Consider the following 115,343-nt stretch of genomic DNA (forward strand, 5'->3'; position numbering starts at 1 on the left):
AATTATGTATGGATCTATACAGGAAAAATGACGAGCTGTATTTTATTTTCAACATAATAAATCTTTTTATTAATAACCACTATATAATCATCAAAAAGGAGAATAGTCTATGGAATATTTATCAGCAAAATTAGCAAATTATATTTTAAAAAAAGGGCTTATAGACACTGAAGCATATGAAATATATCAATATGGTTTTCAGTGCTTTTTAGAAGTGTCAGTCAGTACAATTTGTAGTCTTTTTCTTGCGTTACTTTTACACATGCTTCCAGAATGTCTTTTTTTCTTCCTATTATTTATTCCACTACGTTCATTTGGAGGTGGCCTGCATCTAAAAACTTACTTTGCTTGTTTTATTGGATCATGTTTAATTTTGCTTTTTACTCTTTTGTCTGTAAAATATTTTACCATACCACTATTTATTTCCTTTGTGCTGTATGCATTTTGCGCCATCTTAATCCTAATAATAGGACCAGTTAACCATCCCAACAGAAAAGTAAATTCACATGATAATACTATTTTTGCAAAAAGAACATATTTAACGATAGTATTTACCTTTGTAATTGCTATCCTTTTTATCGTTACCAATAATGCAAAGTATATGTTCCTTCAAGCAATTGTATTTCTTTTTATATATGCTACTTCTTTTATTGGACACATACTGTATAAATAGATTTAATCACCACTGTGTAAAACGATACATATTTTTTCTTGAAAATTATGTATACAATTCATATATTCTTTTTTTAATGACATGGGAATATCATTATCAAGATTACATATGCTTTCATAATCTTTTTTTCTTAAACTTTTTCTATTCTCATATAACCACTGCCATCTCCAATTTTGCAATAAACTATCTGCCATTTCTTCTGGTGTTTCAAACACTTCTTCAATTTTCATTGATATATTCAAGTTCTCACTTTTTTTATATAACCCTATCACAGATGCATAGCCTACACCATGTATATATGCAATGCGATAATCCACCGATTTTTTTAGAACATTAGAAAAAATTTTTATAAGTTCTTCGTACTTATTCATATAAAATCTCCTTAAAGCAATACAATCTGCACAAAGTTTACAGTGGCCAAAATAAGCATAACACCTTTATGTATTATATCATAGTTACCAATTGCTCTTATTCTATTGTTTACTATATATTTTTGACTCCCCTATAATACTTCTTTTTCACTTTTTAGATTTTGGTTAAACTGAAAGTTCAAGGTGGTATCAGATTGAACCCCTCCCCCGGCCACTGAAAGATACGAACAAGGATTCTCCTGCCATTTTGCAACAATACTTTGATTATATCAATTTTTTTCCTATCATAGTAGACTTTCTCCCCAGCCCAGTCCATATCTTCGTAATCATCCGACTTTACACTGTTTCTTTTCTTCATGTAACCCTTTATCAATCCTAGCAGCCCGCATTTATTTTCTGAAATATTCTCCAATACATTTCTATCTTCCACAGTGCCTGTCACACTGATATTTTCTATATTATCACCATCCTGCCCTTCAAACTCAGCACAGGCTGTTGGCATGACAACAGCCTCCCTATCTGTCTGTCCTGATTGTTCCTTTTGAAGCTGCTCTGGCTTCTCCTGTACTGCATCGTTCTCCAACATATTTTTTTCTTCCGGAAAATATAAAGTATAAAGATTCGAGGTCTGGCCTCTATTCCCCTCGCGGAACCGGCTCTCTTTTGTCACATACCCCGCTTCCACTAGTTCACGCATGGCACGTTTGACCGTAGAGATGCTGATGTGCAATTCCCTGCCGATGGTCGGCACCGCCGGGAAACAGATCTGCTCCTTGTTTGCCCTGTCAATCAGGTACAAAAGTACCTGTAATGCTCTGCTTTTTAAATTCGACTGATATGCTCTCTGCTTCATTTCAAACTGGTTCATGCTCGTTACCTCACTTCTCTCATTTTTATATACTCTATCGTTTCATTTTAACTTCTCTCTATGAAGAAGCCGGGGAATCACTCCCCGGCGATATATCTTTCAATGATGGTCTTATAAATCTTTGCGTTGGGACTGCCATTCATGCAGTCCGGCTGGTATTCCAAGAAGAATACCTTATGATAGTCTGTCTGAAATGCCTCCACATAGGTGTCCTGCAAAGCTGATTCCACAAAAGGACACAATACAAAGGCTGCTTTTGTTTCATACTGCTTAAGGAGTTTCATGGTATGCACGATCTCATAGGGCTTTGTACCGCAGATAAGAAGCAGGATATCTGCATCCGCATCCAGTCTGCCTGCTCCATAGTCCTCAAGCAGAAAGTGAAACCCTGCATCCGGTGTCTGTGTGCCATACCACATTTTTTCCAAGCGATACCCTCCTGCTTCCTCATCCATCTCATAAGCATCCGACAGATAGTGAATGATGCCGCTGGTATTCTTCTCCACATAGGCCACACTTGCTCCTACGCTTCCAAGCCACGCAGCAAAGCCCAACGCCATGGTAGTCGTACCGATACGGCTCTGAGAGCTTATCATGGCAATTCTGACACCATCTGCCATGAAATGATAATGCGCTCCCTGCACTTTCAGTTTTTTCCTCTCCTTTGGGGCATATCTCGTCATACCCTGACTGCTTAGAGACTGCCTTATTTCCTCCTGCATCCCTCTGATTTCCACATTCGTGACAATATTTCCCACTCCTGCATCCAGCAATGCCCTGCATAACGGATCGCTCTCTTTTAACCCCTCACAGATGACCGTGATCCTGGCATTATACATGGTCAGAAATTCCTCGATGGCCTGGGCAAAGTCCCTGTCCTCATCCCCAAAGGCAATGCGGTCTAACACCAGCTCCGTGCAGTGTGAAAAATTCCGCATATCGTAAATAACAAACTGCTTCAGCATAAAATTTCCCGTCATTTTCTTAACCGGCAGGGCATCCTCTTTCTCTGCCAGAAAGTCCAGCAGATTGGTGTGCTGCTGGGATGATAAATATAAAATCATTTCCTCTCGCCTCCTTTTTAGTTTGAAATAGCCCAGAACGGACCGCCTGCACCTACCCGCTTTCTCGCTTCCTCCAAAATGAGGGACAAGTCCCACTCCTGATTGCTCCGCTTCAGACTGGCAGGATCCGCCACCAGAACCTTTCCATCCGCAGTGATTCCCCGCAGCACTATGAAATGTCCGCTTTTTGTGAAATGTCCCTTTGACATAATGGCAACTACCAGCTTTCCCTCGGCAAGGGCATCTGCCACATTCTCTCCGTCAAGGTTCATATCCACAGAAAGCCCCCGGTGTTCTGCAGCCTTTGGTATCAGACTGTGATAGGAACCTCCGCCCGGGCAGTAATAGCCGTTCTCATAGGACCACTGTGCCATCTCTACCGGATCCACGTTTGTGCCTGTCAGTGTAGATACCACAATACTCATGCTGGTAGGACCGCAGCCATGGGTGCCGATCTTGTCCTGTCCGTATGGTTCATCTGCCCAACGCTCGTCCAACTGATTGTAATAAACGACCTGCGTTTCTCCTTCCCTGCCAAGCAGAATATCCTCGTCATACTCCTGTCCGTCTGCCTCCTTGAAATCCCTCTCAAAGATACCGGAATCATTGTTATATCCATAGTCCTTCTGAAACTCATCCACAGCGGCAGCTTCATCCCCCACCAGCCATTCGGAGAGAGCTGAAAAGGGACTTGTGGCAAGATACATAGTGAGCGCCACCAATAGCAGAAAGAAAATGACAGGACCTAAGATAATCGCAAGCAGTCTGTTCCTGCTTTCCTTGTCTTTCGCAGCCTGTAAAGCTGCCTCTGCCAGCAACTTCACTAAAATCGGATCTGCCATCTTTGCGCCTCCTTTCAAAAGGCGGACTTGTTATCGTCCGCCGCCTTTCCCCATATAGTTGAATTTGTACTCCGGTATATCGAACTGGATATGAAGCCGCTTCGCTCCTGCCATAAACAAGGCGTGTCCCCTCTTTCTCGCCAAGAGAAGCTCCTTCTCCGCTTCCGTCAGGTCGTAAAGGTCTGCGGTCTCTTTCAGGTTCTTTCCATCCGTTCCCATCAAAATCTTATAACACGGGATGTCAAGCAATGCCTGCCCATACTGCTTGATGCTCTCATGCAGGAAGTCCACAAGGCTGTGGGAAATGATACCCAGTGCCGCCTCATACTTTCTGGCACGTTTCATCACGTTACGGAGATATACCAAGGACTGCGGTACTGATCGGTCAATCATCAGATATGCCTCGTCACAGATCAGCAGCACACGTTCCTCCCTGTCACGGCTCATCTGCTCCCAGTCATAGGTCAGGATGTTAAAATACTGGGTACGCTTGATGTTATCCCCGGTTTCCTGCAAGGCATGGGTGTCCATGACAGTAAACCGGGAATTGCCGGAAACGGTAGTATGCCCATTCCAGATAAAGCTGTCTGCTCCCTCTGCTATGTCGTACAGCAGCATGGCAAGGTCGGTGTAGACCTGATTTTCCTTTTCCGTTTTTGTCTTTTCCTGCACCAGTGCATAGAGGTCGGAAAAAATCGGGAAGTCCTGCGGTTTCAGTTTAGTAACATCCGTGTCCCATGTGATGTGAAACTTCTGGTACAGCTCCACCAGACACTTTTTTAAAACTGCTTTCTGCATATCCGTCAGGGACGGAATGTAAAGGCTGAAGAAAATCTCCAGATTCTTCATGTGCAGAGCAAGGTCATTCATGCCGTAGCCCTCATCCCGGTACAGCCGAAGTTCTTCTTTCTCGTCCTCGTCATCCCTCGGTGACGGTCTGACCTGAAGGGGATTAATCATTCCCTTGGAGCCGCCTACTGCGTTAATCCAGTCCCCGTTTAAGTTCTGGCATAAATCCCTGTATTCCGATTCCGGATCAATGACGATAATGCGTGTCCCTTTCATATACTCGGATAACAGGATGTGTTTGATCGCCGTGGACTTTCCCACGCCGGAATTACCCATGACACAAAAGTTGCTGTTGGTTCTGTCCCCGCCACGCTTCCATGTGTCTACAATTACCAGACCGCCGTTTCTATCTTTGGCAAAGTAATAGCCTTCCCCGTCATTGAAGCCGCTGCTGGCAAAAGGAAATCCGCCCACAAAGGTGGAAAAGGGAACGACTTTTTGCAGGATGCTCTCCATCTTGGCATGATTCGGAAATGTGGGCGATAAGTGCATAAAAGCCTCTTTCTGCAAATTTGGAATTGCCCGCATCTTGCATTTCATTACACTGGCTACGCTCTCCGCACGGCGGCAGGCTTTCTTGAACTCTTTTTCCTCCCTCGCTACGGGCATAACCTCCACACTCATCAGCCCGACTGTCTCGCCCTCCCTGTCAATCTGCATGATGATCTTCTCCCCGTCCTCTGCGGCCTTTTCTGCCCGCTGTCTTGACAGGGGATCCTTTGCTCCGTCTGCAAGCCCTCTCTGCTGTACCACACTTCTTGATATGGCATTGATAAGTGTTCCGTTATCCACCGGCTTGAAGCCAATAGATACTAAGGTGCTTGGAATGTTCGTCAGCTTTGAAAGCCACTCCACATCCACTTTCTGTGGGTACCGGATGATACCATAAGCCTTTCCGATGTTCTCCCCGATGGAAAGACGGTTCTTTTCAAAAGACAGCCCCATAGGCGTCACTACGTTCAACAGGGCATTATTTACCGGTGCCTGTTCCACCATCTGCACTGTATGTCTCATTACATCACTCCCTTCAACATGGGTATACTTGCCGCCGTTTCCGCATCCTCCAGATGAGTATAAGACGGATTGTTTACAAGGTTAATCAGCCTGACGATCTCTTTTTCCGTCAAAATGTCGCAGGCCACGCCGCCGGTTGCGAATTTCTCGCAAAGCAAAGATGCCCGTTTTAACAGGTCACGCTCAATGCCCTCCTCCTGCTTCTCCCACAATGCGATATAAAACTGTCTTTCCACAATCTCTCCAGACAGGGCAAAACCGCCCATCTGCACGATTTCCTGACGGAGCAGCTCTTTTCTTTTGTCCTCCGCTTCCTTTAACATCTCACTCATCTCCGTTATCAGCGGGGAAATATCCACCGGACGGGATAACGCCATGAACTTGAACGGGTACTGGATGTCGGAAAGCTCTGCTGTCAGTGTCTTAATCAGCACATTCTTTTCCGACTTGCTGTATAAGTCAATGCTGATAGCATGGATCCGCAGATAGATAAATACCATCCCGCCACGGGTATACAGGTACTTATCCCGGATGTCCTTGACATTGATGAACTGCTGTGCTGTCTGCATGGCCGCACTGCCTGCATCCGTCTGCGGGGTTTTTTTACTGGTTTTCAAAAATAAAAGCAAAATGCCGCCACCTATCAGGGTGACGGCAAGCATGATAATGGGAAATAAAAGACTTTCCATTTCTTCCTCCGATTTCTATTTAATTTAATGGCCGCACATGCCAGTCTGAAAACAGATTGTCATGGATCGTCAGAGTGTCGTTCAAGTGCATCTGCAGCATCCCCGCTGGTGTCCATGCGTCAATGACCTGTGCATATACGGTATAGTTCCCGTCCGGGAACCAGACCGGTGTAAAATGTGTTCTTCTGTTATAGGTACTGTATTCATTCCTCTGAAACTCAAACTGTGCAGAATATCCCGGACTTGTCGGCTCCAGCAGTCTCCAGTAATCGGTATAGTGAAATTCCGGGAAATAGGCTACACAGGTCTGTACCTGCGTGATATGGCTTGCAGGTGCACCGGAACGCATATCCGCCGTGGCTGTCATGTTGATGCCATAGCCTGATTTCAACGTGCTTCCTGATGCAGTGGGGTTCTTTTCATCCGGAGTGATACGCATGGCTGTGGACAAGGATGCCGAATAGGTGTCTAAGGCATAATCATACCAGCCCTGATCCTCCCACTCTCCATTGTCTACCCAATGCCCGTGACTGGAAGTACAGCCCGCCGGACAACTGGAGCTATGGCTTCCACTCTCCCAGTCCCAGTCAGATACCCATACCCAGTTAGCGTGCCACCAGCACCGCCAGATACCCCAGCTTAGGCTCGTCACATTCTGCCCTGCTGGTAAGGACGGTCTGCTGTAACCATTGTAACGGTCATCTGCCATGGGATCCGGTGGCGGGTTCTCATTTAAGTCCACCACGTTTGCCCGGATGGTGGTAGTCGCAAGTCTTCCCTTATTTGTGGATATGTTTATGGTAATCTCACAAGGTTCGGACGGTGTATGCCATTTTACCCACACAAGCTGACTCCCGTTTTCCGGGATAACCACACCGGACATCTGATAGCTCCTGCCGCCTATGGAAAAGGTCACGGTTGCCTTGGCATCGTTGTTGATCTCACCCGTGGTTGACAGCGTTGTGGAAGTAATCACATCCGTATCAATCCGATATACTGCATCGTACTCCGCTTCCGTGGGCGGTGCGCCCTTGTAGCTGATGATACCGATACCCAGCGTCTGTATCATTTCATCCGTTGACCTTGCCGTAGTCTTTGAGCCGGTATAAGCCGGAAAACCTAAATCTGCCTTCTCCAAAAACAACGCAAGAGCCAGGTTCTTCATGACTACTGTGGGAAAATGTGCGCCTAAATCTCCGCCCACCATCCGGTTATAAAGCCCGGCCTCGGTGGTCGTCATGGCAAAATAAAGATTGTTATAGATTAGATAGATAACCGGTTCAATCACCAGTTTATAGGAACCATTTGTAAGTGTTACCACATCTATGCCCGCCTTTCCTGCTACCATGGATGCCGCCCCTTCCGAACAGAAGTACCTCTTGATCTGTGCGATACTCGCCTTACTACTATTGCTGGATATAATCTGGGGCATGGGGTTATCAGGTGTATAGTAAGTATAGCCCGATGTCTGTAATGTCAACGCTGCTCCATTGCGGTACTGCATCTTGCTGACTTTTCCAAAACTGAACATATTGCCTGCAACAGACGACAGGTTCTTATTGGTAAAGTCCATGGAGCCCGCCACAATCCCGCCGGACTCTGCATCTACCACCGTTACACGCACCCCCTGATAAGAGTTGCCCGGCCAGTTATAGGCTTTCGTTCCCTGATTCAGTCCCCCTCCACCACCATCCACGTTTCCGTTTCCCTCTGCATAGGCGGTCAGCGTACTGGACAGCAGCATGATAATCAGCAAAAATACTGCCAACAGTGTTTTTTTCAAATTGCCTCCTTTCAGACTTTTTAGAAAAGTCCGCGCGAAAAAGGAGCATGACATCTGCCATGCTCCGATACTCATTCCATATTTAATTCATGTCACCGATCTGCTTGTTCCAGTCTCCGTCAGAACCTGCGGACTCTCCCTGCGGTGCGCCCGGCTGGTCTACATATCCATAGCCCGGAACAAATACCTGCCCGCTGTCGTTGGTGCTACCCCCTGCCGGTTCTTCCGGCTTCTGTTCCGGTTCCGTCACCTCCGGCTCATACTGGGGCGGCTGCTCCGGATTCTCGGTTGCATCCGTATCCTTGACCTCCGGTTTCTCTGCCGGGGGCTGGGCATCCTCCTTGGTCTGGGACTTCCCACTGTCATCCCCGCCCTGTTCACTTCCTGTATGGATGTCTACTGTTTCCGACTCACTGCTTTCCGGCTGCTCTGTTTCCTGTCCGCTGCTTTCGGCTGCTTCCGACTTGGTTTCTTCCAGAGCCTCTGGCTCCTTGGTAATATCAATTTCAGGAACAGTCACTTCCATCTGCTCGGTGGTCTGCTTCACAGGCTCCTTTTCCGGCTCTTTCGGCGTTCCAATCTTTACCAGATAGAAACACAACCCTCCAGCAAGGCATACCGCCACTGCTGTAAGTATAAAAATCACCAGTTTCTTTTTCTTATCATATTCTTTTTTCATCTAAAAGACCTCACTTTCCATAAAATCACTTTTACGGCAAATGCTGTCCTACTTTTATCCAACTCCATCATACAATAGACTTTTGAATGCGTCCAGACATTTCCCGGCAGATCAGAAACTTTTTCTTCAATCTACCATAATGCCTGCACTCCTGTCTATTGTTTTTCAAAACTTGGGCATATAGGCAGCTTTTGCTCTGATCGTCATACCGACAGGCGGCAGAGCCTCCCATCCGAAAGATAAAGGTATCTCCAACTGCACCGAAACATCCGCTTCAAAATTCTGGCTGGCGTTACCCGGTGCAAAGGGTGCATTGCTGATTGATACATTCAAATCCGTTACCCGGTATTCATATCCATTTCCCTGCCATTTCACATGATACGCTCCATCAGGGTTCGTACCAAGCAGGCGGTCAAGCCGGGTATACACATCTCCGTAATCCAGTGTTTCCTCCCAGCAGTCCCCTGTCATAAAGTAGCCGCCACTGTACCCCTCCCTGAGTCCGTCATAGACCTCATTATAGTTGGTGGTCGCCACGGATATAACGGATTCCTGCAAGGCATTCCGTACCCCATAGGCGATAATGGAAAGCCGGAAGAACTCTGCCAGCACACACAACGCAATCAGCAATGCCAGCACCAACGCCACCGTAAGCGGATAGGACATACCTTTTTTATCCTTTATCATTTTTTTCAGTTTTCCCATGCCTGCCTCCGTCACTTATAATAGACTTCACTCTTTCCGCTTGCCCTCGCTTTCAGTTCAATGGGAAAGGAACCAAACACAAAGAAACCGATATCCACCCTCTGCGTCAGTGTCACTTGGATGTCTCCGTTTAACTGCACCTTATTCCCGCTGTAATAATCACAGTCCCACTGTATCTGCGGATCAAGTCCCGTTTCCTGCTTTAACTGTGCAATCCTGCCGGACACATCCGTACTCCCCACGATTTCTGCCTGCCTGACAATCTCATCCGCAAAGGAATCAAGCTGCTGTTTCTTCATAAAGACCGGAAACAATGTCATGGCAAGAGCCACTACCAGCATCAGACAAAAGATCCCGATTGCAACATCAATGTACCCCTCTCCCCTGCGGTTTCGGCACACATCTCTTATTCTTCTTTTCATGGCTGCTCCTCCTAAAACATTCCCGACATTGTTCCGAGTATCTGATAACCCATAACTCCCATATAAATCAGAAGCATACAGGCCAGCAGTAAGAAAGAATATCTCCTGATTTTCGGCGGCCGCTCCATGGCAAGCCGTTTCAGTCTCTGTACTTCAAGCTGCTTCATGTCATGGGACAGCATACGGAAGAAGGTTACGCCGTCATCTCCCCGGATGCACCCGATTAATCCCCTTACCACATCGGAAAGCATAGCACTTGATACCCTTGCTTCCAGTCTGGTAAGTGCCGCTTCGTAGTTACCCGTCCGCATATCAGCCGTAGTAATGGCAAGTTCATTCCTTAGTGCCGGGCCTGCATTCTTCTGGTAAGTCTCCAGCATGGAAAGGATGTCACGGCTTGCCATCAGCTCCTGCGTAATGGTCGCTACAAACCTCGGCAGTTCAAACTCGATTTCTTCTCTCCGCTTTTTTACCATTTTTTCCGCTTTTCCGCTCTCGGAAAAGAATGTCCCTATCCCCAAAACCAGAAAGACGGGAAATAAAAGCGGAACCGTTAGCAGACAGGGTATGATACAAACGAATATTAGCCCTGCCTTTACATAGACCTGAGCCATATACAGTTCCGGAGTCATTGGAATTTCTGCGGAACGAAGCGTTGCCGCCAGCTTACGCTTTTTATACTCATCTATGGGCAGGAAGCGGGCGATTTTGCTGGATAATTCCATGATAAAGGCATCCGAACTTCTCGCCTGCTTCTTCTGCTTTTTCCCCACGGTCAGGATTGCCCGGCTGGTGCGGTAAGTGGGTACTTTAAAGACTTCCGCAAGAATAAAATAGCTCCCTGCCGTAAAAAACACGGCAAAGAGCAGTAAAATCATGTTCTGCATATATTGTTTTCCTCCTACCTCTTATACTCAATGGGTCTGATATGTTTTGATACTGCCGCCACGGATATAAATACCACTGTTCCGCTGATGGCAAGCAGCACCTTTCCAAAGCCGGTAAACATCAGTGTCTCATACCAGTCCTTATTCAGAAAGTAAAGCAGGGGGATGCTTCCTAAAAGCAGGATGATCATAGTGATGTACTCCTTTACCGGTTCATAAATCAGCAGATCAAGTTCCGATGACACCACACGCATATCCGACAGCTTCGACACAATGGGCGGCAGGGTGTTCTTCAGGTTGTAATCATCCTGACAGGCAACCACTGCATCCACCCACTCATGGAATACCGCATTATCCATCCCCTTTTTCAATCCTTCCAAAGCTTCCGCTGTGTTGGAATTGATTAGTTTCGCCTCCATGAGAAAGTTCCGGAACACTTCCGATACCGGCGGATTTAAGTAGGGCAGATTTTCCTCGATTGCCCGAATAATGGTATTCTTGTTCCGCAGGTAACTGGTGGTAATCATGGATAAAGCCGTTTCCAGCTCCGTATTGATCTGCTTCTTATGCTTGGATGCCGTAAATTTCACATAATAAAACGGTAAAAGTGCAAAGCCCACTGCCAGCACCGGCACCATCAGCACGTTATTCATGGTAAGGGCAATCATCACGCCCAACACGAATAAAATCATGGCAAGCACGCACAGCATGATAAACTGTTCGCTTTTCCCGGTCAGCCGCAAGATTTCCTTTACTTCTTCAAACAACAGTTTCAGTCCTTTCGGCTCTTTCTTCTTTTTACTTTCTTTGATCCGGTTCTTCATGCTGTGATTTTTGGGTCTTAAATACCCCGATAAGCCCTCCAAAAACGCAAACGGTGACAGCTCCAGCATGATAAAACATCCCGCCACTGCCATGATAAAGGCAATGGTCACAAGTAATGTCATAGGTCATACCTCCATTTCTTCCAGTAATTCTTCATAATCTTCACATTCCATACGCCGCATATCCGGCACTTCCTAACGCTTCGCCAAAAGTTGCTCCTGCATCTTTAAAGGCAGTCCGTTCTCACGGAGCCGCTTTTGCAAGCCTTCCGAAAGATTCTCCACCTTCTCATAATGTCCTATAATCTTGGGCTTTCCCTCTACAATGATATTGTCTGTAATATTGAACCTGTACAGGGTACGCATCTTCTTCCTTCCGTCCTGCAATGTCTCACATTCCGTTATCTCCATAATCCTTCGGGAATTGTCCTCCAGCCTTTTTGCAAATGCCACAATCGGAAATGCTTTTGTGGCAAGGTTCTGCAGCGTGGCATCATCCATCCCCGGCTGTTCCTGCTTGCACAGCGTAACCATACGGTAATAGGTATCTTCGCAGGAATTGGCGTGAATAGTGGTAATCACGGAATGCCCGGTATTGGCGGCATTGATAGCCTGCATACTCTCCCCGCCCTTCATCTCCGCTACTGCGATACAATCCGGATTGATGGTAAGGGTGGTTTCCAGCAGCTTTACCATGTCAATATTCTGTCTCGGATCATCAGAAAACCTTGTCACCAGATGCACCACGTTATTCAGCACATTTCCTTCCTCGTCAACGGCAGTCAGATCAAACTCACGGCATCCCTGCTCTATGGTAACAATACGCTTGCTGTACGGCACTTCACCCAATATCCAGCTCATCAGCGTAGTCTTTCCCGAAGAAGTCGCCCCTGTTATGCACATGGATACACCATGGGTAAAGCACATGGAAAGCAGATCCAGCATTTCCCCTGTGGCAGTTCCAAAACCTACAAACTGCCCTTTTGTCAGCTTCCTCGGATTTACAATACGGATAGACACTGCCAGCCCTTTTTCCTTATCAATGACACCATCGCCCATAACCGTGATACGGATCTTGTTATTCAAATGTCCCACCACAATAGTCTGTGCATTGTCAAAAATCATGCCTGACTTATGCAGGAGCCTTCGGATAACATCGACCGCATGACCGGCACTGTTAAAATGCTCCTTTGCCGGGATAATCTCGCCGGTAGAATAAGTAATCTTGACATCCCGCCACTGGTTGATATTGATTTCCTCCACATCATCCCGGTACAGATAACGTGTCAGGAAAGAAAAGCCTGTCATCTCCCCATAAAGAAGATCGCAGAGTTCTGTCTGCTCCATTCCCTCTACACCCACGTTGCTCTGTTCCAGATATTTCCCGATATAGGATTCAATCAGTTCCCGGTTCTCGTCCGGGTTGTCACGAAGCACGGAAGCAAAGTTCTTGGATATGTACTCCTGCACATCCTTCAATACTTCCGGAAAAGTGCGGTATACCACACTTTTGTTTAACATCCCGGCAGTTTCATGTATGTTTAATATTTCCTGCAATTCTTTTCCTCCTGCTTAAAATTCTCCCTTGTTTTTCCAGACAAAGGGGCTGCGCACTACCAGTTTCTTTTTCTCTGCCCCCGGCTTGTTTTCACCCTGTTTTGTCTCATACAGTCCAAAGACCTCAACCAGAACTTTTTTGACCTCCGTCTGAAAAGGACCAGCTTCCTTGGAAGTCAACCCATTCCACAGACTTGCCTCATCATACTGTTTCTCCAGTTCCGCCACATACGGGAATACAAAGCCTACTCCGCCATACTGTCCTGCGGCTGCTTCCCATTCCTGCCCGGTCTTAAAGTTCCCGATGGCACTTATATATTTTCCATTGTCTGCGCGGCCTTCCAGCATACCCGCATGGGATTTGAAGTAGGATATTCCCCGCAGATTGGAAGTTCCCACACGCAGTACCCGGTCTGCCATCTCCATGGCAAGAATGGAAAACACATCCGCTTCAAAGACAGAAGTACAGTCCAAAATCACATAATCAGCCAGATGCCGCAGGCATACAAGAAATTCCACAGCCCTCTCTCTTGTAACCTTTGGATAGGACATCAGGTTTTCCCCCATCCTGTACCCTAGCAGACTGATATATTCATTTGCAGTGACAGGCACACAGGCTTCCAGTATCTTGTTTTGTGTCAATGACGGAGCCGTCAGAAGCGCACCCAATGAAACCTCCTGCTCCGTATCCATAGGAAGCAGGAACGGCACAGAAGGCACAAATGGGTCACTGCATACCACAACCACATTTTTCTTTTTCTTCGCTATTTCTGCCGCCAGCTTTACCGCAAGAGTGGTCTTGCCGCTACCGGGGCTTCCTACAATAGCAAGCATATTTCCATGTTCCATCCTACTGTCCTCCTGCATTCACTTCTACATCATCCACAATAGGTTCTTCCTTTTCCTCCTCCGCGTCTGCTTCTGCTGTTTCCGCTTCCCCTTCCAATTCTTCCGTATACAGTTCTTCTAAGACTTTCTGCTGTTCATCCAAAAACTTTTCGGCCTGTGTGCTGTCCCCACGGAATACCAAGGCCGCATGAAGTTTTCCGGTCTGTTCCAGTTCTGCAAGAAGCCTTGCCTGCTCCGGCGTTGCAAGCACGGTAATGGTGGATGCCAGTTCCTGTTCCTCTCCGCCCTCCACATCAGCCTGCACATCATTGTCCGTTCCGCTGCTTGCTGTAGTTGCAATGATCTCCACATACTGAAGCTCAGGTAGTACCAGTGTTTTCCGCTTTTCTCCCACATCCGAAGCAATTAAGGTTACAATATCACCGGCCTCCAGTTTCCCGGACAGACCGGCTGCAAGGGATTTAATACTGACTGAGATTGCCCGGTTCTCCCCATTTAATTTGCCAAGATAGGCATTCTTTAACATAGGGGTATCTGACAGCTTGCTCTCCAGAATATAATCCCCTTTGTAAAGGTCGGTGTTGGCGTATTTGCCAACCACATCCTCTGCCCTGTATACCACGTTGTCGGGCAGGTTATAGCCGCCTACTTCCACGGTAGTAATCATCTTCTCCGTAATCTGGTCGCCCTTGTGGATCTCCGTATTCACGCGGACCAGGGATACCTTCGATTTCAGTGCATTGTTGAACATCGGGGTAAGCCCGAAGCAGATAATCAGCGAAAGGATGATACAAATCAGTCCAATCACAATACGGTTCTTCAATAAATTTTTCACTTTTCTTTCCTCCATTTTTATCAAAATTTCTTATGCAGGCAGCATGGCAAGCAGGCATCCCAACGCCAGATACGGTGCCATTGCAAAGCCTTTGTCCTCTTTCTTTGCATACGCCGTCTGGAACAGGACTGCCAGAAACAGCCCCAGCATCAGCGCGATATAGCCCCGCTTTACGCCCAGCACAAAGCCGCAGGCTCCCATCAGTTTGATGTCCCCGCCGCCAATGCTTCCTTCTTTCATCAGAGCCGCCACCACAAAGGGCAGCGGCACAAGAACAAGCCCCAGAAGTGCCGGGGCAAATTCTACCTCCAGTAATCCGGCCATCAAGATAAGGACCGGTACATAGTCCGGCACGGTATGGGTTGCACAATCATACTCTGCCGCAAATAAAAGTACCTGCCCCGTTAAAATACAGGCAAGTGCGTGTAAAGTCGTTCCATAAGCTCCGATAAATACGGCGGTGACAACCGCAGCTGTAACCGCCACATATCCGATTTTTTCAGAGCCGGTCAGTTTTTTCAGCAGCATATCCAGCAAAATTCCAAAAAGGAAACTTGCTGATACTGCCACCAGAAAACTATGTGATTCAAGAAACCATATCAAAACATTCTCCTTCCTTACCTTTCTTTCAGCATCCGCAGGCTGTCTCTGATATCCATTCCATCAATCTCATTTCCCACACATACCCATCCGGGATATTCGTTTCTTGCAAACAGTTCTGCCCTTGGCAGATCACCCGCCAGCTCTACGATTTTCTCCCTGACAATATCCGGTTTTTTGCTGTGTTCCTCCACCGGTGTATCTACGATGCAGTGTACTGCCTTTGACACTCGTTTCGGCTGTCCTTTTGTAGCTATCAGGCACAGCTCCGGGTTTGCCCTCGTCCAGAAGCCAAGTCCCCAGAACCATTTTTCCTGTTGCTTCCTGCACCGCTTTACCCAGCAGAATCCAAGTGTCTTATAAGTAAATCCCCATCTTCGGATTGTTTCTAATCCCTGTTCCAGACAGGGGAATGTCACCCATAGAAACAGAATGCAGTCATCCGCCGCTATGGACTGGATATCCAGCCCATAGATGTCCTCAACATTCATAGTACGATAGTGATTTTCGGCGGAGCGTCCCTGTCCTTTCTTACTGTAAACCTTATAAGCCCAAGGAGGATCCACATACAGAATGTTAAACTTCAAGGATGCCCGCCTCCATTTCCGCAAGCCGCAGTCCTATCTCATAGACGATATTGACCGTCACGGAATTTCCCGCCTGCTTATAGAGCTGTGCATCACTGACTCCTGCCGCCTTTGCACGGTCGAACAGAAAGTCTTCAAATGCCTGTAACCGGAAACACTCTTTCGGTGTGAGCCTGCGGATGCGGCAGTACACAACCACTCCCATGTTGCCCTCTGTCAAAAGTGTCTGAGAACACTGCTTTCCCACCCGGCCCCTGCTTACCGTACTGTTAGGGTAGGACAGGTTGATTCCATCCCCGTGCCTTGCAATCACATATCCCTGCTTGGTTGCTTCCCTGATAGGCATTCCGTTGTAATAAGGACACTGCAGCATCATCACACCATGGCGGTCAACCGCTGTCAGGGTAAAGCCCGGCTCTCCAATATCCTTAAACCTCCGTCCATTCTGCCGCTTGTTCTCCCGCTCCGGCGTTAAAGCCGCCCTCGCCTGCATGCACTTTCCGTCACAGGCTTTACAATGCAGCACACCGGAGCTTTCCCCAAACCTCGTTATCCCTGCGTTATAATGAGACACCAAACACCGTGAAATCTTTGTCATATCCGGCTCTTTCTTCTGTGTGAGGAAACCGGCATAGTTCTTTGCCCCGCATTCCTCATTCCCGTTCTCTTTCAAGCACTCCATCCATTCTTCCGGCTTCTTGGTTCCGCACAGATACAGCCCAGTCTTTCCTCCGGCACCGCCGCCGTCCGCTGTCAGGGTAATGGAAAGCCCGTCCGCATCATAGACACGCTCTCCCTGATAGCCTCCTATAACTTTTTTAACAACCGCTGTGTTTGCTCCGCTGACAGGAAATACTTTTCGTCCACGGATTCCTCCAAGATATCCAACAAGGTACACTCGTTCCCTGTGCTGGGGGACTCCGAAATCCTTACTGTTGACACACTGCCATTCAAGGTCATACCCTGCTTCCCATAAGTTAAACAGAACGGCGGTAAAATCCCCGCCTCTCTCGCTCGACAACAGATGCTTAACGTTCTCAACGATAAGGAAGCGGGGTTTATCTTTGGTAGGCGTGCTTTTGAGCAGACCAGCGACTGTAAAAAATAGTCCACTTCGTTCTCCGGCAAGACCTGCCCGCTTTCCTGACAGTGAAATGTCTGTGCAAGGAAAACCAAAAGTCCAGATTTCAGCTCTTGGAATCTCTCCTGCTGTGAGCTGCTTAATATCTTTGGCGAACCACTCGCCCGTGCATTTACTTCCGTCACAGTGTTCACTTACCTCCTTACTGCATATCCGGCAACAGTTTCCTTCCCTGCATTTTCCGTACTTGCAGTAGGAAAGTCCATACATTGCCATATAACTGATGTTCGCATACTTGTCGATTTCTACGTGACCGATACATCTATGTCCGCTTCGTTCCAATCCTCTTCTAAAGCCGCCTATTCCACTAAATAAATCTAAAAATTCCAAACAGACCTCCTGTTTAGGTTTGAGAGGTATTCACAATTCCTTTTGCTTGTCCGGTAGAATAGCATCCTAAAATTTGATTGGTAGACTTGATTCTTTTCATCATGTGCCCCATTCGCTCAAAGCGCGATAGGGATAGATCTGCTGGCTCCTTGCAAAACGTATCATATTGCCCACCTGATCGACTACGCTCTGATTGTTCTGGTCTTTGGTACACATCATCACGCTCCCAAAGATACCTGTCAAAGCCGCAACCACGGTAAATGCCACGTTATTAGAACACAGCCAAATTATGGCGGCTACTGCACCGCCAAAGAGGGAGCCTGCAATACTCTGCAAAAGCTCCCTCCGTCCAAAACCATTGAATAATTCATTTTCCGCTTTTACCCCGCTGGGGATATACAGCTCCCACTTCTGTTCTTCCGTAGTTCCTCCTTTCCGGTCCCTCAGTCTGGGACTTCTCATTACCCATAATAGTACATAACAATGTCCTTTATCTGCCAGATGCTCTCTGCAACGATATAGAACAGTACCGTATTCTTTGCCCTTTTCCGGTACTGCGCCTGTTCTTCCTCCGCTCCTTGCAAACGCACCATGCAATAGACAAAACGGAATACCGCTCCCGCCCGAATCAGGCTGATTATGGCTATGGAAATATCATCTAATTTCAAACCATTCCATCCTTTCAAACTAACGCCATTTACTTTGCCATACCCTTTACCATTCCCACTAACCGCACGGAATGGTAAACATTGTTGATGACTCCGCTTCCACTACCGCCTGCAGGCACAAGAAATTCACGCAGAAAGGATGGTGTCTTAATAGCAAGCACCATACACGCCATCCCCCAAAATACATTCATGTTGATGCCAATATTTAACATCATTCCTACGCCCAGCTTGCAAAGGCATATCTGAATAACCACTGCAAGAGTACTCTGAAAAAACTTGTTGATATAAGTCTTAAATACACCCTTATCGTTATCCAGAAGCCCCACACACGCCATAGGCATCCCAATCCGCAGGATCATGATTTCCAATCCCCTCATCAGGAACTGGAAATACAGGATAAAATAGCAGACAACAAAGATTAATCCAAAGATTGCTGTTGTCAGTCCCAAGGATGAGATGCCGTTTACCCACGCCTGCCAGTCATAATCGGTGGCTGCTCCTATCGCTGCCATCAGGTCATCAACCAGTCCCTGTGTGATTTCTGCTATCCATCCGTAGACGATGGGAAAGCAGACCGCCACAGCCACCGCCTGCATAAACCGGATGACAAGACCGGCTGGCTCTGTGTCCGGATCCCCGTCCGTCCACATGACATAACATTCAAACCCTTTTTTCAGGAATTTCAGGATAATCAGGGATACGCCAAACCCAAGCAGGATATCAAACAGTACATCTACCATGCTCCCACCGTTTGCCGCCAGCATATACCGGTCGGCATAAAGTGTCATAGGGACTAACTCCTGCAGCATTTCATCAATATAAGCAACTGCTCCATTCAGGACTGCCACGATAAGAAGCACCAGTATAATCTCCAATCCGATTCACCTCCCTTGTGGTGCAAATTATCTGCCTGTTATTCCCCATCCGGTTCATTCTCTTTCAGGCAGGCATCATAGGCATTTAACACTGCTGTGTTGATTTGACTGCGAAGCTCCGGTTTAATCGGAAAGCATACATCTCTGTATTCATCCTCTTTATCCTTCATACTGGGCATAAATACGGTGATTCCCTTCTCACACGCCACAACCCGGACTCCTGTTACCAAAAAAGCATCTGCCAGACATACGGTGGCAAATGCTTTTAACTTACCTGCATCGGTAAAACTCTTTGTAATTTTTGCGGTTACTTTCAATCTTTTTCCTCCATATACATAAAATTTGCCTGCCAGTTTCCCGGCAGGCAGTTCTCATTGAACGTTATGTTTTTTTCCTGTACGATCATTACCCCTGATAATTAAAGAGGTTCTGGATTCTCTGCGTCAGGGTAGGAAGGATGGTGTCCTTGAACAGTGCATAGAGCCCTGCCAGCAGCAACGCGCCTACTACAACAGAAATCAGGATTTTCAGAGCGGTATCTACGAAACCTTCTCCTTCTTTTCTGGTAAGAACGTCAGCCAGCTTCTTTCTCATACGTCCACCCTCTACATAAGCTGCTACCGCCAGTCTGTTCATAGTGTCATTGATTTTTCTCATAGTGTTCATTCCTCCGAATTTTAAATTTATTTTTTAGGTTGTCTGCATTACTGGTAATAACCAATAATGATATTTAAGGTTGCACTTCCGATTACTGCCCCGATGCAGGACACGATGGCAACCACGATACGGTTGTTCCACTTCTTCTGATCCATCTCGTCCGCCGCACTTCTCCTGATGCAGAAATAAATAATCAGAAGTCCTGCAACGACCGGTGCCAGCACCATGAGCCAGGTTGTGGCATCCCCGATCAGCTTTTCTGTTCCTTTTGCCAGCTTGCTCTCACTGATGCCGCTTGCATAAGCAGTCTGCGTGTTCAGCAAAAACACGGCAAAAGCGGCAAGAAATGTCTTTCCTGCCGCCTTACATCTTTGTAACCATTTATTCATCTTCTTCATTTCCCGTCAGCTTTCCTCCTCTCCGCATGAATTTCTCTGAAAACAGGGATCCTGCCTGTACCGGAAGACCCTGCTGTTTCTGCTTTTCTTCCTTCATCTGAAGATCTTTCATGTAATAAACCCAGATATTCCATAAAGGTATATCTTCCTTTACGTCGGTGAGTACCGGACGCCTACGCTCCCGTTCTTCCCTTACCCTGCGGTTATGCTCCTTGTCTCCAAGTCCCAGCATTTGGTTAAAATACCACTGTGACAGATCTGGTGACACCATCATTGCCGGGTGTGAACGTGATACCACGATCTGATAAGGTCTTGATACTCTCCGTATCTCGTCCGTTGTCAAAAGATCCCTTGCTACCAAACTTACAGTGCTGCTGGAAGATGGATTGACATACCGCCCATGCTGACTGGATAGCTGATAGCCGGAACAAGTGTATTTCCCCAGCTTATCGCAGATTTCAGACAGGGTTTCCTTATCGTCTGCCTGCAAATAAATCCAGCTCTGACAGTTTGACTTGACAATGGCGGCTGTTTCCTTGTTGTATTTCTCCGTAAGCTGTTCAAAGCTCTGCAAAAAGAAATGGAACCGCATACCACGACCACCCGCTACGGTCAGTTTGTTCGTCAGGTCATTGATTTTGGTAAAGTTTCCAAATTCCTCCAAGACAAAGTTTACCCGGTTTATGAGCCGGCCGCCCCTTTCATCCGACTGGTGTACCAGCAGTTCATAGAGCTGCGACACCATAAGGCTTGCAATGGGATAATAAGTGGTCTTTTCGTCCGGCAGGATAAAGAACAGTGCCTGCTTCTTTTTTCCGATGTCTGCTATGTCATAATCGCTCTTATGGGTAATGGAGTAGACCGCCCTTGAAGTAAACAGCCTTAAAGTCGTCAGTGCCGAAGTGTAAAAACTTCCCTTTGTCCTGCTGGGTGCTACATCAGAGATTGACAGAAGCGCCCTTGCCGGATGCCCCAGTCTTAACTTCTTTACATACTCTTGCATAGGTGTCTTGTTGCCCACCGCCTTGCACATTTCCGCCACGAACCAGTACACATTGGTAAGGTTCTGGTATTCCGGACGCTTGGCATTATCCACCACCACGCAGAGGATTGCCGCCGCAATCGTGGACTTCTCGCCGTTTTCCCATATCTTCTCATTGCTGGTATTATCGCCTACAAGAATATTTGTGATGTCCCATGCGTACATCTCTGCCTTATCCATCTCTCCCCGGTTCACCGCATCAATGATGGGCTGGAGCAGGTTGTAACGGCTGCTCTTTTCCGGATTCTTGAAGTCAAGGCAGATGACATCAAACCTGAGTTTCTCCAAAAACGGTGCGGCGTACTGATACAGTTCTGCCTTGGGATCGCTGATAACAAGGCTCTCGCCCGCCAGTGCCATCAGACAAATGGACTGCAGCACCAGCGTCCTCGTCTTGCCGGAACGGGTTGCACCTATGGTAAGCGTGTGGGTATCGTCTGCGATATAATGTATCTTCTCCTTTTGCCCGCACTTCGTCATACCTATCACGATGCCGCCTTCTTTCAGAATACGGTAGGGATCCTGTCCGTCTCCTTTCCCTTTTTCCTCGCAGGCAGGCACATTTTTTTCCTGCTCCGGCTCCTTTTTTTCGTAGGCATACTCTACTGTCTCGTAGCCCTCATCCGTTTCCTCTATTTTTGTCTCCTCATTCTCCTTTCCCGCATCTGCTTCTTTTTCTGCTTCCTCATCTATTGGAACAAAGCTGCCGGAAAGCTCTCTGTCCTCCGGCTCTCCTGCAGCTTTGGTATCCACCTTTTCACTATCCTTTAAAAAGTCAAGCCCCTCATATCCTGTGTCGATCAGTTCTTTTATGACCGGATTTGCGGGGCTTATGGTACATACCTCAAACACTCTGTCCTTTTCCTCTTCCCTCATCCATCTGGAAGAACCATGCTGGAACTGCCCCACCGGTACGGGTATCTCGATTTCATCCGTCACTTTCATAAGGTCGGACTGATAAGATCTGCTGTTCTGCGTAAAGAACAGTACGGTACAGAGCAGCACGAAGCACTCAAAGGATAAAAACAGCATCCCCTGCTTCTGCTCGGTGAAAAGCCCTGCCAGACATTCCCATACAGGCACCATTGCAAAGGTTTTCATCTGTCCCGACAATACCCGGTGCAGGGCTGCCGTAAAAAACAGGTTAAACAGTGTTCCTGCTCCCACTAAGATGCTCCCTAAAATGATTTTCTCTTTCTTTTTTATGGTTCCATTCCTTCCTGCGGCGTTTCACTGTCCTTATGTACTTCCTGAGTGGTTATTTGAAAATCATACTGACTCTGTACTTCTTCCCAGACTTCCGGCTTTATAATCCCTGTAAAGTCCTGCCGGTAAAAGCTGCTCTGCTCCCCGTCATAAAGACTGGTGGCAAAAACCCTCCTGCCCCTGGCTGTAGGGCTGCACCCAAAGCCGCCGGTGGCAAGCCATAGCTGATATGGTCTGCTCCGGTATTCCGGTTTTAGGGCTTCATAATTCATTACCAGAATTTTTCCCATATAGTCCTTATCCCGGCTGTCCGGCATGCAGGAATGCTGCCCCAACAGTGCATGATTGTCCGCGCTGACCGGATAATACATAATGTCATCCGGCATTTCTACATTATAAATAGGAATACCAAGGCTTTTTGCATGGGCAATCTCACCCCTCATACCCTGACTGATATGTGTCCCCATTACCCACAGTTCCTCACATTTCTCCAGCATGGCAAGCCCCATTTCCAATCCCTTTTCCCGCTGCTCCGGTATGGTATCATTGTAAAACTGTGTAAAATACAGATGAGGTGCAAAGGCAAGCACCCCAAGGGAGCAGGCATTCTCACAATATTTTGCTGCCTGCTCTATGTTCTTTTTATAATCCTTCCCCGAAGGATTTTCCCCCCGAAGGGGACTTGCGATATAGACAAGTTTCATCCCTGCCCCTTTCATGCGCCAAATCCATAATCCACCTGTTCTCCATATTCGTCCTCATCCGCTTCCTCCTCTGCAAATGCTTCCTCATATACAGTTTCCTTCTCCGCTTCTGTCTGCCCTCTGTCAAGCTGCTCCTGCAAAAACAGGTTTGCCGGCGCGTCTATCTGTGGAATCTGTTGCTCCTGTGCCACTAGAGCATTGTACCTCTCCCTGTATGCCGGATAATGGGTACAGATAGTGGCATACAGGCTTTCCTCGGAAACGATTATTTCCTGACATTCCGGGACCACACCTTTTAACTCATACAGGGGAAGTGCCGCACTTTGCAGGGTATAATAGAAATATCCATTTTCCCGCCTGCCAAACTCACAGGCATAGGGTGTTAAAAAAGCCTCTGCAATCCTCTCATGGACGGCAATCTGCGGTTCTTCTCCGTTCAGTATGTAGATTCCGTTCCAGATTCGCTTTTTATTTTCTTCCCTGTCCCCCGGCGGCTCTATATCCTGAAAACGTGCTAAAGCTGCCTCCTGCCCGCCTTTTCTGACTGCCTCCATCTGTTCGGTGGCCGCAAGTTCCATCTTTTTTATCATAACCAGCCGCTTCTGCAGCATTTCCTGCCGGAACATTTCCATTGCCTCCCCTTTGGGATAGTAAAGATACCCGTCCGACTCCTTTCCCGCCGCAACTGTTTCAGGGGAAAAATCCTTCTCTGCCTGTTCCTTTGGGATCACAATTCCCTCGCCTTTCTCTCCGCATAAGTAATAAATGTTCAGGGCAATCTCAATGCAAAGATTGATGTTGCCCCAGATGCTGTCTCCCTGTGGCTGCATCAGCTTCCTCCTTCCTAGCGTTCCATGCCGTTACCCATGGAAAGGGCATCCAGAAGTCTTGAAACGTCAAACTTCCGTTCCTCCCGGTGCAGTTCCGGCACAATCTCCTCCACCCGGTTTACCAGTTCCCCGACTGTTTTCATATCTTCCTCGGAAAGTTCCTCGTCCATGGTCCTTAATTTTACAAGCCCTGCATGGATGAGCTGCAACTGCGTTTCCGTAAACAGTTTTCTTTCATCCACAAGACCGCTCCGTGTAGCAAAGCTCTCAAATGCTTCCTCCCTGTTGTAAAAATACTGCCTCTGAATAGGTCTGTTGTCATTCTGCGCATCCTGTTTGTAGGTCGAAAGCACATAGTCAAACAGCGGATGCTTCTTACAGGCTAAAATAACTCCGTTATGCTCATTCAGCTTCATCACACCGTTTTTCAGTTTCTCAGCCTTTTCCTCCTCATAAGGCTGGTCGGAGCAGATACCGCATAAACTGGCGGTCGCCCTTGCCATACTCCAGAGCCTCTCCATCTGCTTTTCCGGCACCTCTACAAAGGGATTCTTTTCAATCATGTCTGCTTTCGTGTAAAATGCAATAGTCTTTCCCTTAAACTGGATATCCACCACATAGTCCGGGGAAGAAGGCTGCGCCACCCCGAAGCCCTTTTTCTCCAGTTCCTCAAAAAATGCTTTGTAAAATTCTACTTTTGATTTCATAAATTTCCCTTTCCTGTATGCAAAACTTCTCACACTGTCAGCATTCCTGTTCTTCGTCCATGCTGTTTTCATCCCATCCTGCCTCGTGACCTGCAGCATATTCTTTCTGAATACTGTCTATAGAAATCTCTGACAGGTCATTTCCCAAATAAATTCCCCTGTCCCACTCGATTCCCCTGACAATGCTGTCTTCCGGATAAATTTCCTCTTTCGGGTACCTTGCGTATGCTCGCGTCCCTTCCGCAATCAGAAACTGCCCGCTTTTTAACGCCATCAGAAACAGGTCATTTTGATTCAGCACCATAAGCACACTGTAATCACTTCCGTTCAGGTTATGCAGTACCTCGCCCTGCCTGAAATCATATTCCATTTTTTCATAATGCAGCTTACCGATCAGCGGATGACCTTCATGGTCCATGTTGTAGGCCGTCAGTACATCCAGACATTCTTTTGTACAGCGGTCTTTGTCAAAACTGACCTCTTCCTCTGTCATTTTATGGTTTCCCCCAAGGAAATCCTTAAGTTCCCATTCATCACTGCAAAATCTGGCATGAAAGGTTTTATTTGCCGCCAGATATACTTCTGCATACTGGCTGTTCTCCTTTGTCTGACACAGCTCCTGCACCGCATGAGCCAGTTCTGTTTCCGAACCCTCAAATGCCCGGAGCAGGATTGCCATATAGTCCTCCATGCTTGAAAGATACTTATATTCCGTACCCTTATTATTATTTGTAATAAGCAGAACATCCTTTAGTTTCAATCTGTACCTCCTCTCATCTTCTTTTTCAGAGACTGTGCGTACTGCCTGCCATATTTCAGTTCTGCGACTTCAAGAAGCATATCAATCCCTCTTTCCAGCTTTTCTTCTGCCTTGGATTGTCTTTTTACATATTCCCTGTACTGTTTTCTGATTTCTTCAGAAGGAATGGCTGCGTCCGTATGTCCCATCAGCCGCTTGTAAAAATACCATGCACAGTCCCCCGGAACAGCACCCATGATGCAGTCTGTGCCACCCCTAGTAAAAACATAGGGACATCCGCTGCACGGATGCCCCTGACTCTTAATTTCATTCATCATTTTAATGTTCATATCCTTTATCCTGATTTCTTAGGAATAATTCTTTTTTCGCCTCCTTCGACAGCTCTCCCGACATCCCCTGTCCGTCAAGGAAATCTTCTTCCTGTTTCCAAGCCGCCTGCGCCAGCATATCAAGAGCCTCCATAATCATTCTGGATGCCAGATATTCTTTGTGGCTCTTTAAGTATGCCTCTCCTCGTTTCTCCTTTTCCAGCCTGCATATCGCCTTAACACCGGATAATACCCGGTTTGCCAGTATCTTCTCCGCTTCCTTTTCAAACTTCTTCTTTTGCTGTAAAAGCCATTCCTCATCCGCAGCATACAGTCCCGCCATGCTGCACTTGGCATCTACATACCGTTCAAAGCACTTCCTGATCTCCGGTATTTCCAAAAGCAGGAATTGTACCAATTCGTCCGTCTTTTCCCTGCTCTCCGGTGGTAAAAACCCATAAGCAATCCTTCCGTGTTCCGGTATCATAGTCCGAAGTGCAAAGAGCCTCTCTGAAAGTTCCGATAGTATCTTTTTGTCAAAAGAGACTCCCTGTTCCAGTTCTTCCTCAAACCATTTTTCCGCTGCCTGAAATCTGCCGGGGCTTTTACACCGCAGTTCTTCTTCAAATTCCTCCACCAGTTCATCCGTTATCCGGCGCATTTCCTGTACTGCAAGATCTTTCTCTTTTGCAAAGGCAAGTATCTTTTCCGCAAAAGTGTCCTTTATCATCTGCTTTCGGATGGCATTGGGTATCTGCGGCGGTGTAAACGGATTCTTCACTCTTACAGACTTGTCCCAGAACACCACATGAATATGAGGGTGGCTCTTTTCCCCATGCACTGCAGCCGCCCATTGCAGGTTTTCCCGTTTGATGCCATTTTTTCCTGCAATCGTCATTATGTGGTTTTCCATATATCTCTGCCAGCTTTTCTGATCCTTTAGAAGAAGCTCTTTTGCTGTATCTTCTGCAAAGGACACCACGCTGCGGTACATGACGATTCCCTTTTTAGAATTGGCATAAGATAACTTCGCCACGTCCTTCCAGTCCCCAAATTCCGTAACAGCACCCGGCTCCAGTTTTCCGAAAAGCCCATGATTCATATTTTCATTCTTCAAAACCCTTGGTCTGGTTGCAATATACCGGACATGTGCATAGTTTGCTCCTGGTGTGTCCTTTTTGTTCGGATGCCGGAAACGCTGCTTATACACTAAGATTGACATTATTTTCTACCTTTCTGCTACCTTTCTCCGTATTATTTTGTTGTACTCTGTCACATTATCTGCTAAAATCAGGAATACAAATCTGCAAAGGAGAATTGCCTTGAAACATACAGCAACATTAGAAGATACGCACCATTCCTTTGATGAAATGGCTTCCTCGTTACAAAATCATTTTCAGAAGATTAATCCGGAAGAACCGGAAAACGTCAAACTTGCCAACGAATACTATAAATGGACTTCCTTAAAAACAAATCTGATTCTGAATGAAAAAGCCTTTCAAATACCCTCCTCCGCCCTGCCCAATGTCATCAAGCCATCTGCATTTAAGTGGCTGCACAGCGATAAACAGGCAGTAGTGTCAAAATACTATCAGTACGACAAAGCTACCGATAAATATGTTATTGCTGTCAAAAAAAGTATCGTGCCGGAAACGGATATTGAACTGATTATGCGCTCTCTTGTACTGATTCGGAAAGCTGTCATCTGGGTAGATTTCGGTTATAACATCGGCACGGAATTTGGCGGCAGACATCCGGCAATCATACTGAAAAATTTAAAGGATTCCCTTATCGTTATTCCTTTATCTTCCCAGATGCCCAAAAGCATGGACTACAATATAATGGTTGATAAGGTCTACGGTTTTCCCGAAATGCCACGCTGGGCAAATGTAACAAGGATTACACAGGTCAGCCTTTCCAGAGTCCACTTCGAGAAGTTTGGCGATGTAAAGCCTGCCGTATTAAAGGAAATCCGTGAAAAACTGGTTTCCTGCGGTATCATTTAGGCTTTTTCTGCATACTTTATTACTGCTACAAAATGTTTGACATCACTGCTGCTTTGTGCTAGTATGATGATGTAAACGCAGGAGCAATCCTGGTAATTTTGTAACCGTGAAGCCGTCATTTATGGCGGCTTCTTTTCGTACTATAATATATTTGATACCGTTTTCACTGCTTTTCTACCGTTCCCAATCTTCCTCTCCTTCCCTTTCCTCTGCATCTGCTTCTTCCATTTGGTCCGCCAGCCGCTCTCCCATTCTTTGCAATCCTTTGTATATCCTCTTTGTTTTCTCATAAGGTGTTGCATCCAAAACCAGATTTGGCTCCCCACTTTCATTCTCCTGTATCAGCACAGAAACCTCTCCGCTGGATATGAAGATAGCGTTGCAGGCAATCTCCATCCACGGATAGGTAAGACGGGACAGTTCATGGGGCGTGGCGGTCGTCCTGCTGTTCCATGAGAAAAGGTTATGTGCCATAGACAAAAGCTGGCTCTGATACTCCTCCAGATTTCCTTTACATGATCTTTTGATTTTGTCAAAGGAAATACCATATGGATCCACACATTTTTTTGCGACCTCAAAAAGCTCCGGTACACTGGATAAAATGTAAAAGGCTGCCCGATAGTCAGAATCCAGTTTCTTCCCTTCGGTCAGCCCTACAAGATGCTCATATCTTTGTGCCTGATTCACTTTTGCCCTCCTCCCAATAATCACTTAATAACTACTCTCCCATACATAAATCCGCTTCCTGTTCTTCTTCCATGAAATCATCATGATCACACATTCCTGTTATTTGATCTAGAAGTTCCTTGGTCTGTATGGGACTGGTTGCCATAGTCAGCTTTTGTTGTCTGTAATCATAACTGTACACCTCATCAGACAGCACTTCCTCAGGTGCAACCTGTGTTCTATTTATTTCCATTACCATGCGTTGAAGTTCCTCCGCATTCATATCTCCATTATCCTTCATCAGGATAACTTCATGGATACTGCTGGGAAGAATGAAAAAATTACTTTGTGTTGCTTCCCCGATTTCCTGTAACAAATTTGGATAAAGTATGGCTGTTGCACCATTAATTTGGGCTATATTTGTAAGGACATACTGTTCATAGGGTAAGATTTCCTTGCTTTTTTCTGCCCTTTGATCCTGCTCTGGTATATCCAGATTAAGAAAGCTACGAAATCCCTCCTGTTCTTCTTCCGAAAGTGTTCCCATACAACCAGAAAGCAAAATCTCTTTAATGTTCCTCATGTCCGGCTTAAAAATTCTTTCCGTATTTTTTAGTGCCTGCTCATATATTTCTTCTCTTGAGATTCCCCACATTTCCAGCATACCTGACTTAACCATGAAACTCGACATTCCCTTTTCCTGATTGTTTGTGCATAAAACACGCACAACGGATGTAATATCTGTTTCAGCGATATCTCTGCGTACAGCATCTCTCAAATAATCCTGATTATTGTTTCTATTCAATGCCACCACATACAATCTGTTTTTCACACTCTCGTAGTCCTTTACCTCAAACGGAAGCAAATTTTCATTGTTTTCCATGTTTTTTTTGTATATCCGGGCAATAGCGGTCAAAATATTTTCCATATTCCCATCATCCTCATATGTCCGATAATAATCTTCAAGATAAACATTGGGAACAATTCTGTCCTCTGGACGTTTAATACATATTGCATGAAATTTCTGATTATTATTTTTACTAACCTCCTGAATTGTCACATCTGCATTTGCGTATTCTTCCGGCAAAAAAGACATAATCTGCTCCTTTACCTGTTCCATAAATTTTTCATACGTCATGGTTCATTCTCCTTTTTCTATAATTTTTCAGCCAGTTCCCACAGATTCGATGTATCCTGTAGGAAACTGTTGATTTGGAAATCTTTTTTTTGCATATAATCCACGCCCAGCTTGACCGCTTCGGAAAGCATCTGGTCGAAATCGTCCTCACTCCCCTCATTGGCAAGGTTCATCAGAACCTTAATGAGAAGAAAGAAGATTGCTCCATTGATTTTTCCTATCTTCATCAGCATCTTTGCAAGACGATCCGTGTCATGGTCTGCAATCGCCTTGATCTCGTCCACATGATATACTGCTGTAATCTCCTGCCGGATGATGCGGGCAATAAAATCTATATCCTCACGGCTTCCCTCTATGGAAAGCCCTTTCTCCACATATCCCCGCACCAATTCCGATGTCGTGGTATGGTTTTTGGCTGCCAACTTATCCAACGTTTCCAAAGTCTCCGTTGTAAAATTGATAGAACGCTTCTGTGTCGGCTTTTTGATACTTCCACCTCCCATTTACGGTTCTTCCTGCAAGGGTTCTGACAGGAACCCCACACAATATGAGATAACCCCGTTGCAGGCTTTGCCTGCAAGCTGTTTTCCGGCGGTGTGGAACCCGCCTATTCCCGCCTTAACCAACAAGCTCAGCTTGGTGTCAAGGCGGGTGTGCCACAGGCACACCCGGCCGCAGAGCAGCCTTTTTCCTAAAAAGCGGAAAAACAGTATCTTACGGCTCCATGCCCTCGTCCTCTGCCTCGGCTTCTTCAGACGCCCTATCCCGCAGCAGCTTAGCAAAATACTCCACCGCTTCCGCTTCTTCCGGCTTCAGCACAAGCTCCACATTGTGCTTCTCATAGGTACGCCCACGCCCATTCAGCATAAGGGAACATTCTGCAGCAATCCGGGACATCCAAAAGAACGCATCTGCTCCTTCCTGCAAAGTCTTTCCCGTAGCAAACCGCAGGCTTTTCTGCTTTCCATCTTCATCACAGTAAATCAGGTCAATATCCAGATAAATCCCTTCACTGCCGCCAAAATTAGGAACACACATGGCAAAATTGAAGTCCGGCAACTCCCTTGCTTTCGTCCTCATATCCACATCGTAAAGAAAATACTCGTCCGGAAGCATTCCCTTTTCTTTCAGATGGGTCTCCAGCTTCTCAAATGTCTCTTTTGCATCCGCCATTCCGATATGCCTTACACGATGCTGTTCATCCGGCTCACTCCACCGGTCTAACTCAAAGGTTCTTATTTTTTCCATTTACCGCTCCTTTCCCGCTATCTTTCTTCTTGAAAAGTCTCGTCCACTTCCAAGGATGCTGCCAAGTCCTGCCGGATATCTGCCCTGCTCCCTCTCACGGATGTACCATGGGTGCTGTATTCCTCAAAGAACTTTTCCTCCATTTTCATACTGCAGCAGGCTATCTTTCCGCCCCTTGGAAACAGGAAATGCAGCGTGTTGTCGGACGGCTCCTGCTCCACAGGTACGCCGTCCATAATCTCATCCACATCGCCTATAAAGCTCTGTGGGCTGTTTAGGATATTCCGCACCAAATAGACCGGGATCTGCACCTGCCATAAGCCATAATCATCTTCTCCATGGTTCCAGAGGACATTTACCAGCTCATAATATTCCCTCCCGTCAATCTGTTCCTTGGCATGATAAAGAAACGGACTGTCTGTTTCCATTTCTGTCCGCAGACGAATGATCTCTGCCAGTCGTTCCACGTCCTTTCTTATATTCTCCGGCACCTCCCCGTCAATATAGCTGCCATTCTTAAAAGAGTCTGCTACACAGTCAATGTCAACAATCTTGGAATCCATGCCAAGCTGCACCGCATCTACAAGACTCATGTCAAAATATTTTTCCGCTTTTTCTTCCGTTCCGCACTGATACAAAAGAAGCCGGGTTAAGATTCCCCTTATTTCTCTCTGCATCTCATCCGGCAACTGGCATACATATACCGGTCTCATTCTCTACCTCCAGTCTTTCTTCACCTTCCCAGCCCCTCCTCATCTTCCTCGTCTTCCGTCATGCTCTGCTGTTGTCTAGGCTGTTCATAAAGAGAAGTCAACACTTTGTTGAAATCTTTCTCTGTGGGTGTCTGTATGGCGACCTTATACCCTAATGACTGATAATGCTTCTTCGCTTCTCCTGCCCTTACCTGACCGTGATTGTGAGGTGTACCGTCTGCAAGTTTCCCATCCACATCATTGTCATAGCAGAACACGATTTCATTGACCTTGGGATGCTCCTCTAAGAACCGCTTCAGTGCCCTGTCTGACAGGCAGCCTTCCGATATCCGGTAGTCCTTTCTCCAGTCATATCCCCGCAGCTTATAAAGCGTGGCATGGCTCATGGCATCAATAGGTGCCTCAAACTCATAGACACGGTTGCTTTTTCCCTCCATGAGAAAACCATAGGTCTTATCCGAGTTCTCCATATCCTGCCGGAAACTGCTGCCTGCACTGGGACCACGCAGGGCGCAGTATCTTGGTGTCCCCTTGCTGTCATACCCGACAAACGCACAATTCCGGCGCACTTTGCCACCTATTTCCTGTCTTGACTGATATACTTTTGCCTGTTTCATCATGGTCTGCACAATTTCCGGATCAATCTTTCTTGTCTTTGTCAGGTACGCAAATACTCGGCGGTCGTCCGTGTCCCTGGGCGGTAATACCATCGTTCCCCTTTCTGCCTTTTCCTGCGGTGAAACTACATGGGCGGTCCGTTCATAAGCCCTGCACCCCAGTATCTGTTCCATAGCCTCCCTCTTTTTCAGTCCCAGATAATTCATTGCAAATTCAACAATGTCACCGCCCCGTTCTTCCGTAAATGAATAATAGCCACGGCCATGCTTGAACAGGTACAATCCCCCGTTGTGCTTCACATGAACCGTGGCCTTATCACTTTTCTCAATCTCAAAACCATTCCTTACCGCAAAATCTATAATATTCGTATTATAAATCTGCCGCATCTGTTCTTCCGTAAAGGGCATTGGTCTGCCCCTCTGCTGTACCTGCAACTGCTTTTCTCCTTTCCATCTACCGCTCATTTTCCATATCTTCCCCATCAAATCTATTCATCTGCTTCAAATTATCTGCACTGATGACAGTATATCCCATTTCTTCTGTATGTTCCTCTTCTTTCGTGTATTCCGCATCTTCTCCGTATGCCTTATATAAGGTAAATCCCTGTTCCTTGATATTCGCCATCCATTGGTCGAAAAATCCCATCAGATCCTCCATCTGCTTCTCGGTTCTGTCCCCGGTTTCGTAATAGATGCCCATGTTATCCTGCGTGTAAGATAAGGCATAGATACAACGCTGCGTATCGTCCAGCATGAACGTAATCTCCGGATCACGCATCCTGTCCCCATTCTGTGTATAATAGTGTGCAATACTGTACTCATTCTCTCCGATGGTTTCAAGCACAAGGTCATCAAAGCCGTCCTGTTTGAATTTCATGTAAGTATATGTACCCTCAAATAACTCCGGTGCCAGCTTACGCAGTTTCCGGTAGATACTGTTTCCATGGCTTTTTCCCGCTTTTTCCATTCCTTCCTCGTCTGCATCCGCAAATTCCAGTTCCAGATTAAGGGATACCTGTTCTTTCAGAAACTCCGACAGCTTTTCTTCCTCAGAAAAGGGGCGCTCCGCCTGCACTTTCGCCGCTTCAAACTGTTCTTTCAGTTCTCCCAATTTCCTCTCCTCATCTTTCAGATACTGCGGTATCTTCTCTGCAAGATTCTCAAGCCTTGTGATATTTCCCAGTGCAGATTCACCGGCATCCACCTGATAACTGCCTTCCCCTTTCAGGCAGAGAAGTACATCCTGAAATGCTCCTCTTTTCAGCATTACCTGTAAACCGGCGTAGGTCCCGGCTGATACGGTGTCTCCTGCCTCATGCCCCAGATTTGCCATCTGCATCTTCAGATATTCACCCGCCTTTGTCCGCTCGTCAAACAGCCTGTGATTTAAGGTAATAGAAAACTCCTGCGGCACCTCTTTCTGATACAGCTCTGCATCGGCTTTTCTATGTTCTATCCTTTCTGTACATTTCTTAATTTCCTGAGGATAATAGACCGTAATCTTGTTCTGCAAGTCCGTATGCTCACTTTTCCAAGCCGATTTCAGTGTCTGCAGGCGATAGACCTCATTATCCACCTCCATTTTCCTCTTAATCTTAGGATCCGATACAGCAAGAGCCTTGAACTCGGCATACTGAAGCACTACCTCGTCCACATCCTCACAGCTCCTAAGCGCACTCCGGCCAGTCATGATCTGGCTGATATACCGCTGCTTTTGTTCCAGTATCTGCCAAAGGTAAGCATCAAAGGTCTGCTCCGTGATGTAATTAAAGATAGATATCTCATCATTTTCATTTCCCTGCCGCAGGATGCGCCCGTTACGCTGCGTCAGATCAGCCGGCCGCCATGGTGCATCTAGATTGTGCAATGCTATCAATTTATCCTGCACATTCAATCCTGTTCCCATCTTCTCCGTGCTTCCCAGCAGTACACGGACAATTCCGTTCCGTACCTTTTCCAGCAGTTCTGCCCGTTTTGTGTCCGTATTGGCGTCATGTATGAAAGCTATCTCTTTTTCCTCCACTCCAAGCCGCACCATCTCCTGTCTGAGTGCCTGATAGAAGTTAAATCTGCCGTCCGCCTTCGGTGTTCCCTTATCGCAGAAAATGAGCTGTGTGGAATGCTGCTCCTCAGTGTCATGGTAGATTTCTGCCACACCTCTGGCACAGGCATTGAGTTTGGTGTCAGGATCGTTATCCAGCGTTTCATCCAGAATACGGGGATCCACGGAAAGCAGCCTTGCCTCGTTTGTCAGCTTTAAGAAATTATCCTGACTGCTGTCTACCTCCTTATTACGGATTGCTTCTGCCCTTTCCACCAGTTCCTCCATGATGGCTTTCTGATCCGGCGTGATGGCAGTCTTTACTACCTGCATTTTTCCCGTTTTTAGTTTCGGAACCGGCAGGTCCAGCATATCCGCTGTCTTGATGTCTGCCACTAAAAACAGCATGGACATCAGTTCCGGCAGATTGTGGAACTTGGCAAATCTTGCTTTCATCTGGTATCCGGAGCCTTCTGGTTTGATTTCCAGCGATGATTCCACCTTGCCGAAGGTGCTTGCCCAGGAGTCAAACATAAGCAGTCCCCTGCGCTTTAATTCGGAAGGCTGCAAGGTCTTTTGCATAACATAGAGTTCCGACATGGAATTAGATACCGGTGTGCCGGTGAGATACACCACGCCATGTTCATTCGTGATTTCATTGATATACTGGCATTTCATGTGCATATCCATGGCACGCTGGCTGCTCTGTCCTCCCACGCCCGCCACTCTCTGCATCTTGGTATAGCTGTAATTATTCTTATATGCATGGGCCTCATCCACAAACAGGTTATCCACGCCCAGTTCCTCAAAGGAAATCGTTCCGTCTTTCTTCCCTGCATTATAGAGCCTGTCAAAACGGTCCTGTAAATTATGCCTGAATATCTCCATCTGTTTTAAGGACCATGTTTTCCCGGAAAGCATCTTCATTTCGTCTATCTTCTTTGTGATTTCATCAATCTCCTCCTGCATGGCGGCTAACTGCCTCTCCCTTGAAAGAGCGATCAGTTCAAAGGAACTGTGTCCCATGATGATACAGTCATAATCCCCTGTGGCGATACGGCTTACAAACCGTCTCCGGCGCGGCTTTTCAAAATCTTTGTTCGTTGCAACTAAAATATTGGCATTAGGATAAAGCCGCATAAACTCTGTCGCCCACTGTTCTAAGGTATGGTTCGGTACTGCAATCAACGGCTTGTTACATACTCCCAGCCGTTTTCTCTCATAGGCAATAGCACAGGCTGTCATGGTCTTACCGGCTCCTACCTCATGCGCCACCAGAAGATTCCCGTCACTGTAAATACCCATGGCTACCGTGTCACGCTGGTGTTTTCGCAGAGTAATGGAATCATTCATATCCGGCAGCATCAGGTCATCCCCGTTGTAGGTTCTGGGACGGATGTTGTTAAAGCGGTCATTGTAAAGCTGGGTTAATGCAGCCCCTCTCTCCGGTTCTGCAAACAGCCATGACTCAAACTCCATTTTGATCTGTGCCTGCTTCTCCCTTGCAAGCAGGGTTTCCCGCTTGTTCAGCACATACCGCACCTTTTCTTCCCCAGTCTCCGGATCCTCATACTCCTGCCTGTCACGGACTTCCACCGTTTTCAGGTTCAGGGTATATTCCATAATCTCGTAGGCATTCAGTCGTTCTGTCCCGTAGGTTTTATTTGCGGCAATGGAATCTCTCTCAGCCCTCTTTTCAGTAATGAAATAGGTTCCTGTATATTCCGCAAACTCAATATGGATATTGCTGTCCCTGTTATGCTTGCTCGTTGCAAACTTCTCATACATAAAATCCTGATAATATTTCACCGGTATCCATGTAGAGCCAAGCACGAAACTGATGTCCTCCGGCTTTAACGGTTCCGGCTGTACCTTCTTTAGTGCCTCCACGTTCCGCCCAAACCACTCCGGGTACTCCTCTTCCGCCAGGACAGCCTGCGCCAGTTTATCCTTTACGTAGCCGCTTAAATATTCCTCTGCAAGCACCCAGCCGGACGTGGCATCTCCTTGCTGCCACTTTGCCGGATCCTGATATACACGTTCCCCCAGTTCCTCCAGAATATCCTCCTTGCTACATATCTGCCCGTCCTTACGGTACAGATACTGCATATAATCAAGGTCAAACTTCCCTTTTGCATTCATGGTAATGCGCAGGGCTTCCTCCACATTGTCTGCTGTTTTTGGCATACTCTTTGGACGGATTGTGGCCTTATGGAATACTGCTGTCTTTTTGTACTCGCCTTTTACCTTTTTCCCATGCTCGTCCTTTACTTCTTCCTCAATGGAACGTAAAAGCGGAGAATCTGCATCCTTGGAAAATGCCATGACATTCCCCTGCAAATTGAGATACCCATATTTTTTTATATAACTGTCATACTCCCGGTTCAGACGGTCTAATAATTCTTTCAGTCTCTTTTCATACTCCATGGTGGGCAATTCCCACCCCAGTTCAGGATCGCCGTGAAGCTGGAAGTCCATCAGTTCCCGCAGGGCATCACGGATGTGGAGCATCCCGTCTACCCTCTCTGCCTTTTTCCCTGTCAGCTCCTGACGGTACATCCGGGAATCTTCCCGGTAATAGAAAGCATCCCCCACCTTGGTATAACTGTAATTCTTCACATCCGGCGTTGCTGGAAGCCACTCTTTGATAACCGTGTCTTTGTCCTCCGATAGTTCACTTGCCGGTTCCTCATACTGCCCATGGAGCCTGCCTACTGCTTCCTCCAGCAGTTCACTTAAAGTTTTATCCGGGTATGGCTTGCATGTTACAAAATCATGGCTTCCATACATACCGGTTTCCTGTGCCATGGTTCCCAGCACCATCTCCGGGTGATCTATGAAATAACTGTTGTAGGGGATTCCGTTCTCGTCTTTTTCCACGGAAAGCCACGGTGTATTCCTTTCATCCGGTATGATTTCCTGCTCCCGCTTTTTCAGAAACAATATGTCCGTGGTCACTTCTGTTCCTGCCACCTGTTTGAAAGCATTTTCCGGCAGACGGATGGCACCGATCAGTTCCGCCCTCTGTGCGATATACTTCCGCACAGACTGATTCTCCTTATCCATGGTGAATTTTGTGGTAATAACTGCAAGGATGCCTCCGCTTCTTACCTTATCCAGACTTTTCGCCAGAAAATAATCGTGTATCTTGAAGTTATAACGGTCATACCGCCTGTCACTCACTTTGATATTGTGAAATGGCACATTTCCCACCACCACATCAAAGAAGCTGTCGGAAAACTCTGTGTCCTCATACCCTTTGATAAGAATGTCTGCCTGCGGATATAATTTCCTTGCAATTCCTCCAGCAATGGGTTCCAGTTCCACTCCATAGAGTCTTGACTGGTTCATACTTTCCGGCAGGGCTGAGAAAAAGTTGCCTGTCCCCAGTGCCGGATCCAGAATGTTTCCTGACCGGAAACCAAACTGGTAAAGTGCCTGATAGATAAACTCTATGACTTTCTGATCCGTATAATAAGAGGTCAGGGTTGAAGCCGATGCCGACTGCATTTCCTCCTCTGTCAGCAGCTCTGAAATCTCATCATATTCCTTTTCCCAGCCTTCCTTTCCGGGTGTCAGGGCATTGGCAAGACCGCCCCAGCCAACAAAACGGGCTAAGACGATCTGTTCCTCCGTAGTTGCAATACGGTTCTCCTGCTGTAACTGTTTCAGTAGCCTGATTGCCTCCACGTTATTGCGGAACTTTGCTTTAGGACCTCCCTCGTACAGACGATGCTCCGGCTGATAGTGATAATTCAGTGTACCGTCCCGAAAACGCTGTTCCATTTCCTTTGCCACATCCATGGCATACTTCTCATTTGCCTGCCCGATGCGACTCATGTGTTCTATCCGTTTCTTTGCTGCTTCCGAAAAATCTCCATCCTCTACGGACTGCACAACCGTCTGAGCTACTTCTCCCTCTGTGTAATTGGGTTGCAGAAGCTCTGCATTTTCAATCAGGACTACCGGCAGTCTCTCTATGACCTTATAGCCATGAAGCCCCTGTAGTTGCTCTATATCTCCCAGTTCAACCGTATGGTTATCGTCCAGATACTGAAGCACTTCAAAGATACGGTCGTCATACGCAATCCGGCTTCCCACCGGGAACGGCATATATCCGCTCTTTATTTCCTCCGGCTCTGTTTCTTCCGGCAGTATCTGGTCGCCCCCTTTCCCGTCATCCTCGTAAGGACCGGGATAAAGTTCAAACAGGCTGAGCTGTCCGTCCTCATGGTCTTTTCGGGAACCAGGCTGCATATCTTCTATTTCATCAGGAATATTGAAATCGCCAATGGCATCTTCTTCCTCATGGTATGGGATATACTCGCTGTTCTGCATCAGAAAGTCTATCACATGGGTAATCACATCCCACGAAAGCCGCACAAAGCCCTCTTCCCCGAAAAAGAAATCCGCCACATCCTTTCCCGGCATGATTCCCCGTGTTCCATCACTGCTTTTTTGCAGTCCGTAATCAAGGTAAATATCCCTGACGGCATTCCTTTTCACAACCGGAGCTGTCTCTTTTGCAAACACCTGATTGATACGGTCATACAGTTCCAAAGGAAATACGCCAGTATCGGTCAACAGGCTCTGCACTTCCTCCCAGTCCTTATGCTCCCTGATATTCTCTTTTGTCGCTGACTGCGGAATATGAAAAGAGGAACCCTCTGCGGTATGTTCCGCTTCGGATTCCTCTGATGCTTTTTCGGTATTCTTTTTTACAGGCTCCGGCTCTGCCGCTTCCTCTTTTTCTGCTATCTTAACTGGTACACTACTTCGTGCAGGATGATCTCCTCCGCCTGTCTGGTTATCATCTCCATGTGTCCGGCTCTCTCCAGCATATCCTCGGTCTTCGGCATCGGCTGTACCTCCAGAAGCTGCTGAATCAGCGTTTCTTTCTTCGCTTCTGCTTCCTTGTCCACCTTGGCTATCAGCTCGTTTATCTGTCCCAGTGCGATCAGCTCCGACAGTCTCTGCGGGTGTTTCGACTTCATGTAGTCCTTCCATCTTCTCCCGAACATCCCTGTCGGTCTTAAGTCGTACTCCTTGTTCACGGATATCTGAAGGTTCGGATACAGCATCCCGTCCTCCCCTTTCGTGTATTCCAGTTTCGCTAACGGTTCTCGGCTCATATCTCTGACTCCTTTCTTCCTTGATTTCCTCAATCTGTTTATGTATCTCTGACAATACCGGTCTTGCTATGGCGCAGGTATAATACCCAAGTCCCATGAACAATTCCAGACTTCCAAAATGGCTGATATTCTCAAATGCCCCTGTCTCCTCAAAAATCTCTGTCTTGATTCCGCATTTCTTGAAAACAATGTAAGCTGCACTGTCTGATACAAGTTTTGCAAACTCTGCCTGCACTGCCCCGGCAGGAAGTCCATACAGTACACTGTTCTCATCCTTTACCTCTACACAGGAAAGATATTTTTCAAAAAACGCATCCGCCTGCATACCGACAAGCTGGCAGAGACAGTTTTCAATACTATTCTCGTCTGTCCCAAACTGTTTATGGAAACGGTCTAATATTTCCGGCTGATACTGCCTCTCCAAAGACCAGACCGCACTCATGGCTCTCCGAAAACCCTCATAGTCGCCACGGGTATCTGCAAGGTCAAAATAATAAGCAAGCGTGGCTTTCGGATTATTCATATCCACAACGCCGATGCCTTTGGAACCGGCTTTCAAATATCTTCCGGTCTGTTTCTCCCAACCCATCTTCGTTGCAAGAAGTCCCGCATCCGGTCTCTGCACATAAATCAGCACGTTCTTGTCAAAGGACATCTTGTAGTATTTTGACACACTGGACAAAAGCCCCATCCACTCTGTCCTGTTCTGTGTCAATGCCTGTACTGACTGGCGGTACAGGTCTGCAAGATAGGTTTCTCTACCCAACCTTCTGCCCCGGATTTTCGCTGTTCTGAGCGAAATAAAACTCCAGTGCCTTTACAATCGTATCCTCGATTTCCTTTCTGCTCTGCTTCCTGTCAAAAAATCTGTTGATGACTGTCTCCTTGATTTTGATGGGTTTCGGGCTGCCACTCCTTGCAGCCTTCGTTTTTTCTCCGGTAATGATCTGCCGTAACAGTTCCTCTGTCAATTTGCCTTTCTTAGCATAGTCATGTATCAGCGTTGATTTCTTAATATCCACACCATGCCCCGCTTCTATCATTTCCGCTATTAAATATTGTTTTTCTTCCTCTTTTATGAAAGAAATGTCATAAGCTACTTCAAAAGCAATTTTCCGATTATCAAGAAGCTCCATAAGTGGAGAAATCAAAGAGGCTATGCGAAGATACTTTGCAATTTTATCTTTCCCAAGAGCGTATTCCTCGCTGACTTTTTCATTAGCATTTAACTTTTTCTGAATTTCAGAACAAGTCCCGTTTTCCCCAATTTCATGCGGGTTTACGAGTTCTTCAATCTCTTTTATCAGATCATTTCTCCGCCCCTGGCTTTTGATTGCATCATAGTGCTGTTTCAGACAGTATGCCTTTTCAGAGGGGCTTAAATCATCAAAAGAACGCTGGCGCAGATTTGTCTCTGTCGCAATCAGAATGGCATCTTCATAGGTCAGATTTTCCCTGATAATGACCGGACCTTTGGTAAGTCCGGCGATGCTTCCTGCATTCTGTCTGTTATGTCCGCTTAAAATCGTGTTCTTGCCTTCGTGCACCCATACGATAAGTGGTTCAAGGATACCAAACTCACGGATACTGTCTACCATATCCTGAAGCCGCTGTCCTGTATAAAGCTTGAACTTATGATTTGGAAGCGGCTCCATCACAGCAAAGTCCATTTCCGTGATTCCCGTTCCGCCGTTTTCCGGCTCCGGCTGACATTGTTCTTCCTTTGTCTTGAAATCAAAGAGGTCGTCCATACCGTCCAGAGAAGAATTAAGCAATGTGCTTCTTGCCGGTATTTTTGGTGTTCTGGTCGCCATTTTCCATCAACTCCTTTACAAATTTTTCATAGGCTTTCGCCGCCGGATTATCCGGTTCATACTCACAGATCGTCATACCATACTCTACAGCCTCTGGCACTTTGATAGACCGGGGAATACTGTTCGTAAAGATACGCACTTTTTCCCCAAGTGCCTGCTGTAACTGCGCTTTCACACGCTTAGATACCCTTGTCCGTTCATTATCCATGGTGATAAGGATTCCTTCGATTTCCAGTCTGGCATTTGCGTGGCTCTTGATTCTGTGGAAAGCTCTTAGAAACTCTGCCATTCCCTCTACCGCCAGCGTTTCCGACTGTACCGGAATAATCAGACTGTCACAGCATATCATCACATTTATCATGGCTGTCCCCATCTTCGGCATACCGTCAATGAGGATGTAGTCATACTGCTCCTTAATGGTGTCCACAAACTCTTTCAGCTTGTATTCTGCAAAATCAGTATCACACATCAGCTTATCAAAGTTATCCAGCTTGTTATTCGCCGGAATTAAATCTACCCCTGTCTCTGTCCTTATCATGTAGGACCCTTTATCCGGCAGTTCCTCATTCATCACGATACACTTCAAAATGTCATAAATTGTCACGGAAAGCTGCTCTGGTGCAGTCACTCCGCAAAGTTTTGTTGTGTGCCTCTGCCCGTCAAAGTCAATCAATGCTACCTTACAGCCCTCCTTAGACAGCAGATATGACATGGTTGTGGCAGTCGTGGTCTTACCTACCCCGCCCTTTCTGTTTACAATTCCTAAAACCTTGCCCATACGTTTGCTTCCTTTCTCTTGTTGAATTTGTTATTTTGGTTACATTAGATTCTCATGCAGGCAGCGAGCCAAGGTCAGGCTTGCTGTACCTTGGCGGCCACCTATGGGTAACATATTTTATATGCACTTGGATAAAAATAGGGTTAAGCACTTGCCTCCTCCCGATAGAAATTAAAGCAGAGCTAAATCAAGTATCCCATTTTCATGGAATTTAGATTTAGCCCTGCTTTGGTCATAACGACATCAGCCAATATCCCTAATATTGACAGATCCCGGCTATTCACTATAAGATTTTAATATAACAGCGCTGCCCTATCTACTCTCCTTAGAATAGCGAAAATAGGACTAAATCATAGAAACCGCTTCTTTATAGCTAATCTCTTGACTTAGTCCTATTATAACGTCATCATCAAATGTCAATGCAACCTCTTTTATTCCACTTGTTTTCTTTATATTCATGCTCTCTGCATTTACCAGATGATTGACACGGATCCGACAGGCTCCGGCGGCAATTACCAATACCGCCAGTGCCAGATTCATCCATATCAATGCTTTTCGGATTCGACTCATTTTACACCGTTACTTTTCTGCTCTCCTGACAATATATGCAGCAACTGCATTTCTTATTATGTCAGGCTTGAACCATTTCAGGCGGTCGCCGGTTTTGCGCTGGCAGTCAGTTCTCCATCGGTAAGGTCGATAAGAATGGTATCTCCCTCTCTGACTTTATCTGCAAGAATCAATTTTGCAGCCAATGTCTCCACATATTTCTGCAGGAAACGTTTCAGTGGTCTTGCACCATATACCGGGTCATAACCTTTCTCGGTAATATAATCCTCGGCAGCCTTGGTCAGTTCCACTTTCAGTTCACGGTCTGCAAGACGTTTATTCAGATCTTCCATCAGTAACTTGATAATGTTGCCGATGTTGTCTTTGGTCAGCGGCTTGAACATAATGATTTCATCCAGACGGTTTAAAAATTCCGGCCGGAAGTTACCCTTCAGTTCTTCCATGACAGCTTCTTCTGCTTCCGGACGAATCTCACCATTTTCGTCAATGCCCTCCAACAGATGCATGGAGCCTAAGTTAGAAGTCATGATAATAATGGTATTCTTAAAGTCTACGGTACGTCCCTGAGAATCGGTAATTCGTCCGTCATCCAGTACCTGAAGCAGTACATTAAAGACATCCGGATGTGCTTTTTCCACCTCATCAAAGAGGACTACGGAATACGGTTTCCGGCGGACTGCCTCCGTCAGCTGACCACCTTCATCATAGCCTACATATCCAGGAGGTGCTCCAATCAGACGGGAAACGGAATATTTCTCCATATACTCGCTCATATCGAGACGGACCATATTGGATTCATCATCGAAAAGGCAGCTTGCTAATGCTTTGGCAAGCTCTGTCTTACCTACACCGGTTGGTCCTAAGAACAGGAAAGAACCGATTGGCTTGCTCGGGTCTTTGATTCCGGCTTTGGAACGGATGATTGCTTCTGTTACCTTGGTAACGCCCTCGTCCTGTCCAATGACACGTTTATGCAGTTCTTCATCAAGGTGCAGTGTCTTATTTCGTTCGCTCTCAGTCAGTTTTGCTACCGGGATTCCGGTCCAGCGGGAGATAATCTTTGCGATTTCTTCTTCGCTGACACTTTCATGTACCAGTGATAAATCTTCACCTTTGACTTTTTCTTCTTCAATTTCCAACTGCTGCTGTAACTGCGGCAGCTTACCATATTTTAATTCTGCCGCTTTATTTAAATCATAGCTCTGCTCTGCCTGCTGGATTTCATTTTTCAGGCTTTCCAAATCCTCACGCAGCTTCTGGACTTTCTCTACGGATTTCTTTTCATTGTCCCACTGTGCCTTCTTATTCTGGAACTCACTCCGAAGCTCTGCTAACTCTTTCTGTAAGTCTGCCAGACGCTCCTGGCTCAGACGGTCATCCTCTTTTTTCAATGCAGTCTCTTCAATCTCTAACTGCATGACACGACGGTTCAGTTCGTCTAACTCGGTCGGCATGGAATCAAGCTCTGTCTTAATCAGTGCACAGGCTTCATCCACCAGGTCAATTGCCTTATCCGGTAAGAACCGGTCTGAGATATAACGGTTCGAAAGCACTGCTGCGGAAACCAGTGCACTGTCGGTAATCTTTACTCCATGGAATACTTCATACCTCTCCTTTAATCCACGCAGGATAGAAATAGTATCTTCTACCGTTGGTTCGTCTACCATAACCGGCTGGAATCTTCGTTCCAATGCGGCATCCTTTTCAATGTATTCCCGGTACTCATCCAATGTGGTAGCACCGATACAATGCAGTTCTCCACGGGCAAGCATTGGTTTTAAAAGCTGTCCGGCATCCATGGCTCCATCGGTTTTTCCTGCACCGACAATGGTATGCAGCTCATCGATAAAGAGGATAATCTGTCCTTCGGATTTCTTTACTTCATCCAATACTGCTTTCAGACGTTCCTCAAATTCACCACGGTATTTTGCTCCGGCTACCAATGCACCCATATCCAGTGCAAAGAGCTTCTTATCCTTTAATCCTTCCGGAACATCACCACGTACAATCCGTTGTGCCAGTCCCTCTACAACTGCGGTTTTACCTACACCGGGTTCGCCAATCAGTACCGGATTGTTTTTCGTCTTACGGGACAAAATACGCACTACATTCCGGATTTCTGCATCTCGTCCGATGACCGGATCCAGCTTCTGGTCTCTCGCCCTCTCTACCATATCATAACCATATTTATTTAAGGTATCATAAGTAGCTTCCGGATTATCGGAGGTCACACGCTGGTTGCCACGCACCGTAGACAGCGCCTGCAGGAAACGGTCTCTTGTAATACCATATTCCTTAAAAATTTCCTTTAATGCAGGGTTCGGATATTTTAACAAGGATAAAAACAGATGCTCTACGGAGACATAATCATCTCCCATCTGCTTTGCCTCATCCTCTGCACTAATCAATACCTTATTCAATGCCTGGCCGACATAAACCTGGCCGCCGGACACCTTGGTTCTTGCTTCCAGATGGCGGATTGCATTGTCTACAAAATGCTCCTTCTGGATTTCCATTTTCTCGATCAGTTTTAAAATCAGTCCATCTTCCTGCTGCAGTAATGCCACTAAAAGATGTTCCTGCTCGATTTCCTGATTGCCATATTCATATGCTAATTTTTCGCAATCCTGGATTGCTTCCATTGACTTCTGTGTAAATTTCTGAATGTTCATATCTTTCACCTCATTTCCCACTGTGCTATGAACGAATTCCTGTTATTTCTGTTTCCAAGCATAAATATAGCACGCATTATTAGCACTGTCAAGAGGTGAGTGCTAAAATTTTCAGACAATTTTTGTTAATTACTATTTTTCTTATATTTAAAAGGAATTCAGCAGTCCTTTCAGCCCTTCCTCTTTATAAACTCCCTTATAATATGCAACTTCATCTTTTATCATCTCATCAATCACCTGCATTCCAAGAAGTTCCACCGGTGCCTTATCATCTGTAAGAATATAATCGCCCTTTTCATAGAAAACGGTATCTGCCAATACCTCTGTCATCATTCCCTTTAACTCCTGATTTTCAAGCTTGGAAATGTTGTTAGAAAGATTCTTTAAAATTTCTCCATTGTCGGATGCAAACAGTTCCCGGTTTGTAGAGCCTGCCACATCCACAGTATATTCTGTTCCAAATACACTTCCTATGGTGTCGGAAAGATACTGGTTAATATTTCCTTCTTTCTGCCCACGCATGTTCATATTCACCACCATTACGCCATTTTCATTTAAATGCTCTTTTACCAGCGTAAAAAATTCAACGGAAGACATCTGAAACGGAATCGTAATATCCTGATAAGCATCTACCATAATGACATCGTATTTCTTATCGGATGCATTTAAAAATGCTCTTCCATCATAAGTCGTTACCGGCACATCCTCCGAAAGTGAAAAATACTGTCTGGAAAGCTTTGTAATCTTCTCATCAATTTCAACACCTTCCACATTCATATCTCCAAAATATTTCCGGCACTGGGTTGCATAAGTACCGGTTTCCATTCCAAGAATCAGCACATCCATGTCTGATATTTCTTTGTCTTTTAACATAAGCGGTGCCGCCATGGCATAATCATAATACATGCCGGTCAGTTCATCCTGCTTCATATACACAGACTGCACACCGAATAACACATTGGTGGATAAGGACACCTTGTCCTGATTTTCGTATACCTGAAGATAGTTATATACGGATTCCCCCTCATAGGTCAGATTATTTTCCCAGAATGCAAATGAGTCGGAATATCCAAACCCGCAGCACAGTGCAAATATCAGAATAGATGCAACTATTTTCTTCTTTCCGGTATGCGCATTGATAAAATATACGATGGATAATGCCAGTAAAATTCCCGCAAAGATAAGAAATGTAACGGATGTTCCTACTGCCGGAATTGTCACAAAGGTTGGGATAAAGGTTCCAATGATGCTTCCGATGGTGTTAAATGCCCCTAAGGTACCTACTGTCTTTCCGTTGTCATCTAAATTATCAACAGAATATTTTACCAGGGATGGTGTTACCGTTCCCAACAGAAACAGCGGAAATACGAAAATTACCATGCAGGCTGCAAAAGCTGCAATAATCAGGAAATTATTATTTACCGCAAAGATTAAAAGGGCTGATATTCCTATGATAATATATTTTCCCACTACCGGAATTAATGCAATCCAGATTGCGGCAATGATAATTCTTCCATACAGTTTATCCGGGTTCGGTGATTTGTCTGCCGTCCTTCCGCCATAAATATTTCCCAATGCCATGGCAATCATAATGGTTCCGATAATGATTGTCCAGACTATCTGGGAAGAACTAAAATATGGTGCAAGTAATCTGCTTGCGCCTAACTCTACTGCCATCACTGACATTCCTGCAAAAAATTCCGTCAAATACAAAAATAACTTTTTCATATACACCTCTTTTATTTTCCTTCAATATCAATCATAAGATACTCCGACTTACATCCCGTTTTAAACTTAATCGCCCAGTCGGAAATTCCTGATGTTACAATAAAATTCGTATTTTCTCTCTGCTCATATCCATAGACACGGTCATCCGGTGTCATTTTCGTAAGATTCTCAATGGTCATCAGCGGGAATAGCTGTCCACCGTGGGTATGTCCGGAAAGAACCAGATCCACATTGACATTCTGCTGCGCTGCATAATCCTGTGGCTGATGGTCTAATACAATGGAGAATTTATCCGGATCAAGGTTTGCCGTCAGTTCTTCCATTGTGGCTCTTTTTTTCTGCATATTCTTCGGATTTATCCTGTCTTCCTATTATATAGAATTTATCCGCAATCAGTTCTACCTCATCCTGCAGAACATGTACCTGATTTTTTTCTAATTCCACTATCAAATCATTTCCATCATAGCCCCGGTATTCCGGCGGATAATATCCTTTATCATGATTTCCAAAGACATAATATACACCATAAGTCGTATCAAGCTCTCCTAATGCTTTGCAGCAGGCTATCATATCTTCTTTTGTCGTATCATCATCCACAAAGTCTCCCACAATCAGAACCACATCCGGGTGCTGCTCCTCTATGGTTTTCATATGCTCGGCAAAGCCTTCCCCATGAAAAGTTGTCCCTACATGGGAATCTGCAAATACTGCCACCCGAAGGCTTCCTACTTCCTTATCCGTCTGAATCTGATAGTCCGTCTCCCATACATGATGTGCCAGATACCAGCCGCTTCCAAGATATCCTATGGTAAATACAAGTGCCACAGCTCCGGCATAATATCTTTTCAAAGATTGATATGTACCCTCTTTACTGGACAACCAGTAAGGAGGGTGTTTTTATGCGTTATAGTTATGAGTTTAAACTGATGTGTGTTGAATTGTATCATTCAGGTTCGTATCCAGATATCCCAGAGGGTGCGAATCCAGATACTCTCAAAAGACATATACGAGAATGGTCTGGATTGGTTGATTTACATGGTCCAGAAGTTTTAAAACATAAGGTGTTCAATAAAGTGTGGACACCGGAAGAAAAACTTGAACTGGTTTTAAAAGTTATTGCAGGCATACCAAGGAGGAAAGTTGCCATAGAAGCAGGTATTAACTCAGGAATGCTTTATCAATGGGTATACAAATATAAATCACAAGGATATAATGGATTAGTAGAAAGTAAAAAAGGACGTCCAACAAAGGAATCAAGAATGAAGAAGTCAACAAATCCATTACCTTTAACAGAATCAGAACGAGAAGAACTGATACGCTTGAGAACTGAAAACGAATATATCAAAGCTGAGAATGAAGTAATAAAAAAACGGATCGCCTTGAGGCAAGAAAAATGGGCTGCGCAACTCAAGGCGAAAAAGCAGCAATCATCAAAAAACTCAGAGAAAACGGATACCAATTAAAATATCTCCTTAAAGCAATGCACATGGCTAGATCTACTTACTATTTTGAGATTAGCAGAAACGATGTTATTGCCGAACGCAATCAAGAAATACTAGAAGAAATAAAAAGTGTTTTTGTTGAGAACAAGCGCAGATATGGTGTAAGACGGGTTCACCAGGAACTTATTAATCGCGGGTATCAGGTGAACCATAAAAGAGTTCAGCGTCTTATGCATGAAGCAGGTCTAGCCGGAAAAAGACCAAAGGAGAAATATCATTCTTATAAGGGTGAAGTTGGTAAGATTGCTGACAACATAATAGACAGGGATTTCAGTACAACTTTGCCTTTACAAAAATGGACCACAGATGTATCACAGTTCAATTTTGCATGGGGAAAGTGTTATATTTCTCCAGTGCTAGATATGAATACAAATGAAATCATCTCATATGATTTATCCATGAGTCCTAATCTTGAACAGATAAAAAGAATGCTGAATAAAGCATTTGAAAAATTTCCTTCAGTTGAAGGATTGATATTTCATTCAGATCAAGGCTGGCAGTATCAACATGCTTATTTTAGAAATGCTTTACAGGAACATGGCATTATACAATCCATGTCACGAAAAGGTAATTGTTATGATAATTGTATTATGGAGACGTTCTTTGGACGATTAAAAAATGAAATGTATTATGGCTATGAAAAAAACTATTCTTCTTTCGAAGAATTTTCACAAGCGGTTGAAGAATATATAGATTATTATAATAACAAAAGAATTCAGGCAAAAACAAAATGGATGCCGCCTGTACAATACAGGATAGCATCCATGTGTTCAGCCTAGTTCATAAATATGTGTCCAGGATTCTGGGTACATATCAGATCTCTTCCGGCGTTTTTTTATCAGTGCAAAAATTCCGTCACTGATAAGCCAGAATATAATCAGATGCAGAATGCATACTATAGCATTCATCGAACCCCACGCTACCCAGAGTATTACGGTGATTCCACATACCAAAACCGCACTAATTAGGATGCGCAGCCACTTTTTTCCTTTTGTTATTTTATTCAGGAAACCAAATTTTCCAATCCGGTTTATCAGATAGATGATTCCTGCAAACGCACTGAAAAACAGTACTATCATTAGTATTGCCCACATCTTTTAAATCCTCATTCCATCCTTTTTATTCATTATCTGTTTATCCGTCTATCATTCATCTACTCATTTATCTGTTTAATCAATTTTATCAGCTCATCCACGTCTTCCATTGTCGTTGCCCAACTGGTTGCAAAACGAATTACCGTATGGTTCTCATCCTTTTTCTCCCAGAAGCTGAATTCAACTTTTTGCGCAAGCTTTTCCATAAATGCATTCTCTACCACGCAAAAGACCTGATTGGTGGGAGCATCCAGATAAAGTTCGATTCCATTTTCCTTTAAGCCTTCCCGAATCTTATCTGCCGCTGCAATTGCCGGCTCTCCGATATGCTCATATAAATCATTTTCAAATAACACATCAAACTGGATGCCAAGTATCCGTCCCTTGGCAAGCAGTGCTCCATGCTGTTTTATAATGGTAAAGAAATGCGGAATAAGTCCTGGCTTCGGAAATACCACCGCCTCTCCAAACAATGCACCGCATTTTGTTCCTCCGATATAAAAGGCATCGCAGCATGCTGCAATATCTTCTAATGTCACATTATTCGCCGAACAAGCCAGTGCATAAGCCAGTCTTGCTCCATCTAAATAAAGTGGAATACCATTGCTGCGGCATACTTTACTTAATGCTTCTAATTCCTGCCGGTTATATAAGGTTCCATATTCTGTCGGCTGGGAAATGTATACCATTCCCGGCATCACCATATGAGCACGGTTGCCATCCTCTTTAAATTTATTTAAGACTTCTTCCACCTTTTCTGCGCTGATTTTTCCGTCTGTCTGCGGAATCGTCAACACCTTATGTCCACCCGCTTCAATAGCTCCTGCTTCATGGGAGCTGACATGTCCGGTCTCTGCCGCAATCACTCCCTGATAAGATGCTAACAGGGCCCCAATTACCGTGGCATTGGTCTGTGTTCCTCCCACCAGAAAATGCACCTCTGCCTCCGGTGCATTGCAGGCCTTCCGAATCTTTTCCCTTGCAGTTTCCGAATATTCATCCAGTCCGTATCCGGCACTTTTTATCAGATTTGTCTCCGCTAACTTCCTGAGAATTGCCGGATGAGCTCCCTCCATATAATCACTTGCAAACGCTAATTGTGCTGCCATTTTTCTTTTCCTCTCTCTATTCTATATTGACATAGATTCTTCTTCTATGATTTTTCCTACTTCCTCCGGTTTGATTTCCACATTTATTATACGGTTCCATCCTATCAGACGCAAATAAATTTTTCATAAAGAACTCCCGGAACATCGTTTTTCCGATACTCCGGGAGTCTGCTATCTTTTCTTCTATCATATATTGTCTAAGTTTCTGATTACATCAGTTTACGGAATAAAGCTTTCAAATCCTCTACATTTGTATCCTTTGGATTGCCCGGTGCACAGGCATCAGCAAAAGCGGATTCTGCAAGGAATTCTAAGTCTTCTTCCTTTAACGCCTCTAATTTTGTTGGAATTCCAACATCTACAGATAACTGCTGTACCGCATCAATGGCTGCCTTTCTGTATTCTTCTACAGACATGTCATCTACGCCTTTTACACCCATTGCTCTTGCAATCTCACGATATTTCTCACCAGTGCATTCTGCGTTGTATTCCATTACGATTGGAAGCATCATTGCACAGGCAACTCCATGTGGAGTATCATATACAGCACCTAATGTATGTGCCATGGAATGTGCAATTCCAAGTCCTACATTAGAAAATCCCATTCCTGCAATATACTGTCCTAATGCCATTCCTTCACGGCCTTCTTTTTCATTGGCAACTGCACTTCTTAAAGATCTGCTGATAATTTCAATCGCTTTCAAATGGAACATATCAGTCATTTCCCATGCAGCCTTTGTAGTATATCCTTCAATGGCATGTGTCAGTGCATCCATTCCGGTGGAAGCTGTCAGTCCCTTTGGCATAGATGACATCATCTCCGGGTCAATTACTGCGATAATCGGCATATCATGCGGGTCTACACATACAAATTTTCTCTTACGCTCTACATCTGTAATTACATAGTTAATGGTAACTTCTGCTGCAGTTCCGGCTGTTGTCGGTACAGCAATAATCGGAACACAAGGCTTCTTTGTCGGAGCTACACCCTCTAAGCTTCTGACATCCTCAAATTCCGGATTTGCAATAATGATACCAATTGCTTTTGATGTATCCATAGATGAACCACCACCAATTGCAATGATATAATCTGCTTTTGATGCTTTAAATGCTTCCACACCATGCTGTACGTTCTGAATGGTAGGATTTGCCTTAATATCTGAATAGATTTCATAAGCAAGTCCTGCTTCATCCAATACATCGGTTACTTTGGATGTTACACCAAACTTAATCAAATCCGGGTCAGAACAGACAAATGCTTTCTTAAATGCTCTTGCCTTTGCCTCGTTTGCGATTTCTTTAATTGCTCCTGCGCCATGGTAGGAAGTCTCGTTTAACATAATTCTGTTTGCCATTTTATCTTCTCCTTTGTCCTTTATTGATACCTCTATTTTACCAATGAAAGCGACAAATAAAAAGTTACAAAAAGCCAACTCTGTCACTTGATTTTTCAATATCTGTCATGGGCAAATTCCACTCTCAATCATCATCCGTCACCACTATATCATCTGCAATTTTTCAAATACTGCTTTCAGTTCTGCCGGCACCGCTTCCGTCAGTGCCTTTGCCAGTTCCCTCGGTGTAGTCTTCTTTCTTCCAAGCACCCACTGAATTGTCATATAAACTGAACCCTGGCAATACATTTCCAGAAGGAAATGAAGATGCTCCGATAATTTCTGTCCTGATTTCTTTTCTATTTTATCCGTATAAAACCGGGTAATCAGTTCAAAATCATGGTCTCTTAAGCAATTCTGGCTGTCTGATTTAAATGCAGCCCGGAAAAATAATTTTTCCTGTTCAATATATTCAAATTTCTTTACCAGCCCCTCATATACCGTCTTTCCCTCTCCCATATGTTCAAAGGATTCTGCTAAAATTTTGTCAAAATACCAGTTTATCAGATCATATTTATCCTGAAAATGACGGTAAAATGTCTGTCTTGTCGTTCCGCTCAGTTCCACAATCTGCCGGACTGTAATCCGTTCTATCGGCATCTTCGCCATACACTGCTTCATAGCATCTGCCAGCCGGTATTTCATCTGTTCTGCTTTCTGAACATTCTGCTCCATGCCTTCTCCTCCACTTACTCTGCCAATCTACTATCGTCAGCATAGCACCAACCTGTGAAAAAGGCAACCTGACCATTTTCGCCTATAAAGTTTTCCTGCGTTTCCAACGCCAGATTACAATAGAAAGGAGAACTGCCACATAATCCGTCAATGCCTGTCCGTAGATAACACCGTGCAGACCGAGCAATGCATTCAAGCCGTAAAGCACCGGAATCAAAAGTACGCCCTGTCTCAATATAGAAAGAATCGTTGCCGGAAGTGCATTTCCGGTAGACTGCATACAGTTCATATTCATAAATAAAATGCCAATGACCGGACCGGAAATCATATAAGCAATCAGCATTTCCACACCATAATTTATGACCTCTGTATCAGAAATAAACAGGCGGATAATCGGCTCCCGGAAAAAGAAAAACAGTGCTGTCGCCAATACACCTACAATCAGACAGCATTTCTTCGTATAACGTTCCACTGTAATAAAACGCTCCCTGTTCCCTGCACCGTAACTATAGCCTAATAACGGTTGTACTCCATTTGCCAGTCCCATCTGTAAAAATGTGATAAACATATTTGCCTTAAATACAATTCCAATAGCCGCTACCGGTGCATTTCCATATGCCACCAGAATCTGGTTTAAAATAATCGTAGAAATGCTCATCAATGCAGAAAAAATAGCTGTTGGAAGTCCTGCCGAGCATACCTGGGACAGAATTCTGTCCCCACATTTAAAATACCGGAATGCCATAGACATGTTCCTGCTCTTTCTACAGAAATACCAAAGATAATATACACTCGCCATTATATTTCCAATAGTCGTTGCAATGGCTGCGCCTGCTGCACCCATACCAAATCCACTGATAAATATCGGGTCTAAAATAATATTGGCCACGGTTCCTATCATACTTCCTGCCATAGCTTCCCGGCTGGCTCCGTCCGCACGCACAACAAAGCTTGCTGCCGCAGACCAGATAATAAACGGTGCACCATAAGAAATATATGTTGTGTATCCTTTCGCCAGTTCATAAGTATCTGCATCTGCTCCAAACAATTGTAAAACCGGCTGCATTCCAACCAGTAAAATTGCAGCAAAAACAATTCCCACGATAAGTGATGCATAGGTAATAAAAGAAGAAACCTGCTTTACTCTTTTTTCCTTCTTTTCGCCCAATGCCATAGATGCCGCTGCGCTTCCGCCCATACCAAACATATTGGCAAATGCCATGAATAATATAAAAATCGGATTCGTCAGACTGACTGCTGCCACCTGCAACGGATCCCCTGTCTGCCCTACGAAAAATGTATCCGCCATATTATAAACGACAGTAACCAGACTGCTGATGACACTTGGAATTGCCATCTTTGCTACTGCCTTCGACACCTTCATGCTGCCCATTAATTCATTTTCGTCCATTGTAACCCTTCCTTTCTGCCGGTAAAATCTGCTTCCCAAAGACACTCATCGGCCTCTTGTAACTTTAAATTTCTCATTCCAGATTCCGAAGCATCTTCTCGGCAATTCTTAAAAATTCTTTTCTTTCTTCTTCCGTAATTCCCTGTAATAAAAGTTCTTCCGATTCCGTAATTTCCTTTCGCAGAATATGTTCAATCTTCCGCGCCTGTTCTGTAAAAACAATCTTCTTATATCTTCCATCCTCTGATTCCGGCACCCGGTAGATTAGTTCTGCCTGCTCAAGATTCTTTAAAGTCTCTGTTGCAGTAGACGGACGCAAGCCAAATTCTTCCTCAATCTCTTTCTGGTATACCGGATGGTTTTCTGATTCCACCAGAATATAATTTAAGATGTTACCCTTTGCTCCGCTGATTCCGATAGATTCCTGTATTTTCTTAGAACGTCTGCGGAGCCGGTTGGATATTTTATTAATTACCTTTCCTGTTTCCATGGCAAATCTGTTCCTTTCTTTAAACTTATTACTATTTCTAATCAGTTCGGTTCCTAAGTATTTTAGCCAGATTTTATTCCATTGTCAACTTTCTATTTTATCTACTCTATTTCTTCATGCATAATATTCCTTTTCCCGGCTCATGCTAATGCCGATATATAAACTTTTCTTAGGCGATTATGAAAAAGAACATAAGAATTTATTTCAAAAATTTTAAATATAGAAGGGCATTGGAAGTAATTTGTGCTGAAATGCCCTTCTATAGTAAAAATTTTGAAAGAAAAATATATCTTTTCGCAATCGTCCAAAAAATTTTCTATAAAAGGAGATTATCGTATGGGAAATAACATGGATTTAAATTATGAAATGTTCTGCTATCAGTGTGAACAGACAGCCGGTGGCAAAGGCTGTACAAAGCTTGGCGTATGCGGAAAGACACCGGAAATTGCCAACCTGCAGGATTTACTTATTTTTCAGATAAAGGGAATCAGCTGCTACGGAAAAGTGCTGGTGGAGCAGGGACAACATATGGACAAATCGATTGTAAGCTTTATTGAAAATGTACTTTTTACGACACTTACCAATGTAAATTTTGATGCAGATGTACATGTGGCACTGCTCCGGCAATCACAGCAAATCAAAGAAGAACTTCACAATTTGGTAGGTGAAATTTCGAATTCCACACTCCATGCCACCTATCATCTGCCGGATTCAAAAACGGATATGTTAAAGGATGCTCCTATGGCGGGCATTATGTATGACAAATCCTTAGACCCAGACATCCGCTCCCTCCGTCAAACTATTCTCTACGGTTTAAAAGGTATCAGTGCCTATGGTCATCAGGCAAGAGAATTAGGTTACTTCAGTGATGAAGTGGATGACTTTTATATACTGGCATTAGAAGCCATTACCGATGACCGGCTGACTGTCGAAGACCTGATCCGTCTGACCATGCGTACCGGTGAAATGGCTATTGAAGTCATGAAAAAACTGGACGATGCCAATACCACTATTTATGGCAATCCTTCCCCGCATAAGGTAAATGTTACTATTAAAAAAGGGCCATTTATCATTGTCTCCGGCCACGACTTAAAGGATTTGGAAATGCTGTTGAAGCAGACGGAAGGCACCGGCATCAACATCTATACCCATGGTGAAATGCTGCCCTGCCACGGTTATGATGGACTGAAAAAATATTCTCATCTTGTAGGTAACTTCGGTGGAGCCTGGCAGGATCAGCAGAAACAGTTTGACAACATTCCCGGCTGTATCCTGATGACCACCAACTGCCTGATGCGCCCGAGAGATTCCTACAAAGACAGGATTTACAGCACGAATGTAGTGGGCTGGGATGGTGTGAAACATGTCGGTCGGAAAGAAAATGGAGACAAAGATTTCAGTGAAATCATAAAACAGGCAATTGAACTTGGCGGTTTTCAGGAAGACCAGCCGGCAAAAGAGATTCTGGTAGGTTTCGGACACCACGCTGCCTTAAGCTATGCCCCACAGCTTGTGGAAGCTGTTAAAAGCGGACAAATCCGCCATTTCTTCCTTATCGGCGGCTGTGACGGTGCCCGTCCGGGTCGAAATTACTACACTGACTTTGCCCAGATGGTTCCATCCGACTGTATGATTCTGACGCTTGCCTGCGGAAAATACCGTTTTAATAAACTAGATTTTGGTGAAGTAGCAGGGCTTCCACGTCTTTTGGATGTGGGACAGTGTAATGATGTCTACTCTGCCATCCGCATTGCTACTGCACTTGCAGATGCTTTTGAAACGGACGTAAACGGACTTCCACTGTCACTGATTATATCCTGGTATGAACAGAAAGCGGTTGCTGACCTGCTTGCCCTTTTAAGCCTTGGCATTCATGATATTTATTTAGGTCCAACGCTTCCTGCCTTCATCAGTCCAAATGTGCTGCAGTATCTTACCGATACCTTCCACCTGAAACCAATCAGCAATGCTTCCGATGATATCAAAACCTGTCTGAAACAGAGCCTGTAAATAAAAACCTCCTTACCAGTTTTCTGGTAAAGAGGTTTTTATTTATGCAAAATCTATTTTCCTGTCTGATTTGCAATGCAGACGCAATACCATTTATCATCTGTCTGACTGACATCATGATTACAGTTGATAATCGGATGATTCAGGTCATTTGGTGGAATGTAACGTACCACACCGATTCTTCCATCGGACATCTGTACCTTTACATCCCGGTAATTTTCCACCATATTTTTCACAAATAAGTCTACCAGGCGTTCATCCAGTCCCGGAAATTCGCCCTTTTTAAATTTCTCCAACACATCAAAAGGAATCAGGGATTCCTTATAACTTCTCTGGGAAATCATGGCATCATACACATCGGAAATGGCAGTAATCCTTGCCAGCAGAGAAATCTCATCTCCTGCAATCTGATCCGGATAACCCTTTCCATCCAGCCGCTCATGATGATGTCTTGCCGCTAACCGGATATCTTCATCTACATTATCCCAAAGCAGCTCATATGAATAAACGGGATGAGCTTTTATGATTTCAAATTCTTCTTCCGTAAGTCTTCTCGGTGCATTTAAGATTTCTTCCGGTATCTTCGTCTTTCCGATATCGTGCACTAATCCGGCGCATACCAGCTTTTTAATCACCGGTTCCGGAAGCTTCAGCCACTGCCCGATAACACCATTGGTAAATGCTACGTTCAGGGAATGGCGCTGCAAATTCTCATCCATCTCTCTCGGTGCATCAATACACTGAAATATTTTAGGAAAATCCAATACCTTAATCTTAGTAAAAATATCCTTTGTAACAGTCTCCGTTGCTTCCATATTAATTTCGGAAGCATTTCTGGTTACAGAAAAAATACTGTCTACATCGTTTTTTAATGCTGTATAGCCGATTGCTTCTTCGTATACTCTCTGCAATGCAGCTCTTGGTGCTTTTCCACTGTTGAGAATTTCCTGATAAGTTTCCTCACTGGTTGTAATATATCCACCACGTTCAAACTTGGAAAGTTTATCTAACCGGTCCTGTGTCAGGACTTCGCCCCGTTTCAAAAGCAGCACCGAACCTCTGTCATTATAAATATCTCCGGAAAGTTCCAGGCCTTCCCATAAAAAATCAATTGGAATTTTTCTAAGTCTCATTCTGTCACTCCGCCCTTATATATTCCTGTCACGAATCATCATGCAGCCATACTCTTCTGTCTTAAGATTTGCATTCTGTATCCGGACAATCCGATATGTCTTCTGTAACATTGTATCTCCAAGTTTCACGCAAATCCGCAGTTCCGTTCCAACTGTCCCGCTTCCTGCCATTGTCTGAATCAGAATTCCATTTCCACTGATATTACAGGTTTCCATTTCAATTGGCTTCTGCAATTCAATTAATGTTCCATCCACAATAACAGATTCTATATATCCCTTTTCTTTTAAGGGATAACGGGCATGCTTCCGCTTCTCACCATTCTTACTCCTGCCCAGCTCGATTTCTACTTCATTGGCAATTATAACCTTCCGAAGATTACCGGTAGCTTCTACCAGGCTCCCATTCGGTCCAAATATGATAACCGTCACTGCATGCTCCATCCGGTTGTCCAGGCTTCCTGCACTAACCTTTACTACTTTACGGATCGGATCATAAGATTTAATTCTTGTATCTAATACCCTCTTCCCGCCGGCAATTTCCTTTACAATAATCCGGCAGCCCTTTAACTCCATCATTCCTGCCATAATTCGCATTTCCCCCTGATGCTGCTACTCATCTATTATCCATATCTCATTTCTGTTTGATATATTTTATCACGCCTATCCCGGTTTGAAAATATTTTTACCAAAAATAATAGTATAAAACCAGTTGCACAATCAGTATAAATGGCATTCCTATTACAAAGTACCAATGTTTTGTCTTATGACGGAACAGATACATACCTGCCCATGTCCCAATGCTTCCTCCCAGTATGCTTACCAGAAATAACGTTTTTTCCGGAATACGCCATTTATGACAGATGGCTCTGCGTTTATCTATCCCCATGACGGATAGCCCGACAATATTTGCAATTATTGCATATGCAATTACTATTTTCTGAATTGTAGTCATTCTTTTCTCCTTTTTCAAATATTAATTTTCGGTGATTGCAAACGGAAATAATCTTTGCTGGAAAATATTACGGAGATTTACAGCGGATTATCTTTATCCGTTATGAAATGCCAGCAGTTCTTAGAATGCGTGTTTTTCTTGCATATAAACTGTCTTTCCGGTTGCTTTGACTGAATAGCTGCACTGTCCGTCGAGAACAGATGCCGCATAACGCCTGCAAGGGGCACAGGGAATTTCGGCATAATTATACTTTCTTCTGGCAACCGGCACAAATTCACGTCCATGTTCAAATGTGCCTCGCTGGTACATCCCTGTACCAGCGTTGCCTGTTGCCAGATGAAATTCCCAGTGCCCCTAACAGCCCTTATCAGGCATCTGTACTTCGACGAACCGTGTAGCTATTCTGGCAAACATTGGAAAGACTGTTTTCATAACCAAAAGAAAAACACGCATTTTAGAACTGTGGTATTTCATAACGAAAGATAATCTGCTGCGAATCAACGTAATATTATTGTAACAAATCTCTTCTATCCTTTTGCAATCCCCGGATATTAATTTTTAAACAACGCCCAAATGTAAAAATCCCCTCTTCCAAAATCAGAAGAGGGGAAACCATTTCTGTTACTTATGCATTCTTCTTTGCAAAGCGTGTTTTGAATACAAACCACAGCTCCGTTGCAATACAGATAGAAGAATAAGTTCCGCTCACAATACCTACCATAAGAGGAAGTGAGAAGTCTTTAATAGATGCAACTCCAAGGATATAAAGCAGGAATACCATTACAAAGGTTGTAATTGAAGTATTTAAGCTTCGAGAAATTGTCTGGGAAATGGAGCGGTCAGCTATTTCGGTTAAGCTTTCCTTATCCACATTTCTTACCAGATGCATATTCTCACGGATTCGGTCAAAGATAACAATGGTATCATTGATGGAATATCCGATGATTGTCAGCATTACTGCAATAAATGTACTTCCTACTGACAGACGTAATAAGGAGTAACAGGTTAAAATAACCAGTACATCATGAATCAGTGCTAAAATAGCAGAGGTTGCAAAACGAATGTCTTTAAACCGGAACCAGATATAAACCAGCATACAGATTGTTGCAATTACTACTGCCCAGACTGCATCTTTTGTCATTTCACCACTGATAGTGGAACTGATATTAGTAGAGGAAACAGTTGAAGTATCTACACCAAGATTTTCTTCTAATGTAGTATTTAACTGCTCTCTTTCGTCCAAATCAAGGCTTCTGGTCTTAAATACAACCTGTGTACTTCCTTCTACCTTCTGAGCCTGTACACTGGAATCTCCAGTCACATCCTCAATCAGAGGAATTACTTCAGAATCTAATTCTGCAAGAGTATAATCTTTACCCATATCTACGGTTGTAGATGTACCACCGACAAATTCAAGGCTTAAGTTCAATGCGCCCTTGCCATTGGCTTTGTTTACGCCCATTCCCACAAATCCGGCAATGATAATTACTGCTGAAATAATAAAGAATACGTGGCGTTTTGCAATAAAATGCATTGGACGGCGGTCTTTCTGTCTTCCATAGAATTTTGCATCACGGAAACCAATTACATACAGTCCATGTAATACCAGTCTTGTTACAACTAATGCAGTAAACATAGATAATACGATACCGATTGCCAGTGTATAAGCAAATCCTTTTACGAAACCGCTTCCCTTAAATGCCAGCACTGCTGCAGCAATCAGGGTGGTGATATTTCCGTCTAAAATTGCAGATAACGCTTTCTGGAATCCGGTCTTAATCGCTGTCGAAACAGTCTTGCCGGATGCAATTTCTTCCCTGATACGGGCGAAGATAATAACATTTGCATCTACCGCCATACCAATGGAAAGGATGATACCTGCGATACCCGGAAGGGTAAGTGTAATTTCAAAAAGATAAATAACTGCAACTACCATTGTAGTATAAATTCCAAGTGCTATGGTTGCTGCCACACCGGAAATCCAGTAGTAAGCAATCATGAATACCGCAATCAGGGCAAGACCGATTGCTGCTGCCTTTAATGCCGTTGAAATTGCTTCTGTACCAAGCTGTGCTGCTACTATCTGGGACTGTAACTCAGATAACTCTAAGGAAAGAGAACCGATACGGATGTTAGAAGCTAAAGTCTCTGCTTCTTCATAGGAACTCATTCCATCGATTACTGCGCTTCCGCCGGTAATTGCTTCTTTTACACGAGGAGTACTGATTGCCTCATCATCATATACAATTGGGCAGACCTTTCCAACATTGGCAGTGGTTGCATCTGCAAATTTCTGTGCGCCTTCATCGGTAAGTGTAAGCTGGACCACATACTGCTTGTTGCCAAGGTTATCCTGCTGTGTTGCAGCCTGTGCATCCTTTACATCATTACCGGTCATGTAAACATTTCCGTCCGGATCCCGGAACTCTAAGGAACCCGGTTTTCCAAGTTCGTCCAGAATCTTGTTGGCATCCTTTACTCCTGGAATTTCAACGGTGATACGGTCATCACCTTCCTGATATACAGATGCTTCTGTACTGTAGCCTTCCACACGCTTCTGAAGCTTGTAAATAGTATCCTTCATCTGCTCGGAAGTCGGATTCTCGGATTCCACCTGATATGTGATGCTGACACCACCTGCCAGATCCAATCCAAGCTTAATGTTCTTATCTTCACCTTTTCCGGTTGAAGATAAGATGATAGACGCATAATACGACAGTCCTGCTAAAACCAAGAGAACTGCAAGTAATATGGCTACGCCCTTACTTTTCTTCATTTTCTTCTTCCTTTCTCCTGACTTAAATTTCCGCCTCTGCGGCTTTTATCATAATTGCGCATTCCACACGTTTCTTCTGCAATGCACAACCAATGTCATAGGTATTATGAATATCACCATGGAAATTATAAGAGTTCGCTGCACATCCACCGCTACAGTAGAATCTTGCAAAACACTCTCTGCATTTTTCCTTGGAATAAACATTACAGCTCTTAAAGGAATCCCGGATATCGGTACGTTTTAAGCCTTCAAAAACATTTCCCATCAGGAAATCTTCATTTCCAACAAACTGATGACATGGATACAAGTCTCCCCAAGGTGTTACTGCCAGATACTCGGTTCCGGAACCACATCCGGAAAGTCTCTTGGCAACACAAGGGCCGCCCTCCAAATCAATCATAAAATGGAAGAAGTTGAATGCTTTTCCTTCTTTTTTCCGTTTTACCATCTCTTTTGCCAGTGCATCATATTCTGCAAAAAGCTGTGGCAGGTCTTCCTCACGAATGGCATAATCATCTGTCTCCTGTGCCACAACCGGCTCTACGGAAATCTGCTTAAACCCAAGGTCTGCCAGATGCAGTACATCCTTGGAAAAATCTAAATTATGATGGGTATAGGTTCCACGCACGTAGTAGCGTTCCTGATTTCTGCTGTCTGCAAATTTCTGGAATTTCGGAACAATCACATCATAGCTTCCCTGACCACCACGGAACGGACGCATATAATCATTGACTTCTTTTCTTCCGTCAATACTTAATACAACATTGTCCATCTCTTTATTGGCAAACTCCATAATATCGTCATTTAAAAGAACGCCATTTGTGGTCAGTGTAAACCGGAAATTCTTATTATGTATTTTTTCCTGCTCTCTTCCATATGCTACTAAATCTTTTACCACCTGGAAGTTTAAGGTAGGTTCTCCACCGAAGAAGTCCACCTCTAAGTTCCGGCGGTTGCCGGAATTGGCAATCAGGAAATCCAATGCAGCTTTTCCTACTTCATAGGACATTAACGCACGTCTGCCGTGATATTCTCCCTCTTCTGCAAAACAGTATCTGCAGGCAAGGTTACAATCATGGGCAATATGCAGACACAGTGCTTTTACTACAGTAGGACGCTTTGTTACATCACCGATGTATTCTTCATAATCATCCGGTGTGAACAAATCTCCGTTCTTCTGCAATTCCTCTATCTCTTCAATTGCTTCTTTTATCTCCGCCTCATCATAGGTCTTATTCAGTCTCTGTATGATTTCTTCACGGCTTGTCTCTTCCCACAATGCAATGACATCATAGGTTAAGTCATCCACAATATGGATGGCGCCGCTGTTTACATCCAGGACAATATTATAGCCGTTGTTTTTATACTGGTGAACCACTACAATATTTCCTCACTTTCTTACAACATTATAACGACCGTCCGCGCAGGCGTACGGTCGTTTCGTTCGTTCTCAATCTGAACTTTTGGTAATTATTTGCAATGCTCGCAAGTCTGGTTTCCTACAGTACAGGAAGTCTTGCATGCTGACTGACAAGATGTCTGGCACTCGCCGCATCCGCCCTTCTTTACTGTATTCTGTAACTTTCTTGTATTCAGGGTCTTAATATGTTTCATCTCGTTATCTCCTTTCGAAAAAATACCTCTAGTTAGTATAACACATAGTCTTTCATAAGAAAAGCACTTTTTTTAACTGAGCATTCCTCCCACAGTTCCCGAAGCAGTGCATAAAATCAGTGTTGTAAGGATATGCTGCATTCCGGAATCCAGTCCCTTTTTCAATATCAGGGACACAATGAGCAGCACTGCAAAATATAATAGCCCCATCACGGCTCCCCACAGATATTTCCGGCTCTTCTTAATCTTTCCAATGATGAAGCCGCCGACAAATCCCACTACAATATAGCTTATGATAATGCTGATATTTACCGCAGCTTCGCTTAATTCCATTTTATATAAGACTGCCGCCAGAATAAAAAGCAGCATTCCCGTCAGAATATACATGACCAGCAACACTTTGCCCATTGTCGTAAAAAGATTTCCTTTTCCTGCCACCTTCTCTTTTCCCATATATCCTCCATCCATCTTCGTACCTTGCGCCTGCATCCGTAACTTATTTTTTATATCATGTTCCGGATACATTTTCGCTTTGTACTATATATGAAAAAAAGATTTATATTATGTATAAAAATGTCTCCTGCCGTTTAACTTTCCAATCACGGATAAAAATACCAGAAATGCCGGAATATTTTTCCATCCTGTTTTATCTTCTCTGTTTCCTGAAAGCCAAGTTTATGAAGCAGTCCCAACGATGCTTCATTCCCCGGCTCCACCAGACAGTCAATTCTTCGAAATTCAAGATTATTTTTTACCCATGCCATGATTGCCTGACAGACCTCATATGCATAACCCTGCCTCTGGTATTCCGGTGCAATGACATAGCCCATCTCGATAATTTCTTCGTCAAGCAGTTTGCGATAGTCGATCCCGGCTCTTCCAATCAGTTGATGGGTGTCTTTTCCCTTTACCAGCCACATGCCATATCCATAGTAGCCATACATATTTTCAATGTATGCTCTCTGGTACTCCTCCTCTTCCTGCCTTTCGTAAAGGGGCTCGATATAATCGGAGATTCCCTTCTTATTATATAAATCAAATAAATCGTCCATGTCATCTAACGTAATCTCTCTCAGATAGCACCGCTTTGTCTCTAGTATCCGCCACGGCAGGTGATGCTTCCGCTGAAATGTCCGAAGTAAAAATTCTGTGTCCACTTCTTCCAGTCCAAGAAGCAGCATATCCACATTGCTTAAAGGCATCTGTTTTGAAAAATCCGGTACTTCATAGCCAATGATGGTAAGCTGGTCTGAGTCTGAGTCTGCATCTGCATCCTTTTTCGCCCATGCCACTTCTTCCGGTTCTGTTGCAAGCAGCATACATTCCTCCGGCTTTACATGATGTCCGCTCAGGAAAAATGTGATATCTTTTTCCAAATCAGCATCTGTAAAAAGAAGTCCCACTTTTTTCTGCTCTGACAGTTCTTTTTGCAGGCGGCTTAATGCATGTTTTTCTTCTGCCGGAAGTTTTTCTTCTAATGTTTCTTTTCGTATGATACAGTTCCAGTTTACAATATTCCAGTGACACATATTCCCTTCTCTCTTTCTTTACAAAAAAGCCTTTTTCCGCTATAGTAGAACTACATTCTGTTATGCAGGATGAATTCAATGAACAGAAATGAGGTATCTTACAATGGCTCAGAATCCTATTATTACATTTGAAATGGAAAACGGAGATATTATGAAAGCGGAATTATATCCGCAGGTTGCTCCTAACACAGTAAATAACTTTATCAGCCTTGTCAACAAGGGATTTTATGATGGACTTATCTTCCATCGTGTCATCAACGGTTTTATGATTCAGGGTGGTGACCCGGAAGGAACCGGAATGGGCGGTCCAGGATATGGTATCAAGGGTGAATTTGCACAGAACGGCTTTGCCAATGACTTAAAGCATTCTGCAGGCGTTCTTTCCATGGCTCGTTCCATGATGCCAAACTCTGCCGGCTCCCAGTTCTTTATCATGCATAAGGATGCTCCACACTTAGATGGTGCTTACGCTGCTTTCGGTAAAATCATCGAAGGCATGGATGTGGTAAATAAAATTGCAGAAGTTGCAACCGACTACAGCGACCGTCCAATGGAAGACCAGCGAATGAAAACCGTTACCGTAGAAACCTTTGGTGTTGATTACGACGAACCGGAAACCGTATAATGCCATCGCAACAGCCGTATCAGTGTATACACTGGCGCGGCTGTTGTTTTTTTTTGCAAAGCTTCTCTTTTTATTCTTTCAGTTTCCGGTAAAGCTTCTGTACAAACTGCACATCCTCTCTGGTAAGTTTCTTATGGCTATACGCTGCCACTTCAAGAATCTGAAGATAATGTTCCTTTTCTTCCATGCTCCAGCCCCCATAATTTAAAAGCTGTTCCCGGAATGCCCGGTCGGATTGTACTTTTGCATTTACAATGCCCTTCCGCCGTAAAATACGATAAATCTGGTTCGAATTCCAACGGATGATACGCTTGTAACTATGTGTTCCCTTCTTCCGTTTTCCTTCTATCGCTCTTAAGTAATACCAGATACCTGCTACAAGAAGCAGAATGATGATTACCACAGCAATCAAAATGACCTTTAAACGGCTTCCCTTTTGATTCTGTTTTCCTGCCTTATTGCCATCCTGCATGGAATTTTCTGTATTCCGGTTTTCCGTGCCCTGATTTTCCGTATCCGGGTTTTCTGTATCCTGACTTTCTGTGTTTTGATTTTTTGTATTCTGATTTTCCGTATTTGGCATTCCGCTGCCGGATAAATCCGACTGACTGTCATCTTTGGAACTGTCCTGATAATCACTTCGCTCCAGCGTAATTAGGTCAGCTGTTCTGCCATCATTCATCCGGATGGTAATGCTGTCACTTTCCTGCTGAATCTCCAGACGGTCAATGCCGGTTTTATTTCCCGGTGTCATTTCCACCGGCACCCAGCCAACACTGTCTATATAGATTTCCGTCCAGGCATGTGCCTGATTATCAAGAACCTCTGCCGTATAATTACCATCACTGTCCATCTTAAACTTCGATGTACTTACAGCATAGCCGCTGACATACCGTGCCTTAATTCCCATCTGCCGCAGAAGCAGTGTTCCCGCACTGGCAAAATGCTGACAGAAGCCTTCCTTCGTATCAAACAGAAAATGTTCTGTTACATCCTGTCCCCATGGCACATTGTCCAAATCCAGATTATAGTTACACTTCGCCAGTTCCCGTTTCACCAGATAGACTGCATAGATTTCCTTAAAGTTATAAATATTATCATAATAAGTACCATTCTCAGTAAATCGGTTATCTACAAAATCCGAATAATCTCTTTCATACTCCGCTTCCAACTGATTTCCCAGTTCCCGGATTCTTGTGAGATTTTCCGGCACATACGTATATTTTTCCGTATACTCATTATATTTCTTTATAAATGCCCATTCGTCTTCCGGTAATTTACTGTTAAACCCAGCCAAATCATACCGCCAGCTATTCATATTCTCTATAATTTCATTTACTTCCGATTCGCTCAGTGTCTCATTCCGGTCCACATAAGCACCATCTGCCAAATCTGCTGTAAACAAAGCATTCATATAAAGATGTGACATGCTGTTTCTTATGGTTCCGTCTACTTCCAGAACGTCATTGCCATTTCGGAGCACAGTACGGTCTCCATCCATAAGAACCCCGGCGGGCTGCCGTTCATCCTGATAATAGCTTGCCAACGTATAGTATGGCAGGTATGCATAGGGGTCTTTCTCATCAAAATACTGCACCCGGTAAATGGTATCCCAGTAATAGGTATAATAGCTCTGGGTATATGCCAGAATATTCTGTACCTGTTGTCCCGCGGTCTGTTCCTTAAGACTGCTGTCCACTTCCTGCATGGCAGTCACAAAATCACTGGAATCATAAGTCTTCCAGCTTCCATTTTTGTAATAATCGCCTACATAACCTCTTAAATATACCGTATCATCCGGTATCTGATAAGCAGTCACTTCCATAACCGGCTTGTCCTCAAATTCCGGTGCCATATTGCTGACCCGTCCCGGCTGATGGAAGGAGAAAATATCTTTACCAAAAGGAATTTCTGCCAAAAGATTGGCAGCTGTCATTGCCATTTCTGTTACCATATCCTGCGCAGTTTTTTCAATTTCACTTCTTCTTGCCACCATTTCTTTGGCTTTCGGTTCTGCCACTCTAAATACCAGCGAAGAGACAACTACCGCCACCACCAGAAAAAGGCATACTGCTTTCTGCCTTAGATATTCCAACTGCTTTAATTCCACCCGGCCGGCAGCCCGGTAACCAAAGCTTCCTGCCGCAGCCAGTGAGAAACAAATCAATGCCCGCTTTGATGGTGCATAGCCCACCGCAAAATCCAGCATTATAAGAAGTAGCGGTGGAATCAACACTCCAGCCAGCCGTTTTCTTACCACCAGAAAATAAATCTGCAGAATAGACAAGATAACTAACAGCCATGCTGTTACTTCTACCACCGGATTTAAATCAAGATACCGTTCAAATCCGGATACAATCTGCACATTATAGTACATATTGATTTTCTGCACTACCAGCCGGATCAGTCCTGCCAGCCCTGGGTAAAGCTCTTTCCGGCTAAGCACCAGTCCCACCAGCAGTTCTCCCACAGGCAGCAGCCACTTGTCCGCCTTCTTAAAATAGGAAAAAGAAAACGTCAATGCTGCCGCAGAAACAGAAACCCATATCAATACAGGCTTTCCAAACCGGTTAGTCAGAAAGATGTCTCCAAATATAAAGAACATGGAAAGCTCCCAAAGTACAGTCAGCAGGCTCTGCATTCCCACACGCATGACCTGCGGCGGCAATGCAATTTTTCCTGCCCGCCGTCCTTTCTGCGAATACCGTATGTTTCCGGTCTTTTTCATAACCGATGCATATGTTTTCTTCTTTTTTCTCATACTCTAATCTCCGCTTTTGCGAAATCTTCTATTTCCGTTCCTGCCACAATAAGTTTTCCTGCAAGGTTCATTTCTATCTTTGTAACTGCTGTCTCACCCCGGTATTTCTCCTGATATAAAAGTGCAATATCCATCTTTTCCCGGCTCTGAACCGCTCCATACAAAAGCAGAATAAAATAATATACCTTCTCTTCTGTATCTACCCTTACCCGGATGAGGTCATGTTCCTTTTCATCATACCATGCGATATAATGAGGGCACTGTTTTTCCACCAGTCCAAAAGAAATCGAAATTACCATTTCAAAAAAGTGGTTTCTCTGCTTCTCCGTCTCTTTCTGTCCTCCGCTGATGTCAAGAAGAATCACCACCGGACAGCCCATCGGCTGGCTGTTTTCCCGCACCATCAGTTCATCTTCTTTTGCCGATAATTTCCAGTGAATATTCTGGATTTTATCTCCCGGCTGAAAGGAACGGATCTGAAATACCTCAGATACGTCATCTCCCCCGGTTTTATCATCATATACTTCCGATTCTCCCTGAAAATACCGGGAAGCTAATCCCACCTCTATCATTACCGGTGTTATCTTTGGCATAATGGAAAGCCGTTCCTCATAGCGCACATACCTGGTCAGATAGCCGATTCCAAGCAGGCCATAAAATCTTACCCGAACCAGCCGGAATGTATAATTTCCACTGCTTTTTGCTGCTACCTCCACGCTCATCCGGCTGCTGCTCTTTGCATCCGCCGCCGTCTGTATGGATAACTTTCTCTTTTTCCTGCCAAAGGAGTTCTGATAATCCATCCGGTATACCACCTTCGGCAATGGCAGCCTGCTCCGGTTTTCCGTCACCGCACAGATCATAACGCCTTCTTCCTGCTCTGCCATAACAATCGGAATCTGAATCCGGCATTTTACCCGAAGCATCATATATAAAATATAGCCATAGCCTAAAAACAGCATTACTCCGCAGCAAATCGACAAAAGCATCAATGCCGGGCTGGTATAAATGATTCCAAGATATCCTAATGCACCAACAATAAGTACAAGTATCAGTCCTGTTGCCATAGGCTACTCTTTTCCCTTAAATGAAGTTGGTTTTGTGGTATCTTCCATAATTTTTTCAAGAACTGCTTCCCCGGACACCCCGGTGACCCGTGCTTTGGTATTTAATACGATTCTATGCTTTGTGACATCATAAAAAACATCCTCTACATCAGCCGGAATCACATAATCTCTCTCATTTAAAAATGCATTGGCACGCACCATTTTCGTCAGTGCCACCATTCCACGCGGACTGACGCCCAGCTCAATATAAGGATTTTTTCTGGTGGCATGAATCAGCGCCATCATATATTCATAAATTCTGTCATGTATAAAAATATTTTCTACGGTTTCTTTCATTGCCTGCAGCTGCGCCCCTGTCATCACACCTTCTATGCTCTCATAGCTCTGTCCGATGCTCTTTCCTTTGGCAATCTCAATCTCACTTTTCAAATCCGGGTATCCCATGCTCATACAAATCATGAAACGGTCTAACTGGGATTCCGGCAGCATCTGCGTTCCGGTGCTTCCTTTTGGATTCTGGGTTGCCATTACAAGAAATGGTTTCGGAACCGGATGACTGATGCCATCTACCGTCACTTCTCCCTCTTCCATAACCTCTAACAGGGCTGACTGGGTCTTTGGAGAAGTCCGGTTGATTTCATCTGCCAAAAACAGATTGCACATGACTGCACCCGGATGATAATAAAAGCCGCCCTGCTCCTTATCATATATAGAAAATCCCAAAATATCTGCCGGCAGTACATCCGGTGTAAACTGTACCCTGTGATTTTCAAGGCACAATGCCCTCGAAAAAGCCAGTGCCAGCGTTGTCTTTCCCACTCCCGGTACATCTTCAATTAAAATATGTCCTCCTGCTAAAATTGCACAGAATGCCTTCCGGATACAATCATCTTTTCCTTTTACGCTTTTTTTGATTTCATTTTGAACCCGCTTTGATAATTCCACCGCCTGCTGTAATTCCATCCTTCTCCTCCTGCTTTGAGTCTGCTTCCTGACTCTACTTTTTTCTCATCCGGTTTAGAAACATTTTTTATTTCACAAGTTTCTTCTGTCCCTGAATCTTTTTTACCAGCCATACCGAAACTAACGCCAGTACGGTTCCAATCACCACTCCTGCCAACACATCCGATGGATAATGCACCCCTACATATAACCGTGAATATGCAATCAGAACAGCTACAATTAATGCCATTACTCCATATTTTTTAGGAAGCTCTTTCCATAATACAATTGCTGATGCGAAAGAACTTCCGGTATGTCCCGATGGGAAAGAATAATCTGACTGCTTTTCAATTAAAAGTTTCAATCCATCAACCACTTCATAGGGTCTGGTTCTTGCCACCAGATTTTTAAGTAAAATATTGTCTACAATTAACGAACCAATTAATGCCAGTGCCGACATATAGCCTACGTTTCTCGTCTTCTTGTCCAACAAAAGCACAATGGTTATCAGAATCCATAAGATTCCAGCATTTCCAAGATTCGTAATATCCTTCATCACGGAAGTTAATGCCGGGAATCGCAGATACTCCTGTATCCATAATAAAATCTGCCCATCTATATGTAATAACTGTTCTAACATGATATGTTCCTCTTCTTTCCGTACGTTTTCATCACTTTTACTGCTGCTTATAGTATACCGTGTTTCCTTTGATTTCGAAACAACTTAATGAAATATTAAAAAACTAAACTCCAGCCATTCCCAAGCAACGCAAAACAGGTCATCCCAGCCCTCACAAGCTGAACATGACCTGTTTCTTTCTACATAAATTGCTTTTTATTACTTACTGAATATCTTCTTCCTGAATCGGATTCATGTCAAGTCCACGGTTGGCATCTGCCTTTGGATCATCTCCGAAATGATAATCTTTACCAGGTAAGATTGCATTTAAGATAATTCCAGCTAAAGCTGCGATTGCAAGTCCGGTTAAGGTAATGCTGGTTCCTGCAATGGTAAAGGTAAGTCCATTGGAAAATCCAAGTCCGCTGACTAAGATTACTGCTGCAATGATTAAGTTACGGGATTTGGTAAAATCAACATGATTTTCTACTACGTTTCTGACACCGATTGCAGAGATCATACCATAAAGCATGAAGCTGACACCACCGATGATTGCAGATGGCATAGAACCAATGATTTCAGCCATTTTCGGAATAAAGCTTAAGATAACTGCAAATACAGCTGCAATACGGATCACTCTAGGGTCATGCACACGGCTTAATTCCAATACACCGGTATTCTCACCATATGTAGTATTTGCAGGACCACCAACCATACCTGCAAATGCGGTTGCAAGTCCGTCACCGATTAAGGTTCTGTGAAGTCCCGGATCTTCAATGAAGTTCTCACCAACAGTTGCAGAAATTGCAGACATATCTCCGATATGCTCCATCATAGTTGCCAGTGCGATTGGTGCCATAACCAAGATTGCAGTCAGGTTAAATTTGCATAACTGGAATGGAGGAAGTCCTACCCAGCTTGCAGATGCTACTTCGGTAAAGTTTAAGATAGCACTTCCATCCGGATTAGTCAGTCCTGCGGCCTGCATAATCAGTGCTGCTGCATAGGAAATGACAACACCTAAAAGAATCGGGATAATGCGGAACATTCCTTTTCCCCAGATGTTAAAGATAATGATAACTGCCAGTGCAATCAGTGCAAGAATCCAGTTGGTGGATGCATTGTTTACTGCAGATGGTGCAAGGGAAAGGCCGATACAGATGATGATTGGTCCTGTTACAACAGGTGGCAGGAAACGCATTACTTTCTTTACTCCTACAACCTTGATAACAAGTGCAAGAATCAGATATAAAGCTCCTGCAACAACAATACCACCACAGGCATATGGAAGCTTCTCTCCCATGGTCATGTCTGCAAAGACTCCGGTATCCAACTGTGCAATCGTAGAAAATCCTCCTAAGAATGCAAAGGATGAACCTAAGAATGCAGGTACTTTTAATTTGGTACAAAGGTGGAAGAATAAAGTTCCAAGACCGGCACAGATTAAAGTAACCTGTACGGAAAGGCCTTCTCCCTCAAAATAGCTGTTCACCAGAATCGGCACAAGAATGGTTGCGCCAAACATTGCGAACATGTGCTGAAGTCCTAACAACAGCATCTTCGGAACACCAAGTGTCCGTGCGTCGCGAATTGCGTCTTTTCGTTCGTTCATAACGAAAGCTCCTCCTTAAAATATAATGTGTGATATCCGTGGAATTTTATTTTCCACTTCTGCGGTGCTTTTCATGCATTTTTCTGTTGCTATGCTGCATCCGCTTTAACTACGGGAAACATATTTTCCCGCATAAAACAGGTAACCCACCGAAATGGCAGATTACCTGTTATTATCTAAATTTGTTCCAACGTCTCAATTGCTTTGGCAATATATGGGTTGTCCATAGTATAAAATTGTCCTGCATCGGCAGCTTTTGCATATGCCGGATCCAATGGAAGTTTTCCAAGAACGGACAAATCAAGGTCTGCTGCGATTTCATCAATATGGCTTTCTCCAAATAAGGAAATCTCTTTTCCACAATCCGGACATTTTAAATAGCTGTAATTTTCAACGATTCCAAGGACAGGAACATTCATCATCCCTGCCATGTTATATGCTTTCTTTACAATCATCTGAACCAGTTCCTGCGGAGAAGTTACGATAATGATTCCTTCTACCGGAAGAGACTGGAATACAGTCAGTGGAACATCTCCGGTTCCCGGTGGCATATCTACGAAAAGGTAATCAATGTCACCCCATACCACGTCACTCCAGAACTGCTTTACCACGCCGGCAACGACTGGTCCACGCCATACAACCGGTGTTTCTTCTGTATCAACCAATAAATTTACAGACATAATCCTGGTTCCATCTTCTGCCACTGCCGGAAGAATCTCTTTTCCATCTCCGACTGCTTTTCCGTGAATTCCATACATCTTTGGAATGGATGGTCCGGTAATGTCGGCATCCATAATACCCACTTCATAACCTTTCTTACGCATAGCGGCTGCCATGGATGCTGTGACAAAGGATTTTCCAACACCACCTTTACCGCTGACTACGCCGATTACATGCTTTATGGATGAATGTGCATTCATTGGCTCTTTCTGAAACTTTATTGCCATTTCTATTCCCTCTTTTCGCTAAACAGGCGGTGTACGTAATCGACACCGCCCATATTTTTATTAAAACCTCATTATTACTATCATACCTTACTGATAGATACTTTTCAAGATATCAGTTTGCACAAAAATTGATACCTTATGCATTTCTCTTCGAAAGGATTTCCTTTAAACTCTCCATATATGGCTCTCTTGCGATTCCATACTCTGTTACAATTCCGCTGATTAAATCGTGATCTGTCACATCAAATGCCGGATTGTATACTTTGACGCCTTCCGGTGCCATCCGCTCCTGATACCACATCTCCGTCACTTCCTCTGCCGGACGCTCTTCGATGCAGATGTCATCTCCGGTTGCTGTATTTAAGTCAATGGTAGAAGTCGGTGCACAGACATAAAAAGGTACATGATACCGCTTTGCTACCGTTGCCACAACGGAGGTTCCGATTTTATTTGCCGTATCTCCATTGGCTGCCACCCGGTCACAGCCTACAAATACAGCCTGTACCAGCCCCTGCTTCATAACGGCGCCTGACATATTATCACAAATCAGGGTCACATCCACCCCTGCTGCATGCAGTTCAAAAGAAGTAAGTCTCGCCCCCTGCAAAAGAGGTCTTGTCTCATCTGCAAATACATGAAAATGATAACCTCTTTCTTCCCCCAGATAAATCGGTGCTGTAGCAGTTCCATATTTACTGGTGGCAAGCTGTCCGGCATTGCAATGGGTCAAAATACCATCACCCGGCTTCACCAGTGCCAGTCCGTGTTCTCCGATGCTTTTGCAGACCCGGATATCTTCTTCCTGAATCTCAATGGCTTCTTTATGAAGCAATTCTTTTATCTCTGCAACCGGCTTATTTTTATTTGCAATGCAGACTTTCTCCATCCGGTTTAATGCCCAGGAAAGATTGACTGCGGTCGGGCGGGAAGAATTCAAATATTCCTTCTGTTTCTGAAAAGTTTCATAAAAGACTTCATAATCCTCTGTTTCAATTTCTTTTGCCAGAAGATAAATGCCAAAGCCTGCTGCTACACCAATTGCCGGTGCGCCACGGACTTTTAATAAATAAATGGCATCCCAGATTTCCTGTGCACTTTTTAACCGGATCAGTTCTATCGTTCCCGGCAGCTTTGTCTGGTCGATGATTTCAATGGCATTCTCTGCATCTAAGAGTGTAACCGTTGCATAATCCATAATATTCTTACTGTTTTTTTCCTTCTCCATAGCCTTATCTCCTACCTGTCCTGAGCCTTTATTCTGGCATTCAGTTCTTCTAAATACTCCCAGCGTTCCATCTTATGCTCTAATTCATCTTCCACTTTTATCTTCTCCTGGGTCAGCTCATTTAATTTTACAAAATCACTGGCAAAGCTTCCCATCTTCTCATCCAGTTCTTCTAACTTTGCTTCCAAAGCTGCAATATCGTCCTCAATGGTCTCATAATCCTTCTGCTCCTGCCAGGTAAATTTCAACTTCCTGCCGCTCTTCCAGGTCGCCCTGGAATCCTTCTTTTCGTCATTCTCTGTGGCATCTGCGTTTTCCGTCTGGTCTGCTTTCTTCCCGGAAGTCTCTGTGCCTGCATTTCCCACTGCTGTCTCATCCTCCGGCCGCTTGGCAAGATAATCCGTATAACCGCCCTCATACTGTCTTATGTTTCCCTGTTCAAATGCAAAAATCCGCTTTGCGATACGGTCAAGGAAATACCGGTCATGGGATACTGTAATGACGATTCCATCATAATTATCAAGATAATCCTCTAAGATTGCCAGTGTGGTAATATCAAGATCATTGGTCGGCTCGTCTAAAATCAGTACATTCGGTGCTTCCATCAATACACGAAGCAGATTCAGTCTCCGCTTTTCTCCACCGGAAAGTTTTCCGATAACGCCATACTGTTCTTCCGGTGGGAATAAGAAACGCTCCAACATGGCTGATGCGGATACCAGTCCATCCTCTGTCCGGACATATTCTGCAGTATTGCGGATATATTCAATAACCTTTAAAGACGGATCCATATAGGCAACTCCCGCTGATGCATCCTTTTCAATCTCCTGGGAATAATAGCCTATCTTTATGGTCTGTCCGATAACCAGTTCTCCGGCATCCGGCTTTACCCTGCCATCGATAATCTTCATCAAAGTGGTCTTACCGCATCCATTATGTCCCACAAATCCGACTCTGTCATTCTTAAGAAAGATATAGGAAAAATCCTCAATCAGCTTTTTTTCTCCATAGGATTTACTGATATGATGAAGCTCTACCGTCGTCTTTCCCATACGGCTGGAAACCGAGCTTAATTCCACCTGCTTATCAAACTGTGGTCCCGACTGGTCTCTAAGATTCTCATAACGTTTGATATGGGCTTTCTGCTTGGTAGACCTTGCCCTTGCGCCCCGCTGCATCCAGGCGATCTCCTTGCGAAGGATGGACTGCCGTTTCCGTTCCCCGGCAACTGCCATATCCATACGCTCCTGCTTCAGATTCAGATAACCGGAATAATTTTCCTGATAACTGTAAATGGAGCCTTTATCAATTTCTGCAATACGGTTACATACGCTGTCCAGAAAATAGCGGTCATGGGTTACCATAATCAGTGTTCCCTTAAAGCCCTTTAAGTATCCTTCCAGCCACTCTGCCATATCTGCATCCAGGTGGTTGGTAGGCTCGTCTAACAGCAGAATATCGCAGGGTGTTAAAAGTACTGCCACAAGAGCCAGACGTTTTCTTTCTCCACCGGATAAGTTTTTCGTCTTTTCTTCAAAATTATATACGCCAAGTCTTGTGAGCATGGATTTTGCCTTGCTCTCTAAATTCCACATCTGATAATCTTCCCCGGAAGCATCTGCCTGATTTTTCCGGTGTGCCGCTACCAGTACACTTTCTAAAACAGTCTCTTCTTCTCCAAATTCCGGCATCTGCGGAAGATAGCGGATTACCGCATGATTTGCCTTGGTGATTTCTCCAGCATCCGGTTCCTCTAAGCCTGCCAGCATTTTCAGTAAAGTGGATTTTCCGGTTCCGTTAATTCCCACAATTCCGACTTTCTCTCCTTCCTGCAAATAAAAGGAGGCATTGGAAAATAACTTTCTTCCGGTAAATGTCTTGGTTATATTCTCTGCTGATAATAAATTCATAAAGGTCTCCTGTATTTCTTTTTCATTCTTATTGGCAATAATTTTCTATCACAATACATATTTACATTTGACTGCTCACTGGCTATACTGTAATGCATAGCACAACTATTCAGGAGGTAATATATGTATCATAGAGCATCTGAATTAAAACATATTTTTAACGAAAATATGAAAGGCGGAACCGGCACCGTTGAGATTATCCGTTCCGTCAATCCTATAGACTATGAAAGCCCAGCCAAGATGATTGCAAAACTCATCTTAAAACCGGGCTGTTCTCTCGGAAAGCATATGCATGAAGGGGAAGAAGAAATCATCACCATTCTCTCCGGTCATGCAGCCTATGACGATAACGGAACCATCGTTGCTTTAGAAGCCGGTGATACCTGCGTCTGCAAAAGCGGAGAGTCCCACAGCATTGCAAATGCTTCTCCAAAAGAAGATCTCATTCTCTTTGCTGTCATTAATTATCTTGCCTAATTACCGGCAAAATAAGCATCAATCCCATTGGCGATTCCCTGTGCAATCTGAGTCTGATAAGAGTCCGTTGCCATATTGGAATCTTCGGTGGGATTTGTCATATATCCCATTTCTACAATTGTTACCGGTACGGTACTCCAGTTAATTCCACTCATGGTATCAGTCTCCCACACATATTCCTTCTTTGCACCGGTCTGTGCACACAGACTATCCAGTATATTCTGGGAAAGAGAACGGCTCTGGCTGTAAAAGCTTCCTACATACGGATTGGACGCCGTCTGGCAGATTGTCATAGCCCCATTGGCTCCGCTGTTGGTAGATCCGTTGGCATGTATACGGACAAATGCTTCTGCTCCCGCATTGGTTGCAATGGCTGCCCGCTCGCTGTTACTGAGATTCACATCATTGGTTTCTCTTGTCATGACTACCGTATAACCTCTTGCTACCAGTTCATCCCGCAATTTTAAGCTGACGGATAAATTAAGCTGATACTCTGTCTGTCCGGTTGCAACGCCGGATGTTCCTCCGGTTACTCTTGCCTTGGTCTCAGAAGATCCCGGTGCTACCGGCTCCGGTGTACTGTCTCCTCTGCTCTGATGTCCCGGGTCAATGCAGATGACATGTCCACCGCTTCCGGATGTAATTCCGGTTCCCGCACTTCCAGTCAATGCTACCGGCTCCTGCGGCTTCTCTGTGGTCAGATAATCGGATGCTATATAATAAGTTCCTTCATCCAATGAAACCTGGCTCCAGCTTCCATCATTTGCAGTGCGGGTAAGTTCTTTTCCCGCAGATAATTTCTTATAAACCTCTGCATCGGTAGAAGGTTCTACCCTCACATTGACTCTTGTTGTCGTATAAACAGTCTCTTCTGCATAAACTACCGTATCCGGGTTCAATACTGCCGGAACATGCTCTGTTTCCGTCTCTGTTTCTGTTTCCGTATCTACAACTTCTTCGGTGTCAATTACATTTTCTGTTGTTGGTACCTCTGTATTTGTTAATGTTTCTTCGGTATTCACATTCGCAACTGTATCGTCTTTTTTATCCTTCCCGCAAGCGGTCAGAAATACCAGACACATAACAAGCAACAGGCATACGGTAACTGCCGAGTGCCTGCTGCCCTTATGGAATGTGCTTCTTTCTGATGTTCTCATAGATTCCCTCACATTTCCCTTATATCATCTTACTTATGAATCAAAGTTCCCTTTAATCCGCTGACGCCATCTAATGCTTCCTCCAAGTTGGCAATCAGCACGGAACGGACTGCAGAATTACCGATATAATCGATTGCTGCCTGAATCTTCGGAAGCATGGTTCCTTCTTCAAACTGACCCTCGTCCATATACTGTTTTGCTTCTTCTACGGTCATCTCATCCAATGGCTGTTCATTGACTGTACCATAATTTAAGCATACCCGCTCCACACTAGTTAAGATAATAAGCTGGTCAGCATCTAAAAGTTCTGCAAGTCTGCCTGCTGCAAGGTCTTTTTCAATAACTGCACTGGCACCTTTTAAATTATTATCCTGCTCTAATACAGGAATTCCACCACCGCCACAGGCAATTACTACCTGATCTGCATCGGAAAGTGCACGGATTGCATCAATTTCTACGATGTCCATTGGCTTTGGAGCTGCTACGATACGGCGGTATCCATCGCCCTGTTTTACCGTATGGTTACCTTTCTTCTCTTCTGCTTCTGCCTCTTCCTCTGTCATGACACGGCCGATAATTTTGGTTGGATGATAAAATGCTTCATCGTATGGGTCTACGGTTACCTGTGTTAAAACAGTAGATACCGGTTTGTAAATTCCACGGTTTAATAATTCGGTACGAATGGCATTCTGCAAATCGTATCCGATATAGCCCTGACTCATAGCAGAGCAGACAGACATCGGAGTAGCAGTATATTCCGGATAAATTCTTGCGAATTCAGCCATTGCAGTATGTATCATTCCCACCTGTGGTCCATTGCTGTGGGAAAGAACTACCTGACAGTCATCCTTAATATAATCTCCGATTGCTTTTGCGGTAAGCTTGGTTGCTTTCTTCTGTTCCGGAAGTGTTGTTCCCAATGCTTCATGTCCTAATGCAATCACAATTCTCTTCTTTTTCATGTTACAATCCTCCAATTCTATGCCCAAAGATTTTCCGGATAGACACCGTCTTTAATCAGTCCGCGGATGGAATCCACAACAAATGGTTTGTCCTCTAAATAAGTAACTCCAAACCAGCGGTCTGCTGTCTCATAAACTTTTACGGTTGCCTTATCCTGATTCAAAAGCAATTCCACAATATTTGGCAGCAGATACTCTTTCTTCATCGGATTGTCTTCAATATGTGCTAAGAACTCACGGAAGCCCTCTTCCAGATAATCAATAAAATCCGGATAGCCAGCCCACATGTTCATAGATACATTTACATCCGGGTGAATCCATTCTGCCACATCAGCTTCTTCACAATGTACTTTTCCTTTTTCATCGGCATAGATGCTGTGTGTCTCTAAAATTTTTTCAAGATAGCCACTCTTTTCATCTACCACACAGACACCACGGGTAACGGTTCCGTTATCACTCAGTGTGTTCTTCAGGATATATCCAGCCATTCCAAGGCGGAATCTTTCCTTATCCTCTTCATGATTTACCAGAAAATCATGCATCTTTACAAATGCTTCTTTTCCGTAATAATCATCTGCATTGATGACTAAAAATGGTTCCTTCACTACGCCTTTGCAGCATAATACTGCCTGACCGGTTCCCCATGGTTTTGTTCTGCCTTCCGGCACTGTAAAGCCTTCCGGTATATCATTGATATCCTGGAATACATAATCTACTTCTACCTGTTTTCCGATTCTGTTTCCAATGATTTCTTTAAAATCCGCCTCAATATCCTTGCGAATGATAAATACAACCTTATCAAAACCTGCGTCCACCGCGTCATAAATGGAATAGTCCATAATAATCTCGCCATTTGGTCCCATTTTCTCAAGCTGCTTAATTCCGCCGCCAAAACGGGAGCCAATGCCTGCCGCCATAATAATCAGTGTTGTTTTCATTCGTATTCTCCTCAACCTTATTTTTAAAACTTTTTTCTCTCTACCCTTTTCTTTTTCCTCTATTTCACTATTCTTATCTAATGATTTCGCCGCTCGTCAACGATAAAGGCATACTGACTCACTTACGCCTGCTATTTCATGTATTCTTTGTAGCCGACTTCCTGAAGCTTCTTATCCTTTGCTTCTACCTGCTCTTTTAAATTCTTAGAATATTCTTTTAATCGTGCCAATAATGCATCATCTGATGTTGCAAGAATCTTTGCTGCAAGAATTCCTGCATTTGCGCCACCATTGATTGCAACGGTTGCTACCGGAATACCGGTCGGCATCTGTACGATAGAATAAAGAGAATCTCTTCCGCCTAAAGATGTGGTATGCATTGGAATTCCGATTACCGGCATAGGGAAGATTGCTGCACACATTCCCGGAAGATGTGCTGCCATTCCTGCTCCTGCGATAATTACTTTAAATCCTTTGCTCTCTGCGCTCTTTGCATATTCAAAAAATACATCCGGCTCACGATGTGCGGAAATAATTGTCATCTCATACTCGATTCCAAGCTGTTCCAAAATATCTGCTGCTTTTGCCATTACAGGCATATCTGAATCACTGCCCATTACAATTCCTACTTTTGCCATTTTCTTTCTCCTTTTCTCATAGATACTTGTCCTTTTAGTATACACTGTTTTACGCCGGAAATGAAGTCTTATTTTCCAACGGCTCATTCAGTTTTTCTGTGCCCGGTACTACAAACCTGCCATCTCTTATAATATCCCCGGTACTGCCATCTGCCCGTTCAATATAAATGCAGTCTAATTCATCATACGGTATCGTAATATCCGTATGACAGTTAAAGTATGCCTTACTCTCGTCTTCTTTCCGAAGAATTGAGATTTCATTATCCCTTGCCACAATTTCTTTGCCATCCGGATTATAAACCGGCGTATCCTCTGCCTGGGAATAACAGGTATCTCCCACTGCAAAATGTGGACCTGTCTTCTCTGCAATCAGAATCGGCAATTTATCTGCAATATCAAAGTCCTTTGCCATCCGGTATGCCGTGGTGTTGGTTCCAATAGCAAACTCCCCTAACGGCAGCGTATCATGGTGCATCAGCACATTATCATAAATATATTTATGGTTCTCTTCTTCACTGTCAAAATTACTGCAACTGTAATCCACAACTTTTCCATCTTCAAACGTCATTTTCAGGTTCTCATACCGGAGTCCGTTAAGATAGACATAAGATACATGCAGTACTCCGTGGGTTCCGGTCAGCACCGGTGAAGTAAATACTTCCCCTACCGGAATATTGACATCTGCCACGCAGTTTTCAAAGATAGTCTCTTCCTGTGGATTCTTAAGGCGGTATAATTCCACGGTCATATCTGTTTCGTTATTGCCTTTTCCCTTGATATGTGCCCGGACTCCCTGGTCTAATACTTCAATAATTTTCGCCTGCATATCCCGGTACAGGGTATAATCCAGTGTATTTAATTCTACCGTCTTATCAAAGATTTCTTCAAAGTTGCTGCCAATCTGTGGAAGCGGATAAGCAATAATCGTAAAGCTTCTTTCCTCTCCCTTAATATACTGATTGGTAATCTGCCCAGCCTGTGACGCATAATAGACATTTAATTCATTCTGCTTATCACTGTAATGGCAGGCAGTTTTTTTATTTTCCGGTTCAAATAACGGCTCTCCGAACACCTCGATTACAGCCGGACCTGCGTAGCCTGCTGCAAGTTCTTGCTTATCTTCATATACAGTCCGGAGTGTCTCTAATCGGCGTTCCACAAAGGCTTTATCTAAATATACTGCTTTATCTGCTTTATGGTCATAATCAAACTGACGGTTCACAGAAGCCGCATAGCAGCCCCGCTTGGAATTGCCGCGGTTACGGAAGGAAGAAAACGCATCCCGGTAAATCGTCGGTTTTAATCCCATCTTCTCAAAATTTACAATCGCTGCCCGCACCATGCGTTCCATTCCGATGGCATATTCCACATTTACGGTAGATTTTATGGATAAGTCTTTTCCAGTGGTAACAAAGCCAATCCGGTAGCCTTCCGTATAAGTATCTGCCATTGCCTGAATCTTCTCCTGCGGAAGCTGGTTCATATACTCTGCCATACGGATTTCATTTTCTCCGACTGGTTCTCCATAATAATAAAGGTATTTTAAATCCTGTAAATCAGAATCCATTACAATCCGGGTAAAGAAATCCCGGCTGGCATCTACCATTTCACAGACGCTGCGCTCTGTAAATAATTCACTGTAATCGTGGAAGAACCAGTAAATTGCCTGCTGCACTTCTTTCGGGGTTGTTCCCTCTTCGTCATTAAAACAGGTATAAACCTGGATAAACAATTCACAGAAGCAGGTATAGGCTTCCACATCGCCCTCATAAGCATAAGGAATCAGGCTCCGAAGCTCTGCGTAAAGCATACTAAGCAGTGTACCGTATTCCTCTCCCAATGTTTCACAGGCATAATCCGGGTTGGCATAGCTTTCTTTATAATGCTCCGGCAAAATATCCTCATACAATGCTTCATTTATCTTCTGTAATGTTTCCCTGCTCTGGCTGCAGAAGCTGTCATTTAATACCTGCCGCAATACTTCTTCCGTTTTTACAATAAATGCTGCCGTTCCTTTAAAATAAGCACGGAACGGCTCACAAACCTCCGGTTCTGCCGCAAGTTCATGTATCCGTTCCGTTACCAAATCCAGTCGTTCTGTAATTGCTTCTCTTTCTTCTGCGTTTAAATTCTGATATTCCATACTTTATATCCTTTATATTTCTAATTTTGCCTACAACAGAATACCGCCTGCATAGACAGCAATCCAGATAAGCAGTGAAAAAATCGAGAAAAATGTAGCAGCATACGGAATGCTGCGAAATGAATTTTCCTCCTTCAGGCTTATAATTGCAAGAATCACTGCGGCTAATGCTGCAAAAAAAGCGAGGATTCCATAGCAGGCTATGTATATGCTTAAATTACCGGCACTTCTGAATGCAAGAACTACCATCACCACAAAACTGACCAGTGACAGTAATGCCAGAACAAGTGCTGTAATTCCTCTTTTCGAAAGTGTTTTTTCTGTAAATTTATATTTTCTGTATCCTCTTCGTCTTTTTCTCATGTTCTTTCTCCCGATACCATATTGTACCGAAGTCTATTCTTTCTGCTCAAATTTGTGACACCGGATATGATTTGCCAGCAAAAATCCAACATATCCAATTGCCCCGCCGATGGTATTTAAAATCAGATCATCTACATCAAAGCTTCCTACCTTGGATACAAGCTGTACCAGTTCCACCAGCAGGCTGAAGTCAAAACTCAAAAGCACTATCCGGTAGAACTTTCTCTGATTATGTGCCAGTAATGGTAGCAGCATTCCATAAGGAATAAAAGCGACAATATTTCCCAGAAGGTTAAAGCAGACTGCTTTCGTCCCCAGTACCTTTCGGTAAATAATAAACCGCTTGATTTCTTTTAAGGGCATAAGATTATAATGGTAGCTTCTTTCGGAATAGGTTCTTCCCATCATTTCTGAGAAGAACAGGAAATAGCAAAGCAGACCCAGATATATTACGAATAAAATCCATGCTCCGATACGAAGCAGTTTTCTCGTCTTCTGACTCAATTCCTTTTCCCCATTTCATTTTTGCTGTTTATTTTGCCCCATACTGCTCATAATATTTATCAATTGCTTCTTTCATCTTATCATCAATGATAAGCCTGCCCTGACAAGGACGGTTGTATAAACACTCTACCACATCTGCCATGCTGACAATTGCATTTGCAGGAAAACCATATTTCTCCTGAATCTCATCCAATGCGCATTTGTCTGTCTCAAGTCCTTTTTCCATACGGTTTAAGGATACCATCAGTCCAAGAATGGTTACATCTCCCTGTGCCTGAATGATTGGGAATGTCTCCTGAATAGATTTTCCGGATGTCGTTACATCCTCAATAATAACAACACGGTCACCATCTTTGATTTTGCTTCCAAGCAAAATTCCGGTATCGCCATGGTCTTTTACTTCTTTACGGTTAGAACTGTAACGAATCTCTTTGCCATAAAGACGGCTGAATGCGATTGTTGTTGCAACAGAAAGCGGAATTCCCTTATATGCCGGTCCAAACAGCACATCAAAATCGGTACCATAGTGGTCGTGAATTGCTTTTGCATAATATTCTCCAAGGCGGGATAACTGTGAACCGGTTACATATGCACCTGCATTCATAAAGAATGGAGACTTTCTTCCACTCTTTAATGTGAAGTCACCAAATTTCAAAACCTCACTCTCCACCATAAATTCAATAAACTCTTTCTTATATGCTTCCATGTATGAAACCTCCTGAATATGTCAACAGTGAAATATCACTTTTTTCTTTTACCTAATTTCTTATGCTACCATACTTCCCTGAAAACCTCAATGCATTTTTCTTAATGGCGCCGGTCTATACCGGCATTATTATAATAAGCTGCTTTTTCCTGATACATTCTGCGTTCAGCTTCCATCAGCAAGAGGTCAAATCCACGCTCCCAGCTTTCCTGCCATACTGATCCGACTGCCATTACTACATCTTTTTTCTTCATGCCAGCCTTCATACGTTCTATCCGCTGCTTCAGTTCCTCTTCTCCGATACCTGCACACAGTGCCAGAAGTTCATCCCCTCCAATACGGAACAGTCCATAGTCTGAAAATTCCTCACGGAGTAATTCGCCGGCACGCAGAATGAGCTGGTCACCTGCCTGATGACCTAAAGTATCATTTACCCTTTTCAGTCCTGTAATATCGCAATACACCACACCAAAGCATGAAGTCCCTGATGCATCTGTAACATACTGTTCCATGGCGAACCGGTTTCCAAGTTTCGTAAGCTGGTCACTATAGCTCATCCGTTCCAATTCCCGCACCAGATTACGCCTTCTGATGCTGGAGACAATAAAATATCCCATAATCTGAAGCATATTAGAAGTATAATCCAACATTTTTTCGGGAGGATTATCAACTCCATAAAAACCGATGATTTTCTGACCTTCATACAGTGGAACTACTACCAGCGTTGAAATATTCTGTTGTTTCAGATTCTCATACTGCAGTGGATCACTCTCACGTATATTTTCCAGATTACCAATGATAATATTTTTGCCTTCCCTAAAATTGCGGTACCAGTTCTCGCATACTTCAGCCGGAACATTCTGCAAATTATCTTTCTCAGGCCTGATACCATTCGCTACCCATTCATAGGTGTTATCGTCATTTCCCAATAAGTTTTTTTCAAAAATATAGGTACGTTCTCCATTCAATGCCTTTCCAAGATATTCCAGGATAATTTCCAGTGACTGTTCTGATGTAGGGGCATTTAACGCAATTCTTATGCCCTCATTTATAATAGCCTCCATATTTTCATAGTTTTGAATCAGACTTCCCTGTTTTTCTTCGTTGCTGACATCCAGTGCAATTTCTACCCGGTAACGTCGACCATCCTGTTCCAGCATAGTATCCTTCAACAACAGATGTTTGCCAAGAACCGGATTATAATACTTCCATTCTTTAAACTCACCTTCTACCAGTTCCTGATTATTGCACATACTACAAGGGGCGGCATTATGCTGCATCACCTCATAACATTTCTTTCCTTTTATTTCCTCCTGGGTCTGAAATCCAAAGTTTTCCCGTGTTTTCCGGTTCATATACACAAGCTCATATGTATCAACATCTGAGACATATACAAGTTCATCAAGATTTTCAAAGAAATTCCAAATCTTTTCCACTGTTTCTATCCTTTCTGGCAATTACATTCCTTTAGGCGGTTGCGAAAGGGGACAAAAAGATGATTGCCCCAATAATATCACGGGATTACAGGAGATTTATCTTTATCCGGTATGAAATGCCAACAGTTCTTATAATGCGTGTTTTTCTTAATTGTAAACTGTCTTTCCGGTTGCTTTGGCTGAATATCGACGCTGTCCGCCGGGTACAGATGCCACATAATGCCTGCAAGGGGCACAGGGGATTTCGGTATGCGTTGCTTTTTGTCTGGCAACCGGCACAAATTCACATCCATGTTCAATTGTGCCTCGCTGGTACATCCCTGTACCAGCGTTGCCTGTTGCCAGACGAAATTCCCAGTGCCCCTAACAGCCCTTATCAGGCATCTGTGTTTCGGCGAACTGTGTCGATATTCTGACAAACATTGGAAAGACTGTTTTCATAACAAAAAGAAAAACACGCATTTTAGAACTGCGGTATTTCGTAGCAAAAGATAATCCCCTGTGAATCCCGTGATATTCTTCCGGCAGCATCAAAAACAGTCCCATTAATCAGTGACTGCACCAATCAGTTCATTGATATCTTCAACTCCATTATTTTCCATATAATCCTGTATACCATTGATAATATCAATCGTTGCGGTAGGATTGGTAAAGTTTGCAGTTCCCACAGATACTGCGGTTGCTCCTGCCAGTATCAGTTCCAATGCATCTTCCGTGCTCTGTACACCTCCCATTCCGATAATCGGAATATTCACTGCCTGGGCTGCCTGATATACCATACGCACTGCAATTGGATGCACTGCCGGTCCGGACATCCCACCAGTTCTGTTTGCCAAAGCAAATTTTCTGCGGTTTACATCAATCTTCATTCCAGTCAGTGTATTAATCAGGGAAATCACATCTGCTCCGCCTGCTTCTGCCGCTTTTGCCATCTCTGTAATATCCGTTACATTCGGGCTCAATTTCATAATAACCGGCTGTCTTGCATATTTTTTCACTTCTTTTGTAATTTCTTCTACAGAAGCTGCATTCTGTCCAAAGGCAATACCGCCTTCTTTGACATTTGGGCAGGAAATATTGATTTCCAGCATATCTACCGGCTGTTCAGCCAGTCTTTCCACAACTTCTATATAATCGGAGGCTGTTTTTCCACAAACATTTACAATAATGCGTGTGTCATAGTGGGTAAGAAATGGAATATCACGCTGTACAAATACATCAATACCAGGATTCTGTAAACCGATAGCATTTAACATTCCACCGTACACTTCTGCCACACGAGGGGTCGGATTCCCCGGCCATGGTACATTGGCAACACCTTTCGTCACTACTGCACCCAGTTTATTCAAATCTACAAATTCACTGTATTCCTGACCGGAGCCAAAGGTTCCGGATGCTGTCATAATCGGGTTCTTCAATAATACTCCTGCCAGATTCACTCTTGTATTCATTAAAGTTCCACCTCCTCAGCCCGGAAAACCGGTCCTTCTTTACATACACGTTTATTATTGACATTGGAATGTTCGTCCTTGTCCTTAGACTGGCACACGCAGGCTAAACAGGCTCCGATTCCACAAGCCATACGTTCTTCCATAGAAATCCAGCACTCAATCTGTTTCTCTTTTGCATATTCCTTAATAGCTGCCAGCATCGGCTTTGGTCCGCAGGCATAGATAATATCTGCTGTCAGCCCATTTTCACGGATGGCATCCAATACATTTCCTTCTGTCCCGGCACTTCCGTCCTCAGTTGCCACATAGACTTCTCCTTCTTCACGGAATTCATCCATCAGGAAAAGCTCATCCCGGAAACCAAGTACCATCTGCTTTTCACAGTCCAATTCTTTTGCCAGCTCTAACATTGGTGGAATACCAATTCCACCACCAATTAAGAACGCTTTCTTTTCTTTCTTCGGAAATCCATTTCCCAGCGGTCCTGTTATATTAAGAATTCCGCCGGTATGCATACCGGAAAACTCTTCTGTTCCCTTTCCAACTTTACGGTATACCAGACGGATGGCATTATCCTTTTTATCAATTTCACAGATACTGATTGGTCTTGGAAGCAGCCTGCTTCCTTCATTACAATATACAGATACAAACTGACCTGCTTTTGCATGTGCTGCAATCTCTTCCGTACGCAGCCACATACTGTAAATGTCATCCGCAATTTCTTCCTGGCGGATAATAATCGCCTGTTCTTTAAACTTCTCTGCCATCTTCTTCTCCTATCTTGCCTGTAAAGCTCCATCGATATCTTTTATCATTGCCTCTACTGCTGCTCTGGATGCATCTGCAAAATGCTCTGCTCCAAAAGATGCATATGCTTCCTGCTTATATGCGGCAATGATTCCACGGGATGAATTGACAATTGCACCCAGTCCGTTTTCGTCGAAGTAATGTACTAAGTCCGCTCCTTTTCCACCCTGGGCACCGTATCCAGGAACCAGGATAAAGCTCTTTGGCATTACTTTACGAAGGACTTTTCCGATCTCCGGATAGGTTGCTCCTACTACTGCTCCCACATAGCTGTAGTTATCTCCCATGACTTCTTCGCCCCACTGCGCTACCTTTTCACCGACATATTCATACAGTGGTCTGCCATCAATTAATCTGTCCTGGAATTCTCCACTGGATGGATTGCTGGTCTTAACTAAAATGAAGATACCTTTTTTCTCTTCTTTACATACTTCCAGGAAAGGCTTGATTCCGTCTGAACCCAGATATGGATTAACGGTTGCAAAGTCTTCATCAAAAGCAGAAAGCTTTTTGCTTCCCACCTGGACTTTACCAAGATGTCCCACTGCATAAGCTGCGGATGTAGAACCGATATCGCCACGTTTTACATCTCCGATTACCACAAGGTCTTTGGAGTGGCAGTAATCTACTGTCTTCTGATATGCTTTCACACCCTCTGTTCCAAACTGCTCATACATGGCAATCTGTGGTTTTACAGCAGGAATCAGATCATAAGTGGCATCTACAATTGCTTTGTTAAACTGCCAGATTGCTTCTGCTGCACCCTCTAAAGTCTCACCACGCTCCTTAAATGCTGCTGCCTTAATATGTTCCGGAACATAATCTAACATCGGATCTAAGCCGACAACGATTGGTGCATGGGTTTTCTCGATTTTTTTAATTAATTTGTTAATCATATCTTTAAGCCTTTCTTTTTCTTATTCTTCTGCTGCATCATATACAATTCTGCCTTCACAGATAGTCATCATTACTTTACCGGTTACTTTTCTGCCGTGGAATGGTGTATTCTTTGCTTTCGACCAGAACTTGTTCTTATCAATGGCATAAGTGCATTCCGGATCAAAAAGCATGACATCTGCCATACCTCCCTCTTCCAAAGTTCCCTTCTTCAAATGAAGAATCTGTGCCGGATTATAGCTCATCTTCTCTACCATCTGCATCGGTGTTAAGTATCCACCCAGCACAAGTTCTGTATAAGTCAGTGCTGCTGCAGTTTCCATTCCAACGATTCCAAATGGAGCCTTTACCATGCTGTTATTTTTTTCATCTGCTGTATGCGGTGCATGGTCTGTGGAAATGACTTCCATGGTTCCATCGGAAAGTCCCTTTTTCAATGCCTCCACATCCTCTTTACGGCGGAGTGGTGGATTCATCTTATAATTGGTATCTCCCTCTGCCATATCATCTGATGTCAGTGTAAAATGATGCGGACATACCTCTGCTGATACCGGAATATGCTCTAACTTGGCATATTTTACCATGTTTACACTGTTCTTTGTGGAGCAGTGGCAAAGATGCAGATGTGCACCGGTATCTTTGGATAACAGGATATTTCTTGCAATCATGATATCTTCTACGGAATTGGTAATTCCAGCCAGTCCCCAGCGTTTTGCATTCTCATCTTCGTTGACCACACCGGAGCCAACCAGATTCTTATCTTCGCAATGTGACAGTACCGGAATGTTACAGTCTCTTGCTACCAGCATGGCATCTCTTGCAAGAAGTGAATTCATGACTGATTTGCCATCTTCACTGATTGCAGGGCTTCCTGCCTCTGCCATCTCTTTGATGTCAGCTAATTCTTCTCCCTGCTGTCCTTTTGTTACAGCGCCAACCTGCAATACATGCACCAGTCCGACACTTTCTGCCTTATGATGTACATAACGTACCACATCAGCATTATCTACCACCGGCTTGGTATTTGGCATTGCAAGTACCGTGGTATATCCGCCTCTTGCTGCGGAACGGGTTTCTGTTTCAACATCACCCTTATGAGTAAATCCTGGATCCCGCAAATGCACATGCATATCAACGAGTCCCGGCATTACATACAGTCCTTTGGCATCGATAGTCTTCTCTGCCTTTTTCTTGATATTTTTTCCTCTTTTGGTAATGACTCCATCTTCTATGAAAAGGTCCATTACATCATCTGTTTTCGTAGCCGGATCTAAAATGCGGCCACCTTTTATTAAGATTGTCATGTGGAATACCTCCTATTGCTCCTATTTTAGCATACAAGCAGTTCTGGGGCAATCTGCTCATGCATGTATTTTCTCAAATAGCTCCGGAGGTACATATGCTTCTATACGGATTCCCTCCGGCAGATATTCTTCTGCTATTAATTCTCCTGTTTCTCTTATCTGCTGCAGCAATCCACCCTTGTCATATGGCAGAACTGTCTCAAGATAGTGTTTGTTCTCCCGCAGTATCCGGGCGAGGCAGTCTTTCAGTTCTTCTAGTCCATCACCTCTTGCTGCAGATACCCGTAAAGTAATATCTGCCCTGCCATCCCGCAATGGTTCCCGGTCTGTAATAGCATCCTGCTTATTAAACAATGTCAGTATCTTTTTATCTGTAACCTCTAACTGGTGCAATGTCTCATATACAATATGCATCTGCTTGGCAGCCTGTGGATTGGATGCATCCACCACATGAATGATAAAATCTGCATACTTAGCTTCCTCTAAAGTACTACGGAAGGCATCAATCAGATGATGCGGCAGTTTCCGGATAAACCCTACCGTATCCGTAAGCAAAAGCTTCTGGCTTCCCGGAAGTTCTAACATTCTGGTAGTCGGGTCTAAGGTTGCAAAAAGTTTATCTTCTGCAAGAATTCCAGCTCCGGTCAGAGCATTTAAAAGGGTTGATTTACCGGCGTTGGTATACCCTACAATCGCTGCCACCGGAACATGATTCCGCTGTCTTGCCACACGATTCACTTCCCGGTGTCGTTTTACTTCCTCTAACTCCCGTTTGAGCTGGCTGATTCTTGATGCAATCAGACGACGGTCTACCTCTAACTTTTTCTCTCCCGGACCTCTCGTTCCAATTCCTCCTCCCAGCCTTGACATACTCTTTCCTACGCCGGAAAGGCGACTCATGCGGTAACGAAGCTGTGCCAGCTCCACCTGTATCTTTCCTTCACTGGTAGATGCTCTGGCAGCAAAAATATCAAGGATAATTAAGGTTCTGTCCATCACTTTTACGTTCAGGGCATCCGAAAGATTCCGAAGCTGTGCCGGGCTTAGTTCGTCATCGCAGACAATTCCTGTTGCATTGGTCCATGCAATTTCATCCAGCAGATCTTCTACTTTTCCGCTACCAATATAAAGCCCCGGATGTATTGTCTGACGGTTCTGGATTACCCTGCCCACCGTTACTGCTCCGGCAGTCTTCACCAGCTCCTCCAATTCATCCAGGGAGTCTTCTGTATCATCGCCATCCTGGCTGCTTACGCCAACCAGGATGACTCTTTCTTCCATTTCATTGTTTTCAAAAAATTCAGGCATAAAATATCCTTTTCTTACTTTCTGTTTACGCAAACACACTCTGTCCGTTCTGGGATAATCCTGCAGAAATATTTAAAATTGAAGCAAAATCATTCTGTAATTCATTTGAGCATTTCTCTGCTTCCTGATAAATTTCTTCTGCTCTTTCAGCATTTTCATCGAACAGTGCCTGCTGCACTTCTTTTCCATAGCCATGGAATCTTCTGTGTTTCTCTGCCAGCGCATTCCAGACCGGTGCAATTGCCGGATTTCCCGGATGCATGGAATGGTAAAAATGACCAAAGCCGCATTTTGTATCATCAAATTGTAACGGAAGGACATTCTTCTCAGTTACCATGGTATGTAAAGTCTCAAGCCATGCCCTATGTGCTTCCATTGCTTTTTGTACATAAGTATCAAAAACTGCATTATCCATACGGTAAAATGCATCACGGCTCATTTCTCCTATAACCTTCGCCACATTATCCATACCCGTTTCAACCTGGGTTAATGGTTCTAACGAACCTTTTAAATTTACATTTATAACGGTCAGCAATTCTGCATCATTGCTGAGATTACTGCACTGGTCCTCAATACAGGACACCTGGGTTTCCAGCACATTCATGGAGCTGCTGATTTCTTCACTGATACCAGCAAGGGAACCAATCGATTCGCTGATGGTTCCAACATTTTTCTTGTTCTCGTCATTAATATTCCATACAGCATTAATCTTCTGATCAATATTGTCAAGAGATGTAATTGCAACATCCACACTCTTAGAACTCTTCTCAGAAGCATCGCGGATTCCTTCTACGAATTCACCCATATTTCCGGTTAACTGCTTGGTTCCCTCTGCCAGCTGACGGATTTCTTCCGCTACAACGGCAAATCCCTTTCCTGCTTCTCCTGCTCTTGCTGCCTCAATTGATGCGTTCAATGCCAGCAGGTTGGTCTGTTCGGAAATTGCATTGATGCCTTCAATGACTTCATTCATATGATTGATAACATCCATCAATGCATCCATATTTTTCTTCATTTCTGTGGATTCTGAGATTGCATCTTTGGATAAATCCCGGATAGCTGTCAGTTCTTCCTGGCCATTCTCTATCTTCTTATAAATATCAGTAGTTTTCTCTGATACATCAATAATTGTATTGGTCAGACCCTCATGGGCATTTCTTACTTCCTCTGCAATACTGGATGTTTCTGCTGTTGCATCATGGATTGTCTTTGTTGCTGTATTGACATCCTCTGCTGCCGTTGTCATCTTTACGGTATCATGCCCAACTTTCAAACCCAAAGCACTCATTGTCATAACTGCCTTCATATCTTCCCCATATACCTGTGCAAGCTGACGTCTGCCAGCATTCATGCGTTCATACATATGCTGCAGTTCCGGTGAACCTGCAGCATAATTCTCTTCTTTCATCTCACTGATTGACTGAACCAGATTTACAATTTTTTTGTTCTTTCCCAATGCCATATATTTCCTCCAATCAATGCACTTTCTGTGCATTACGTTATACTACTAATTTTGTACTGAATCTTACCTATTGTCAACGACATTTTGTGATATTTTTCCAAAAAGTCCAACCTTTTTTGCAATTTCTTTATGCAGAAAATATTTTCAAAAACATTACCAATGCCTGATAATCTCTCATATCTGCCAGTTCTCTTGCTGAATGCATGGCAAGCATTGGAATTCCAATATCCGCCCCCTGCATTGGCAGGTAGGAAACCGCAATTGGTCCAAGGGTCTGTCCACCCGGCATGCCGGAACGGTTTACCTGCACCTGATATGGAATATCTGTCTTTTTACAAAGCTGCATCACCACCGCTGTTGCCTCACTGTCAGAAAGATACCGCTGGCTGGCAGAAGTCTTTACGGTAATTCCTTTTCCCAATATCACATCATTCGTAATATCTGATTTATTTGTGTAATTCGGGTGTACGGCATGAGCTCCGTCTATAGACAAGAGAAAGCCTCCCCGGAGCATATCATTTACCTCTGTTTCTGCCATTCCAAAGGCTGCACCAATCTTCATTATGATATCCTTAAGAAGACTGCTGTCTGCTCCCTGCTTGGAGCGGCTGCCGATTTCCTCATTATCAAATAATCCTGCCACAACCAGTGAATCTCCGGTCGTTTTTTCACACATTGTCTCCACAATTGCTGCTACCGATGCCAGATTATCGATTCTCGGAGAAGAAAGAAGCTTCTTATCACTTCCTATTAATTCCGGTTCATCCATATTGACCAGGAATAAATCATAGCTTAAAATCTCATTTGCCTCTGCCCCAAGATGTTCTTTTAAGTAATCCGCAAAAAAATTCTCTGTAACGTCTCCGTCCTGCCCTATTCCAAGCAGTGGAAGCAGTTCTCTTTGCACATCATATTCCTGTTTTCCGCCTGCCTCACGGTTCAGGTGTGGTGCCAAAGACGGAATCACTGCTGCCGGTTCCTCACTTCCGAAAAGCTTTACTTCCGGTGCAAATGGATGTTCCGATTCTAATACCACTTTCCCATAAATTCCAAGTGGACGGTCAAACCATGTATTTTTGAGCATACCGCCATATGGCTCCACATTTAACTGCCTGTAATCCTTCGTCTTCACCTCAGGATTCGGTTTTATTTTAAAACATGGGAAATCTGTATGGGCCAGCATCAGGCGGAGCGCCGTCTTTCTATCCAGCTGTTCTGGAACAGCAAATGCCGCTACCATACCGGAATACGGTCTTACATAGTATTTACCGCCTGCATGAAGCTGCCAGGATTCCTGCAGCTTTAATTCTTCATACCCTGCCTCCTGTAACTGCTTTCCTGTCCATTCTGTCACATGATATGGTGATTTTCCCTTTGACAATAGTTCTGTTATTTTCTGCATGCCATACGCCTTCCTTACATGAATCTGTCTATTACAAGCGCCACTCCGTCTTCATCATTGGAAGTGGTAATATAATCTGCGACCTCTTTTACCTCCGGCTGTGCGTTTGCCATTGCCACACCAAGCCCGGCAAATGCAATCATAGACTTGTCATTAAAGCCATCTCCACAGCAGATCATCTGCTCCTTCTTTTCTCCCAGATATTCTAACAGTTTTCCAAGAGAATATGCCTTATCAATGGATGGTGGAACAATCTCTAAGAAAAACGGTTCTGAGCGGAAAATGTTTAATTGTTCTCCAAAGGTCTGCCGCATCACATCCTGTGCTTTTGCAATCTTTTCCGGTTCTCCTGTCATCAGGAATTTATTTACCGGATAATCTACATATTCTGCGAAATTATCTACCTCTTCCATCGGCATTCCGTTAATTTTTCCCTCGTTACGGCTATATTCATTCACTCCGTTTCCATGGATGATGGTATTTCCTTTATAAGTAAGCACGCCCACACCCAGTCTGCATGCCTGCTCATACACTGCCGGCACCAGTTCTACCGGTATTGTCTTATTGTATACAATCTCTCCGGTCTCATAATTAATAATCTTTCCACCATTAAATGCCAGTACAAATCCGCCATAGCTCTTCAAATCCAGTTCGTCTGCCAGCTTTACGATGCCCCCGGTAGGACGGCCGGATGCCAGCACTACTTTTTTCCCTTCCTTTTGAATCCGCATCAGTGCGTCTTTCGTCTTTGGTGTAATGACTTTCTTTGAATTAGTTAAGGTGCCATCTAAATCCAGCACGATAATCTCATAGGTTTCGCTCATTTTCGTATTGTTCCTCTCTGCCTTTTTCCCTCGTTTTCCTGTCCCATACATTTTGCCCCTTTTGCTTAACGTGTCATCAAAAACAAGTATTCCCGGGCAGCTTCTTCGTCATTCGGATAATTCTTTGTATAATCCTCCATCTCGCTTTTTGCAGATGCGAAATCTCCGCTCTGTTCATATGCCAGTATCAGATTACGCTGCGCCTCCTGCTTCTGTGAGCCTGCATCTAAATCCAGTGCCATCTTAAGATAGTTTATTGCACTATCATAATTACCTTTTTCTAATTCCATTCCTCCCAGACAAATCAATGCTGTCGGATTATCCTGGTTTTCATCGATATATTCTTTATATAATCCGGCTGCCTTCTCATCTTCGCCTTTCACTTCATAGAGCTGTGCCATATACAAAGAAGCTTCCGTGCTCTTTTTATTAATAGCTGTCGTAAGCTCTGTTTCCGCATTATCATAATCTCCCAGTAATAGATAAATTCTGCCTCTCTGGGCATAGTCCTCCGCTGATTTACCACCTGCTTCAATACCTTTTTTCAGATACTCCTGACCTTCGGTCTGCATTCCTGCGGCATAACACTCCTGATACAAAGCAATATACATTTCATAGTCAGTGCCAGCATACTGTGCTGCCAGATTAAAATTTTCTTTTGCTTTATCCATGTCATTTTCTTTCCGGTACAGTTCTCCTAACAGGAAATATGCCTGGGCATTTTTCTTGTCATAATTGATTAATGCCTGATAGGTCTCAATGGCATCCTCTTTCTTTCCTGCAGCATACTGTGCTGCTGCTTTATAATAACAGGTATCTATTTCTTCTTCTCCCACAACTGCCAGCGACTGGTCCAGTGCATTCTGAAATGCATCAATGGCGCCTTCATAGTCACCCTCCTGCATACAGTTGATGCCTATCTGCCGATATGCATCTTTATTATTCTGTGTCTCATCCTCCTCACAGCCGGCCAACAGTAGTCCTGTGGCAAGTACAACTGCCATATATTTTATTTTCTTCATAATTGCCTCGCTTTCATCCGCTTTAGTATAGCAAATTAAGGCTCTTCTTTCAACCTCGCCCCGGCTTGTTTTTCTTCGTTTCCTGTGATACACTGCAAGAAAAATCATGAGTTATTCTCATGCATATGGTTAGGCGATTGCGAAGCGGGACAGAAAGATGATTGCCCCAATAATATCACAGATTCACAGGCGATTATCTTTCGCTACGAAATACCACAGTTCTAAAATGCGTGTCTTTCTTTTTGCTATTAAAACAGTCTTTCCAATGTTTGTCAGAATATCGAAACGGTTCGCCGAAGCACAGATGCCTGATAAGGGCTGTTAGGGGCACTGGGAATTTTGTCTGGCAACAGGCAACGCTGGTACAGGGATGTACCAGCGAGGCACAATTGAACATGGATGTGAATTTGTGCCGGTTGCCAGGCAAAAGAAAAAGTATGCCGAAATTCCCAGTGCCCCTTGCAGGCATTATGTGGCATCTGTGCCCGGCGGACAGCGTCGATATTCAGCCAAAGCAACCGGAAAGACAGTTTACAATTAAGAAAAACACGCATTATAAGAACTGTTGGCATTTCATACCGGATAAAGATAAATCCCCTGTGAATCCCGTAATATTCTTCCGGCAGTTCCTGTCCCCTTTCGCAATCGCCTGACCAGAATCAGATAAGAAAAGAGGTTTTACTATGTCAGAAAACGAAGCAAAAGAAACCATGCAGGACTTTGAAGCAGAGCTTGAGGCTTCCTTCCGGAAAATCAACGAAGGAGACATCTTAACCGGAACCGTTATCTCTGTGGATGAAGACGCCATCACATTGGACTTAAAGTATTATGCCCCGGGAATCATCAAAGCAGATGAAGTCAGCAACGACCCCTCCTTTGTCATTGACGAGCACATTCATCCGGGAGATGTCTTAGAAGCAACGGTCATCCGCCGGGATGATGGAGAAGGCAACATTTTACTTTCCATGAAAGAAGCCAACGAAGTGCTTGCCTGGGATAAGTTAAAAGAGCTGTTGGAAAACGAAACCGTTGTTACCGTAAAGGTCATTGAAGCGGTAAAAGCCGGTGTAGTTGCATACCTTTATGGCATTCGCGGATTTATTCCGGCTTCACAGATTACCACAGCCTATGTAGAAGATACCGAAAGCTATGTTGGAAAGGAATTAGAAGTCCGTGTCATTACTGTCGATGAGGAAGATGACCGTCTGGTGCTCTCCGGTAAATCCGTTGCTCTTGAAAAAGAAGCAGAAGAGAGGAATCACAAGATTGCGATGTTAGTTCCGGGCAGTATTGTAGAAGGAACCGTGGAAAGCCTGATGCCATATGGTGCATTTATCAACCTTGGGGACGGACTTACGGGACTTGTCCACATTTCCCAGATTTGTGAACGCCGTATCAACAAGCCTTCCGAAGTATTAAAGGAAGGACAGCATGTAAAAGCCAAGCTTTTAAATACCAACGACGGCAAAATCAGCTTAAGCATGCGTGCATTGGAAGAAGAAATGGTAGATACTTCTGTAGAAGAAAAAGAAGACTTATCCGCCTACACCTCTGATGAAAGTGCTTCTACCAGCCTTGGCGCACTGTTAAAGGGATTGAAACTCTAAGTCGTATTTCATAAAACGCAACAAGGGACAGATATTTCTATCTGTCCCTCATTGTTTTTAAAGGTTGGAGAATACTTTTATCAAAATTTAGTCTAATTTCCAAATATCTTTGTTGTACTGCTCAATTGTACGGTCAGATGAGAAGAAGCCGGCTTTGCTGATATTTGTCAGCATCATTTTTGCCCATGCTTTTCTATCTTCATAATCTGCAAGCATTTCATCTTTCTTTGCACGATAAGATTCGAAATCCGGAAGAGTCATGAACCAGTCTTTGTTGATTAACTCATTGAAAAGTCTCTCTAAGTTCTCTGCATTTCCGATTGCTTTCATTTCATCACTTACGATGAAGTCGATTGCACGTTTGATATCTGCATCATTATCATAATACTTGCGTGATACATAATCAGCTTTTGCGTAATGCTCAATTACTTCGTCAGAAGACTCTCCGAAGATGTAGATGTTATCATCTCCTACTAACTGATGCATTTCTACGTTTGCTCCGTCCATGGTTCCGATTGCTACTGCACCATTTAACATGAACTTCATGTTAGATGTTCCGGATGCCTCTTTAGAAGCTAAGGAAATCTGCTCATGGATATCTGCTGCCGGGATTAATTTCTCAGCTAAAGTAACATTGTAGTTCTCTACCATAACAACCTGTAAGTATGGGCTTACTTCCGGGTCATTTGCAATTAACTGCTGTAAGCAGAGAATTAAATGGATAATGTCTTTTGCAATGATGTAAGCCGGAGCTGCCTTTGCACCAAAGATTGCAGTAATCTTTCTTGCCGGTTTCTTTCCTGCTTTGATTTCAAAATATTTGTTAATTACATAGAGTGCATTCATCTGCTGTCTCTTGTACTCATGTAATCTCTTAATCTGAATATCAAATACTGAGTTCTCATCTAAGTCGATGTTCTGTGTTGCCTTTAAGTAGTTCTTAAGAACAACTTTGTTCTCAGTCTTGATTGCAAGTAATTTATCTAATACTGCATCATCATTTATGAACTGTCCTAATTTTTCCAGTTCCATTGCATCTTTCTTGAATCCTGGTCCAATCAGTTCTTCGATTAAGGATGTCAATCCCTTATCACAGTGTAATAACCAACGACGGAATGTGATACCGTTTGTCTTGTTATTGAACTTCTCAGGATAAATCTTGTAGAAGTTATTTAACTCAGAATCTTTTAAGATTTCTGTATGAAGGTATGCAACACCATTTACGCTGAATCCGTAGTGGATATCCATATGAGCCATGTGTACACGTTTTTCATCATCAATGATGTATACAGACTTGTCATCATATTTAGCAACTACACGGTTGTTTAATTCGTAGATGATTGGCATTAACTGTGGAACAACTTTCTCTAAGAAAGAGATTGGCCATTTCTCTAATGCTTCTGCTAAGATGGTGTGATTGGTATATGCACAACACTTGGAAACGATTGCAATAGCCTCGTCCATGCCGATTCCTCTTTCCATTAACAGACGAATCATCTCCGGGATTACCATAGATGGATGGGTATCATTAATCTGGATTACTGCATAATCAGCAAGATCATGCAAGTTACATCCTCTTTCTACTGCCTCATCTAAGATTAACTGTGCAGCGTTGCTTACCATGAAGTACTGCTGGTAAACACGAAGGAGACGTCCCTTGTCATCGCTGTCATCCGGATATAAGAATAATGTCAGGTTTTTCTTGATATCCTCTTTGTCAAAGTCAATTCCATCCCCAACGATGCCCTCATCTACTGTTTCGATATCGAATAAATGAAGCTTGTTGGTTGTGTTTTCATATCCGGTAACATCAATATCATATAATTTTGAAGTTACATTAAATCCACCAAACTGTACCTGATAGCTCTTATCTGTCTTTGTCAGCCAGCTTTCATCCTGAATCCAAGGATTCTTGGTTTCTTTCTGAAGGTTGTTTTCAAATACCTGTTTGAATAATCCGTAATGATAGTTAAGTCCAACTCCATCACCGTTTAATCCTAATGTTGCAATAGAATCAAGGAAGCATGCTGCAAGTCTTCCAAGACCACCGTTACCAAGTGATGGTTCCGGTTCAACCTCTTCAATTGCACAGATGTCTTTGCCATTTGCTGCAAGTACATCTCTCACTTCATCATATACGCCTAAATTAATCAGGTTGTTGGAGAGAAGTTTTCCAATTAAGAACTCTGCGGAAATATAATATAATTTTTTCTTTCCGTTGTGGTTTTCTTTCTTCTCAGCCATTGCTTTTGTCATCTCTAATAATGCGAAGTATAATTCTTCATTAGAGCAATCAGCAATTCCCTTGTTATATTTCTTTGTTACGATTTCCTGTAAATTCATTTTTGACCCTCCGTAAAATTTGAATTCAGTTCGTTCTCTTATGTATGCATTATCTAACATTTCTTTTACATTTTCTTGTAATATACCGGTCAAAAGTGGTACAATACTATCATATTTCGATATTTTTAGAAAAAATCACTTTTTTGTACATTTTGACGAAAGGCGTTTCCCATGAATATTCTCGAATATGAAAATTACCAGGAAAAAAAATCACATGGTTCAGAAAGTTTCCCATATATCACCTATCCCTGTTCAATTCCCTTAGATTTTGAGCGGGTGCCTGCCCACTGGCATGATGAAACGGAAATTATCTACATCAAAAAAGGCTGCGGACTGATTACCGTAGATTTGGAAGAATACCCGGTTCAGGAAGGAAGTATTCTTCTGATTCTTCCGGGACAGGTTCATTCCATTGAACAGTATCTCGATTACAAAATGGAATATATTAATATTATTTTTAAACTGGAAATGCTCCTTGCCAAACAGACAGACATCTGTAACAGCCGCTACTTTACACCGCTTTTAGACGGCACACTGCGGCTTACCACACATTTTACACCGGGTATGCCATTCTATAACGAGGTTGCCGGTTGTATCAATGCTGCGGATGAAGTCTGCAGGACCAATCCCCCGGCCTTCCAGCTTGTGATTAAAGGACAGCTTTTCCTGCTCTTTTCCATTCTGATCTCTAACTGCTGCGAAACAAGCGTCTCCCGCAAGAACCAGAAATCCCTGGAAAAGATGAAACGCATCATTAAATATATTGAGACAAATTATGCCAGTAAAATTTCCATTGAAGAAATGGCAGATGCGCTGGACTTAAGCCAGTCTCATTTTATGAAGTTTTTCAAAAATACCATGGGAACTACTTTTACAGAATATTTAAATGATTACCGGCTGACCATGGCCAGCCGGCTGCTTATTTCGTCTGAAGCTTCTATATTAGACATTGCCGCTGAAGTAGGCTTTGACAACCTCTCTTACTTCAACCGGCTGTTTAAGAAACGCTTTTATGTTACACCCCGTGAGTACCGGAAGCGTTTTGCAGGATAAGTTCTTTTACTTTTTTCATATCCATTGCAGGCAGGTAATAGGTACTGTCCGGCTTTTTGTCATCTTTTGGAGAAATATTCGAATGAATGTAAAAAGTGTCAAGGCCTGCCTCTTTGGCCCCGTTGATGTCACAGCGCACATCATTTCCTATCATCAGTGTTTTCTTCACATCCAGATGATCCTTTTCTATCAGTTGTTCAAAAAAACGGATGTCCGGTTTCTTGGTTCCATAATCGGATGAAATTAAAATATCGTCAAAATATTTTGTAATATCCAAATAATTCATCTCATATTCCGTAAAGATTCTCTGGGCATTGGATAAAAGATATACCTTTTTACCACATTTTTTCAATGCTTTTAATAATTCTCTTACGCCATCATAAATCCGCACATACTCCATGGTCAGTACCCGGAAGAACTGTCCGGTATGAACTGCCAGCGCATCATCAGCCTTTATCCCCTTCTTCGCATAAAGCTCTTTGAATACTTCTTCAATACGAATCTCCGGAAATGCCTCATGGGCATAGTGTGGCTCCTTTTCCAACTCTCCCTTTAAATCTGTCTCTTTGCTTTGAATCAATGCCAGATAAGATTCCTGTAATTCCTGCTGGGCATATAAAGCTCCATGAAATCCGTAAAACAGACTCAGTTTTTCCCATACCTTAGCATCGTTTTCCTCTGTATGGATATCTACCAGTGTTCCATACAGGTCAAACACATAATTGTCGTACATATTACCTTCCATCCCCTACTTTTATTTAAACATCTTTGTCTTAGCAAAGATTAATGCAACAATAAGACTGCATACCACTGCAATTAATACGATAATAACAAATCCATAAGGACTCTCTGCGAACGGCATTCCCTTTGCAGCCACATTCATGCCATACGCTGAGAATATCATAGTCGGAACAGAAAGTACAGCTGTTATTATGGCAAGCACCTTCATTACCACATTCAGATTGTTGGAAATAACTGATGCAAAAGCATCCATCATTCCGCTCAAAATGCCGCTGTAAATATTTGCCATCTCAATTGCCTGCTTGTTTTCAACAATAACATCCTCAAGAAGTTCTTCATCTTCCTGATATTTTTTAATATTGTCATTTTTAAATAATTTTTCCAGTACCACCTCATTGGAGCGGAGTGCTGTCGTAAAGTAAACCAGACTCTTTTCCAGTTTCAAAAGCTCGATTAACTCCCGGTTCTGTGTGGACTTGTGCAGCTTGTTTTCCACAATTTCACTCTGACGGTCAATACTTCTTAAGTACTGTAAGAAAAGAGAGGATGTCCGGTACAAAATCTGAAGCACAAAGCGGGAACGCATGGCAGGATTAAAATCCCGCACCGTGCCATTGGCAAATGCTTCTAATATCGGAGTCTTTTCAAGACTTACTGTAATGACTGCTTTTTTTACCACAAAAATAGAAAGTGGGATGGTATCATAAAGTTCCTTATCATTATGGGTTTCAATATTCGGGATATTAACCAATACCATAGTATAATTCTCATCTGTTTCAATACGCGAGCGCTCGTCCGTATCCAGTGCGGAACGCATGGCATCTGCATCAATTCCATACTGATTTACCATTGCTGCGACTTCTGCCTCTGTTGGATTTACAAGGGAAATCCAGCAATCCTCCCCTGGTGATTCAATTTCGGTGATACGGTTCTGTTCACTGCAATAGTACTTAATCATCTTTCCACTTCCTTTCTCTTCTTTTCCTGTAAAAAAAAGTCCCCATCAAAGCCGGAACACTTTGACAAGGGAATCTTGCTTAATCCTTTTTTAGTATATTTCCACCCCCTTTGTTTGTCAACCCTGGCTCATATATTTTCTCATCTGTAGTAATATTTTCTTCTCCATGCGGCTGACCTGCACCTGACTGATGCCAAGCTTTGCTGCAATCTGGCTTTGCGTGGCATTTTCAAAATAACGCATCTTAATCAGCTGCTGCTCCCTTCCGGATAACTGTTGCAGCAATTCTTCTATCAGAAGCTTATTTTCCAGTTCTTCCTGCGCATTCTTCTTATCCTTTAACCGGTCCAACAGATAGATTTCACTGCCATCCGACTGATAGACGCTCTGGTAAATGGATTCTACTTCTCCATTGGCTTCCACTGCAAGGACAATCTCTTCCTCCGAAAGCCCGGTTTTTTCTGCCAGTTCCTTTAACTCCGGCTCCCTTCCAAGCATGTCTGTCAGTTCCTTTCTTGCATTGCTGATAAGATAGCCTTTTTCTTTCATGCTCCTGCTGACCTTCACCATGCCGTCATCCCTCAGGAAGCGGCGTATTTCTCCCATAATCACCGGCACTGCATAAGTGGAAAAGCATACCTCATAACTTACATCAAATTTATCCACTGCCTTCATCAATCCAATGCATCCGATCTGAAACAGTTCTTCTTTATCATGTCCTCTTCCTAAAAATCTTTGTACCACACTCCAGACCAGCCCCTGATTTCCAAGCACCAGCGTATCTCTTGCCTGCTTATCCCCTTTGTGTGCCCGTTTGATATAAGCAATTGTCTGTTCCATTCTCCACTTAACTTTCCCGCACCAGATTTTTTTTCATTTTTATAACAGTTCCTTCTCCGACCTTTGACCGTACTTCTACTTCATCCATGAAAGCCTCCATAAAAGAAAAGCCCATACCGGACCGCTCCAGCTCCGGCCTTGTCGTAAAAAACGGCTCCTTTGCCCGTTCAATATCCGCAATTCCCTTCCCGCTGTCTTTTACGGTAATATGTACGGTACTTCCGGAAAGACAGCACTGCATCACTACCGTTCCTTCCTTTTCTTCATAGCCATGGATAATGGCATTGGTTACCGCCTCCGATACCGCAGTTTTAATATCCTCTAACTCATCCAGTGTGGGATTCATCTGGGCGCAAAATGCTGCTACCGCTACTCTGGCAAATCCTTCATTTACGGATAATGCCTCAAATTCCAGTTTCATCTTATTTCTTCTTCCCATATTTATAGCCTCCATTTTCATGCCTCCTTCTTCTCCCCTTCTTTCATCTGAACCAGTTTATGCAGACCTGATACCACAAAAATTTTCCGGATCCGCTCATTCATATTCTCTGCCACCACTTTTCCGCCGCTGTAATTCATGTTCCGGCACCTTCCGATTACCACGCCAATCCCTGAGCTGTCCATAAATTCTGTACCGGCAAAATCAAAAACCAGTTTGTTAACCCGGTAAGAATCAATCAGTAAATCTGCCTCTGCCCGCAGCTGTGTGGCGCAATGATGATCCAACTCCTTTGGTACCCGGATGGTAAGACATCCATTTTCTAATTCATACTTAAATTCCATTCTTCTATCCTCCATATACATTACGTAAAAAGAATGTACCCTGGCACATTCTCGCGCCTGCGGCGGTCGCTTGCGACATCTACCTTATACGCCGCAGTGTGCATCCTCGCGGTGCGTTTTGTAGTTTACAGGAAAGCAATTTCCTGTAAACTACAAAAGACGCCCGGCAATCTGCCTGACGTCTTTTGTAAACTGTTTTTCTTTATTCTGTTACTGTTCTGCATTCTGTAATTCTTCCAGATAGCGGGAAGAATTGGCTGCACGTTCCGTATTCGGATAACCATCAATCACTTTCTGATAGTATTCGATGGCTTTTTCATTCTCGCCCAGATTCCGGTAGGTCTGTGCCAGATAATAAATCGCATTGCCATCCTGGTATGCCTCATCCATCTCTACTACTTTTTCAAATCCGGTCTTCGCTTCTTCATAGTTATAATTACTGTATGCCTGATAACTGTCTGCATAAGTCACCTGAAGATACTGGTCATTTACAGTTGCGTTGATATTCTGATAAATTTCCTTTGCGGTATCGGAAAGGTTTTCTTCCTTCACACCGGAAAGTGCATCTCCTGCTGCTGTAATATCTCCCTCCTGGAAGGATTTATATGCTGAAAGCAGCTGGTCATAGCTGCTAATCTTATTGGAAGTCTCCTCGGAATCGCTTTTTGCAGAAGACACCTGCTGGTTCAGGTCATCAATCTGATTTTCCAGATTGGTAATCTGCTGATTCTTCGTGGTTATGGTATCATTTGCCTGAACCACTGATGTATTGGCATCACTCTTTGCCTTCTGCTTTACACTTGGCACTACAAGAAAACAGGTGACTGCAACACCAATTGCCACCCCAAGCAAAATGGTCAGTATTGTGGCAAAACCTGAAGTATCTTTGAATTTTGTCGGCTGGATAATGAGGTCATTTCCACTCTTATAGGAAATAAGGTCATCTTCTTTCTTTTTCTTCTTACCGCTGTTGGCACTGCGCAGCATCTGATTGGTCTCTTTCATGTAACGCAGTGTAATCGTATTGCTGGAATCAATTTTCATAGCTGCCCGCAATGACTTCTTTGCCTGCTCGAATTTATTCTCTTTCATGTACAAAAGAGCCAGCAGCTGATGTCCCTTTACCAGTTTCGGGTTTAAGGACAATACCTTCTTCAACTGGATAATTGCAAGATCTGTACTATTCTGTCTGCAATATAACAATGCCTGATTGTATTTCTTAATGGTCTGATTTACCGTTTCTAACTGTGCCGGATTCTTCTGCACAGCGTCCAGATAACGTCCTGCATCATTATCCTTTGGCTGAAGGCTCTTACTAATCACCCATTCACCCATGGCAGATACCGCCTCACCGGTCTCAAAAAGTACCAGTCCCAGGAGATTTCTTGCCTGAATGTTCGTCTTATCAAACCGAAGACTCTTCTTAAGACTTTCAATCGCTCCGGATAAATCACGGACATTGCTTCGCTCTAATCCCTGATTATAATAATAATTAGAGGTCATCACAATTTTCTTATATACTTTTACGTCAATTCCACAGTTCGGACAACGGTTGTCCCCTGTCAGATCTGCTCCGCAATTATAACATTTCATACTTTACCTCACTTAACGAATTCTACTGTCGTCTTGCTTCTTTCATCATTTCTCTTAAAATGTCTGTCATATCCGTTAAGTCCTGATTGTAAATAGCTTCCTCTGCCTCTTCTACTTCCAGGCTTGGTTTGAATTTCTTTAATTCTTCTTCAAAATCTATCATGCTTCATTTCCTCCTGCTATCTTTTCCAATTCTCCAATCAAATACAGGGAACCCGCACAGAATACCATCTGGTTGTCCTTCCTGTATTCCTTTACATATCTGTATGCCTGTGCACAGTCTTCTATTACTACTGTTTCCCGGCCGTTTGCCATAAATTCATCCTGCAATTTCAATGGGTCAATTCCACGGCTGTCCGGGATGCGGGTCAGTACAATACTATCCCACGCAACTTCCTTGCACAGTACTTTTACTGCTTCTTTATGATTCTTCTCTTCCATCATGGAAAAAAGAAGAACTGGCTTTTCTTCCGCAATCTTCTGCACATTTTTCACAAAGTGGGCAATACCATCTGCATTATGTGCTCCATCAAAATAGATAAATGGCTCTGCCTGCTGCATTCTGCCCATCCATCTGGTATGTTCCATTGCAGAGATAATCTCTGCTTTTCCAATTCCGGTTTCCACCTGAAGGACAGATAACGCCCGATATGCCAGTGACGCATTCATCATCTGATATTCTGCCGGAAACGGGATTTTCAAATCAACAACATCATACCCATTGGTATAACAAAAATCAATAGTTTTCCCGGTTATTTTATGAATTTTAAGACTTTCTAAAGAAATACAGTAATAAGGTGCTCTTTTTGCCCTTGCAGTCTGCCTTATCACTTCTGCCGCTGTTTCATTACTTCCATCAAAGATAACAGGAACGCCTTCTTTGATAATCCCTGCCTTTTCTCCTGCAATTGCTTCAATGGAATCTCCTAAAATCTGTGTATGCTCGAGACTGATAGATGTAATAATCGTAAGCAACGGTTCCTCAAATACATTCGTTGCATCTAACCTTCCGCCAAGTCCGGTCTCTAAAATAAGATAATGTACTTTCCGCTTCTGAAAAAGATACATGCCCATGGCAAAAAGATATTCAAAAAATGCTGGATGCGGCAGTCCTTCTGCTTCCATCTGCTCTACCACCTTCTGCACTGCCTCAAAGCTTTCTACAAATTCTTCCTGACTGCACTTTTCGCCATTGATTACGAAACGTTCTTCCATGCATACAAGGTGCGGAGAAGTAAAGAGTCCCACTTCACATCCATGTTCCACCAGCACCTGATTGATAAATGCACAGACACTTCCTTTGCCATTGCTTCCTGCCACATGGATGATTTCAAACTGATGCTCTCTGATAGAAAGTCTCTGCAGCATTTCTTTCGTATGCTCTAAACTGTTTTTCTTTGTGAACTTTGGTATTTCATATATATAATTGCAAATCTCTTCATAAGTCATTTTTGTCACCACTTTTCTAAGTATAATATAGTGGAAAATTTTTTCAAGAGGTTATCCTGTTTCCATAAAAAGTTTTCGCCGCAGAAACTGCGGCGAATCGACAATACCTGTCTTTTAACTTTTGTAACTATTTCATCTGAGCCAGACGCTCCTGTACGGTAGCCATCATCTGCTCATATTTTGCAAGCTTATCTTTCTCTTCCTGAATCTTTGCAGCAGGTGCCTTGCTTACAAACTTCTCATTATTTAACATGCCGTGGGAGCGGGCAAGTTCTTTCTTAAGACGCTCTTCTTCTTTCAAAAGACGCTCTTTTTCTTTTTCCATATCTACCAAGTCTTCCAACGGCATGTATACAACAGCTCCCGGAATAACTACGGATACTGCATCTTCTCCGATTCCTGCCTTATCGGACTGGACATCAATCTCGCTGGCACTGATAAGATTCTGGTATGTTTTCTTCATGCTCTCGAAGGTCTCACAAAGTGCTTTATCTTCAGATACGATAAATACCTTTGCCTTTCTGGATGGCGGAACATCCATCTCTGTTCTTAAGTTACGGATGCCTTTTACCAGCTCTTTTACATGAGCAAGCATCTCTTCTTCTGCCGAGAAATTCCACTCTTCTTTGTAAACCGGCCAGTCAGCCAGCATAATAGTCTCTTCCTGCGGATTTAAGGTACAATAGATTTCTTCTGTGATAAATGGCATATATGGATGTAATAATTTTAATGCCTGTCCTAATACAGTACGAAGTGTCCAAAGTGCACTGTTGGCAGCCCTGGCATCCTCGTCTTTCTTATAAGTACGAACTTTGGCAATCTCGATATACCAGTCACAGAATTCATCCCAGATAAAGTCATATACTTTCTGTACTGCAATACCAAGTTCGAATTTATCCATATTTTCTGTTACATCTTTGGTCAATGTATTAACTGCTGAAAGAATCCATTTATCTTCCGGTGCCAGGTCAGAAATTGCAGGCTTTGTTACTTCCATACCCTCTAAGTTCATCATAATGAAACGGGATGCATTCCACACTTTATTGGCAAAGTTACGGGATGCTTCTACACGCTCCCAGTAGAAACGCATATCATTTCCCGGTGCATTTCCGGTAATCAGTGTCAGTCTCAAGGCATCTGCACCATATTTATCAATAACCTCTAACGGGTCAATTCCATTTCCAAGAGATTTACTCATCTTACGACCCTGGGAATCACGAACCAGTCCGTGGAATAATACAGTATGGAATGGTGCTTTGCCCATCTGCTCATATCCTGAGAAAATCATACGGATTACCCAGAAGAAAATAATATCGTATCCGGTTACTAATACATCATTCGGATAGAAATAATCTAAGTCTTCTGTTTTCTCCGGCCAGCCTAAGGTTGAGAATGGCCATAATGCAGAAGAGAACCAGGTATCCAGAGTATCCGGGTCCTGTGTCATATGGGTGCAGCCGCACTTCGGACATTTCTCCGGTGCATTCTTAGATACTACCATTTCTCCGCATTCATCACAGTAATATGCAGGAATACGATGTCCCCACCAGAGCTGTCTGGAAATACACCAGTCACGGATATTATCCGTCCAGTTGAAGTAGGTTTTCTCCATACGTTTTGGAAGGAGCTTGATATCTCCATTCTTTACACCTTCTACTGCCGGTTTGATTAAATCATCCATTTTTACAAACCACTGCTGTTTAATCATTGGCTCTACGGTTGTGCCACAGCGGTCATGGGTTCCTACGTTATGGGAATGCGGAACAACTTTTACCAAAAGTCCTTCCTTCTCTAAATCCTCTACCAGTGCTTTCCGGCATTCGTATCTGTCCATGCCCGCATATTTGCCAGCTTTGCTGTTCATGGTTGCATCATCATTGATAACAACGATTTCTTCCAGATTATGACGTTTTCCAACTTCAAAGTCGTTCGGGTCATGAGCCGGTGTAATCTTTACACATCCGGTTCCAAATTCTTTATCTACATAGGAGTCTGCAATAACCGGAATCTCACGGTCTGTCATCGGAAGCTTTAACATTTTTCCGATAATATCCTGATAACGTTCATCATCCGGATTTACTGCTACTGCAGTATCACCAAATAAAGTCTCCGGACGGGTGGTTGCGATTTCTACAAATCTTCCCGCTTCTCCTACTACCGGATAATTGATATGCCAGAAGAAGCCATCCTGTTCTTCATGTTCTACCTCAGCATCGGAAATAGATGTCTTGCAGACAGGACACCAGTTTACAATACGGGAGCCTTTATAAATAAGACCTTTTTCATATAATTTTATAAATACCTCAAGAACTGCATCAGAGCATCCTTTATCCATGGTAAAACGTTCTCTACTCCAGTCCGCGGAAGAACCCATTTTCTTTAACTGGTTGATGATGCGGCTGCCATACTCATCCTTCCACTCCCAGCATTTTTCTAAGAAGCCTTCTCTTCCGAGGTCATTCTTGTCAATTCCCTGCTTCTTTAAGGAATCAATAACCTTTACCTCTGTTGCAATGGCTGCATGGTCTGTTCCCGGCTGCCATAATGCATTATATCCCTGCATTCTCTTGTAACGGATTAATATATCCTGCATGGTATTATCCAATGCATGTCCCATATGAAGCTGTCCGGTAATATTTGGCGGCGGCATTACAATGGTAAACGGTTTCTTGCTGCGGTCAGCCTGTGCATGGAAATATCCATTGTCTTCCCATTTCTTATAAAGTCGGTCTTCAATCCCTTTTGGGTCGTAGGTTTTTGCAAGTTCTTTGCTCATAATTGTTCTCCTTTTTCTAAATTGGACGTTTCGTAATTTGTAAAAGCATTATTTTTATTCATAGACATTTCAGTTATCTGAAAGGTATGGGACTTGGTGCATCCTCGCGGAGCGTTTTTAACTTTACAGAAAAGCAATTTCCTGTAAAGTTAAAAAGCCCTCCCTATCCAACTGGATAAGAAGGGCGAATCAGCGCGGTACCACCTTCGTTATGCATAGTATCTATGCATATCTCTTCTCCGTAACGTGGAGTGTCGGGAAAACTTATGCCTTGTTGAAATTCTTTATATGATTCCGGTTACAGGCTTTCTGGGTCTTCCGGTTCAAAAGCTACCTTCCATCTGTCGTATTCAGACGACCTTCCAGCCGATGAGCCGTCCTCTCTTAGAACCGTACCGATGTACTTCTCTTTCTCATTACCTTTATCTCTAGGCTTTATATTAAATTTGCCAGGCACTTTTGTCAAGGGTGAGTTTTTTATTCTTCAAAATTCTTTATAATTCCTTTTGAAATGCCATAAGAATCCATTCTCATTGCCTGTATCCTATGTTATAATAAACGAACACGAGAAAAATTTATACTGTAATGACAAAGGGAGAGTTTTTATGTCTATGCTAAATTTAAAAGAACTGGATTCTATGCATTTAAGCGTTCTAGCTGAAATTGGCAACATCGGTTCCGGTAATGCTGCTACTGCACTGGCAGGCCTCTTAAATACACCGGTAGATATTGAAGTGCCAAATATCTGCCTGATGGATTATGCCAAAGCTGCAGATTATCTTGGTGGGGCAGATAAAACTGCTATTGGTATGACTGTAAATGTAAAAGGCGATATGAATGGTGTTATGCTTCAGATTGTGGAGAAAGAATTTGCCAGCCGGCTTATCAACACCTTTTATGAAAAAAATGTCGATTCCATTGATTCACTGAATGATATGGATTTATCCTTATTGCGCGAAATGGCAAACATCACAACTGCTGCTTATGTAAATTCTATTGCAAAAATGACAAATACCTTTATTGATATTGAACCACCGCAGAACCATCTTGGTACCATTGGTGAAATTCTGGCTGTCCCGGAAAAAGAATTTACAAGACTGGATTATCAGGTTCTCTTTATTGATGAACGGTTAAGTTTTGCCCATACCCAGATTAAAAGTGCCATGATTCTGATTCTTGAAATAGACTCTATGAAAGTGCTTTTTGAAGGACTTGGTATCGATTTATAACATTGTAAAAGACAAAAAAGGACGTTCCCGTCTGGAATAATTTCCATTCAGGAACGTTCTTTTTCTCTACTCTTCTTCTTTGTCCTCATCTGCAATTGCCGCTGCGGCCCCGGATACTGCGGCTACTACCGCTATTACAGCTACAATTATTACAAATAAGATTAAAATTCCAAGGAAAATCAGAAGTCCACCCTCTGTCATCTTATTACCTCCTCCTTGTGCCAGATATCTATAGTATACTACGATTCTGTATTATCGTCTATAAATTCTATCATATGACGGATATCCTGCATCTCGCAGTCCATTTCTGTAATTACATCTGCAACATGCCTTAATTTATCTGCTATTTCTTCTGAATTATTAATATGTTTCTTATAGCGAAGCTTGTGCTCAAGACTCGCCCAGAAATCCATGGCAATGGTCCGGAGCTGCACCTCCACTTTCATATGGCGCTTCTCGTTCGATAAAAATATCGGCACATCCACAATCAGATGCAGACTACGGTATCCGTTATCCTTCGGATGTGCAATATAATCTTTCTTCTCTACCAGAATGATATCATCCTGCTGCAGCAGCAAATCTGCCATAGTATAAATATCTTCCTGAAAAGAACAGATGACGCGCACTCCCGCAATATCAAACATATTCTCTTCAATTGCTTTCATGGAAAATCCAATGTTCTTCCGTTTGATTTTTTCAATAATACTTGCCGGTTTCTTCAGTCTTGTTTTTATGGACTCAATCGGATTCCTGTTATATTGTGTGGAAAACTGCTCATTTAATACCTTAAACTTTGTTTCCACTTCCATCATGGCACACCGGTAATACATCATCAAATCCCCAAAGGGTTTCATCTCACTTAAAAAATCCTCCGGATGTGCCTCGTCTTTTATTCTGCTAAAATCTAATGGATTCATCTTTTACTTTCCTCATAAGTTTATTTTTCTTACTTTTCTATCATATCAGAAAATACCCGAAACAACTATTAATTTTTTCTAAAGTTATCGCAGCGCTCACCAAAGTCTGGCAGAAAAGAAGTTCGCTCAAACAAACTTGGCTCCTTCTTTTCTGCCAGACTTTTTCTCGCTACTTGCGTAACAAAGAATGTGCCTTGGCACATTCTCGCGCCTGCGGCGGTCGCTTGCGACATCTACCTTATACGCCGCAGTGTGCATCCTCGCGGAGCGTTTTTTACTTTACAGGAAAGCAATTTCCTGTAAAGTAAAAAAACAGCAGTGTCCATGTTTTCTTCAACATATTTAAGACACTGCTGTTTTATCTGCCTTATCGGTAGCTTTGCTTTATAGATGACTAAGGGTTACATTTTGTTATCCGTTTTTAGTTTTTCTGCCCTAAAGTTACGGTTACCGTCTGTTCCTGATACTGTCCATCTGTCTGACGTTCAAATACAACTTCTACAGAATCACCTGCTGCACAATACTTAATCGCATCATTTAATTCTGTTGTAGATGAAACCTTGCTTCCATCAAAGGATGTGATAATATCTCCTGCCTGTAAGCCTGCCTGCTCTGCCGGTGAACCTTCCTTTACCTGATAGAGATATATTCCTTCCGGCATATTATAGGTCTGTGCAACGGTGGAGGATACATCTACACCTGAGATTCCAAGATATGCGGAACGGGATTCATCCACCTGTTCCCGGTTGATTAATTTTTCAATAATCGGAGACGCTGTATTAATCGGGATAGCATAGCCCATACCTTCTACACTGGTATCAGAATATTTTACAGAACTGATACCGATTACTTCACCCTTGGCGTTCAGTAATGCGCCACCACTATTACCAGGGTTAATAGCCGCATCAGTCTGAATCAGTTCATTGGTGGTGGTAGAACCGTCTTCATTTTCTACGGACACCTCTCGGTTCAATGCACTGATAACACCGGTTGTAACAGACTGCCCATAACCTAATGCGTTTCCGATTGCGACTGCTGCCTGACCCACACTTAAGTCATCAGAATTGCCAAGGGTTGCAACCTTAATGGTACTTAAGGTGTCTGCGCTGATATCGGAAATCGGAACTGCAACGACTGCTAAGTCACTTCCTGCATCTGTTCCTTTTACTTCTGCGGCTACTGTGCTGTCATCTGAGAACTGCACGGTAATACTTTGAGCACCGGATACCACATGATTATTCGTTGCTACATAGATGTACTGGTCATCCTGGCTTACTATGATTCCGGAACCACAGCTTTCCTGTGGCTGTGATGCAGTATATCCATACCAGGTGCTTACCTGTTTTTCACTCATATTCGTAATTGCAACAATAGATGGCATTACATTATCTGCAATATCTGAGACATCCGTCAAATCGGTTACTGCTTTGGATGAAGTATTTGCTGCCTTAACGGTATCTCCGCTGCTGCTCTTATTCAGGGAAGCCTCTGTCTTAGCAGATTCAGAGTTGCTCCACTTCGTTCCAAGCAGCTGATTTGTTCCCGCAAATACGCTTCCTGAAATCAATCCAAAGACTAATGCAATAGCTGCACATTTTGCAAGTTTTACACCAAATCCACCTTTACCATGTTCTTTCTTTACTTTTTCTTTCCGTTTTTTCTTCTGCTGATTCTGTCCATATGGCTGGGTTCCCTGACTATAATAGGCATTTCCCTGTCCATACTGGGTTCCCTGACTATAATAGGCATTTCCCTGTCCATACTGGGTTCCCTGACTATAATAGGCATTTCCCTGTCCATACTGGGTTCCCTGACTGTAGCCCTGTGAAGTATTTCCGTTCACCTGACTGCTCCATGAAGTATTTGTTCCGTCTCCTGTCTGCTGGTTCGTCTGATTATATGAATAAGGAGAGCTGGAGTTAAAATTGTTGTTATAATTGTTTTCCATAAAGATTACTCCTTTCATCTCTTTGTTACTTTCTGATTATGATAATATCCATAAATTGTGTCAGTTCTGTGTTTATTTATTGAGAAAAATATGTTTCTTTTATGTTTAATTTGTAAAAAGCTCTGCAAAAGAGGATATATTTTACATTAGAATTTTTTCTATAAAAAAGGACATTTTATTTTCACACCGAAATACCACCGTTCTTAATATTTCGTTTTGCTTTTTGCTATAAAAACAGTCTTTCCAATGTTTGACATAGATAGCTCCACCGTTCGTCGAAGTACGGATGCCTGATAAGGACTGTTAGGGGCACTTAGGATTTCGTCTGGCACCCGGCAACGCTGGCACAGGACGTGCCAGCGAGGCGCATCTGAACATGGATGTGAATATGCGCCGGTTGCCAGATGAATTAAACTTTATCCGAAATCCTTAGTGCCCCTTGCAGGCATTATGTGGCATCCGTATTCAACGGACGGTGGAGCTATCTTAAGTCAAAGCAACGGAAAGACAGTTTACAAGCAAGCAAAACGAAATTTTAGAACGACTGGCATTTTAGTGTGCACAAAATAAAATGTCCTTTCATAGAAATAGAATTCTAAGTAAAACCGCATCTTCTTTTCCAATTGCTCTATAAATTACTCAACCGTTACGGATTTTGCAAGATTTCTTGGTTTATCCACATCACAGCCCTTTCCAACTGCTACATAGTAGCTGAACAGCTGTAATGGAATAATTGCCAGTGAATTGGCAAAATATGCATTGGTCTGTGGAATATAAATGACATAATCTGCTGTCTTTTCAATCTCTGTATTGCCTTCATTGGTGACTGCCATGACAAATGCGCCTCTGGTCTTCACTTCTACAATATTGCTGATGGTCTTTTTCAGCAGTGCATCCTGTGTTGCCACTGCAACGACCGGTGTACCATCTTCAATCAGGGAAATGGTTCCATGCTTTAACTCACCTGCTGCATATGCCTCAGAATGAATATAGGAAATCTCTTTTAATTTTAAAGAGCCTTCCATGGAAATCGCATAATCAATTCCTCTTCCGATAAAGAA

110 protein-coding genes (1 of these 110 running past the window's edge) are annotated in these 115,343 nt (G+C 43.7%); 10 read left to right on the forward strand and 100 right to left on the reverse strand.

Annotation, left to right across the window (positions count from 1 at the left end):
- Positions 1 to 109 precede the first annotated feature (109 nt).
- Positions 110 to 673 (forward strand): accessory gene regulator B family protein, encoded by a 564-nt coding sequence (locus DWX65_RS04755; RefSeq protein WP_118172921.1) that lies wholly within the window; start codon positions 110 to 112, stop codon positions 671 to 673.
- A gap of 2 nt (positions 674 to 675) precedes the next feature.
- On the opposite strand, the gene DWX65_RS04760 is transcribed toward DWX65_RS04755, so the two are convergent.
- The 31 genes from DWX65_RS04760 to mobP3 form a co-directional block, all read right to left on the reverse strand.
- Positions 676 to 1,044: a hypothetical protein gene (locus DWX65_RS04760; protein ID WP_118172922.1), complete on the reverse strand. Its 369-nt coding sequence runs from the start codon at positions 1,042 to 1,044 to the stop codon at positions 676 to 678.
- 178 nt (positions 1,045 to 1,222) lie between these two features.
- Entirely contained in the window at positions 1,223 to 1,912 is a 690-nt protein-coding gene (locus tag DWX65_RS04765) for a helix-turn-helix domain-containing protein (RefSeq protein WP_118172923.1), read from the reverse strand.
- A gap of 77 nt (positions 1,913 to 1,989) precedes the next feature.
- The gene (locus DWX65_RS04770; protein WP_118172924.1) at positions 1,990 to 2,976 is read right to left on the reverse strand and encodes a hypothetical protein; all 987 of its coding nucleotides are present in this window, start codon (positions 2,974 to 2,976) and stop codon (positions 1,990 to 1,992) included.
- 17 nt (positions 2,977 to 2,993) lie between these two features.
- Positions 2,994 to 3,818, reverse strand: a complete 825-nt coding sequence (locus DWX65_RS04775; protein ID WP_118172925.1) for a C39 family peptidase — start codon at positions 3,816 to 3,818, stop codon at positions 2,994 to 2,996.
- Positions 3,819 to 3,848: 30 nt separating this feature from the next.
- Positions 3,849 to 5,681 (reverse strand): VirB4 family type IV secretion system protein, encoded by a 1,833-nt coding sequence (locus DWX65_RS04780; protein WP_199535030.1) that lies wholly within the window; start codon positions 5,679 to 5,681, stop codon positions 3,849 to 3,851.
- Entirely contained in the window at positions 5,681 to 6,370 is a 690-nt protein-coding gene (locus DWX65_RS04785; RefSeq protein WP_118172926.1) for a hypothetical protein, read from the reverse strand. The genes DWX65_RS04780 and DWX65_RS04785 overlap by 1 nt, the downstream gene beginning before the upstream one ends.
- Before the next feature lie 19 nt (positions 6,371 to 6,389).
- Entirely contained in the window at positions 6,390 to 8,153 is a 1,764-nt protein-coding gene (locus tag DWX65_RS04790; RefSeq protein WP_242997809.1) for a hypothetical protein, read from the reverse strand.
- Between the two features lie 82 nt (positions 8,154 to 8,235).
- Entirely contained in the window at positions 8,236 to 8,832 is a 597-nt protein-coding gene (locus tag DWX65_RS04795; protein ID WP_118172927.1) for a DUF6550 family protein, read from the reverse strand.
- Positions 8,833 to 8,997: 165 nt separating this feature from the next.
- A complete protein-coding gene (locus tag DWX65_RS04800; protein ID WP_118172928.1) occupies positions 8,998 to 9,537 on the reverse strand; it encodes a hypothetical protein in 540 nt (179 codons plus the stop codon).
- 11 nt (positions 9,538 to 9,548) lie between these two features.
- Complete coding sequence (locus DWX65_RS04805) at positions 9,549 to 9,959, reverse strand: DUF4320 family protein (protein ID WP_118172929.1); 411 nt, start codon at positions 9,957 to 9,959, stop codon at positions 9,549 to 9,551.
- Positions 9,960 to 9,970: 11 nt separating this feature from the next.
- On the reverse strand, positions 9,971 to 10,846 hold the full coding sequence (locus tag DWX65_RS04810) for a secretion protein F (RefSeq protein ID WP_118172930.1): 876 nt from the start codon (positions 10,844 to 10,846) through the stop codon (positions 9,971 to 9,973).
- A 14-nt stretch (positions 10,847 to 10,860) separates the two neighbouring features.
- On the reverse strand, positions 10,861 to 11,793 hold the full coding sequence (locus DWX65_RS04815) for a type II secretion system F family protein (RefSeq protein ID WP_118172931.1): 933 nt from the start codon (positions 11,791 to 11,793) through the stop codon (positions 10,861 to 10,863).
- A gap of 72 nt (positions 11,794 to 11,865) precedes the next feature.
- Positions 11,866 to 13,227 (reverse strand): CpaF/VirB11 family protein, encoded by a 1,362-nt coding sequence (locus DWX65_RS04820; protein WP_242997810.1) that lies wholly within the window; start codon positions 13,225 to 13,227, stop codon positions 11,866 to 11,868.
- Positions 13,228 to 13,242: 15 nt separating this feature from the next.
- Positions 13,243 to 14,076, reverse strand: a complete 834-nt coding sequence (locus tag DWX65_RS04825; protein WP_158564698.1) for an ATP-binding protein — start codon at positions 14,074 to 14,076, stop codon at positions 13,243 to 13,245.
- Position 14,077: 1 nt separating this feature from the next.
- Positions 14,078 to 14,911, reverse strand: a complete 834-nt coding sequence (gene cpaB / locus DWX65_RS04830; RefSeq protein ID WP_118173138.1) for a Flp pilus assembly protein CpaB — start codon at positions 14,909 to 14,911, stop codon at positions 14,078 to 14,080.
- A 30-nt stretch (positions 14,912 to 14,941) separates the two neighbouring features.
- Positions 14,942 to 15,514: a prepilin peptidase gene (locus DWX65_RS04835; protein WP_118172933.1), complete on the reverse strand. Its 573-nt coding sequence runs from the start codon at positions 15,512 to 15,514 to the stop codon at positions 14,942 to 14,944.
- A gap of 14 nt (positions 15,515 to 15,528) precedes the next feature.
- Positions 15,529 to 16,098, reverse strand: a complete 570-nt coding sequence (locus tag DWX65_RS04840; protein ID WP_242997811.1) for an MT-A70 family methyltransferase — start codon at positions 16,096 to 16,098, stop codon at positions 15,529 to 15,531.
- Positions 16,088 to 17,569 carry a DNA (cytosine-5-)-methyltransferase gene (gene dcm / locus DWX65_RS04845; RefSeq protein ID WP_118172935.1) on the reverse strand — a complete coding sequence of 494 codons (1,482 nt, stop codon included), beginning with the start codon at positions 17,567 to 17,569 and terminating at the stop codon, positions 16,088 to 16,090. Before dcm ends, DWX65_RS04840 begins: the two co-directional genes overlap by 11 nt.
- Before the next feature lie 99 nt (positions 17,570 to 17,668).
- Entirely contained in the window at positions 17,669 to 18,031 is a 363-nt protein-coding gene (locus DWX65_RS04850) for a hypothetical protein (protein WP_118172936.1), read from the reverse strand.
- Positions 18,031 to 18,237: a hypothetical protein gene (locus tag DWX65_RS04855; protein ID WP_055169934.1), complete on the reverse strand. Its 207-nt coding sequence runs from the start codon at positions 18,235 to 18,237 to the stop codon at positions 18,031 to 18,033. Before DWX65_RS04855 ends, DWX65_RS04850 begins: the two co-directional genes overlap by 1 nt.
- 29 nt (positions 18,238 to 18,266) lie before the next feature.
- The gene (locus DWX65_RS04860) at positions 18,267 to 19,112 is read right to left on the reverse strand and encodes a conjugal transfer protein TrbL family protein (RefSeq protein ID WP_118172937.1); all 846 of its coding nucleotides are present in this window, start codon (positions 19,110 to 19,112) and stop codon (positions 18,267 to 18,269) included.
- 38 nt (positions 19,113 to 19,150) lie between these two features.
- Entirely contained in the window at positions 19,151 to 19,429 is a 279-nt protein-coding gene (locus DWX65_RS04865) for a SpoVG family protein (RefSeq protein ID WP_118172938.1), read from the reverse strand.
- A gap of 88 nt (positions 19,430 to 19,517) precedes the next feature.
- Entirely contained in the window at positions 19,518 to 19,706 is a 189-nt protein-coding gene (locus DWX65_RS04870) for a DUF6133 family protein (protein ID WP_242997832.1), read from the reverse strand.
- Between the two features lie 110 nt (positions 19,707 to 19,816).
- A complete protein-coding gene (locus tag DWX65_RS04875) occupies positions 19,817 to 20,167 on the reverse strand; it encodes an Mbov_0395 family pilin-like conjugal transfer protein (RefSeq protein WP_118172939.1) in 351 nt (116 codons plus the stop codon).
- Entirely contained in the window at positions 20,151 to 22,376 is a 2,226-nt protein-coding gene (locus DWX65_RS04880; protein ID WP_242997812.1) for a VirD4-like conjugal transfer protein, CD1115 family, read from the reverse strand. Before DWX65_RS04880 ends, DWX65_RS04875 begins: the two co-directional genes overlap by 17 nt.
- 35 nt (positions 22,377 to 22,411) lie before the next feature.
- Positions 22,412 to 23,119, reverse strand: a complete 708-nt coding sequence (locus tag DWX65_RS04885; RefSeq protein WP_147339135.1) for a DUF7768 domain-containing protein — start codon at positions 23,117 to 23,119, stop codon at positions 22,412 to 22,414.
- Between the two features lie 11 nt (positions 23,120 to 23,130).
- The gene (locus DWX65_RS04890) at positions 23,131 to 23,949 is read right to left on the reverse strand and encodes a hypothetical protein (RefSeq protein WP_118172942.1); all 819 of its coding nucleotides are present in this window, start codon (positions 23,947 to 23,949) and stop codon (positions 23,131 to 23,133) included.
- A 14-nt stretch (positions 23,950 to 23,963) separates the two neighbouring features.
- Complete coding sequence (locus DWX65_RS04895) at positions 23,964 to 24,656, reverse strand: hypothetical protein (RefSeq protein ID WP_118173140.1); 693 nt, start codon at positions 24,654 to 24,656, stop codon at positions 23,964 to 23,966.
- A gap of 37 nt (positions 24,657 to 24,693) precedes the next feature.
- The gene (locus DWX65_RS04900; protein ID WP_118172943.1) at positions 24,694 to 25,416 is read right to left on the reverse strand and encodes a hypothetical protein; all 723 of its coding nucleotides are present in this window, start codon (positions 25,414 to 25,416) and stop codon (positions 24,694 to 24,696) included.
- On the reverse strand, positions 25,413 to 25,745 hold the full coding sequence (locus tag DWX65_RS04905; protein WP_118172944.1) for a hypothetical protein: 333 nt from the start codon (positions 25,743 to 25,745) through the stop codon (positions 25,413 to 25,415). The genes DWX65_RS04900 and DWX65_RS04905 overlap by 4 nt, the downstream gene beginning before the upstream one ends.
- Positions 25,735 to 26,946, reverse strand: coding sequence for a MobP3 family relaxase (gene mobP3 / locus DWX65_RS04910; RefSeq protein WP_118172945.1), 1,212 nt, complete (start codon positions 26,944 to 26,946; stop codon positions 25,735 to 25,737). The genes DWX65_RS04905 and mobP3 overlap by 11 nt, the downstream gene beginning before the upstream one ends.
- Before the next feature lie 100 nt (positions 26,947 to 27,046).
- Between mobP3 and DWX65_RS04915 the strand changes: the two genes are divergently transcribed.
- Complete coding sequence (locus DWX65_RS04915; RefSeq protein WP_118172946.1) at positions 27,047 to 27,730, forward strand: type II toxin-antitoxin system PemK/MazF family toxin; 684 nt, start codon at positions 27,047 to 27,049, stop codon at positions 27,728 to 27,730.
- A gap of 174 nt (positions 27,731 to 27,904) precedes the next feature.
- Here the strand turns inward: DWX65_RS04915 and DWX65_RS04920 are convergent, their stop codons facing one another.
- The 14 genes from DWX65_RS04920 to DWX65_RS04990 all read right to left on the reverse strand — a co-directional run bounded on the left by DWX65_RS04920 (position 27,905) and on the right by DWX65_RS04990 (position 47,696).
- Positions 27,905 to 28,417: a hypothetical protein gene (locus tag DWX65_RS04920; protein WP_118172947.1), complete on the reverse strand. Its 513-nt coding sequence runs from the start codon at positions 28,415 to 28,417 to the stop codon at positions 27,905 to 27,907.
- A 31-nt stretch (positions 28,418 to 28,448) separates the two neighbouring features.
- Positions 28,449 to 29,534: a DUF5688 family protein gene (locus tag DWX65_RS04925; RefSeq protein ID WP_118172948.1), complete on the reverse strand. Its 1,086-nt coding sequence runs from the start codon at positions 29,532 to 29,534 to the stop codon at positions 28,449 to 28,451.
- A 17-nt stretch (positions 29,535 to 29,551) separates the two neighbouring features.
- Entirely contained in the window at positions 29,552 to 30,037 is a 486-nt protein-coding gene (locus DWX65_RS04930; protein WP_207743155.1) for a hypothetical protein, read from the reverse strand.
- Positions 30,038 to 30,248: 211 nt separating this feature from the next.
- Positions 30,249 to 30,782 carry a hypothetical protein gene (locus DWX65_RS04935; protein ID WP_118172949.1) on the reverse strand — a complete coding sequence of 178 codons (534 nt, stop codon included), beginning with the start codon at positions 30,780 to 30,782 and terminating at the stop codon, positions 30,249 to 30,251.
- A 17-nt stretch (positions 30,783 to 30,799) separates the two neighbouring features.
- On the reverse strand, positions 30,800 to 31,495 hold the full coding sequence (locus tag DWX65_RS04940) for a hypothetical protein (protein WP_118172950.1): 696 nt from the start codon (positions 31,493 to 31,495) through the stop codon (positions 30,800 to 30,802).
- Positions 31,496 to 31,515: 20 nt separating this feature from the next.
- Positions 31,516 to 32,577, reverse strand: coding sequence for a DUF3991 and TOPRIM domain-containing protein (locus DWX65_RS04945; RefSeq protein ID WP_055169968.1), 1,062 nt, complete (start codon positions 32,575 to 32,577; stop codon positions 31,516 to 31,518).
- On the reverse strand, positions 32,567 to 40,051 hold the full coding sequence (locus tag DWX65_RS04950; RefSeq protein WP_242997813.1) for a DUF6908 domain-containing protein: 7,485 nt from the start codon (positions 40,049 to 40,051) through the stop codon (positions 32,567 to 32,569). The genes DWX65_RS04945 and DWX65_RS04950 overlap by 11 nt, the downstream gene beginning before the upstream one ends.
- Positions 40,044 to 41,099, reverse strand: a complete 1,056-nt coding sequence (locus DWX65_RS04960) for a ParB N-terminal domain-containing protein (RefSeq protein ID WP_118172953.1) — start codon at positions 41,097 to 41,099, stop codon at positions 40,044 to 40,046. Before DWX65_RS04960 ends, DWX65_RS04950 begins: the two co-directional genes overlap by 8 nt.
- Positions 41,053 to 41,877: a ParA family protein gene (locus DWX65_RS04965; protein ID WP_118172954.1), complete on the reverse strand. Its 825-nt coding sequence runs from the start codon at positions 41,875 to 41,877 to the stop codon at positions 41,053 to 41,055. Before DWX65_RS04965 ends, DWX65_RS04960 begins: the two co-directional genes overlap by 47 nt.
- A gap of 345 nt (positions 41,878 to 42,222) precedes the next feature.
- The gene (locus tag DWX65_RS04970) at positions 42,223 to 42,447 is read right to left on the reverse strand and encodes a hypothetical protein (protein WP_118172955.1); all 225 of its coding nucleotides are present in this window, start codon (positions 42,445 to 42,447) and stop codon (positions 42,223 to 42,225) included.
- Between the two features lie 77 nt (positions 42,448 to 42,524).
- The gene (gene clpB, locus DWX65_RS04975; RefSeq protein WP_022243920.1) at positions 42,525 to 45,119 is read right to left on the reverse strand and encodes an ATP-dependent chaperone ClpB; all 2,595 of its coding nucleotides are present in this window, start codon (positions 45,117 to 45,119) and stop codon (positions 42,525 to 42,527) included.
- A gap of 147 nt (positions 45,120 to 45,266) precedes the next feature.
- A complete protein-coding gene (locus DWX65_RS04980) occupies positions 45,267 to 46,847 on the reverse strand; it encodes a spermidine synthase (RefSeq protein WP_242997814.1) in 1,581 nt (526 codons plus the stop codon).
- 11 nt (positions 46,848 to 46,858) lie between these two features.
- Positions 46,859 to 47,170 (reverse strand): hypothetical protein, encoded by a 312-nt coding sequence (locus tag DWX65_RS04985; protein WP_117697545.1) that lies wholly within the window; start codon positions 47,168 to 47,170, stop codon positions 46,859 to 46,861.
- Positions 47,145 to 47,696 (reverse strand): metallophosphoesterase, encoded by a 552-nt coding sequence (locus DWX65_RS04990; RefSeq protein WP_158564699.1) that lies wholly within the window; start codon positions 47,694 to 47,696, stop codon positions 47,145 to 47,147. The genes DWX65_RS04985 and DWX65_RS04990 overlap by 26 nt, the downstream gene beginning before the upstream one ends.
- A 50-nt stretch (positions 47,697 to 47,746) precedes the next feature.
- On the opposite strand from DWX65_RS04990, the gene DWX65_RS15135 reads away from it, so the two are divergent.
- Together DWX65_RS15135 and DWX65_RS05000 are read left to right on the forward strand one after the other, a co-directional pair.
- Positions 47,747 to 48,310: a helix-turn-helix domain-containing protein gene (locus tag DWX65_RS15135; protein WP_242997815.1), complete on the forward strand. Its 564-nt coding sequence runs from the start codon at positions 47,747 to 47,749 to the stop codon at positions 48,308 to 48,310.
- A complete protein-coding gene (locus DWX65_RS05000; protein ID WP_199535032.1) occupies positions 48,241 to 49,128 on the forward strand; it encodes an IS3 family transposase in 888 nt (295 codons plus the stop codon). Before DWX65_RS15135 ends, DWX65_RS05000 begins: the two co-directional genes overlap by 70 nt.
- Here DWX65_RS05000 and DWX65_RS05005 read toward each other — a convergent pair.
- The 6 genes from DWX65_RS05005 to DWX65_RS05030 form a co-directional block, all read right to left on the reverse strand.
- On the reverse strand, positions 49,120 to 49,443 hold the full coding sequence (locus DWX65_RS05005; RefSeq protein WP_118172957.1) for a hypothetical protein: 324 nt from the start codon (positions 49,441 to 49,443) through the stop codon (positions 49,120 to 49,122). The two genes, DWX65_RS05000 and DWX65_RS05005, sit on opposite strands and share 9 nt — an antisense overlap.
- Before the next feature lie 59 nt (positions 49,444 to 49,502).
- The gene (locus DWX65_RS05010) at positions 49,503 to 50,552 is read right to left on the reverse strand and encodes a threonine aldolase family protein (RefSeq protein WP_118172958.1); all 1,050 of its coding nucleotides are present in this window, start codon (positions 50,550 to 50,552) and stop codon (positions 49,503 to 49,505) included.
- Between the two features lie 209 nt (positions 50,553 to 50,761).
- The gene (gene fucO / locus DWX65_RS05015; protein ID WP_118172959.1) at positions 50,762 to 51,907 is read right to left on the reverse strand and encodes a lactaldehyde reductase; all 1,146 of its coding nucleotides are present in this window, start codon (positions 51,905 to 51,907) and stop codon (positions 50,762 to 50,764) included.
- A 144-nt stretch (positions 51,908 to 52,051) separates the two neighbouring features.
- Entirely contained in the window at positions 52,052 to 52,621 is a 570-nt protein-coding gene (locus tag DWX65_RS05020) for a TetR/AcrR family transcriptional regulator C-terminal domain-containing protein (protein ID WP_117840586.1), read from the reverse strand.
- 82 nt (positions 52,622 to 52,703) lie between these two features.
- Positions 52,704 to 54,032, reverse strand: coding sequence for an MATE family efflux transporter (locus DWX65_RS05025; protein WP_118173144.1), 1,329 nt, complete (start codon positions 54,030 to 54,032; stop codon positions 52,704 to 52,706).
- A 73-nt stretch (positions 54,033 to 54,105) separates the two neighbouring features.
- Positions 54,106 to 54,522 (reverse strand): MarR family winged helix-turn-helix transcriptional regulator, encoded by a 417-nt coding sequence (locus DWX65_RS05030; protein ID WP_118172960.1) that lies wholly within the window; start codon positions 54,520 to 54,522, stop codon positions 54,106 to 54,108.
- Between the two features lie 336 nt (positions 54,523 to 54,858).
- Here DWX65_RS05030 and hcp point away from each other — a divergent pair, with 336 nt between their 5' ends.
- Entirely contained in the window at positions 54,859 to 56,532 is a 1,674-nt protein-coding gene (gene hcp / locus DWX65_RS05035) for a hydroxylamine reductase (protein WP_117840582.1), read from the forward strand.
- 53 nt (positions 56,533 to 56,585) lie between these two features.
- Here hcp and DWX65_RS05040 read toward each other — a convergent pair whose 3' ends face one another.
- The 8 genes from DWX65_RS05040 to DWX65_RS05080 all read right to left on the reverse strand — a co-directional run bounded on the left by DWX65_RS05040 (position 56,586) and on the right by DWX65_RS05080 (position 64,536).
- Complete coding sequence (locus DWX65_RS05040; RefSeq protein ID WP_118172961.1) at positions 56,586 to 57,665, reverse strand: HD-GYP domain-containing protein; 1,080 nt, start codon at positions 57,663 to 57,665, stop codon at positions 56,586 to 56,588.
- Between the two features lie 15 nt (positions 57,666 to 57,680).
- Positions 57,681 to 58,250 carry a PilZ domain-containing protein gene (locus DWX65_RS05045; RefSeq protein ID WP_158564700.1) on the reverse strand — a complete coding sequence of 190 codons (570 nt, stop codon included), beginning with the start codon at positions 58,248 to 58,250 and terminating at the stop codon, positions 57,681 to 57,683.
- A gap of 97 nt (positions 58,251 to 58,347) precedes the next feature.
- Entirely contained in the window at positions 58,348 to 58,617 is a 270-nt protein-coding gene (locus tag DWX65_RS05050) for a DUF1294 domain-containing protein (RefSeq protein ID WP_118172963.1), read from the reverse strand.
- A gap of 625 nt (positions 58,618 to 59,242) precedes the next feature.
- On the reverse strand, positions 59,243 to 61,393 hold the full coding sequence (locus DWX65_RS05060) for a protein translocase subunit SecDF (RefSeq protein ID WP_022244183.1): 2,151 nt from the start codon (positions 61,391 to 61,393) through the stop codon (positions 59,243 to 59,245).
- Positions 61,394 to 61,415: 22 nt separating this feature from the next.
- Positions 61,416 to 62,771, reverse strand: a complete 1,356-nt coding sequence (gene scfB, locus DWX65_RS05065) for a thioether cross-link-forming SCIFF peptide maturase (RefSeq protein WP_022244182.1) — start codon at positions 62,769 to 62,771, stop codon at positions 61,416 to 61,418.
- A 92-nt stretch (positions 62,772 to 62,863) separates the two neighbouring features.
- Positions 62,864 to 63,007 (reverse strand): six-cysteine ranthipeptide SCIFF, encoded by a 144-nt coding sequence (gene scfA / locus DWX65_RS05070; protein ID WP_022244181.1) that lies wholly within the window; start codon positions 63,005 to 63,007, stop codon positions 62,864 to 62,866.
- A 72-nt stretch (positions 63,008 to 63,079) separates the two neighbouring features.
- Entirely contained in the window at positions 63,080 to 63,475 is a 396-nt protein-coding gene (locus DWX65_RS05075) for a TIGR04086 family membrane protein (protein WP_242997816.1), read from the reverse strand.
- 131 nt (positions 63,476 to 63,606) lie between these two features.
- Complete coding sequence (locus tag DWX65_RS05080; protein ID WP_118172965.1) at positions 63,607 to 64,536, reverse strand: GNAT family N-acetyltransferase; 930 nt, start codon at positions 64,534 to 64,536, stop codon at positions 63,607 to 63,609.
- Positions 64,537 to 64,639: 103 nt separating this feature from the next.
- Between DWX65_RS05080 and DWX65_RS05085 the strand changes: the two genes are divergently transcribed.
- Entirely contained in the window at positions 64,640 to 65,161 is a 522-nt protein-coding gene (locus DWX65_RS05085) for a peptidylprolyl isomerase (protein ID WP_117840572.1), read from the forward strand.
- Positions 65,162 to 65,231: 70 nt separating this feature from the next.
- On the opposite strand, the gene DWX65_RS05090 is transcribed toward DWX65_RS05085, so the two are convergent.
- The 8 genes from DWX65_RS05090 to DWX65_RS05125 all read right to left on the reverse strand — a co-directional run bounded on the left by DWX65_RS05090 (position 65,232) and on the right by DWX65_RS05125 (position 76,244).
- Positions 65,232 to 67,922, reverse strand: a complete 2,691-nt coding sequence (locus DWX65_RS05090; protein WP_118172966.1) for a transglutaminase-like domain-containing protein — start codon at positions 67,920 to 67,922, stop codon at positions 65,232 to 65,234.
- Positions 67,919 to 68,989: a DUF58 domain-containing protein gene (locus tag DWX65_RS05095; RefSeq protein WP_118172967.1), complete on the reverse strand. Its 1,071-nt coding sequence runs from the start codon at positions 68,987 to 68,989 to the stop codon at positions 67,919 to 67,921. The genes DWX65_RS05090 and DWX65_RS05095 overlap by 4 nt, the downstream gene beginning before the upstream one ends.
- 3 nt (positions 68,990 to 68,992) lie before the next feature.
- The gene (locus tag DWX65_RS05100) at positions 68,993 to 69,952 is read right to left on the reverse strand and encodes an AAA family ATPase (protein WP_118172968.1); all 960 of its coding nucleotides are present in this window, start codon (positions 69,950 to 69,952) and stop codon (positions 68,993 to 68,995) included.
- Between the two features lie 67 nt (positions 69,953 to 70,019).
- Complete coding sequence (locus tag DWX65_RS05105; RefSeq protein ID WP_118172969.1) at positions 70,020 to 70,571, reverse strand: phosphatase PAP2 family protein; 552 nt, start codon at positions 70,569 to 70,571, stop codon at positions 70,020 to 70,022.
- A 202-nt stretch (positions 70,572 to 70,773) separates the two neighbouring features.
- Positions 70,774 to 72,162, reverse strand: coding sequence for a uracil-xanthine permease family protein (locus DWX65_RS05110; protein ID WP_117946494.1), 1,389 nt, complete (start codon positions 72,160 to 72,162; stop codon positions 70,774 to 70,776).
- Positions 72,163 to 72,338: 176 nt separating this feature from the next.
- Entirely contained in the window at positions 72,339 to 73,109 is a 771-nt protein-coding gene (locus tag DWX65_RS05115; RefSeq protein ID WP_242988692.1) for an Mrp/NBP35 family ATP-binding protein, read from the reverse strand.
- Between the two features lie 136 nt (positions 73,110 to 73,245).
- A complete protein-coding gene (mtnA, locus tag DWX65_RS05120) occupies positions 73,246 to 74,334 on the reverse strand; it encodes an S-methyl-5-thioribose-1-phosphate isomerase (RefSeq protein WP_118172970.1) in 1,089 nt (362 codons plus the stop codon).
- A gap of 11 nt (positions 74,335 to 74,345) precedes the next feature.
- Complete coding sequence (locus tag DWX65_RS05125; protein WP_118172971.1) at positions 74,346 to 76,244, reverse strand: ABC-F family ATP-binding cassette domain-containing protein; 1,899 nt, start codon at positions 76,242 to 76,244, stop codon at positions 74,346 to 74,348.
- 123 nt (positions 76,245 to 76,367) lie between these two features.
- Between DWX65_RS05125 and DWX65_RS05130 the strand changes: the two genes are divergently transcribed.
- Positions 76,368 to 76,721: a cupin domain-containing protein gene (locus DWX65_RS05130; RefSeq protein ID WP_118172972.1), complete on the forward strand. Its 354-nt coding sequence runs from the start codon at positions 76,368 to 76,370 to the stop codon at positions 76,719 to 76,721.
- Here the strand turns inward: DWX65_RS05130 and DWX65_RS15325 are convergent.
- From DWX65_RS15325 to DWX65_RS05225, 19 genes are all read right to left on the reverse strand, one after another.
- Positions 76,718 to 77,878: an N-acetylmuramoyl-L-alanine amidase gene (locus tag DWX65_RS15325; protein WP_022244168.1), complete on the reverse strand. Its 1,161-nt coding sequence runs from the start codon at positions 77,876 to 77,878 to the stop codon at positions 76,718 to 76,720. The genes DWX65_RS05130 and DWX65_RS15325 overlap by 4 nt on opposite strands.
- Positions 77,879 to 77,907: 29 nt before the next feature.
- Positions 77,908 to 78,840, reverse strand: coding sequence for a carbamate kinase (gene arcC, locus DWX65_RS05140; protein ID WP_118172973.1), 933 nt, complete (start codon positions 78,838 to 78,840; stop codon positions 77,908 to 77,910).
- 17 nt (positions 78,841 to 78,857) lie between these two features.
- Complete coding sequence (locus DWX65_RS05145) at positions 78,858 to 79,778, reverse strand: sugar phosphate nucleotidyltransferase (RefSeq protein WP_117697503.1); 921 nt, start codon at positions 79,776 to 79,778, stop codon at positions 78,858 to 78,860.
- A gap of 131 nt (positions 79,779 to 79,909) precedes the next feature.
- Positions 79,910 to 80,416, reverse strand: a complete 507-nt coding sequence (gene purE / locus DWX65_RS05150) for a 5-(carboxyamino)imidazole ribonucleotide mutase (protein ID WP_022244165.1) — start codon at positions 80,414 to 80,416, stop codon at positions 79,910 to 79,912.
- Positions 80,417 to 80,465: 49 nt separating this feature from the next.
- Positions 80,466 to 82,559: an aminopeptidase gene (locus tag DWX65_RS05155; RefSeq protein ID WP_117840554.1), complete on the reverse strand. Its 2,094-nt coding sequence runs from the start codon at positions 82,557 to 82,559 to the stop codon at positions 80,466 to 80,468.
- A 30-nt stretch (positions 82,560 to 82,589) separates the two neighbouring features.
- Positions 82,590 to 82,922 (reverse strand): DUF6142 family protein, encoded by a 333-nt coding sequence (locus DWX65_RS05160; protein ID WP_117697499.1) that lies wholly within the window; start codon positions 82,920 to 82,922, stop codon positions 82,590 to 82,592.
- Positions 82,923 to 82,955: 33 nt separating this feature from the next.
- Entirely contained in the window at positions 82,956 to 83,426 is a 471-nt protein-coding gene (locus DWX65_RS05165; protein ID WP_117697497.1) for a VanZ family protein, read from the reverse strand.
- 28 nt (positions 83,427 to 83,454) lie between these two features.
- Positions 83,455 to 84,132 (reverse strand): orotate phosphoribosyltransferase, encoded by a 678-nt coding sequence (gene pyrE / locus DWX65_RS05170; protein ID WP_117840552.1) that lies wholly within the window; start codon positions 84,130 to 84,132, stop codon positions 83,455 to 83,457.
- A gap of 101 nt (positions 84,133 to 84,233) precedes the next feature.
- Entirely contained in the window at positions 84,234 to 85,568 is a 1,335-nt protein-coding gene (locus DWX65_RS05175; protein ID WP_242997817.1) for a sensor domain-containing diguanylate cyclase, read from the reverse strand.
- A 147-nt stretch (positions 85,569 to 85,715) separates the two neighbouring features.
- Positions 85,716 to 85,886, reverse strand: a complete 171-nt coding sequence (locus DWX65_RS15140) for a hypothetical protein (protein ID WP_199535033.1) — start codon at positions 85,884 to 85,886, stop codon at positions 85,716 to 85,718.
- A gap of 227 nt (positions 85,887 to 86,113) precedes the next feature.
- On the reverse strand, positions 86,114 to 87,019 hold the full coding sequence (locus DWX65_RS05185) for a dihydroorotate dehydrogenase (protein WP_022244409.1): 906 nt from the start codon (positions 87,017 to 87,019) through the stop codon (positions 86,114 to 86,116).
- On the reverse strand, positions 87,019 to 87,786 hold the full coding sequence (locus tag DWX65_RS05190) for a dihydroorotate dehydrogenase electron transfer subunit (protein ID WP_022244410.1): 768 nt from the start codon (positions 87,784 to 87,786) through the stop codon (positions 87,019 to 87,021). The genes DWX65_RS05185 and DWX65_RS05190 overlap by 1 nt, the downstream gene beginning before the upstream one ends.
- A 9-nt stretch (positions 87,787 to 87,795) precedes the next feature.
- Positions 87,796 to 88,722 (reverse strand): orotidine-5'-phosphate decarboxylase, encoded by a 927-nt coding sequence (pyrF, locus tag DWX65_RS05195; RefSeq protein WP_118172974.1) that lies wholly within the window; start codon positions 88,720 to 88,722, stop codon positions 87,796 to 87,798.
- Between the two features lie 21 nt (positions 88,723 to 88,743).
- Entirely contained in the window at positions 88,744 to 90,027 is a 1,284-nt protein-coding gene (locus DWX65_RS05200) for a dihydroorotase (protein WP_118172975.1), read from the reverse strand.
- 57 nt (positions 90,028 to 90,084) lie between these two features.
- Positions 90,085 to 91,335 carry a GTPase HflX gene (gene hflX / locus DWX65_RS05205; protein ID WP_118173146.1) on the reverse strand — a complete coding sequence of 417 codons (1,251 nt, stop codon included), beginning with the start codon at positions 91,333 to 91,335 and terminating at the stop codon, positions 90,085 to 90,087.
- 25 nt (positions 91,336 to 91,360) lie between these two features.
- Positions 91,361 to 92,797 carry a methyl-accepting chemotaxis protein gene (locus DWX65_RS05210; RefSeq protein WP_158564701.1) on the reverse strand — a complete coding sequence of 479 codons (1,437 nt, stop codon included), beginning with the start codon at positions 92,795 to 92,797 and terminating at the stop codon, positions 91,361 to 91,363.
- Positions 92,798 to 92,924: 127 nt separating this feature from the next.
- A complete protein-coding gene (locus tag DWX65_RS05215) occupies positions 92,925 to 94,199 on the reverse strand; it encodes a M18 family aminopeptidase (RefSeq protein WP_118172977.1) in 1,275 nt (424 codons plus the stop codon).
- 14 nt (positions 94,200 to 94,213) lie between these two features.
- Positions 94,214 to 95,023 carry a Cof-type HAD-IIB family hydrolase gene (locus DWX65_RS05220; RefSeq protein ID WP_118172978.1) on the reverse strand — a complete coding sequence of 270 codons (810 nt, stop codon included), beginning with the start codon at positions 95,021 to 95,023 and terminating at the stop codon, positions 94,214 to 94,216.
- 65 nt (positions 95,024 to 95,088) lie between these two features.
- Entirely contained in the window at positions 95,089 to 96,045 is a 957-nt protein-coding gene (locus DWX65_RS05225; RefSeq protein ID WP_158561793.1) for a tetratricopeptide repeat protein, read from the reverse strand.
- A gap of 683 nt (positions 96,046 to 96,728) precedes the next feature.
- Between DWX65_RS05225 and DWX65_RS05235 the strand changes: the two genes are divergently transcribed.
- Positions 96,729 to 97,652, forward strand: coding sequence for a 30S ribosomal protein S1 (locus tag DWX65_RS05235; protein WP_118172980.1), 924 nt, complete (start codon positions 96,729 to 96,731; stop codon positions 97,650 to 97,652).
- Positions 97,653 to 97,739: 87 nt separating this feature from the next.
- Here the strand turns inward: DWX65_RS05235 and DWX65_RS05240 are convergent, their stop codons facing one another.
- Positions 97,740 to 99,995 (reverse strand): glycogen/starch/alpha-glucan phosphorylase, encoded by a 2,256-nt coding sequence (locus tag DWX65_RS05240; RefSeq protein WP_118172981.1) that lies wholly within the window; start codon positions 99,993 to 99,995, stop codon positions 97,740 to 97,742.
- A 171-nt stretch (positions 99,996 to 100,166) separates the two neighbouring features.
- On the opposite strand from DWX65_RS05240, the gene DWX65_RS05245 reads away from it, so the two are divergent.
- Positions 100,167 to 101,048, forward strand: a complete 882-nt coding sequence (locus tag DWX65_RS05245) for an AraC family transcriptional regulator (protein ID WP_117697475.1) — start codon at positions 100,167 to 100,169, stop codon at positions 101,046 to 101,048.
- Here DWX65_RS05245 and DWX65_RS05250 read toward each other — a convergent pair.
- The 9 genes from DWX65_RS05250 to DWX65_RS05285 form a co-directional block, all read right to left on the reverse strand.
- The gene (locus DWX65_RS05250) at positions 101,011 to 101,781 is read right to left on the reverse strand and encodes an HAD family hydrolase (RefSeq protein ID WP_242997818.1); all 771 of its coding nucleotides are present in this window, start codon (positions 101,779 to 101,781) and stop codon (positions 101,011 to 101,013) included. The two genes, DWX65_RS05245 and DWX65_RS05250, sit on opposite strands and share 38 nt — an antisense overlap.
- A 21-nt stretch (positions 101,782 to 101,802) precedes the next feature.
- Entirely contained in the window at positions 101,803 to 102,747 is a 945-nt protein-coding gene (locus DWX65_RS05255; protein ID WP_118172983.1) for a magnesium transporter CorA family protein, read from the reverse strand.
- Between the two features lie 117 nt (positions 102,748 to 102,864).
- Positions 102,865 to 103,587 carry a SigF/SigG family RNA polymerase sporulation sigma factor gene (locus DWX65_RS05260; protein ID WP_118172984.1) on the reverse strand — a complete coding sequence of 241 codons (723 nt, stop codon included), beginning with the start codon at positions 103,585 to 103,587 and terminating at the stop codon, positions 102,865 to 102,867.
- Positions 103,588 to 103,594: 7 nt separating this feature from the next.
- Positions 103,595 to 104,026: an anti-sigma F factor gene (gene spoIIAB / locus DWX65_RS05265; RefSeq protein WP_118056711.1), complete on the reverse strand. Its 432-nt coding sequence runs from the start codon at positions 104,024 to 104,026 to the stop codon at positions 103,595 to 103,597.
- Between the two features lie 17 nt (positions 104,027 to 104,043).
- Positions 104,044 to 104,370 carry an STAS domain-containing protein gene (locus DWX65_RS05270; RefSeq protein ID WP_117697469.1) on the reverse strand — a complete coding sequence of 109 codons (327 nt, stop codon included), beginning with the start codon at positions 104,368 to 104,370 and terminating at the stop codon, positions 104,044 to 104,046.
- Between the two features lie 210 nt (positions 104,371 to 104,580).
- Complete coding sequence (locus DWX65_RS05275) at positions 104,581 to 105,963, reverse strand: tetratricopeptide repeat protein (protein ID WP_118172985.1); 1,383 nt, start codon at positions 105,961 to 105,963, stop codon at positions 104,581 to 104,583.
- 22 nt (positions 105,964 to 105,985) lie between these two features.
- On the reverse strand, positions 105,986 to 106,126 hold the full coding sequence (locus DWX65_RS15145) for a hypothetical protein (RefSeq protein WP_022244427.1): 141 nt from the start codon (positions 106,124 to 106,126) through the stop codon (positions 105,986 to 105,988).
- Positions 106,123 to 107,412, reverse strand: a complete 1,290-nt coding sequence (locus DWX65_RS05280; RefSeq protein ID WP_118172986.1) for a bifunctional folylpolyglutamate synthase/dihydrofolate synthase — start codon at positions 107,410 to 107,412, stop codon at positions 106,123 to 106,125. The genes DWX65_RS15145 and DWX65_RS05280 overlap by 4 nt, the downstream gene beginning before the upstream one ends.
- Positions 107,413 to 107,539: 127 nt before the next feature.
- Positions 107,540 to 110,188 carry a valine--tRNA ligase gene (locus DWX65_RS05285; protein ID WP_118172987.1) on the reverse strand — a complete coding sequence of 883 codons (2,649 nt, stop codon included), beginning with the start codon at positions 110,186 to 110,188 and terminating at the stop codon, positions 107,540 to 107,542.
- 605 nt (positions 110,189 to 110,793) lie between these two features.
- Here DWX65_RS05285 and DWX65_RS05290 point away from each other — a divergent pair.
- On the forward strand, positions 110,794 to 111,417 hold the full coding sequence (locus DWX65_RS05290; RefSeq protein ID WP_118172988.1) for a chemotaxis protein CheC: 624 nt from the start codon (positions 110,794 to 110,796) through the stop codon (positions 111,415 to 111,417).
- Positions 111,418 to 111,483: 66 nt separating this feature from the next.
- On the opposite strand, the gene DWX65_RS15475 is transcribed toward DWX65_RS05290, so the two are convergent.
- The 4 genes from DWX65_RS15475 to glmS form a co-directional block, all read right to left on the reverse strand.
- Positions 111,484 to 111,618: a hypothetical protein gene (locus tag DWX65_RS15475; protein ID WP_022244432.1), complete on the reverse strand. Its 135-nt coding sequence runs from the start codon at positions 111,616 to 111,618 to the stop codon at positions 111,484 to 111,486.
- Positions 111,619 to 111,656: 38 nt separating this feature from the next.
- Positions 111,657 to 112,334, reverse strand: coding sequence for a GTP pyrophosphokinase (locus tag DWX65_RS05295; protein ID WP_118172989.1), 678 nt, complete (start codon positions 112,332 to 112,334; stop codon positions 111,657 to 111,659).
- A 421-nt stretch (positions 112,335 to 112,755) separates the two neighbouring features.
- Entirely contained in the window at positions 112,756 to 114,282 is a 1,527-nt protein-coding gene (locus tag DWX65_RS05300; protein ID WP_118172990.1) for a S1C family serine protease, read from the reverse strand.
- A gap of 635 nt (positions 114,283 to 114,917) precedes the next feature.
- A protein-coding gene (gene glmS, locus DWX65_RS05305; protein ID WP_117697456.1) for a glutamine--fructose-6-phosphate transaminase (isomerizing) crosses the window boundary here: on the reverse strand, positions 114,918 to 115,343 show its 3' portion. The gene runs 1,401 nt beyond the window's last position; the window shows 426 of its 1,827 coding nt (coding positions 1,402-1,827); the start codon falls outside the window, past its right edge; its stop codon occupies positions 114,918 to 114,920.

The sequence above is a fragment of the Roseburia sp. AF20-18LB genome (assembly GCF_003461185.1).
Lineage (GTDB): Bacteria > Bacillota > Clostridia > Lachnospirales > Lachnospiraceae > Roseburia_C > Roseburia_C amylophila.

Bases quoted from the DNA above. Each gene is read 5' to 3' on its own strand.
- DWX65_RS04755 (WP_118172921.1), top strand. From the start codon at position 110: ATGGAATATTTATCAGCAAAATTAGCAAATTATATTTTAAAAAAAGGG.
- DWX65_RS04760 (WP_118172922.1), bottom strand. From the start codon at position 1,044: ATGAATAAGTACGAAGAACTTATAAAAATTTTTTCTAATGTTCTAAAA.
- DWX65_RS04765 (WP_118172923.1), bottom strand. From the start codon at position 1,912: ATGAACCAGTTTGAAATGAAGCAGAGAGCATATCAGTCGAATTTAAAA.
- DWX65_RS04770 (WP_118172924.1), bottom strand. From the start codon at position 2,976: ATGATTTTATATTTATCATCCCAGCAGCACACCAATCTGCTGGACTTT.
- DWX65_RS04775 (WP_118172925.1), bottom strand. From the start codon at position 3,818: ATGGCAGATCCGATTTTAGTGAAGTTGCTGGCAGAGGCAGCTTTACAG.
- DWX65_RS04780 (WP_199535030.1), bottom strand. From the start codon at position 5,681: ATGAGACATACAGTGCAGATGGTGGAACAGGCACCGGTAAATAATGCC.
- DWX65_RS04785 (WP_118172926.1), bottom strand. From the start codon at position 6,370: ATGGAAAGTCTTTTATTTCCCATTATCATGCTTGCCGTCACCCTGATA.
- DWX65_RS04795 (WP_118172927.1), bottom strand. From the start codon at position 8,832: ATGAAAAAAGAATATGATAAGAAAAAGAAACTGGTGATTTTTATACTT.
- DWX65_RS04800 (WP_118172928.1), bottom strand. From the start codon at position 9,537: ATGGGAAAACTGAAAAAAATGATAAAGGATAAAAAAGGTATGTCCTAT.
- DWX65_RS04805 (WP_118172929.1), bottom strand. From the start codon at position 9,959: ATGAAAAGAAGAATAAGAGATGTGTGCCGAAACCGCAGGGGAGAGGGG.
- DWX65_RS04810 (WP_118172930.1), bottom strand. From the start codon at position 10,846: ATGCAGAACATGATTTTACTGCTCTTTGCCGTGTTTTTTACGGCAGGG.
- DWX65_RS04815 (WP_118172931.1), bottom strand. From the start codon at position 11,793: ATGACATTACTTGTGACCATTGCCTTTATCATGGCAGTGGCGGGATGT.
- DWX65_RS04825 (WP_158564698.1), bottom strand. From the start codon at position 14,076: ATGGAACATGGAAATATGCTTGCTATTGTAGGAAGCCCCGGTAGCGGC.
- DWX65_RS04850 (WP_118172936.1), bottom strand. From the start codon at position 18,031: ATGAGAAGTCCCAGACTGAGGGACCGGAAAGGAGGAACTACGGAAGAA.
- DWX65_RS04870 (WP_242997832.1), bottom strand. From the start codon at position 19,706: ATGAGAAAGAAGCTGGCTGACGTTCTTACCAGAAAAGAAGGAGAAGGT.
- DWX65_RS04875 (WP_118172939.1), bottom strand. From the start codon at position 20,167: ATGAAGAAGATGAATAAATGGTTACAAAGATGTAAGGCGGCAGGAAAG.
- DWX65_RS04885 (WP_147339135.1), bottom strand. From the start codon at position 23,119: ATGAAACTTGTCTATATCGCAAGTCCCCTTCGGGGGGAAAATCCTTCG.
- DWX65_RS04890 (WP_118172942.1), bottom strand. From the start codon at position 23,949: ATGCAGCCACAGGGAGACAGCATCTGGGGCAACATCAATCTTTGCATT.
- DWX65_RS04895 (WP_118173140.1), bottom strand. From the start codon at position 24,656: ATGAAATCAAAAGTAGAATTTTACAAAGCATTTTTTGAGGAACTGGAG.
- DWX65_RS04905 (WP_118172944.1), bottom strand. From the start codon at position 25,745: ATGAACATTAAAATGATGAATGAAATTAAGAGTCAGGGGCATCCGTGC.
- mobP3 (WP_118172945.1), bottom strand. From the start codon at position 26,946: ATGTCAATCTTAGTGTATAAGCAGCGTTTCCGGCATCCGAACAAAAAG.
- DWX65_RS04925 (WP_118172948.1), bottom strand. From the start codon at position 29,534: ATGACGTATGAAAAATTTATGGAACAGGTAAAGGAGCAGATTATGTCT.
- DWX65_RS04930 (WP_207743155.1), bottom strand. From the start codon at position 30,037: ATGGGAGGTGGAAGTATCAAAAAGCCGACACAGAAGCGTTCTATCAAT.
- DWX65_RS04935 (WP_118172949.1), bottom strand. From the start codon at position 30,782: ATGGAAAAAATAAGAACCTTTGAGTTAGACCGGTGGAGTGAGCCGGAT.
- DWX65_RS04940 (WP_118172950.1), bottom strand. From the start codon at position 31,495: ATGAGACCGGTATATGTATGCCAGTTGCCGGATGAGATGCAGAGAGAA.
- DWX65_RS04945 (WP_055169968.1), bottom strand. From the start codon at position 32,577: ATGAGCGGTAGATGGAAAGGAGAAAAGCAGTTGCAGGTACAGCAGAGG.
- DWX65_RS04960 (WP_118172953.1), bottom strand. From the start codon at position 41,099: ATGGCGACCAGAACACCAAAAATACCGGCAAGAAGCACATTGCTTAAT.
- DWX65_RS04965 (WP_118172954.1), bottom strand. From the start codon at position 41,877: ATGGGCAAGGTTTTAGGAATTGTAAACAGAAAGGGCGGGGTAGGTAAG.
- DWX65_RS04970 (WP_118172955.1), bottom strand. From the start codon at position 42,447: ATGAGTCGAATCCGAAAAGCATTGATATGGATGAATCTGGCACTGGCG.
- clpB (WP_022243920.1), bottom strand. From the start codon at position 45,119: ATGAACATTCAGAAATTTACACAGAAGTCAATGGAAGCAATCCAGGAT.
- DWX65_RS04980 (WP_242997814.1), bottom strand. From the start codon at position 46,847: ATGAAAAAGTTATTTTTGTATTTGACGGAATTTTTTGCAGGAATGTCA.
- DWX65_RS04985 (WP_117697545.1), bottom strand. From the start codon at position 47,170: ATGGAAGAACTGACGGCAAACCTTGATCCGGATAAATTCTCCATTGTA.
- DWX65_RS15135 (WP_242997815.1), top strand. From the start codon at position 47,747: ATGCGTTATAGTTATGAGTTTAAACTGATGTGTGTTGAATTGTATCAT.
- DWX65_RS05000 (WP_199535032.1), top strand. From the start codon at position 48,241: ATGGGCTGCGCAACTCAAGGCGAAAAAGCAGCAATCATCAAAAAACTC.
- DWX65_RS05005 (WP_118172957.1), bottom strand. From the start codon at position 49,443: ATGTGGGCAATACTAATGATAGTACTGTTTTTCAGTGCGTTTGCAGGA.
- DWX65_RS05010 (WP_118172958.1), bottom strand. From the start codon at position 50,552: ATGGCAGCACAATTAGCGTTTGCAAGTGATTATATGGAGGGAGCTCAT.
- fucO (WP_118172959.1), bottom strand. From the start codon at position 51,907: ATGGCAAACAGAATTATGTTAAACGAGACTTCCTACCATGGCGCAGGA.
- DWX65_RS05020 (WP_117840586.1), bottom strand. From the start codon at position 52,621: ATGGAGCAGAATGTTCAGAAAGCAGAACAGATGAAATACCGGCTGGCA.
- DWX65_RS05025 (WP_118173144.1), bottom strand. From the start codon at position 54,032: ATGGACGAAAATGAATTAATGGGCAGCATGAAGGTGTCGAAGGCAGTA.
- DWX65_RS05030 (WP_118172960.1), bottom strand. From the start codon at position 54,522: ATGGAAACAGGAAAGGTAATTAATAAAATATCCAACCGGCTCCGCAGA.
- hcp (WP_117840582.1), top strand. From the start codon at position 54,859: ATGGGAAATAACATGGATTTAAATTATGAAATGTTCTGCTATCAGTGT.
- DWX65_RS05040 (WP_118172961.1), bottom strand. From the start codon at position 57,665: ATGAGACTTAGAAAAATTCCAATTGATTTTTTATGGGAAGGCCTGGAA.
- DWX65_RS05045 (WP_158564700.1), bottom strand. From the start codon at position 58,250: ATGGCAGGAATGATGGAGTTAAAGGGCTGCCGGATTATTGTAAAGGAA.
- DWX65_RS05050 (WP_118172963.1), bottom strand. From the start codon at position 58,617: ATGACTACAATTCAGAAAATAGTAATTGCATATGCAATAATTGCAAAT.
- DWX65_RS05060 (WP_022244183.1), bottom strand. From the start codon at position 61,393: ATGAAGAAAAGTAAGGGCGTAGCCATATTACTTGCAGTTCTCTTGGTT.
- scfA (WP_022244181.1), bottom strand. From the start codon at position 63,007: ATGAAACATATTAAGACCCTGAATACAAGAAAGTTACAGAATACAGTA.
- DWX65_RS05075 (WP_242997816.1), bottom strand. From the start codon at position 63,475: ATGGATGGAGGATATATGGGAAAAGAGAAGGTGGCAGGAAAAGGAAAT.
- DWX65_RS05080 (WP_118172965.1), bottom strand. From the start codon at position 64,536: ATGTGTCACTGGAATATTGTAAACTGGAACTGTATCATACGAAAAGAA.
- DWX65_RS05085 (WP_117840572.1), top strand. From the start codon at position 64,640: ATGGCTCAGAATCCTATTATTACATTTGAAATGGAAAACGGAGATATT.
- DWX65_RS05090 (WP_118172966.1), bottom strand. From the start codon at position 67,922: ATGAGAAAAAAGAAGAAAACATATGCATCGGTTATGAAAAAGACCGGA.
- DWX65_RS05095 (WP_118172967.1), bottom strand. From the start codon at position 68,989: ATGGCAACAGGACTGATACTTGTACTTATTGTTGGTGCATTAGGATAT.
- DWX65_RS05100 (WP_118172968.1), bottom strand. From the start codon at position 69,952: ATGGAATTACAGCAGGCGGTGGAATTATCAAAGCGGGTTCAAAATGAA.
- DWX65_RS05105 (WP_118172969.1), bottom strand. From the start codon at position 70,571: ATGTTAGAACAGTTATTACATATAGATGGGCAGATTTTATTATGGATA.
- DWX65_RS05110 (WP_117946494.1), bottom strand. From the start codon at position 72,162: ATGAACGAACGAAAAGACGCAATTCGCGACGCACGGACACTTGGTGTT.
- DWX65_RS05115 (WP_242988692.1), bottom strand. From the start codon at position 73,109: ATGGCAATAAAGTTTCAGAAAGAGCCAATGAATGCACATTCATCCATA.
- mtnA (WP_118172970.1), bottom strand. From the start codon at position 74,334: ATGGAGAAGGAAAAAAACAGTAAGAATATTATGGATTATGCAACGGTT.
- DWX65_RS05125 (WP_118172971.1), bottom strand. From the start codon at position 76,244: ATGAATTTATTATCAGCAGAGAATATAACCAAGACATTTACCGGAAGA.
- DWX65_RS05130 (WP_118172972.1), top strand. From the start codon at position 76,368: ATGTATCATAGAGCATCTGAATTAAAACATATTTTTAACGAAAATATG.
- DWX65_RS15325 (WP_022244168.1), bottom strand. From the start codon at position 77,878: ATGAGAACATCAGAAAGAAGCACATTCCATAAGGGCAGCAGGCACTCG.
- arcC (WP_118172973.1), bottom strand. From the start codon at position 78,840: ATGAAAAAGAAGAGAATTGTGATTGCATTAGGACATGAAGCATTGGGA.
- DWX65_RS05145 (WP_117697503.1), bottom strand. From the start codon at position 79,778: ATGAAAACAACACTGATTATTATGGCGGCAGGCATTGGCTCCCGTTTT.
- purE (WP_022244165.1), bottom strand. From the start codon at position 80,416: ATGGCAAAAGTAGGAATTGTAATGGGCAGTGATTCAGATATGCCTGTA.
- DWX65_RS05155 (WP_117840554.1), bottom strand. From the start codon at position 82,559: ATGGAATATCAGAATTTAAACGCAGAAGAAAGAGAAGCAATTACAGAA.
- DWX65_RS05160 (WP_117697499.1), bottom strand. From the start codon at position 82,922: ATGAGAAAAAGACGAAGAGGATACAGAAAATATAAATTTACAGAAAAA.
- pyrE (WP_117840552.1), bottom strand. From the start codon at position 84,132: ATGGAAGCATATAAGAAAGAGTTTATTGAATTTATGGTGGAGAGTGAG.
- DWX65_RS15140 (WP_199535033.1), bottom strand. From the start codon at position 85,886: ATGTACCAGCGAGGCACAATTGAACATGGATGTGAATTTGTGCCGGTT.
- DWX65_RS05185 (WP_022244409.1), bottom strand. From the start codon at position 87,019: ATGAATACAAGAGTGAATCTGGCAGGAGTATTATTGAAGAACCCGATT.
- DWX65_RS05190 (WP_022244410.1), bottom strand. From the start codon at position 87,786: ATGGCAGAGAAGTTTAAAGAACAGGCGATTATTATCCGCCAGGAAGAA.
- pyrF (WP_118172974.1), bottom strand. From the start codon at position 88,722: ATGATTAACAAATTAATTAAAAAAATCGAGAAAACCCATGCACCAATC.
- DWX65_RS05200 (WP_118172975.1), bottom strand. From the start codon at position 90,027: ATGACAATCTTAATAAAAGGTGGCCGCATTTTAGATCCGGCTACGAAA.
- hflX (WP_118173146.1), bottom strand. From the start codon at position 91,335: ATGCCTGAATTTTTTGAAAACAATGAAATGGAAGAAAGAGTCATCCTG.
- DWX65_RS05210 (WP_158564701.1), bottom strand. From the start codon at position 92,797: ATGGCATTGGGAAAGAACAAAAAAATTGTAAATCTGGTTCAGTCAATC.
- DWX65_RS05215 (WP_118172977.1), bottom strand. From the start codon at position 94,199: ATGCAGAAAATAACAGAACTATTGTCAAAGGGAAAATCACCATATCAT.
- DWX65_RS05220 (WP_118172978.1), bottom strand. From the start codon at position 95,023: ATGAGCGAAACCTATGAGATTATCGTGCTGGATTTAGATGGCACCTTA.
- DWX65_RS05225 (WP_158561793.1), bottom strand. From the start codon at position 96,045: ATGAAGAAAATAAAATATATGGCAGTTGTACTTGCCACAGGACTACTG.
- DWX65_RS05235 (WP_118172980.1), top strand. From the start codon at position 96,729: ATGTCAGAAAACGAAGCAAAAGAAACCATGCAGGACTTTGAAGCAGAG.
- DWX65_RS05240 (WP_118172981.1), bottom strand. From the start codon at position 99,995: ATGAATTTACAGGAAATCGTAACAAAGAAATATAACAAGGGAATTGCT.
- DWX65_RS05245 (WP_117697475.1), top strand. From the start codon at position 100,167: ATGAATATTCTCGAATATGAAAATTACCAGGAAAAAAAATCACATGGT.
- DWX65_RS05250 (WP_242997818.1), bottom strand. From the start codon at position 101,781: ATGTACGACAATTATGTGTTTGACCTGTATGGAACACTGGTAGATATC.
- DWX65_RS05255 (WP_118172983.1), bottom strand. From the start codon at position 102,747: ATGATTAAGTACTATTGCAGTGAACAGAACCGTATCACCGAAATTGAA.
- DWX65_RS05260 (WP_118172984.1), bottom strand. From the start codon at position 103,587: ATGGAACAGACAATTGCTTATATCAAACGGGCACACAAAGGGGATAAG.
- spoIIAB (WP_118056711.1), bottom strand. From the start codon at position 104,026: ATGGGAAGAAGAAATAAGATGAAACTGGAATTTGAGGCATTATCCGTA.
- DWX65_RS05270 (WP_117697469.1), bottom strand. From the start codon at position 104,370: ATGGAATTTAAGTATGAATTAGAAAATGGATGTCTTACCATCCGGGTA.
- DWX65_RS05275 (WP_118172985.1), bottom strand. From the start codon at position 105,963: ATGAAATGTTATAATTGCGGAGCAGATCTGACAGGGGACAACCGTTGT.
- DWX65_RS15145 (WP_022244427.1), bottom strand. From the start codon at position 106,126: ATGATAGATTTTGAAGAAGAATTAAAGAAATTCAAACCAAGCCTGGAA.
- DWX65_RS05280 (WP_118172986.1), bottom strand. From the start codon at position 107,412: ATGACTTATGAAGAGATTTGCAATTATATATATGAAATACCAAAGTTC.
- DWX65_RS05285 (WP_118172987.1), bottom strand. From the start codon at position 110,188: ATGAGCAAAGAACTTGCAAAAACCTACGACCCAAAAGGGATTGAAGAC.
- DWX65_RS05290 (WP_118172988.1), top strand. From the start codon at position 110,794: ATGTCTATGCTAAATTTAAAAGAACTGGATTCTATGCATTTAAGCGTT.
- DWX65_RS15475 (WP_022244432.1), bottom strand. From the start codon at position 111,618: ATGACAGAGGGTGGACTTCTGATTTTCCTTGGAATTTTAATCTTATTT.
- DWX65_RS05295 (WP_118172989.1), bottom strand. From the start codon at position 112,334: ATGAATCCATTAGATTTTAGCAGAATAAAAGACGAGGCACATCCGGAG.
- DWX65_RS05300 (WP_118172990.1), bottom strand. From the start codon at position 114,282: ATGGAAAACAATTATAACAACAATTTTAACTCCAGCTCTCCTTATTCA.